The organism is Sphingomonas leidyi, from assembly GCF_011761945.1.
GTDB lineage: Bacteria > Pseudomonadota > Alphaproteobacteria > Sphingomonadales > Sphingomonadaceae > Sphingomonas > Sphingomonas leidyi.
Genome location: NZ_JAASQV010000002.1, coordinates 1,117,753 through 1,221,810, shown reverse-complemented (window position 1 = coordinate 1,221,810; position 104,058 = coordinate 1,117,753). Strand labels below are relative to the sequence as shown.

Genomic DNA, 104,058 nt, shown 5'->3' with positions numbered 1-104,058 from the left:
GGTTCGTCTGCGCCGCGTCCTTCGGCATGTTCTCGAGAACGGTGGCGACGGCTGCTTCGAGCGCGATCGTGATCTTCGACATTGCGTATCCCCTGCTGCGGCAGCGCCCCGGCTGCTGCTGTCGTGCGGGGAATATGAACGGGGGCAAGGGGCCCGCCAATTTGGCGGGAACCCTTATGGTAATCGCACCTTACGGATGAATCCGGGCCCGGCGCGTCGACGATTCGTTAACCATGGCCGCGACTCGCGCGCTCAAGCGAACACCTCTTCGAGGAAATTGGCCATCGCCTGCCAGCTGCGGCGGTCGGCCTTGGGCTCGTAGACCACGCCTGGCACCGTGGACGTCTTGCGGTCCCGATCGGTGAAGGCATGGCCGGCATGGCCATAGGCATGGATCTGCCAGTCGGCGCCCGATTCGGTCAGCTCCCGGGCCAGCGCCACGGTCTTCTCGGGCGGCGCGATCGGATCTTCCCAGCCATGGCAGACGAGCAGCCTGGCCGCGATCGGCGCGACATTGGCATAGTCGGGGCGGTCGTAGACGCCGTGGAACGAGACGCCGCCGAGGATCGGCAGCCCCGCCCGCGCCATGTCGAGCACGCACTTGCCGCCGAAGCAGAAGCCGATCGCGGCCAGCCTGGCGGGATCGACCCGGTCGAAACCGGCCAGCGCTTCCAGCGAAGCCGCCAGCCGGGCGCGCAGCAGCGCCCGGTCGGCGTTGAGCGCATCCATATATTCGTTGCGGTTGGGCGAGGCGTGAGTCACGCGCTTGCCCTGGCCGTAAATGTCGGCCGCCAGCGCGACATAGCCGAGCTTGGCGAGGTTCTCGGCATGGACGTTGTCGGCTTCCTTCTGGCCGAGCACATTGGGCAGGACCAGCACGCCCGGGCGCAGCGTCGTCACTTCGTCCTCATAGGCGACCACGCCCTCGAAGGGGCCGCCGGGACCGTGATATGCCAGAGTCTGCCGAACGATCGCCATCGCCTGTCTCCCTTGTCCCCGCCGCTCCCGCCGCTAAGGACGCTCGCAACCGGTTGCAAGGAGTTCGCATGCCCAAGCTCGTCCTGATCCGCCACGGCCAGTCGGCCTGGAACCTCGAAAACCGCTTCACCGGCTGGTGGGACGTCGACCTGACCGAGCAGGGCGTGCAGGAAGCGGCGGCCGCCGGCACGCTGATGAAGGAGAAGGGGCTCGACTTCGACCTGTGCTTCACCAGCTTCCAGAGCCGCGCGATCAAGACGCTGCACCTGGCGCTCGAAGCGATGGGACGCCTCTGGCTGCCCGAGGAGAAGAGCTGGAAGCTGAACGAGCGCCATTATGGCGGCCTGACCGGGCTGAACAAGGCGGAGACCGCGGCGCTGCATGGCGACGAGCAGGTGAAGGTCTGGCGCCGCAGCTTCGACGTGCCGCCGCCGCTCCCCGAAGCGGGCTCGCCCTGGGATCTGGCCAGGGACGCGCGCTATCGCGGCGTGGCGATCCCGCAGACCGAGAGCCTGAAGGACACGATCGCGCGCGTGCTGCCCTATTGGGAGGAACGGATCGCCCCCGAGCTCAAGGCCGGCAAGCGCGTGCTGATCGCCGCGCACGGCAACTCGCTGCGCGCGCTGGTGAAGCATCTCTCGGGCATTCCCGACGACGAGATCGTGAACCTGGAAATCCCGACCGGCCAGCCGATCGTCTATGAACTGGACGACGCGCTCAATGCGCTGGATCGCTACTATCTCAGCGAGCGGTGACGAGGGTGCGGCGCGTCCGCAGGATGTGGACGCGCTGCATATGGCCCGGAACGTAGCGCGCCAGAGCGCAGACATAGAATTCGCCCCAAAGGCGATTCCCGAACGGCCGACCGCTCCAGAACCGTCGGATTGCCGGCGGCACCCGCTCGTCGCCATCGTGCAGGTTCAGCACGTGCTTCGTGCCACGGACCCAGAGCCGGTTGATGCCGCTGCCATTCGCCACGTAGAAGCCGCCCCGCACCCATTGGCATTGCCCGATCCGTGTCGGAAAGGGGGTTTGGCCGGCGGCGAGCAGGGCGAGAGCGAACAGCATCGGCCGATGCTATTATGGCGAGGCCGGTTCTTCCAGCGGGGATGGGTTGCCCTCCCCGCCCCTCCCCTCTAGGAACGCGCCTTCCACACGAGACGGGGCAAGACGTGGCACCTCTGGTCGGCATCATCATGGGCAGCACTTCCGACTGGGAGACGATGCACCACGCCGCCAAGGTGCTCGAGAAGCTCGGCGTGCCGCACGAGACCAAGGTCGTCTCGGCGCATCGCACCCCGCAACGGCTCTACGACTATGCCACCGGCGCGGCCGGGCGCGGCCTCAAGGTGATCGTCGCCGGGGCCGGCGGCGCGGCGCACCTGCCCGGCATGGCCGCTTCGATGACGCACTTGCCGGTGCTCGGCGTGCCGGTGGAATCCAAGGCGCTCAAGGGCATGGACAGCCTGCTCTCGATCGCCCAGATGCCCGGCGGCATCCCCGTGGGCACGCTGGCGATCGGCAAGGCCGGCGCGATCAATGCCGGGCTGCTCGCCGCCGCGATCCTGGCGACTTCGGACGAAGCGCTCAGCCAGCGCCTCCAGGCGTGGCGCGCGGCACAGACCGAGAGCGTGGCGACCGATCCCGAATGAGCGACGCGCTGCCCCCCGGATCGACGATCGGCATCCTGGGCGGGGGCCAGCTCGGCCGCATGCTCGCCGTCGCCGCCGCGCAGCTGGGCTATCGCACCCATGTGCTCGCGCCCGACGAAGAGAGCGTCGCCGCGCAGACTGCCTCCAGCTACACGCGCGCCGACTATCACAGCCGCATCGTGCTCGACGAGCTCGCCGCCCAGTGCGACGTGATCACCTATGAGTTCGAGAATATCGCGATCGGGCCGGTGGAGTTCCTCGCCGGCAAGGTGCCGGTGCGCCCCGGCGCGCAGAGCCTGTCGATCGCGCAGGACCGGGCGCGCGAGAAGGCGTTCGTCGCCGCGCTGGGCGGGCGGACCGCGCCCTGGGCGCTGGTCGAGACCCGCGCGCAGCTCGACGCCGCCATCGCCGAGATCGGTGCGCCGTCGATCCTGAAGACGCTGCGCCTGGGCTATGACGGCAAGGGCCAGGTGCGCATCCGCGACGCGGCCGAGGCGGCTTCGGCCTGGGAGGAGATCGGCGAGCGGCCGGCGATCCTCGAAGGCTTTGTGACGTTCAGCCACGAATTCTCGATCATCACGGTGCGCGGCGTCGACGGATCGCTGGCCAGCTATCCGCCGCCCTGGAACGAGCACAAGGACGGCATCCTCGACAAGTCGACCGTGCCCGCCCCCGCCGAGATCGCACGCCACTGGACCGAGGCGGCGGCGCTCGCCGGCCGGGTGGCCGAGGCGCTGGGCCATGTCGGCGTGCTGACGCTGGAATTCTTCGCGACCGACGACGGGCCGGTGTTCAACGAAATGGCGCCGCGCGTGCACAATTCGGGGCATTGGACGATCGAAGGCGCCGAATGCTCGCAGTTCGAGAACCATATCCGCGCGATCTGCGGGCTGCCGCTCGGCAGCACCGGGCTCACCGGCACGGGCATCGAGATGGAGAACCTGATCGGCGCGGATGCCGATCGCTGGCCCGAGCTGCTCGCCGAGCCGGGCACGCACCTCCACCTCTATGGCAAGGGCGATGCCCGGCCGGGGCGGAAGATGGGCCATGTCACACGAGTGAAGCGGGCATAGCCCCTCCCCTCCCTGCAAGGGGGAGTTCAGGTCAGTGCTTCTTCCGCGGCACCAGATGGATCGCTCCCACGATCGCCGCGCCGACGATCAGGCCGCAGATGCCCGCACCGATCGCGCCGACCAGCCATTCGACGAATCCGCCCGCGAACGGCACCGCATGGCCGGCTGCTTCGGCAAGGTGATGGACGAAATGCGGAATCGCATTCAGCCCGAACGCCTCGAATCCATGGAGCAGAATGCCGCCGCCGACCCAGACCATCGCCGCCACGCCGATGTGCGACAGCGCCTGGAGCAGCACCGGCATCGCCTGGACCAGCAGCCTGCCCGTGCGCTGCGCGATCGCCGAGGGGCGCTTGCTCAGGTGCAGCCCGATATCGTCCATCTTCACGATCAGCGCGACCACGCCATAGACGCCGATCGTGATCGCGACCGCAACCGCCGCCAGCGCCGCCGCGCGCATGCCGAACGACGCATCGGGCAACTCGGCCAGCGCGATCGCCATGATCTCCGCCGACAGGATGAAATCGGTGCGCACCGCGCCGGCGACCTGGCGCCTCTCCAGCTCGGCCGGCGTATCGATCCCGGCGACTTCCGCCTCGGCATGATGGCCGGCCAGCGCCTCGACGATCTTCTCCGCCGCCTCGAAGCACAGATAGGAGCCGCCGAGCATCAGCAGCGGCGTCACCGCCCAGGGCGCGAAGGCGCTGAGCGCTAGCGCGACCGGCAGGATGAAGAGCAGCTTGTTGCGGAGCGACCCGAGCGTGATCTTCCAGATGATCGGCAGCTCGCGATCCGGCGTGAGGCCGACGACATAGCGCGGCGTGACCGCGGCATCGTCGATCACCACTCCTGCCGCCTTGGTGCCGGCGCGCCCCGCGGCTCCCGCCACGTCGTCCAGCGAGGCCGCCGCCAGCTTGGCGAGCGCGGCAACGTCATCCAGCAATGCGACCAGACCGCCCGGCATGTATCCCCCTTTGTGAACTGGCGTTCAGCCCATAGCGAAGCCGCGGTGCGGCGCAACGCGCTGGCCTGCACCTTTTCTCCTAATCCCCCGCATCGGGACTGCTGATCCGCTTGCGAAACGAGAGGCCCGGCCGGTTCCTCCGTCCTGCTCTGGTGCGCTCGCGAGGTGCCGGTTCGGGAAGGCGCGGGGCTGCCGCCCGGCGGCACTGCGTCTTGCGGAAGCGGGGGTAACGGTTCGCCCCCGCTTCCGCACTTCCCCGCAAAATGAAACGCCCGCCCCGCATGGTGCGGGACGGGCGCTCCGATCAGCTTGGGTTGCGTGCCGTCAGGCGCGCGTGCCGGTGAGCGGGAAAGCGCCGAACGCGCCCGCCGTGACGGTGCCGGTCATCGCGTCGCCGTCCACGGTCGCCTCGCCGGTGAGCGTCATCGGCATGGGGACCGACACGTCCATCGTCCAGGTCAGCTTGTCGCCATCGGTCTTGCCGTCCTTGGCTTCGGCATTGCCCATCGCGCCGGCGAAGGTGCCGGTGAAGGTGTCGCCGTCGCTCGTCACGGTGAACACTGCCGCCTGGTCGCCCAGCGGCGACTTCACGACCGTGTTCCAGCTGCCGTCCACATTCGCCATGAGAACTCTCCTGATTAATTGGCCGCCGGCTTGGTGCTTGCCAGCGACGCTGCGGGGACCACCTCGACGGGCAGGCCGATGCTGTCAAGCTGCGGCCGGACCTTCGCGGCATCGCCGACGACCACGAAAACGAACTTGTTCGGGTCGAGAGCCGCGCGTGCCGCAGCGTCAAGCTGGGGTATGGCGAGCATCCGATATTTTTGTGCGATGGTGCTGAAATAATCGTCCGGACGGCGGCGCAGGTCGTTCTGCTGCATCGCGTTGAGCACGGCGTCCGATGTCTCGAAGCGGCCGGGCAGCTCGCGAGTCGAGCCATTGACTTCGCGCGTCAGCTCCTCGGGCGTCACGCCCTTGGTGGTCAGGAAGTCGCGCACCTGCTGCTGGATCGCCTTGATCGAATCGCCCGTCCTGTCCGCCTGGACCGGAGCGCTGATCGTATAGGGCACGGCGTGCTCCAGGAAGGAATAGCCGCCGCCCGCGCCATAGGACCAGTGCTTGGCCTCGCGCAGGTCCATGTTGATGCGCGAGAGGAAGCCCGAGCCGAGCGCCTGGTTGGCGGTGGTCACCGCCAGCGTGTCCGAGAAGGGATCGACGCCGGTCAGCTGCGCCGCGACGATCTGCGACTGCGGCGAATTGGGCCGGTCGATCAGGATGATCCGGGGCGTCATCGCCTGGGCCGAGGGTGCGAAGGCCTTGGCGCCGGCCGGCCCCTCGCTCTTCCAGCCGCCGAAGCGCGTCTCGAGCGCGGCCTTGATCTCGGCGAGCGGACGGTCGCTGACGACGAAGATCTTGGCCTTGTCCGGACGGATCCAGGCATTGTGCCAGGCGACCAGATCGTCGCGCGTGATCGTCTTCACGACCGCCGGATCGCCCGAGCCGGCGCCGAGCTTGGCATAGGGGCTGCCCGCCCCGTAGAGCACGCGCGGCACCATGCGGCCGGACAGGCCAGTCGGGCTGGTCAGCTCCTGCGCGATGCCAGCGAGCATCTGGCCCCGCACGCGCTCGATCTCGGCCGGCACGAAGGCGGGCCGCTCCACCACATCGGCGAACAGGTCGAGCGCACCGGCCAGGTTGGGGCTCGGCGCATCGACGCCCAGATAGGTGCGATCGGCCGAGCTGCCCGAGCCGATGGTCGCGCCCAGCCGCTCGCGCGCTTCGGCGAGCGCCGTCGAATCGAGGCTGGTCGTGCCTTCGTCCATCATGTTGAGCGTCAGGCGCTGGGTGCCGAGCTTGCCCGCAGGATCGGCGGCGACGCCGGCATCGAAACTCATCTCGATCTGGGTGACCGGCACGGCATTGCGATGGGCATAGACCAGCTCGATGCCGTTCGAGAGCCGGGTGCGCTCCACCTTGGGGAAGACGAGATCGCCGATCGGGGCGACGGCGGGCAGTGCGCCACGGGTGCCCTTCACCGGCTCGGCCTTGGCGCCTTCGGCCGGCTTCGCGGCGACGGCGGTCGCTTCCTGATAGGCCTCCCGCTGGCCAGGCACGACCATCACGGTGAGTGCGGGCCGGTTGAGCCACTTGTTCGCCGCCGCGGTCACTTCGGCCGGCGTGACCCGTGCCATCGCTTCCAGCTCCTTCCTGAAGTGGAGCGGGTCGCCCGAATAGAGCTCGCCCGACGCGAGCGCCACGGCCTTGCCGCCAAAACCGCCGACCGATTCCAGCCCCGCGATGCGGCCGGAGACATTGGTGGTGGCGACGCGCTTCACTTCGTCCGCGGTCGGCCCGTTCTTGAGGAGATCGGCCAGGATCTCGTCGAGGCGCTTCGATACCACCGCCGGATCGACGCCGGGCTTCACCACCGCCTGGACCATGAAGATGCCGATCTGCGCCAGCGACTGGACGTTGCTCGACACCTGGACGGCGGTCTTGTCCTTGCGGACCAGTTCATTGTCGAGCCGCGAGCTGGCGAGGCCGCCCAGCACCGAGGCGAAGACGTTGAGCGCCGTCGCATCCTTGTCGTTCAGCCCGGGCACCGCCCAGCTGCGCAGGATGAGGGTGGCGGCGACGCTGTCCTTGATCGTCACCGTCTTGGGTGCGGCCAGCGTCGGCACCGTGACCTGCGGCAGCACGCTCTTCGGACCGGCCGGGATCGCGCCGAAATATTTCTCGACCAGCGGCCGGGCTTCCTTGACGTCGACATCGCCGGCGAGGACGAGGATCGCGTTGTTCGGGCCGTAATGCGCGCGGAACCAGTTCTTGACGTCGTCGAGGCTCGCGGCATCGAGATCGGCCATCGAACCGATCACGTTATGGCCATAGGGCGTGCTGCCGAGCAGTTCCTCGAGCACCTTGTAGAAGACCAGGCCATAGGGCTGGTTGTCGCCCTGGCGCTTCTCGTTCTGGACGACGCCGCGCTGCTCGTCGAGCACGTCCTGGGTGATCGCGCCGAGCAGATAGCCCATGCGGTCGCTCTCGAGGAACAGCGCGCGATCGAGCGCCGGGCGCGGCACGGTCTCGAAATAATTGGTGCGATCGAAGCTGGTGGTGCCGTTGAAATCGGTGGCGCCGACCTGCTTGAGCGGCTCGAAGAAATCGCCCGGAGCATTCTCCGAGCCGTTGAACATCAGATGCTCGAACAGGTGCGCGAAGCCGGTCTTGCCGGCGGGTTCGTGCTTCGAGCCGACATCGTACCAGGTCGACACCGCGACGATCGGCGCCTTGCGATCGGTATGGACCAGCACGCGCAGGCCGTTCGGAAGCGTGAAGCCCTCATAGGGGATGTCGATCTTCTTCACGAGCTCGGCCACCGGAACCGGCTTGGTCTGTGCCGGGGCGGCAGCGGCGGCGGCGGGCGCCTGCTGGGCGAATACGGGCACGGCAGCGCCAATCGCCAGCGCGCAGATCGACGCGCCGCAAAGCATCCGGAACGATTTCATGTAGCTGTTTCCCCGAGAGACAAGAGAGAGGGCGAGCATAGCGCCGGGCAGGCCCGCCGCAAGCCGGTTGCACCCGCATTCATTTGCTCTAGCCTGCGGAAAACTGCGCCATTCCGGGGAGAAATCCGTGCACCGCAAATCGTTTCTCATCGCGCTGGCGCTCGCCCTGGCACCGGCCGCGGCATGGGCGCAGGCGGGGACCGGGGAACCTGCGTTCAGCCCCGACGAAGTGCGCGCGCATGTCGAGTTCCTCGCCGACGACCTGCTCGGCGGGCGCGACAACGGGACCCAGGGGTTCGAGATCGCGGCACGCTATGTCTCCAGCCGCTTCGACGCGATGGGATTCAAGCCCGGCGGGACGCAAGGCTGGTACCAGCCGGTCAACATCGCGGACTATGTGCTCGACGTCGGGAAGCCGGCCTCGCTCGCGGTTGGCGCGAAACGGTTCGCCAGCGGCCAGGACGTGCTGTTCGGTCCGAGCCCGCTCCACGGCAACGAGACCCAGACCCTCACCGCCGACGCGGTGTTCGTCGGCCATGGTCGCGAGGCCGACTATGCCGGTGTCGACGCGACCGGCAAGTTCGTCGTCACGCTGCTCGGCAATCCGCCGGGCATCGAACCCGGCAAGCTCGACAAGGCCGCAGTCGCCGGCAGGCACGGCGCGCTCGGCCTGATCTATCTCGTCACGCCGGACAATCTGAAGGACGCCTTCCCCTGGGCGCAGGCCGTCACCTATTTCCAGGGCCCGCAGACCAACTGGCTGAGCCCGGACGGCTTCCCCAGGGGCGAGAATCCCGGGCTCAGGATCGGCGCCTATGTGAAGGGCGCCGCCGCCGAGGCGTTGTTCAAGGACGCGCCGATGCGCGCCGACCAGCTCTATGCCATGCTCGCCGCCCCGGGCGGCACGCCGGGCAGCTTCGCGCTCAAGCAGCGGCTCACCCTGCAGCGGACCAGCATCGTCACGGTGAAGAAGAGCGAGAACGTGATCGGCATCCTGCCGGGATCGGATCCGAAGCTCGCCGATGAATATGTCGTGCTCTCCGCGCATCTCGACCATGAGGGCACCGATCCGGGCCTGGAAGGCGAGGACAAGATCTACAATGGCGCGATGGACAATGCCGCGGGCGTGGCGACGATGCTGGAAGCCGCGCGCGCCTTCACGCAGAGCGGCAAGCGCCCGCGCCGCTCGATCCTGTTCGTCGCGCTCACCGCCGAGGAGGACGGGCTGATCGGTTCCGAGTTCCTCGCGCGCTATCCGGTCGTGGGCGGCGGCAAGGTGGTGGCCGACGTCAATCTCGACATGCCGATCCTGCTGTATGACTTCCAGGACGTGGTCGCCTTCGGCGCCGAGCATTCGACGCTCGGGCCGATCGTCGCGCGCGCGGCGGCGAAGATGGGCGTGGCGCTCTCGCCCGATCCCATGCCCGAAGAGCAGCTGTTCCTCCGTTCGGATCACTATAGTTTCGTCAAGGCCGGCGTGCCGTCGATCTTCCTCGTCACCGGCTTCAGGAATGGCGGCGAGAAGGCGTTCCGCGACTTCCTGAAGGCACACTACCACAAGGTGAGCGACGATATCCGCCAACCGTTCGACTGGCAGGCCGGCGCCAGGTTCGCGAAAATCAACTATCTGATCGCGCGCGAGATCGCCGATGCCGACCAGGAGCCGCGCTGGTACCAGGGCAACAGCTTCGGCGAACGCTATGCCAGGGATGCGCCCAAGGCACCGCGGCCGGCGAATGCGCCGGCCGCCACGGCACCGAAGGCGATTTCGATTGCCGTGCCGGCACCGACGAAGAACTGAGCGGCGCGGAAACGGGGCTTTCTCTGCTTTTCCGCCAGGCGGAAAGGCGGCAGGCTCCCGCACCAGCCGTGCGAGGACTCGACCCGCCGTGTACCAGGCCGCCAAGCGCAAGCCGATTGCCGATCGCCCGGCCGCGACCGGGCCCGCCGGACCTGCGCCCGTGCAATGCGTCGCGGCGCCGGCGCCCTATCATGCGCTCCCCGCCTCGGTCGGCCTTGCGGCGCCCAATCGCACCGGCCTGCCCAATGGGCTGAAAAGCGGCATCGAAACGCTGTCGGGCCTGTCGATGGACGATGTCCGCGTGCATCGCGGATCGAGCCGGCCCGCCACCGTCCAGGCCCATGCCTATACCCAGGGCAGCGAGATCCATCTTGCCCCCGGGCAGGAGCGCCACTTGCCGCACGAGGCCTGGCACGTGGTGCAGCAGAAGCAGGGCCGCGTGCGCCCCACGCTCGATCTGAACGGCACCTCGATCAACGACGATGCCGGACTGGAAGGCGAAGCCGACCGGATGGGCCAGCGCGCCGAGCGGACGGGCGGCACGCCGGCCGGGTCGATGGCCCCGGTGCAACGGGCCGGCATCGCCGCGCCGGTGGTGCAGCGCTCGGTGCTGCACCTCAAGGACGATGAGGACAATTTCGTCTATTACTCCGACCTGGAAGTGGTCGAGCGAGGCAAGCGGCTCACCACCTTCACGTCACGGAAGAAGGCCCAGGAATTCGACGACACGCTGTCGGGCAACTCCGACGTCGTGGACGGGGCGATCACGACGAGCCAGCATCGGGCCCGCCGCGTGCCCACGCCCTATGGCCATCTCAAGACTGCCGTGACGGCCAAGGTGCGGCATCAGGAACAGGGGCCGCATTCGCTGTCGTTCATCGCCTTCGAGGAAAGGCTGCAGCACCGGCTGGCCAAGGGGCAGTATCTCGAGCTCCTCGATCAGGTCGAAACGCCGGAACGGGCGATTTCCCTGATGAAGTCGGAATATGGCCTCGACGATGGCGACGACGTGCTCGAACGCTATGCGCTCGACTATCGCAGCCTGTACGACGAATTCATGCGCCTGCTGAAGGACGACGGCGATCACGGCGTCGGCTCGCTCTTCCACCTCGTCGCGCGCAAGCTGCTCCAGCTGAATCCGTACACGACCTATAACGGCCCCAAATCGACGAACCGCGGCGAGGACCGGCATGGCGTGTTGGGCTCCAACACGCTCGACACGAAGGCCAAGTACAGGAGCTCGCTCGAATATGAGACTTATCTGCAGACGCGCGGCGATCTGTTCCATTCGTCGGATGAGGAAGAGGACGAGCAGAAGCCGAAAGAGGGCGGCACGGCCTATGTCTTCTCTTCGATCTCACCGCGCGAGCGCCGCTACTCGCGCAAGGCGCGGGAGGAGCTCAAGAAGAAGAAGCGCAAGCCGGAATCCAGCAGCTCTTCCAAATCCAAGGCCTCGGACGAAGACGAGGACGAATCCAGCAGCAGCGACAGCGGCAAAGAGAAGAAACCCCATAAGAAATCGAGGAACGCCAAGACCCTCGCGTCACGCGATACGGTGACCTATTTCGGCCACAAGTTCAGTCCGAACACGGTCGGCATTCGCGATGGCGGCGAATGCTTCTGGGATACGATGCGCCATTATGGCTTCACCGCGAAGCAGCTTTCGGACGCCGCCGATGCAGCGGGCCTCACCGTGGATGTGGCTGTCGACGCGCGCGACATCACGGCGTTCGTCGATGCGCTCAACGACGAGGTCGAGGAGACGATCTGGGTGCGCCTTGTCACCTACGACCTGAAGACACTCAAATATCAAAGCCGCGTCGACATCGGCGGCGGCGACAAGCAAGTCTATGTCGCGTTGTTCATGGATGGCGACCTGGGGCACTACGTGCCCGAGCTATAGCGGCGCGCGGCCGAACCGCGGCGCGCCGCACGGAAAGGGCCGGAGCTCGCGCCCCGGCCCTTCCCGCTGCCCTCCCCTTGCTGTCCGCGGGGAGGAGAGGCTCAGAACCAGGCCTTCAGCGTCACGAAGAATTGTTGCGGCGCGCCGACCATCAGCGTCTGGTTGTCGCCCGAATTGCCGAAGCCGTTCGTACCGATCGTCGAGACGTACTTCTTGTCGAACAGGTTGGTCGCGTTGGCCTGGATCTCCAGGCTGCGGCCGCCCAGGTCGAACTTATAGCCGAGTGTGGCGTCGACCAGCACGCGGCCGGCGATCGACTGGTCGTTGGTATAGGTGAAATAGCGCCGGCTCATATAGTTGGCGCCGATGCGGGCGTTGAAGCCGGCAAGGTCGTAGGTCAGTTCGCCCTTGAGCAGGTGCTTGGGGGCATCGACCACGGTCTTGCCCTTGGTCGCCGCCAGCAGCGTGCCGGCCGCATTGCGCACATCGTCGCGATAGGTCGAGTCATTGTAGCTGTACGAGACGAATGCGCCGAAGCCGCTGCCCAGACGGAGATCGCCGGTCGCTTCGAAGCCGATGGCGCGGACGTCGCCGACATTCTGCAGCGTCACCGGGTTGCCGACGATGCCGGCGCCGGTGGTGACGCCGAGCAGGCGATTGCGGAAGTTGACATAATAGCCGGCGAGCGAGCCGGTGAACGGCCCCGAGCGCAGGCGGCCGCCCAGTTCCCAGGTGTCCGATTGCTCGGGCTTGAGCCTGGTCGAGCCCGAGAGAAGCGCGTTGAAGCCGGCCTGGGTGGTCGCGAACGGGCCGCTGGTGGCCGAGGCGACGAAGGCGCGAGTCACCTGAGTGAAGCCGCCGAACAGTTCGGCACCGGCCCCGAGGCGGTAGTTGAAGCCCGCGGTCGGCTGGAACCAATCGGTCACGTCGATCTTGCCGCGCGCCAGCGCGCCGGCGACGTTCGGATCGGCCGCGTTCTTTACCTTGAAGCCCTTCCAGCCCAGGTTCAGCGTCAGGTCGCCGAAGGTCAGCTTGTCCTCGACATAATATTGGAAGGTGTCCGTCGTGTAGTCATAGTCCCACTGGGTCGCGAACGGGTTCGACTGGAAATCGAGGCTGCGGCGCGACGGCGCGGTGCGGCTCGACAGGGCATAGAAGCGGCGGGCCTGCTGGAAATCGTTGCGCTCGTACCAGAAGCCGATGGTCACGTCGTTATGCTCGCCGAGCTTGCCGCCGGTATGGCCGAACACGCCCTTGCGATCGATGTCGTACTCGGTGGTGCGGATCGAGATGGGCGAGGTGCCGCCCGGGCTGGGCACGTACGGCGTGAACCACAGGCCCTGGCCGTGATTATTGTGGTAATAGCCCTTGAGCGCGAAGCGCAGGCCGCCGCTCTCGCCTTCGAAGCCGAGCGAGCCCAGCCAGTCGCGGCGCAGGCCCGCCGCGTCGAAATAGGCATCGTCCACCGTCGCGAAGGGCGCCGGATAGACTGTCCCCGCCGCCGCGTTCGACACCGGGGCACCGGTATCGCCGCGATTGTTCGCGATATCGGCGATGCGGACCGCGAGCGCATAGTCGTTCGAGATATTGTCCCAGTTGTAGCCGAGACGCTTGATCATGCCGAGCGACAGGTCCTGATAGTCGTTCTCGCGGCGGTCCGAATAGCTGATCGTGCCGACCAGGCGGACATCATCGGCCAGCGGCGCGACGATCTTGCCGTTCGCCTGGTTGGTGCGCTGCGAGCCCCAGCCCTTCCACTTGTCGAGGTCCGAATAGACATAGGAGGCATAGGCCTTCACGCCGCCGCCGATATCGCCGGTCTCGATCCGGCCGAAGATGCGCTTGGTGTTCTCGCTGCCATAGGTGCCCTCGGCATGGATGCCGAACTGGTCCGACGGATCGCGCGAGAAGAATTCCAGCGTGCCGCCGAGATTGTTGGTCGCCTGGGTGCCGAGCGAGCCGGCGCCCTGCGACACCCGGACCTCGCCGACATTCTCGCTGGTGATCGCGCGGCTGATGTGGAGGCCGTTGACGTTGCCGTAGCTGGCGTCGCCGAGGGGAATGCCGTCGAGCGTGAAGCCGAGCTGGTTCTGGTTGAAGCTGCGGATCGAGACGCGCGTGGCCCATTCATAGGCGCCGAAGGGATCGGCGGACTGGAAGTTGACGCTGGGCAGCTTCTCGATCGCCTTCAAGGGGCTGGTGCCGGCGGCGAGTTCGGCGATGTCGCTGCTGGAGAGCTGCTGGACCTGGCGGGTCTCGCCGCGGCCGATCACCACGATATGATTCTGGTCCGCGCCGTCGTCGGCGGCGGGCACCGGCCCGGCCGGCGCGTCCTGCGCGAAGGCGGCACCGGAAAGCAGCATCGAAGTGCCGGCGAGCAGAATGGAAAGCTTGCGCATGGCGGGTTCCCCCCAGGGTTTGTTTTCGGCGCGGGCACAGTGCCCGGCAGTCGGGGAGCTAGGATTTGTGCGTTGCAGCATCGCGTAGCCGCGATGTCAGTTGCGCGACCGTGAAGTTACAGCTTCCGGACACATTACGGAAACCGTAGCGGCAACCGCCATAACGAAGCTAATCGCCGTTCCTCTTTGCGGCTGCCTGGGTCATAGTCGCGGCAAGACGGTGAAGAGGAAGGCGGATGCATGCTCGCCTGCAACCCAGGCCCGGCCGACCCGCGCAGGACCTGCAGGCGCGCCCGCCTGCAGCTGGCACCCAGCCCGTAGCACAGCGCGCCGCGCCGGCGCATCTGGCGCCCGGGCGCGAGACGATCGCCGATTATGCCCGCTCGCGCGCCTCCGGCCTGGCCCGCGCGGCGGTGGCGGCCAACCGCACCGGCCTGCCCGATGGGCTGAAGACGGGCATCGAGACGCTTTCCGGCATCGCGCTCGACGATGTCCGCGTGCATCGCAACTCCGCCCGGCCCGCGCAACTTCAGGCGCATGCCTTTGCGCAGGGGAGCGACATCCATCTGGCGCCGGGCAAGGAAGGCCATCTGCCGCATGAGGCGTGGCATGTCGTCCAGCAGAAGCAGGGCCGGGTCCGCGCGACGCAGCGGGCCGGCGGCGTCCCGATCAATGCGGACATCGCGCTGGAGGACGAAGCCGATGCGATGGGTGCCCGGGCGACGCGCGCGCCGCTGCCGCATGGGGGCGAGGGGCCGCCCGCACCGGCCTTCGCGCCGGCATCGCCCGCGGCCCAGTGCATACGAGTCGATGTCACCGATATCGGCCAGACCTTCGATGTGACGACCAATGCCGGCGTCCGGCAGAATGGCGTGCTCCAGGCGATCGGCATCAACGGCTGGTTCACCTTCAGCTGCGGCACGGTGCGCGGCCAGGGCAATATCCATGCGCGGGTCGGCGCATCGTCCTCGAGCGCGACGGGCCCGGGAAGCACGCTCACCACCGGCGCGCCCAGCTCCACACCGCCCGGCTCCACCCCGGTCGTGCCCGGCCATACCGGCACCCCTCCCTCCAGCACGCCGAGCATCCCTTCCAGCAGCACGACCCAGGGCACTGCCCTTCCGACGACCCAGACCGAGTTCAACGTCCAGCAGATCGCGACGAGCCAGGGCATCAGCGGCTTGAGCGCGATCGGCCTGATCCGGGAAAGCTTCCAGAGCCAGCCGCGCACCGTGCGGGTCCATTATCCGTTCGGCAGCAAGACCATCTCGCGCGGCGGCGAAGCGTTCGACACGCCCCAGGAGACGACCAAGCGGGCGCAGGGCATGGTGAGCTATCGCACCAAGGACTATGGCAAGGGCCACAAGAAGGTCGACAAGGACTATTCCGACTTCGTCGACGAGCTTTCCGACAATGAGGCCGAGCCGGTCAAACGGGCACGCGCGAAGAACGTCCTGACCTTTCTCGAGAGCGACCCGACGGTCAAGTTCGGCGACCTGACCAGCGAAGGCCGGGCGGGCCTGGGCGGGCTCCTCTCGGTCGGGCTGATATCCGATCCGATGCGCACCGAGCATCATTCGCAGCGCACCCAGGACGACTTCCTGGAAGAGCTGCGCAAGCGCGAGCGCGGCGAGACCAGCTTCCACAAGGCGTTCGGCAGCAAGACCGGTTCGACCTTCCTGCCCGCGCGCAAGGGCGGATCGAAGGAGCAGCGCAAGCGGCTGCGCATGCTGGGCCCGCTCGCGCCGAAAGCGACGACGCCGAGCGTTCCGCAATCGAGCTCGGCGCAGTCGACCGGGCCGCTGCCCGCGACGACCACGGCACCCCCCACGCAATCGCCCATCTTCGGCATATCGGTGCCGCAGCCGTCGCAGCAGATGCTCACCCTGCAGGCCAACGTGATCGGCGTGGCGGACGACCTGCTGCGCCTGCTGCAGCCGCAAGGCGACCAGGACGACGTCAATCGCGGCATCTTTGCCATCCAGGTGCAATATGCGCGCAATGTGGCGACGAACGCCAACCTGCTCTCCCCTGCGGCGCAGCTGCATCTGCACCAGCTGCTCGGCGCGCTCAACCATAGCTATCGCCAGGCGGCCCCGGTCCTTCGCCGCGACCTGATCTTCCACACCAATCCGGAGGATCCGCATGGCGTCGCCGGGCAAAGGCTGGCGGCGCTCGAGCAAGTGTTCGCCGAATGCGGACAGATGGCCGCGCGCAATGCCCTGGCGATCGTCGGCCGGGACCCAAGCGCCCAGGCCGTCCAGGCCGATGTGGCCAATCAGGCCGGTCTCAATGCGCTCGGCAATTTCGCGAACAATATCGACGAGAACGCGATCCGGCAGATGCTGGCGACCGCAGGCGCGACCGACATCCCGGTCATGGGCAATATCGGCCAGGTCGGAGCGGTGGTCGACCATATCAACCAGAACGACCTGGCATGGCTGGCGCACATGCAGATCGGCCAGGGCGAAGTGGCCTCGCTGCAGCCGGTACGCGCCTTCATGCTGGGCACGATCCCTTCGCTGACGCTGATCCTGAACATACAGGGCCATGTGAACGCCGCGACCAAGCAGCTCCATTGGATCACGGTGCGGGTGACGCGCACCCAGCACGGGCTTGCCGTCCAGTATCTCGATTCCCTGCGCGCGCCCGCCGACTATACCGGCGTATTCACCGCGCTGCGCCAGCTCCTGTCGCGCGCGCCGGCGCAAGCCCAGCCGCAGGCCCAGCCCCAGCCGCCGCAGCATGGCGGGACGGGCGGCGCCTCGGGATCGTCCCCGGGTTCGAGCGGATTCGGCGCCTCCTTCTTCGGCCCGGGCCCCTCCTCCGGCCCGCTCGCACCGTCGACCTCGCCTTTCTCGCCGGGCTTCGGGACCGGCGGCTTCACCACCAGCTGGACCAGCTCGCCGCTGCCCAAACTGTTCCCGGAGCTCGACGATGACGATGCCAGCATGTCCTAGGTCGCTCTCCCACGGGCCGCTCGCCGCCGGTGGCAAGGCGCGGCCCGCCCGGGAAAGCGCGCGCGGCGGCAGCCCGCGACACCCGGCGTCGAGGAGGGAGGCCGATGCAAGCGCCGTTCCGGCATAGGCCCATGGACGCGACGCACGGGCCGGGCGGCCGGGCGGACGCCGCTCGCCCGGCCGCCGTGCAGCGCGCCGCAACGCCGGGGCGCTGGAGCACTGCCGCGAACATCGCGGCACCGCGGGAAACCATCGCCGACTATGCCGCATCGCACGCCCTTGGCGTGTCGCGTACCGCTGCCGGGCCCAACCGCACCGGCCTTCCGGACCGGCTGAAGAGCAGCATGGAATCGCTCTCGGGTATCGCGCTCGACGATGTGCGCGTCCACCGCAATTCGGCCCGACCGGCCCAGCTCCGGGCGCTCGCCCATACCCAGGGCAGCGAGATCCACCTCGGCCCCGGCCAGGAACGCCACCTGGCGCATGAGGCCTGGCACGTCGTCCAGCAGAAGCAGGGCCGCGTGCGCCCGACGATGCGGCTCGGCGGCACCGCGATCAACGACGATGCCGGGCTCGAGCGCGAAGCCGACACCATGGGCATCCGGGCCGCGCGACCCGGACCTGCCGGATCCGGGCTCGAACCGGGCGGACTCGCGCCGGTCCAGCGCGTCGCCGGGCCACCGGTCGTCCAGCGCGCGATCGGCTATGAGGTGGAGGTCGGCGATATCCGCGTCACCTCGACCACCGACGCTCCGCCCGTCAAGGGCCAGGTCCTCTGGACGGGGCCGGGCTGGGACGCCTCGGTCGACGAGGTCCCCCTGCCCCCGGACCATCATGCGGCGGAGGAGGACGACGGCGAAGCCAAGGAGGAACGGGCGCCGCGGGATCCGGGCAGCGTCTTCGACCTCGAATTCCGCACCAAGCCGATCGACGACGTCACGCCTGGCGGACGCAAGGAGGCGCAGAAGATCCTGACCGCGATCGCCGCGCAGTGGAACGCCGTTCAGAAGAGCTATCCGCACCGCTATGCGGGTGCGCCTCCCGGCGTCGATATCAGGCCGACTTCGCGGAGCTGCGTGGCGCAGGTTCAGGCAAGCGTCGGGCTGTCGCTGGACGGCCTGCGCCGGATGCGCTCGGGCGAGGCGCTCCGGCGGATCAACGCCCTGGTGCCCGAGGACGCCAACGTCACCGTACGGGACGCGCTCGCCGAAGGCGGCACCGCCGATCGGGCCATCGCGGAAGGGGTGGAGGCGCACAAGGCCCGGATCCGCGCTGCGCTGCACCTGCCGGGGCATGTCAATATCGACAATCTCTGCGCAGTGATCGGGATGATCGTCAACGTGCCCGTCGCGGCCGCCCAGGGCGGGCTCCTCTATCCGAAGAGCGCCGCCGGCCCCTTGATGGCGCGCAGCAATTTCACGACGATCCTCCGCCAATTGCCCCCCGATCAATTGCGGGCGATCCAGAACAATCGCGTTGCCTGGACCAATGTCCTGCTCGCGATCACCCGCGCGGTGATTGGCGAAGAGGACGAAGAAGAGGGCGCGCCGGTATTTCCGGAACATGCGTTCAGCAAGCCGAACGACAAGACCCACCACCTCTCGCAGCATCTCTCCCGGCGCGACTGGTTTTCCGGGCTCGCCAATGACGAGGATCGACTCACCGGCGCGGACTATCAGGCCCGGCACGGCAATCAGGACGCTGCCGACGAACTGGAATCGCTCGGCGGCTATGGGACCAAGCTGGATGCCAGCAGCTATTCGATCAGTGGAGGGGGCTATGCCGCGATCACGCTGGGAGTGGCCGGCATGGTGGCGGGCATCGCGGCCACGCTGGCCAGCGGCGGGCTCGCAGGCGGTCTGCTGGCGCTCGGCGGGCTCGGCACCGCCGCGCTCGGCTATTCGAAGGGCACCAAGCCCAACCGGACCCGGCCGATCTTCGAGCTCCGTTCGCTCGGCAGGGTCTATGCGGACGACCTGGTCGAAGCCGGGCTGATAATCTGGGACTATGTCGCGCAGGCAAATACCGAGCGGCGCGAGGGGGACTAGCATCCGCACCCGGCGCGCCAGCCCTTGTGTTGCACAATGGCAACACTACATCCGGGCTGACCGAAACAAGGGGCCAGCATGAACCTCGAGAAATTCACCGACCGCGCCAAGGGCTTTCTCCAGTCGGCGCAGACCGTCGCGATCCGGATGAATCACCAGCGGATCGCGCCGGAGCATATCCTGAAGGCGCTGCTCGAGGACGAGCAGGGCATGGCAAGCGGCCTGATCCAGGCGGCGGGCGGCGACGCCAGGCGCGCGCTTGCCGAGACCGACCTGGCCCTGTCGAAGATTCCCGCGGTCTCGGGCGGCGGGGCGCAACAGACGCCGGGGCTCGACAATGATGCCGTGCGGGTGCTCGACCAGGCCGAGCAGATCGCCCAGCGCGCCGGCGACAGCTTCGTCACCGTCGAGCGGCTGCTCGTGGCGCTCGCGCTGTCGCTGAACACCGCGGCGGGCAAGGCGCTCCAGGCCGCCGGCGTGAAGCCGGAGGCGCTCAACGCCGCGATCAACCAGCTGCGCGGCGGCCGCACCGCCGATACCGCGGGCGCCGAGGACCGCTATGACGCGCTCAAGAAGTTCGCGCGCGACCTCACCCAGGCGGCGAAGGACGGCAAGCTCGACCCGGTGATCGGCCGCGACGAGGAGATCCGCCGCACGATCCAGATCCTCGCCCGGCGCACCAAGAACAATCCGGTGCTGATCGGCGAACCCGGCGTCGGCAAGACCGCGATCGCCGAGGGGCTGGCGCTGCGCATCGCCAATGGCGACGTGCCCGACAATCTCAAGAACCGCACGCTGATGTCGCTCGACATGGGCAGCCTGATCGCCGGCGCGAAATATCGCGGCGAGTTCGAGGAGCGGCTGAAGGGCGTGCTCGACGAAGTGAAGGCCGGCGAAGGCGACATCATCCTGTTCATCGACGAGATGCACCAGCTGATCGGCGCGGGAAAGACCGAGGGCGCGATGGACGCGGGGAACCTGCTCAAGCCCGCGCTCGCCCGCGGCGAGCTGCACTGCATCGGCGCCACCACGCTCGACGAGTATCGCAAATATGTCGAGAAGGACCCCGCGCTGCAGCGGCGCTTCCAGCCGGTGTTCGTCGGCGAGCCCACGGTCGAGGACACGATCTCGATCCTGCGCGGCCTGAAGGAGAAATACGAACTGCACCACGGCGTGCGCATCACCGATGCCGCGATCGTGAGCGCCGCGACGCTCTCCAACCGCTATATCACCGATCGCTTCCTGCCCGACAAGGCGATCGACCTGATGGACGAGGCCGCCAGCCGCATCCGCATGGAAGTGGAGTCCAAGCCCGAGGAGATCGAGAATCTCGATCGCCGCATCATCCAGCTCAAGATCGAGCGCGAGGCGCTGAAGAAGGAGACCGACGAAGCGTCGCGCGACCGGCTGGCCAATCTCGAGGCGGAACTGGCCAATCTCGAGCAGCAATCGGCGGGCCTGACCGCGCGCTGGCAGGCCGAGAAGGACAAGATCGCCGGCGAATCGAAGCTGAAGGAACAGCTCGAGGCCGCCAAGATCGAGCTGGAACAGGCGCAGCGCGCCGGCGATCTCGCCCGGATGAGCGAGCTTAGCTACGGCACCATCCCGTCGCTCGCCAAGCAGCTCGAGGAGGCGCAGGGCGCGAGCAAGGGCGCGATGCTGCGCGAGGAGGTGACCAGCGAGGATATCGCCGCGGTGGTCGCGCGCTGGACGGGCATCCCGGTCGACAAGATGCTGGAGGGCGAGCGCGAGAAGCTCCTCGCCATGGAGGATGTGCTCGGCAAGCGGGTGATCGGCCAGGCCGACGCGGTGAAGGCCGTGTCGACCGCGGTGCGCCGCAGCCGCGCCGGGCTGCAGGATCCGAACCGGCCGCTGGGCAGCTTCCTGTTCCTGGGGCCGACCGGCGTCGGCAAGACCGAGCTGACCAAGGCGCTCGCCGAGTTCCTGTTCGACGACCCGAACGCGATGGTGCGCATCGACATGAGCGAGTTCATGGAGAAGCACGCGGTTGCGCGGCTGATCGGCGCCCCTCCCGGCTATGTCGGCTATGAGGAGGGCGGCGTGCTGACCGAGGCGGTGCGGCGGCGGCCCTATCAGGTCGTGCTGTTCGACGAAGTCGAAAAGGCGCATGGCGACGTGTTCAACGTGCTCCTCCAGGTGCTCGACGACGGCCGCCTGACCGACGGCCAGGGCCGCACGGTGGACTTCTCGAACACGATCGTCATCCTCACTTCGAACCTGGGCAGCCAGTTCCTCACCAATCTGGGCGAGGGGCAGCCGGTCGAGAGCGTCGAGCCGCAGGTGATGGAAATCGTCCGCGCGCATTTCCGCCCCGAGTTCCTCAACCGGCTGGACGAGATCATCCTGTTCCACCGACTGGGCGCGGAGCATATGGCGCCGATCGTCGACATCCAGGTCGGCCGCGTCGCCAGGCTGCTCAGGGACCGCAAGATCCAGCTCGACCTGACGGACGCCGCGCGCGCCTGGCTGGGCCGGGTGGGCTATGATCCCGTCTATGGCGCCCGGCCCCTGAAGCGGGCGGTGCAGCGCTATCTGCAGGATCCGCTCGCCGACATGATCCTGCGCGGCGAGGTGAAGGACGGATCGACCGTCCGGATCGACGAGGGCGACGGAGCGCTCGCGCTCGCGGCCGCCTGATTTTCGCTGCGCCCACCGCTTCCCGCGCCCGCCGCGCGAAGACGGAGCGGCATCGGCGAAGGGACCGGACAAAAAGAAGGGGCGGCTCCCGAAGGAGCCGCCCCCGATTTTTAGTCGCTCGGAAGGACTTAGAAGTCGATCCGGGTGCCGACGCGGAAGTAGCGGCCGACCACATTGGCCTGCGCCCACGACGGGTTGTAGTTGAAGATCGAGTACGCGGCCGACGGGTCGAACTTCGGCTTGATGTCCAGGAAGTTCAGCGCGTTCACGTAGATCATGAAGTTGTCGTTCACGCGGTAGCTGGCGCTGAGGTCGGCGTTCCACTGCGCACCCACCTTGCAGAGCACGGGGTTGCCGTTCTGGTAGGTGACGACCGAGTGACCGATATTGGCACGGCAGTCCGCAGCGCTGGTGCCGCGGTTGCCGCCGTAGTCGACCGAACCGAGGCTGTAGCCGCCGGTGTAGTAGACGGTGCCGGTCAGCGAGAAGCCACCCATCGAGAGGGTGTTCTGCCAGCTGCCGCGCCACTTCGGCGAACCCGAGCACGAAGTGTAGTCGCACGGGCTGAGCGAGCCGTCATAGCGCTCGACCGAACCGTCCTGACGGAGCACTTCGTACTTGATCAGGTACGACGAGTCGAACGAGCTGTAGAGCTTCACACCACCGAAGTCGTGACGGAACTCGAAGCCGAGGTCGATACCCTGGACGCGCTCTTCATCCGCGTTCTGGAACGAGAACTGGATGAAGCCCGGCAGAGGACGTGCGGCCGGGAACTGCGCGTCGGCAGTGCCCGGAACCACCACGACGCCCGGAACGGCGGTGGTGGCGCCGCTGTTCAGATACGCCGCGAGCGCCGCATCCTGGTCCGCCGCCGAGATGTTCCCGATGACGTCCTTCACCTTGATGTTGAAATAGTCGATGGTGAAGCTGAGGTTGCGGATCGGCTCGAACACCGCGCCGGCGGTCCAGCTGGTGGACTTTTCAGGCGCCAGCGCCGGGTTGCCCACCGAAGTGCGGCCCAGCGAATACTGGCCGGTCACATAGGTGTTGTTGCCGTGCGAGGCGCAGAACGCCGCATAGGTGGTGCAGTTGATCGAGAGCGTCGTGTAGCCGGTCGTCGGCAGGCCATAGGCCTCGTTGAACGACGGGATACGGAAGCCCTTCGACCAGGTACCGCGGAGCAGGATCTGCTCGATCGGCGCGCTGATTTCGTAGAACGCCGACTTGATGTTGCGCGAGCCGATCGCGCCCACCGCGTTGATCGTGTAGTAGCGATCATACGGATGCGCGAGGTTCTCCGCGTTGGCCGAGGCGTCGTTGATCGCCTCGTGGCGGTACGACGCACCGACGGCGGCCTGCAGCGGGCCACCCGGCAGCTCGAACAGGGCGCGACCGAGAGTCGCGTTGACCTGCCACAGATCCGAAGTCGAACGCTTGATGCTGGTCGGAGCGACATAGTCGCGCACCGCCTGGGTGTTCAGCCAGGGGTTCACGAAGTTGTAGGCACCGGTGGCGATCACATCGGCCAGACGCTGCGGGATGAGGTAGTTCTGGCTGATGCGGCTGAGCTCGACCTGCGACGCCGTGAACTCGACGTTGTAGTTCCAGTCGTTGTTCTCGCCGAACGAACCGCGAATGCCGGCGGCGCCGCGGAGCGAACGGGCGTTCGTTTCCACGGTCTGCGGGCGATCGTAGCGGCCGCGCAGCAGCGCGACGGTGCCGGCGGCTGCGAACGGATTGTTCGGGTTGAGCGTGCCGTTCGCGGCCGAGCAGCCCGTGCTGGTGTTCACGCCCGTCGCCGGGTTGATCGTGGCCACGCCGGCGGCGCAGACATAGACCGGCAGGACGATCGGGTTCAGCGTGACGGGGCCCGGAGGCGGCGTCTGGTTGTTGAAGGCGGCCGGCGTCAGCTGCGAATAGGTATTCACATGCATGTAGTTGCCGGTGATGTACGCCTCGGCATTGTCGCCGACCTTGATGGTCGCACGAGTCGCGAAGCCATAGCGCTCGGTCGACGGGCGCACGGTGCCGTACAGCTTGCGCAGGTCGCCCGTGCACTGGTTCGGAGCCCAGGAATAGAGCGTGCCCGCCGTGTTGAGCTGGCGCGCGCTGTTCGGCAGCGTGATCGGCGAGAGGCCGAAGGCGCCGCAATCGCTGTTCAGCAGCTGATATTCACCGGTACGGCCGCCGGCGGCGGTGCCGGCGGCGACGAGCGGGTTGACCGAGATGGTCGAGCCGCCGAGCGTGCCGTTGCGGTTGACGCCGAACTGATACCAGCGCGTGGCGATCGGCATACAGCCGGTGGTCAGGCCGGTGGCCGGGGTGCCCGGCTCGCAGATCGCGCTGTTGTCGCCGCTGCCGAACGGATATTGGCGGTCGCGCGCCCAGATCTCGTCATTCTTGCGGTAGAAGCCGTTGATGTAGACGTTGAAGCCCTGCTCCTCCAGGTCGCCATGACCCAGGGTCAGGTCGAAGCGCTGCTCGCCACCGTCGCCGCGGCTCGAGATGCCGGCCGAGGCATTGGCGTGAATGCCCTTGACTTCCTTCTTGGTGATCACGTTGACCACGCCCGCGACGGCGTCGGCGCCGTAGGTCGACGAAGCGCCGTCCTTCAGGACTTCGATCCGGTCGATGATCGCGTCGGGAACGGTGCTCAGGTCGACGAAGTTGCGGTGGCCGTCGTCGGCGAGCGGATACGGCGCCATGCGCATGCCGTCGAAGATCGTCAGCGTCTTCTGCACGGTCAGGCCGCGCAGCGACACGGCGTTCGCGCCGGCTGCGAAGTTGTTGCCGTTGTTCCAGCCTTCCGAGATGGTGCCCGAGCCGTTTGCCGACAGGCGCTGCAGCGCCTCGGCGACGGTGTTGACGCCACGCTGTTCCAGCGTTTCCGCCGACAGCACGGTCACCGGCGACGGCGTCTCGGTGTCGGTACGACGCAGGATCGAGCCGGTGACGACGATCTCGCCGCCGCTCTGGTCGTCCTGGGCATTCGTGCTCTTGCTGGTCGAGGTGGTGGAGCTGCTCGAGTCCTGCGCCATCGCCGGCGTGGCGATGAGCGCACCCGCGAGCACGAGCGCGGACAGCGCCGTGCTCCCGCGCAGGGTGATCTGCGTGTTCTTCATGGTGATCCCTCTTGTATCCGGCTGTTCCGCGGATGCTCGACAGCCGGGTTTGTCTCCCCGCTCCGCCATCCATTCGTGTGCAACTCACGTATCAGGATGGCAGAGCTTGGCGGGATCGTGGATCGCCGCCCGGCGACTGTAAACCGCACACGGCGATACTGTGCGCGCTTTCAACGGGACTGTAGCCAAAATGCCACATGACGGCTTGTAATATTGCGCAGTCGACACGATTCGTGTTTTTTTGTGTTGCAGCGCGACACATTGGCGCCTCAATCGGTAACAGGCATCGGCCCCGCAACGAGCAGCGGATCGATCCGCGCGTCGCGCCATTTGAGACTCCAGTGGAGATGCGGCCCCGTGGCGCGCCCCGTCATCCCCACCGCACCGATGGGCTGGCCGCGCCGAACATGCTCGCCCAGCTTAACGTCGATGCGCGAGAGGTGCATGAAGGCGCTGTTCAGCCCCGCGCCGTGATCGATCATCAGCAGGTTGCCTTCCAGCGTGAAGGGCCTGGCGGCCGCGAGGATCACCACGCCGTCGGCAGGCGCCAGCACCACCGTGCCGGCCGGCCGGGCGACGTCGATTCCCGAATGATAGGATCCGGGCTCGCCGCGATAGATGCGCTGCGATCCGAACAGCGTGGAGATGCGCCCGACCACCGGCCAGAAGAACGGCATCTGCCGCCAGCCCGCCGAATCGGTCTGCAGCTTCCGCGCGGCATTGATCTGGGCGAGCTCGCCGGGACGGACCCGCTCGAACTCGGGACGCGGCACCGGATATTTGGGCAGGGTATCGAGCCGGGAAATGTCCCAGGCGCGCGGCGCGATCGCCAGCACCTGGCGCTGCTGGGTGCCGTCGCCCAGCGTCGCCACCAGGGTAGCGGAGGGGCCGTGATCGCGGTCGAAGGCGATCAGGAAGCGGCGATCGGGCGCGACCGGCACCGATTCGCCGTCGAGCGTCAACAGGCTGGTGCCCTTGGGCGCGGTGCCGATCGCCGCGCCTCCCTGGACCAGCTGCCCCTGAAAGGCGAAGGGCCCGGCGACATCGGGGGCCGGCGGGATCGCCGCCGCAACCGCCGCGGAAGCCGCAACGCCGGGCGCAACGGGCGACTGGGCGCTGCCGAGCAGCGTGAAGCCCAGGATCGCGGCGGGAAGCCGGCCAGCGAGTCCCATCAGCCGCGCATCGCCTGCATCGCCAGCGCCGCGGAGGCATAGGGCTCCTGGGCGGCGACGCTCCAGTAGCGCAGCCGCTCGAGCGGCACCTTCTCGCCGCTGACCGCGCAGACGACATGATCGCCCGGCGTCAGGACGCGAAAGCCGTTCGCCATGAAGTGAAGGCGCGCCGCGCGGGCGACGGGGTTCGACATCAGCATAAGCGCGGCATCCTCGTGACTGGCATTTTCCTCACAACAGGCTGGGCTGTTCGGGCCTGGCCGCATCATAGGATTTGCCGCCCGGCCGCTCAACCCGCGCATCGACCGCGCCGTCGATGAAGTGGAGCGTCACGGCGCCCGCGCCGCGCGCGCCCTCGGCCGTGCCGATCACCTTGCGCGTGCCCCGCGCCTCGACCCAGGCATAGCCCTTTTCGAGCGGGCGATTGGGGTGCACCAGGTCGAGATGCCGGCCGATGCCCTCCAGCCGCTGCCTGGCCGCGGCGAGCCGCTGGTCGAGCATCGCGGGGCGCAGCGCCCCCGCCGAACGGTCGAGCTGCCCGCGCGCCAGCGTGACGCGGCGTTCCAGCGCCCGGTCGAGCCGCCCGCCCAGGTCGTCCATCTTCTGCCGCTGCGGCCCGAGCAGCGCGTCGCGGCGCGGCAGCACGCGCACCAGCGCCGCCAGCCGCTCGCCGGCGCGCTCATGATAGCGGCGCACGCACCGCTCGGTGCGGTGCGCCAGCGTCGCCAGCGTGTGGCGCACATCGGCCAGCACCGGCACCGCGATCTCGGCGGCGGCCGTGGGGGTCGGCGCGCGCAGGTCCGCGGCATAGTCGCACAGGCTGGTATCCGTCTCGTGCCCCACCGCCGAGATCACCGGGATGCGGCAGGCGGCGACGGCGCGCACCACCGCTTCCTCGTTGAAGGCCCACAGGTCCTCGATCGAGCCGCCGCCGCGCGCGACGATCAGCAGGTCGGGCCGCGGCACCGCCCCGCCATGCTCCAGCGCATCGAAGCCCCGGATCGCGTTCGCCACTTCCTGCGCGGCGCCGTCGCCCTGCACCTTCACCGGCCAGACCAGCACATGGCTGGGAAACCGGTCCGCCAGGCGATGCAGGATGTCGCGGATCACCGCGCCGGTGGGCGAGGTCACGACGCCGATCACCTTCGGCATATAGGGCAGCGGCTGCTTGCGCTCGCGATCGAACAGTCCCTCGCCGGCCAGCCTGGCCTTCAGCTTCTCGAACAGCGCCATCAGCGCGCCTTCGCCGGCCAGTTCCATGCGATCGATGACGATCTGGTACTTGCTGCGCCCGGGATAGGTGGTGAGCTTGCCGGTGACGATCACTTCGATGCCGTCCTGCGGCTGGAACGGGATCGCGCTGGCGGCGCCGCGCCAGATCACGCCGTCGATCACCGCATCCGCGTCCTTGAGCGCCAGATAGGCATGGCCCGACGCCGCCCGCTTCCACCCCGAAATCTCGCCGCGCAGCCGGACATGGCCGAACTCGCCTTCGACCATCCGCTTCAATGCCAAAGATAATTCGCTCACCGAGAGCGCAGGCGCGTTGTCGCCCGGCACCGGCTCGGCTACGAGCCGCCCAGGCGTATCGGGAAAGGGGTCGGCCATGAATGTCCTGTTGTTGGGGTCCGGTGGCCGCGAACATGCGCTCGCCTGGAAGCTCGCGCAATCGCCGCTGCTCGAGCGGCTCTACGCCGCGCCGGGCAATCCGGGAATAGCCGAGCACGCCGAAATCGTGGACATCGCGGTGAACGACCATCGGGCCGTGATCGACTTCTGCCTGCGCCACTCGATCGGCTTCGTGGTGATCGGGCCCGAGGCGCCGCTGGTCGCCGGCCTGGCCGACAATCTGCGCACCATGGGCCTGGCCGTGTTCGGGCCGAACAAGGTGCCGGCGCAGCTCGAGGGCTCCAAGGGCTTCACCAAGGACCTGTGCGCGCGCGAGCGGATCCCGACCGCCGGCTATGTCCGCTGCGAAAGCCGCGACGGGGCGCTGGCCAGCCTCGAGGATTTCGGCCTCCCGGTGGTGATCAAGGCCGATGGCCTGGCCGCGGGCAAGGGCGTGACGGTGGCCTTCACCCACGAAGAGGCGGAAGGCGCGGTGCACGCGATCTTCGCCGAACCGGGCGCCAGCGTGGTGATCGAGGAATTCCTGGAAGGCGAGGAAGCCAGCCTGTTCGTGCTCACCGATGGCGAGACGCTCGTCTCGTTCGGCTCGGCCCAGGATCACAAGCGGGTGGGCGACGGCGATACCGGCCCGAACACCGGCGGCATGGGCGCCTATAGCCCCGCCCCCGTGCTCACGCCCGCGCTGGAGGTCCGGGCGATCGACGAGATCGTCCGCCCGACGATCGCGGCGCTGGCCCGGATGGGCGCGCCCTATTCGGGCGTGCTCTATGCCGGGCTGATGCTGACGCCGACCGGCCCCAAGCTGATCGAATATAATGCCCGGTTCGGCGATCCCGAATGCCAGGTGCTGATGATGCGCTACACCGGCGACCTGCTCCAGCTGATGCTTGCGGTGGCGAAGGGCGAGCTGGCCGGCCAACCGGCGCCGACCTTCGCGGCCAGGACCGCGCTCACCGTGGTGATGGCGGCCAATGGCTATCCGGGCACGCCGGAGACGGGCGGCGCGATCGCAGGGATCGAGCGGGCGGAGGCGACCGGCGCCAAGGTGTTCCACGCCGGCACCAGGATGGACGGCGACACGCTGGTCGCCGCCGGCGGCCGCGTGCTCAGCGTCACCGCGCTGGGCGAGACGGCGAAGGCGGCCCAGGCCGCGGCCTATGCGGCAGTGGACGCGATCGACTTCCCCACCGGCTTCAGCCGCCGCGACATCGGCTGGCGCGAAGTGGCGCGCCAACCATAGGGCGCGGCGCGACCGGCAAAGCTTGCCGTTTCGGGACAGTCGGCGAGCGGCGCGCGCGACCAGCTTGTCGCGCTGCGCCGCACCACGTTATGCAGTTGCCGGGAATCGCAATTTCGCAAGGACGGGACAGGCGCAGATGAACAGCACGGAACCGCTCTTCAACGGAGCCCCGCTTTGGCTGACGCTCCCGTTCGCGGCGATCGCCTTGGGCGCCCTCTTCGCGCTCCTCGTCCTGTGGTGGGGCGCCCGCCTCGCCGGCCGCCGCCGCAATGCGCGCGCGGAGATAGAGGAATATAACGAGGAGTATCGGGAGGACGCCGCGCAGGCCCGGCCGATCACCCCGCCCGTCGCTCCCTCGCCGCCGCCCCTGGCCGAGCCGCCGCTGGCGCCGCCCGCCCCGGAACCGGAGCCGGTCGCAGAGATCGTCCCGGCGCCGCTCCCGCCCGTCGTGGAGGAGGCCGAGCCGGCCGCCGAGGCCGCCGCGCAGCCGGTGGATGCGCAGCGGGTGGATGAAATGCCGGCACCCGAGCCTCTCGCGGACGAGCCGATCGCCGCCGCCGCGCCGCTCGACGCCACGCCCGCATCGCTCGCCTCGGACGTCGCCGAACCCATGCACACCCCGGAGGCGGCAGCGGCAGCCGTCGAGCCCGCCGCCACGCCGGAGCCAGCGCCCGCCGGCCCGGCGGCGGACGATCTCACCCGGATGAAGGGCGTCGGCCCGCGCCTCGCCGAGCGGCTGGCCAGCGTCGGCATCACCCGCTTCGCCCAGCTCGCCGCGCTCACCCCCCAGGAAGCCGATACGCTCGACGCCAGGCTGGGCGACTTCCAGGGTCGCATCCATCGCGACCGCTGGATCGAGCAGGCGAGCTTCCTGGCGAAGGAAGACATTGCCGGCTTCGAGGGGGTCTTCGGGAAGCTCTAGGATGCATCGCCGCCCGAGCTCGCACGACGGCACCGCAAATACCTCGTCACCCGGGCCCCGTGCCGGGGGGACGGGTGGTGTCCCGGCAATGCCGGATCTTCAATCCCGGATGTCGATGCCCCCTGCGTACTGAGGCGCGGTGCGCCTCGCCCCGTCCGGGCCGCGGCGCATCGCCGCGCTCACCCCGCCGCCCGCTGGACCAGCAGCTTGTCGATCTTGCGCCCGTCCATGTCGACGATCTCGAAGCGCCAGCCCTGCTCGACGAAATAGTCGCCTTCATTGGGCAACCGCTTGAACACCGCCAGCGCCAGGCCGGCGACGGTAGCGTAATCGCGGTCCTCGTCGAGATCGAGGCCGAGCCGCTCCGCAAGCAGGTCCGCCGCCATCTGGCCCGAGACGAGCAGCGAGCCGTCCTCGCGCGTCACGATATTGGGGTTGTCGCCGGGCTCCACGTCCGAGGCGAGCTCGCCCGCGATCGCGGCCAGCAGGTTGGCCGGCGTGACGATGCCTTCGAAATGGCCATATTCGTCATGCACCAGCCCCATCGGCACCTCCGCGCGCCGAAGGGCGCCCAGCGCGTCCATCGCATCGACGGTGTCGGGCAGGATCGGCGCCTCGCGCATCAGCTTGCGCAGGTCGAGCGCCTCGCCGCGGAACAGCGCGGCGGCGATGTCGCGCGCCTGGACCACGCCGATCACCGTATCGACCGATCCTTCGGCCACCGGCAGGCGGGTATGGGGGGTAAGCAGCAGCGCCTCGCGGATGCCGTCGGCGTCCAGGTTGACGTCGACCCAGTCGACTTCGGTGCGCGGCGTCATCACTTCGCGCACCGGCCGGTCGGCGAGGCGGACGACGCTGGAGATGATCGAGCGCTCATGCTCCTCGATCACACCGGACTTGCTCGCCTCGGCGACCAGCAGGTGCAGTTCCTCGGCCGTGACGCGGTTCTCCGATTCGCGGTTGAGGCCGATCAGGCGGAAGATGAGCCGGGTGGTCGAATCGAGCAGCCACACCAGCGGCGCAGTCGCGCGGCTCGTCCATAGCAGCGGCACCGCGACCAGCACTGCGATCGGCTCGGGCGAGCGGAGCGCGAACTGCTTGGGCACCAGCTCGCCCGCGACCAGCGAAGCGAAGGTGGTGAGGCCGATCACGATCGCGATGCCGATGGTATGGGCAAGCTCGTCGCCCACGCCGAGCAGCGCGATCCGCTGTGCCGTCGGCTCGCCCAGGCTGGCGCCCGAATAGGCGCCGGCGACGATGCCGATCAGCGTGATGCCGATCTGCACGGTGGAAAGGAACTTGCCCGGATCGGCGGCCAGCTGGATGGCGGTGCGCGCGCCGGTCCCGCTGCGCCCGGCACGCGCCATCGCCTCCAACCGTGCCGTGCGCGACGATACGATCGCGAGTTCGGACATCGAGAAAAGGCCGTTCAGAACGATCAGCGCGAAGATGATCGCTACGTCTATCCAGGGGAAAGGCGCCAACATGGTGTGATGCCCTTCATATCCGCAGATGGTGCCATGCGGCAACCGGCGTTGCATCCGCGCAATGAAATGTAAGATCAGCCGCGCCGCTCGCGGAAGAAATCGCGCAATATCTCCCCCGCCTCGGCCTCGCCGATGCCGGGATAGACTTCGGGGCGGTGATGGCAGGTCGGCTGGGCGAAGAAGCGCGGGCCATGCTCCACCGCGCCGCCCTTGGGGTCGCCGGCGCCGTAATAGACGCGCGCGATCCGGGCATGCGCGATCGCCCCCGCGCACATCGCGCAGGGCTCGAGCGTCACCCACAGGTCGCAATCCTCCAGCCGTTCGCGCCCCAGCGCCGCGGCCGCCGCGCGAATCACCCGCATCTCGGCATGGGCGGTCGGGTCGCGGAGCCCGCGCGGGGCATTCGCGGCCGTGGCGATCACCCTGCCCGCATGCACCAGCACCGCGCCCACCGGCACCTCGCCCGCTTCCGCGGCCGCACGGGCAGCGTCGAGCGCCAGGCGCATCGGTTCGGGGAGGGGGAACATGGAGCGGGCCTAGCGTACCCGCCCTTCCCCGTCACCTGCTTCACGGCGAAGGCCGGGGACCTGCTACGCGGCCACCGATCGGCATCCGAATCGCCCGGCACGCCCCACAGCGCAAGGGCGGCGCCGGGAAGGAACCCCGGCGCCGTCGTGCCGCAGGCAATCCGGAAGTCGCGCCCCGGCCCCTTCGCCGGATACGCACCCGGCGGCGGCAGCGCTATCGCCGCCAATTGGGTCCGGGGCGCCCGGCCGTTATTTCGCGGCGGGCGTGGGCGTCGGCGTGGCGCCGGCCTGCTTCACTTCGATGGTGGGCAGGGTGACCGTGGTGTTCCGCATCTCGACCGTCGGCACCGCAACGGTCGTATTGGTCGATCCGATACCCACCGATCCCGTCTCGGCCTTGAACTTGGGCAGCTGGCCGCCCTTGGCATCGAAAGTGATCGTCGGCATCGACGCGCCCTGCTGCTGCTCGATGCGCAGCATGCCGACCGACATGAGCACCACCACGGCCAGCGCGATCAGACCTATGAGAACGAGAATTCCACGCATCGCTTCATCTCCCCAATTGAATCGGTTGCGTAATCAACGCCGCATCAACCATGGTGGTTGCGCCGGCACAAGGCGTTTCTTGGGGCGAATCGGTTGACGCACCGTCCCATTACGGCTATCGGCGCCACCTTTCCGGCCCCAGTTCGCTGAGGCTCAAACCAGGATATCAAGCGATGTCGCGCATTTGCGAGCTGACCGGCAAGGGCCGGCAGGTGGGTAACAACGTTTCCCACGCCAACAACAAGACCAAGCGTACGTTCCTGCCCAACCTGCAGAACGTCACGCTGATCAGCGATGCGCTGGGCCGCAGCGTGCGCCTGCGCGTGTCGACCCACGGCCTGCGCTCGGTCGAGCACAATGGCGGCCTCGACAACTGGCTGCTCAAGACCAGCGACGACGATCTGTCGCTGCGCGCCCGCCGCCTGAAGCGCGAAGTGCGCAAGGCGTCGGCCGAGAAGACCGCGGCCTAACCGCCACGCCTTCGACGGCTCCAATGCGAGCCCGTTCTCCATGCGGAGGGCGGGCTTTTCGCATGTCTTCCAACCTGCGTGTCGCCGCAGCGCGGCGGCGCGCGCCCCCGCGGAGATCATTTGTCCGCGACGGGCCCGGAATCCGCATATTGCGGCCCGGAAGCGCGCACGATCTCGAACGCTTCCTCGACATGCCTGTCGCCAATGCCCAGTGCCCAATGCTCCCGCCTGTCGTGCAGGAAGCAGGACGGGCGCATCCGGAAATGATCGACGCGAATCCCGGCAAGCTTGCGCGCGCTATGGGCGCTGCCATGTTTCAGCAGGTTGTTCAGACAGTTGAGCGTCCCCAACGCGTCGCTGACGGGATAGAGTTGCGCGCATGCCGTCCGCACCTTGTCGAAACGATCGCCGGGGGCGGTAAGCCCGGTCGCCGTCCGCGCCCATCGCTCCCAATAGTGGAACGATGCCATGATGAATGCCTCCCGCACCGCCAATAGCGCATAATCGGCTTCCTCTCCGGCACTGCGGAGCGCGTGGGCCGTGCTGTGGATCAGGCACCCGTCCTCGTCATATTCCGAGTCGTCCTCGCCGCTGTCGACATAGCGCGCATGGGCTTCGTTCGACGCGTTCCGGCTTTGCTCCAGCGAAGCGGTCGCCGCCCGGAATCCGTCCCGGATGCGATCGAGGCCGGATTGATAGAGAAAGGCTTTCGTACTGTGCGGGAGCGGGCTCATCTACATTCCAATGGCAGCCGAAACGAAACCGGTGGGGGTGCCCTTGTAGCGGCATCGGCCGCTCAGCGCTTCCCGAACTCGATCCGGAACTTGAGCAGCAGCGACCATTCCCAGAATTGCTGGTTGTCGTCCGATGCGATCCACAGGATCGTGTCGTCGCCCTCGCGCGTGATCGCCAGCGCTTCGTAATTGTCGTGGATCAGGGGCGCGGCCAGCGCCGCGATCTCCGTGCCGCGCACCACTGCGCCGGCGCGGAATTCCTTCGGATCCACCAGGGTCAGCCTGACCGTGAACAGGCTCGGCACCGCGAAGCGCCGGTTGAGCACGATCAGCCGCCCATCGGGCAGCTGGACCGCATCGCTCGGATCGTAGCGCTCGTCGGGCGGCATGTAGACGAAGCGGATCGGCTCGGCCCCCGGCGCCGTGGGATCGCCCGGGAAGAGCAGCGCCTCGCGGCCGACCCGGCTCCCCTTGGGCCGCGAGGTCTCGCCGATCACCACGAATCGGCCATCGGCCAGGCGAACCATCGATTCGGGCCCGCCATTGACGGACCAGTCCCGCATCGCGGCGGGCTCCACGCTCCGCTCGGCCCGCGTCAGCCCCTCGTCATAGCGCCAGATCGCGTTGTAGCGCTCGAATCCCACCCAGGTCCGCCCGGTGGCAGGGTCGCTCGTCATCGATTCCGAATCGCGGTCCGATTTCAGCCAGCCGGTGCCGGGGCCGGCGGGCAGGTCGCCGAACGCCAGTTCGCGCGGCGTCCAGTCGGCGCCCATGCGGAACCGGATGAAGGTGCCGCCGTCGCTGAGCAGAGTGAAGCGATCGCCCTTGATCCGCATCGAGGAGAAGCCGCCAAAGGCGCGATCCGGGCTCTTCAGCCGGATGCCGCCCAGATAGGTGAGCGCCCCCACCCGGGTCCGCCCGGGATCGCGCGCGTCGAGCGGCACGCGCTCCACGGTCATGCGCGGCACCTTGCCCAGCAGGTCGCGCCCGTCGCGCCCCGATGCGGAGAGCAGCAGGATGAAACCGAGGGAGAACAGGGCAATCGCAACACGGAGCAGCATCGCCTCCGCTCATAGCGGCTGGCGACGGAAGGACCAGCGCCCGAAAGATGAACGCCGGGTGACCAGCCCGTTCAGAAGAAACTAAAGGGAACCCGGCTAGGGAGGCGTTGGTTGTTCGAACAAGAGTTTCCCTCGCGTAGCGTATCGAGGGGTTGGGGGCCGCCCTGAAAGGGGCGGCCCCCATCGCATCAGTACATGTGCTGGCCGCCGTTGATCGAAAGCGTCGATCCGGTGACGAATCCCGCCTCGTCCGAGCACAGGAACGCCACGCCGCGCGCGATCTCGTGCGCCTGGCCGAGCCGGCCGACCGGGATCTTCGCGACGATCTTCTCGAGCACCTCGGGCGGCACCGCGGCGACCATGTCCGTGTCGATATAGCCGGGCGCGATCGCGTTCACCGTCACGCCGAAGCGCGCGCCTTCCTGCGACAGCGCCTTGGTGAAGCCGTGGATGCCGGACTTGGCGGCGGCATAGTTGACCTGGCCATATTGGCCGGCCTGGCCGTTGATCGAGCCGATATTGACGATGCGGCCCCATTTGCGGTCGCGCATGCCGGGAAACACCGCATGCGCCATGTTGAAGCAGCCGCCCAGGTTGATGCGGATCACATCCTCCCACATGTCGCGGCTCATCTTCAGGATCGTGCCGTCGCGGGTGATGCCGGCATTGTTGATCACCACGTCGACCGGGCCGAGCTCGGCCGCGACCTTCGCCACGCCTTCGTGGCAGGCGTCGTAATCGCCCACGTCCCATTTATATGCCGCGATGCCGGTGCGGTCGGTGAAGGCCCGGGCCTTCTCCTCATTGCCCGCATAGTTGGCGGCGACGATCATTCCCGCGTCCTGGAGCGCGAGGCTGATCGCCTCGCCGATGCCGCGGGTGCCGCCCGTCACGATCGCTACGCGTGCCATGCTTTTCCTCTCCTTCGTGGTGCACCGAAAGGCTAGGCAGGCTCGATCCAGCCCGCAAGCTCCTCGCTTAAAATTGTGCGCAGCATCCCGATGCCATCCGGGCCGTCGTTGAGACAGGGCAGATAGGCGAACCGGCTCCCGCCCGCGGCCAGGAACGTCTCGCGCCCGCGGATCGCCAGCTCCTCCAGCGTCTCGAGACAGTCTGCCGAGAAGCCCGGCGCCACGACCGCGACCTTCCCCACGCCCTTGCCCGGCAGCGCGGCGAGCATGGCGTCGGTGGCTGGTTCGAGCCATTTCGCGCGGCCGAAGCGCGACTGGAAAGTGACGATCAGCTCCCGCCCCCCCAGCGTGTCCGCCAGCGCCTCACCGAGCAACCGCGCGGTCTTGCGGCAATGGCAATGATAGGGATCGCCGAGATCGAGCGTCCGCTGCGGCATGCCGTGGAAGCTCGCCAGGATCGCGTCGGGCTCGAAGTCGAGCCGGGCGAGGCTGGCTTCCACCGATGCCTTGAGCGCGGCGATATAGGCGGGGTGATCATAATAGGGCGGCAACGTGCGGATCGCCGGCTGCCAGCGCATCTTCGCCAGCGCGGCGAAGGCGGCATCGTTGGCGGTGGCGGTGGTCGCCGCGCAATATTGCGGATAGAGCGGCGCGATCAGGATGCGCCGCACGCCATCGGCCTGCATCGCGGCGAGCCGGTCCGCGATCTTCGGCTCGCCATAGCGCATCGCCCAGTCGACCGGACTGCTTTCGCCGAACGCGCCCTGCAATGCCCCGGACTGCGCGGCCGTGATCGCGGCGAGCGGCGAGCCGTCCGCGCGCCACACCTGCCGATAGGCATGCGCCGATCTGCGCGGCCGAGTGCGCAGGATGATCCCGTGCAGGATCGGCTGCCAGGCGATCGGCGGAATCTCCACCACGCGGCGATCGGACAGAAACTCGGCGAGGTAGCGCCGCACCGACGCGGCATCGGGCGCGCTCGGCGTGCCGAGATTGACCAGCAGCACGCCGACCCTGTCCGGGACGAAGAAGGGCGGATGCCCGGCGGGGACGCTCATTCGACGTCCGAGAGCAGGGGCAACACGCGGAAGCGCACGCCGCTCGCCGATTGCAGCGCGTTGGCGATGGCGGGGGCGACCGGCGGCACGGCGAGCTCGCTCACGCCGCCCGGGTCGGCGGCGTTGCGGATCAGCTCCACGGTGATGTCGGGCGCATCCGCCAGCGTCGGCAGGCCGAGTTCGGAAAGGTCGCGCACGTCCGCGACATTCTCGGTAAAGCCGGTCGATCCGGCGAGCGCCGCCGCCATGCCGAACAGCAGCCCGCCCTCGATCTGCTGAGTCACCAGGTCCGGGTTCACCACCCGCCCGCAATCGACCGCGGCGACCAGCCGCTCCACCTTCACCTTGCGCCCGTCGAGCCGCGCTTCGGCCATCACCGCGACATAGGAGCCGCGAAAGGCGTGGCAGGCGATGCCCTGGCCGCTGCCGGGCTGGCCGCCCTGCCAGCCGCCCAGCTGGGCCGCCATCTGCACGCAACGGGCAAGCCGCGTCCCGCCCCCGAGCATCGCCATGCGGAACGACACCGCGTCCTGCTCGGCGGCATGCGCCAGCTCGTCCAGGAAGCTCTCGACGAAGAAACAATTGTAGCTGTGCGCGCCCGAGCGCCAATAGCCGGTCGGCACCCCGATCGCGGCGACATGGTGATCGACTGCGTAATTGGGGATGGCATAGAAGGGCCGCGCGCCCGCCACCGCCGAAGGATCGCCCTTGCCGGGCAGCGCGAGCGACGCCTGCACCACCGGATCGCTGCCCAGCAGCCGCGTCGCCAGCTCGCGGCCCGTCTCGGGCGCGGCGATCTTGGCGAGCAGGCCCGAGACCTGGCCCCGCGGGTTCAGCTTGCCGGTCATCCGGCCGATCGCGGGCGGGCGGTAGCGATCGTGCCGCATGTCCTCGCCGCGCGGCCAGGTGAGCTGCACCGGCCGGCCGATCCGCTCGGCGAGCAGGGCCGCCTGCTCCGCCACCGCATGTTCCAGCTTCGCTCCGAACGAGCCGCCCGCCATCGTCGCATGCACGGTCACCGAGCTCTCGGCGATGCCGATCGCCCGTGCCGCCGCCGCCCGCGCCAGCCCCGGCGCCTGGGTCGGCAGCCAGAGCGAGAGGTGCCCCTCATGATAATTGGCCGTGCAGGTCATCGGCTCGAGCGCGGCGTGGAGCGCCACGTCGACGCGATACTCGGCCGAAACCACTTTCGCCCCGCGGAAATCCGCCGCGAGGTCGCCGGCCTCATGGATCCGCGCGCCGTCGGCGTTCAGCGCATCGCTCAGCGCCGAGGCGATCGAATCATTGTTGATCACTTCCTCGGGCGTCTTGAAGCGCGGGCGCATCGCGTCGATCGCCCGCTCCGCCGCCCAGCCATTGTTGGCGATCGTCGCCACCCAGTCCCGGGTCGTCACGATCGAGAGCATGCCGGGGATCCTGTCCGCCGCCGCCCGATCGAGCTTCACCAGCTCGGTCTCGCCGATCGGCCCCATCCGGATCGAGGCGAACACCATGTTCGGCAAGCGCACGTCCGCCGCGTAGAGCAGGCTGCCGTCCACCTTGGCCGGCGCGTCGAGCCGGGGCAGTTCCTGGCCATAGAGCCGGTTCGCCTCGCCGGTGCGCAGCGGCACGTCGCCGGGCACGCGCTCGTCCGCCGCCTCCGCCGCCAACGCGCCGAAGCCGAGCTTCGAATTGCCGTGGATCACCTGGCCGCCGGCCGTGTCGCAGCTCTGCCATTCCGCGCCCCAGCGCCGCGCCGCCGCCTTGCACAGCAGCACCCGCGCGGTGGCCCCGGCATGGCGCAGCTGATCCTCGAAGCTGCGGATCGACGTCGAGCAGCCGGTGAGCACCAGCCCGGTGCGCGCGGCATGGCTGCGCCGCAGCTGCTCGGGCAGCCCGCCCAACGCCTGCTCGAACAGTTCCTCGGCGGCCAGCGGATTGGCGTAGAGCGGGTTGAGCGGTGCCGGCTCCACGCCCACCAGCTTCCAGTCCGCGCCCAGTTCGTCGGCGATGATCTGCGGCATGGCGGTGAACACGCCCTGCCCCTCCTCGCATTGCGGGACGGCGACCGAAACGTGCCCGTCGGTGCCGATCTTGATCCAGGCACCGAACAGGCTCTCGCCCGGTGCCGCGGTGAGATTGGGGAGATAGGTGCGCGGCCACACCGCCCAGGCGACCACCAGCCCCACGCCCACGCCGCCGCCGATCAGCAGCGTGCGCCGATCCAGCTTCTGGAGCTTGCCGAAATCGACCTTCATCGCATGCCGTCTATCCTGCCCGCCAAAGGCTGTCACCCCGGCTCCCCCCGACGATGGGCGAGTCGCCCTTCGAACGCGAGCCCCTTGGGTTTGCGGCGAGCCTGCTCTATCGGGGGCCCGACACCCGGAGGGACACCCGTGCTGCTTTCCACCCTGGCCGCCGCCGCGGCCGACCATATCCAGTTCAAGGATCTCGGCCTCGACAAGGTCGCGCTCAACCTCGGCTTCTTCGAGATCAAATGGTATTCGCTGGCCTATATCGCCGGGATCCTGGTCGGCTGGTGGTATCTCCTCCGCCTGCTCCGCCAGCCCGGCGCGCCGATGAGCAGGCGCCATGCCGACGATCTCGTCTTCTACGCCACGCTCGGCATCATCCTGGGCGGGCGTCTCGGCTATGTGATCTTCTACGCGCCCGGGATGTTCCTCGACCCGATCCGCATCTTCAAGCTCTGGGACGGCGGCATGTCGTTCCATGGCGGCGTGATCGGCACGGCGCTGGCGATCATCCTGATGTGCCGGCGCCAGGGGCTCAACTGGCTGCGCGTGCACGACTATGTCGCCTGCTGCGCGCCCTTCGGCCTGTTCTTCGGCCGCCTCGCCAATTTCGTGAACGGCGAGCTGTGGGGCAAGCCGGCGAACCTGCCCTGGGCGATCGTGTTCCCCGGCGCCGGGAACGATGCGCGCCACCCCAGCCAGCTCTATGAGGCGGGGCTCGAGGGCATCGCGCTGTTCGCCATCCTCTGGTTCTTCTTCTGGCGCACCAAGGCGCGCTACGAACCGGGCAAGCTCGTCGGCATCTTCCTGCTCGGCTATGGCTGCTTCCGCTTCTTCGTCGAATATTTCCGCGAGCCCGATCAGCAGTTCGACGGCACCTTCTTCGCCAACATCATCCATATGGGCCAGGTGCTGTGCCTGCCGATGATCATTGGCGGCATCTATCTGATCGTCACTGCCAAGGGCCGCCGCCAGCGCGTCGAGCCCACGCTCGGCACGGAGAGCGTCGCCTGAGCGAGAATCCTCTCGACGCCCCGGCAGGGGAGCGCGCGGCCAACGCCGCCGAGCCCCTGCTCGCCGAGCGGCTGGCCCGCGCCATCACCATGGCCGGGCCCATCCCGCTGTCGCAGTTCATGGGCGCCGCCAACGCGCATTATTATGCGACGCGCGATCCGCTCGGCGCGCGGGGCGACTTCACTACCGCGCCCGAAGTGAGCCAGATGTTCGGCGAGCTGATCGGCCTGTGGATAGCGGACCTGTGGCAGCGCGCCGATGCGCCGCCCGTCCGCTATGTCGAGCTCGGCCCGGGCCGCGGCACGCTCGCCGCCGACGCGCTGCGCGCCATGGCCAAGGCGGGGCTCACGCCGCCGGTCGACTTGGTCGAGACCAGCCCGACGCTGCGTGCCGCCCAGGCCGAACGCGTGGCGCATGCCGAATTCCATCTCGACCTGGTCGGCCTGCCCGACGATGCGCCGCTGATCTTCGTCGCCAATGAATTCTTCGACGCGCTGCCGATCCGCCAGCTCATCGCCACCGGGGAAGGCTGGCGCGAGCGGCTCGTCGCCTGCCAGGACATGCTGTTCCTGCCGATCCAGGGCGATCGCAGCTTCGACATGATCATCCCGCGCGACTTCAGGGATGCCGCGCCCGGCTCGATCCTCGAGACTTCGCCGGCCGGCGTCGCGGTGCTGCGCCAGCTCGCCAAGCGACTGAACGATCAGGGCGGCGCCGCGCTGATCGTCGACTATGGCTATATGGGGCCCGCGATCGGCGACACGCTCCAGGCAGTGAAGGGCCATGCCTATGCCAACCCGTTCGACATGCCGGGCGAGGCGGACCTTACCGCCCATGTCGATTTCGCCACGCTCGCCGAAGCCGCACGGGCCGAGGGCCTGGTCGTCCATGGCCCGGTGGCCCAGGGCGCCTTCCTGATGCGGCTCGGCATCGCCGAGCGCACCGCCAGCCTCTCGCTCGCCGCGCCGGACCGCGCCGGCCAGCTCGCCACCGATCGCGACCGGCTGACCGATCCGGAGCAGATGGGCGAGCTGTTCAAGGTGATCGCGCTGACGGCGCCCGGCTGGCCCGTTCCCGCAGGCTTCGAATGATCTACCGCGACGCCACCCGGGCCGACCTGCCGGCGATCGACGCGCTGTTCCGCACCAGCTTCGTCGCGACCTTCGGCCATCTCTACGCCCCCAGGGACCTTGCCGACTTCCTCGCCGGCTTCACGCCCGAGGCCTGGGCCGGGGAGTTCGCGGAGCCCGAGCTGCGCTTCCGGCTCGCCGAGGACGAACGGGGCCTGGCCGGCTTCGCCAAGACGAGCGGGCTGACCCTGCCCGCCGAGGCCACCGCCCCCGCCCATGAGCTGCGCCAGCTCTATCTCGACGAGCGGGCCAAGGGCAGCGGTGCGGCCCAGGCGCTGCTCGACTGGGCCTTGGAGCAGGGCCGGGCGCGAGGCGCCGAGGAGATGTGGCTCTCGGTCTATGTCGACAATCGCCGCGCCAGGCGCTTCTACGAGAAGAACGGGTTCGAGGACCGGGGCGCCTATGCCTTCATGGTCGGCGAGCACGCCGATGAGGACCGGTTGATGAGGCGCATCCTGTGAACGAGATCGAGATCTTCCGCGCGCGGGCGCTGGCCGGAGTCGCGCACGGCTTTCTCGGCCGCAAGGGCGGCGTCTCGACGGGCGACATGGCCAGCCTCAATGTCGGGCTGGGCTCGCGCGACGATCCCGCGCTGATCGCCGAGAATCGCCGTCGCGCCGTGGAAGCGGTACTGCCCGACGCCCGCCTCGTCTCGGTACATCAGGTCCATTCCGCCGACTGCGTCACCGTGGCCGCGCCCTGGGAGGATCGGCTGCGCCCCCATGCCGATGCGCTGGTCACCGATCGGCCGGGGCTGGCGCTCGGCATCCTCACCGCCGATTGCGCGCCGGTGCTGTTCGCCGATACGCAGGCCGGCGTGGTCGGTGCCGCCCATGCGGGGTGGAAGGGCGCGCTCGGCGGCGTCACCGATTCGACGATCGCCGCGATGGAGATGCTGGGCGCGAGCCGCGACCGGATGGTCGCCGCGGTCGGCCCCTGCATCGCCCGCGCCTCCTATGAAGTCGATGCCGGTTTCCTCGCCCGGTTCGCCGAGGCCGATCCGGCGAACGAGCGCTTCTTCACCGAGGGCAGGCGCGAGGATCACTGGCAGTTCGATCTCGAAGCCTATGTCGCGCACCGGCTGGCCGCGGCGGGCCTCCGTACCGTCGAGATGCTGGGCCAGGACACCTATGCGCGGCCGGAGCATTTCTACTCCTATCGCCGCGCGACGCATCGGCGTGAGCCGGATTACGGGCGGCAGATCTCGATCGTCGGACTGGCGTGAACGCATCCGGCACGCGGGAAGGCGGAATCGCCCCTCGCAGCGCAGGCTTCGCAAACTTTCGCCGCATCCGGGGGTGCGATCCCGCCGCCGGCTCGTTACAGATGATACGAAACAGGTGGCGCTCACGCCCCTGACCGGAGAGACTGCATGACCGACGAGACCGAAGCCGACCTGACCGGCGCCACTCCGCGCCGCCGCCCCAAGGCGGATGTCGACACGGTCGGCGGGCGCAAGCTCAAGCCGGCCACCCTGATGATGGGCCATGGCTTCGACCCCATGCTATCGGAAGGCTCGCTCAAGCCGCCGATCTTCCTCACCTCCACCTTCGTCTTCCCCAATGCCGCCGCCGGCAAGCGCCATTTCGAGGGCGTCACCGGCAAGCGCCCGGGCGGTGCCGAGGGCCTGGTCTATTCGCGCTTCAACGGCCCGAACCAGGAGATCCTCGAGGATCGCCTGGGCGTGTGGGAAGGCGCGGAGGATGCGCTGGCCTTTTCCAGCGGCATGTCGGCGATCGCCACGCTGTTCCTGTCGATGGTCAAGCCGGGCGACACGATCGTCCATTCGGGCCCGCTCTATGCCGCGACCGAGACGCTGATCGCCCGTATCCTGGGTCGTTTCGGCGTGCACTGGCTCGACTTCCCGGCCGGTGCCACGCGCGAGGAGATCGATGCGGTGCTGGGCAAGGCCGCCAGCGGCAACGTCGCGCTGATCTATCTCGAATCGCCGGCCAACCCGACCAACGCGCTGGTCGATGTCGAAGCCGTCGCCGCCAGCCGCGACGCGATCTTCAAGGGACCGAACAAGCCGCCGATCGCGATCGACAACACGTTCCTCGGGCCCTTGTGGGCCCAGCCGCTCAAGCAGGGCGCCGACATCGTCGTCTATTCGCTGACCAAATATGCCGGCGGCCATTCGGACCTGGTGGCCGGCGGCGTGCTCGGCTCGAAGGAACACATCAACACGATCCGGCTGATGCGCAACACGATCGGCACCATCTGCGATCCCAACACCGCCTGGATGCTGCTCCGCAGCCTCGAAACGCTGGAACTGCGCATGTCTCGCGCCGGCGAGAATGCCGTGAAGGTCTGCGAGTTCCTGCGCACGCACCCCAAGGTGGAGCATGTCGGCTATCTCGGTTTCCTCGAGGAGGGCTCGCGCCAGGCCGACATCTATCGGCGCCACTGCACCGGCGCGGGCTCGACCTTCTCGCTCTACCTCAAGGGCGGCGAGAAGGAGGCGTTCGCCTTTCTCGACAGCCTCAAGATCGCCAAGCTCGCCGTGTCGCTGGGCGGCACCGAGACGCTGGCCAGCCACCCGGCCGGCATGACTCACCTCTCGGTGCCCGACGCGCGCAAACAGGCGCTGGGCATCACCGACAATCTCGTCCGCATCTCGATCGGCGTCGAGGATGCCGACGATCTGATCGCCGATTTCGAGGAGGCGCTCAAAGCCGTCTGAGCCGATTGAGATCGAGGGCCGGCGGGTATATCCTGCCGGCCCGAGGGGGAACTCGGCCATGATCGGACTTTCGCGCTTCCTGGTTCTGCTTGCGGCACCGCTGCTCGCGCTGCCCGCCACGGCACAGACGGGCGACATGGCCGGCATGCATGGCGGGCACGGCTTCCCGCAGACGCTCGCCGATTGGGCGCATGGCGCACAGCTCTTCCCGGATCTCGGCGATTTCCACCGCGATGCCGGGACAAAGGTGCCCGCCGCCCAGGCCTATTTCGACCAGGGCATGCGCCTGCTCTGGGCGTTCAACCATGACGAGGCGGCGCGCAGCTTCGCCCGGGCGGCCGAGGCCGATCCCCGGTGCGGCATCTGCCACTGGGGCGTCGCGCTCGCCCTCGGCCCCAATTACAACATGCCGATGATGGCCGAGGCGCGGGCCCGCGTCGCCTGGGACGCGCTCAAGAAGGCCGAGGCGCTGGCGCCTGGCGCCACGCCGGCGAACCGCGCGCTGATCCTGGCCCTGGCCAGGCGCTATACCGGTCCGCAGCCGGTCGACCCGAGCAACAGCGCGCCGCTGCTCGCCGCCTATGGCGATGCGATGCGGGGCGCCGCCAAGGCCTTCCCCCAGGACGACGACATATTGACGATGTTCGCCGAGGCGCAGATGAACCGAACGCCGTGGAAGCTGTGGAATGCCGACGGCACCCCGGCCAGGGACACGCCCGAGATCGTCGCCACGCTGGAGACCGTGCTGAAGCGCAACCCGCAGCATCCCGGCGCCAACCATTACTATATCCACGCCGTCGAAGCCTCGACCACGCCGGACCGCGCCGTCGCCGCCGCCGAGCGGGTCGGCCCGATGATGCCGGGCGCGGGCCATCTCGTGCACATGCCCTCGCACATCTTCCAGCGGGTCGGCCGCTACGAGGAATCGGCGGTGGCCAATCGCGATGCCGATGCCGCCGACAAGGCCTATTACGCCAGGACCGCGGCGATCGACTATTATCCGATGTACTCGGCGCACAACCTCCAGTTCCTCGCCGCCTCGACGGCGATGGAGGGGCGCGCCGCCGAGACGATCAAGGCGCTGCGCGACGTGCGGCTGGTGTTCACCGACGACCAGGCGGCCGCCATGCCGGGCATGGATTGGGGGATCGGCTATCTCTATCAGGCGCTGGTCCGCTTCGGCCGCTGGGACGAGATGCTGGCCGAGCCCCGGCCCGACGCACGGCTGCTCGACCTGACCGTCAACTGGCTGTCGGCACGCACCATCGCGCTCGCCGCCAAGGGCAGGATCGCCGAGGCCGAGGCCGAGCTGGCCGGCCTCAAGGCCAGGATCGCCGGCGCACCCGCCGAGGCGCTGGCCGGCATGAACCTGGCCGCGCCGCTCTTCCGCATCGCCGCGCTGCGCGCCGAGGCCCGGATCGCACTCGCCCGGAAGGACGGGCCCCGCGCCGTCGCGCTGCTGCGCGAAGCGGTCACCGTCGAGGACGGGCTGTCGTACAACGAGCCTTCGGACGAGTTCTTCCCGACTCGCCACCTGCTCGGCGCCGCGCTGCTCGGCGCCGGCAAGGCGGCGGAAGCCGAGGCGGTGTTCCGCGAAGACCTGGATCCCCGGCGCAATCCGCGCAACGGCTGGGCGCTGCTCGGCCTCGCCCAGGCGCTGAAGGCCCAGGGCAAGGACGCGGGCGCGGCGGAGAAGGATTTCGCCGCCGCCTGGGTCCGGGCGGACGTGAAGCTAGCCGCGCCGGCCTTTTAGCGCCGCGGCCAGGAGATCGGCCATGAGGCGATGGTCCGCGAGCGAGGGGTGCCAGTTGCACCCGGTCATCGCGAGCGTGGGCACCTGCACCGCCGTCGCACCAGTGGCCTCGGCCACCGCGGCAACATCGGCCTGGAAATCCCCGGCACCCATCAGCACCAGGCGCGCCTGGGGCTGGCGGCGCCGGAGCTCGTTGACAAAGTCGATGTAGCGGGCGCGATAGGCGGCCCGCAGCGCCGCCGCGTCGGCCCAGGCCTCGCCGGCGTGGAGCGGCGTCGAGAAGTCGTTGGTGCCGAGGTTGACCACGATCGCCCGGGGCTTCCAGCCCGGCTCGGGCGCGGCCGGCGCCGGATCGCCGGGCAGCGCGCGCGGATAGAGAAAGGGCAGGTTCTCGCCGGGGAAGCGGCCGGCATGGTTGCGGACGATGCCATAGCCCGAATAGGCGATCACCCGGTAATCGACGCCCAATCGCCTGGCGACGATGGGCCCGAAGGCCTGGCTGGTATCGGTCGTGTCGTGCACCTGCTGCGCCGTGCAGGTGCGCGTCGCCGAAGTGTTGCCATAGCCCACGCTGTGCGAATCGCCGATGAACTCGATCCCGCCGGACCGGACCGGCGCGGGGAGCGGCGTGCCATGGGTGAAGAAGCCGAAAAAGCTGCTGCTGCCCGACTGGCTCTCGGTCAGCTTGTCGATGCGGATGGCGTGGACGCCGGGCTTCAGCCCCGCGATCCGCACCGTCGCGGGGCCGGGCGTCACCAGGGTCTGGAACGGCTTGCCGTCCACGCTCACCCGCAGGAAGTCACCATGCGTCTCGACCCGGACGGTGACGTCGGTGCCGCGAAAGCGCGCCTCGACATAGGTGCCCGGCCAGCCGAACCGCATCTCGCCACCCTGGACGATCGCGCGGCCGCCGACATGGACGGCCAGTCGCCTGCCCTCGGGCGGGGGCGCGGCGGAGAGGACAAGCGGCGCGAGCAGCGCAAGGGCAAAGGGCTTCATCGCGCCACCCTAGCCCGTTCCGCCGGCGCGCGAAATCGCGGCATCGGATCGGCCGGCGGCAGGCATCGGCTCCGATCCGGGTTGGAGGCGCGGCGCGGCTCTGCTCTAACGAAGCGCATGACCGCGCCCCTTCGCACCGGCCTCGCCGCGCTCGCCGCCCTGTCGCTCGCCACCGCGCCGCTCGCGGCCCAGACGTCCGGCGGATCCACCTATGACGCCGCCGATCCCATGATCGGCACCGGCGGCGAGGGGCACACCTTCCCCGGGGCGGTCGCGCCCTTCGGCATGATCCAGCTGAGCCCGGATACCGACACGACCTGCGAGATCCGCAAATGCTACGGCCACGCCGCCGGCTATCGCTACGAGGATCCGACGATCCAGGGCTTCTCGATGACGCATTTCTCGGGCGCCGGCCATTCGGACCTGGGCGACTTCCTGATCCAGCCGCTGGTAGGCGATGCGACTTCGCTCGAGCCCGGCGCCCAGCGCGCGCGCTTCGATCACGCGACCGAACAGGCGCGGCCCGGCTATTATGCCGTCACCCTGGCCGATAGCGGGGTACGTGCCGAGATGACCGCGGGCACCCGCGTCGGCGTGCAGCGCTACACCTTCCCCGCCGGCAAGGATGCCCGGCTGCTGCTCGATCTGCGCAGCTCGCTCTACAGTTATCCGGGCAAGACGCTCTGGTCCTCGATCCGGGTCCGCGCGGACGGCACGATCACCGGCATGCGCGAGACGCGCGGCTGGGCGCCCGCCCGCAAGCTCTATTTCGCGATCCGCCCCTCCGCGCCGCTCACCCGCCATGCCTTCTCGAACACCGAGGAGAAGGTGGCGTATAACGGCTTTCAGGGCCCCGGCCGGGGCGCCGCGGACCCGGCCCAGCTCCAGGGGCGCGCGCTGGTCGCCCAGTTCGGCTTCGGCGTGCTCGACAGGCCGCTCGAAGTGAAGGTCGCCATCTCCGCGGTCGACGAGGACGGCGCCATCGCCAATCTCGACAGCGAGCGCGGCGATTTCGACGCGATCCGCGCCGATACGGGGAGGGCCTGGGAAAGGGCGCTCGGCGCAGTCGAACTCGAAGGGCCCGCGCCGATGAAGCGCATGGTCGCCACTGCGCTGTATCACAGCCTGATCGCCCCCAGCGTCTTCTCCGACGCCGATGGTCGCTGGCGGGGCCCGGACGACCAGGTCCATGCCGCCACGGGCTTCACCTTCCACTCGACCTTCTCGCTATGGGATACCTTCCGGGCCGAACATCCGCTGCTGGTGCTGCTCCAGCCGGAAAGGCGGAACGCCGACTTCGTCCAATCGCTGGTCGCCAGCCAGCAGGTGAGTCCCTTCGGCATCCTGCCGGTCTGGCAGTTCCATGGCCGCGAGACCTGGACGATGATCGGCTATCACGCCGTGCCGGTGATCGCCGATGCCTATCTCAAGGGCATTCGCGGCTTCGACGCACAAGCCGCGCTCGATGCGATGGTGAAGAGCGCGACCTACGGCCCCTATGGCGGTTTGGACCAGTATATGAAGCTCGGCTATGTGCCGATCGACCGGGAGCCGGAAGCGGCGTCGAAGACCGTCGAATATGCCTATGACGACTGGACCATCGCGCGCATGGCCGGGGCGATGGGCAAGGCGGACGTCGCCGCCGCCTTCGGGAAGCGGGCCGGCAACTGGCGCAACAGCTTCGATGCGAAGACCGGCTTCCTGCGCGCCCGCAAGGCCGATGGCAGCTATCGCACGCCCTTCGATCCCACCGCGATCAATTATGGATCGGACTATACCGAGGGCAATGCCTGGCAATATTCCTGGTTCGTGCCGCAGGACCAGGCCGGCATGTTCGCGCTGCTCGGCGGCGACGCGGCGGCAGTGAACAAGCTCGACGCGATGTTCGATTTCGACAATTCGAAGCTCGACTACAGCCATGCCGAGGACATTGCCGGCCTGATCGGCCAGTACATCCATGGCAACGAGCCGAGCCACCATGTCGCCTATCTCTACGCCTATGCCGGCCAGCCCTGGCGCACCCAGGAGCGGCTGAAGCAGATCGTCGAGAGCCAGTACAAGCCGACGCCGGACGGGCTTTCGGGCAATGACGATCTGGGCCAGATGTCCGCCTGGCTGGTCTTCACCGCGCTCGGCTTCTATCCGGTCGCGCCCGGCTCGAACGAATATGTGATCGGCCGGCCCTTCCTGGACCGCGCGACGCTCAACCTGCCGAACGGCAAGCGTTTCACCGTGATCGCCGACGGCCTGTCGGAGGCGAACCCCTATGTCGGCAAGGTCACGCTGAACGGCAGGCCGCTGGCGAGGGGGTATCTGCGGCACGAGGAGATCGTCGCCGGCGGCGAGCTGCGCTTCGCGATGCGCGCCACGCCGAACAAGGGCTGGGCTACGGCCAGGGCGGCGCGCCCCTATTCGATGAGCACGGCGCGCTAGGTCGGCAACTCCGAGCAAGGCCTTGGAACCAGGCCCGTCATCCCTGCGAAGAGGACGATGACGGGCGAGGGAATACGAGTCCGCAACCTATGGCGTCTCGATCGTCTCGCGCAGGAACCCGCCGATTCGCCGCGCCCATTCGGCGTCGTGCAGATTGCTCACCTCGCCATGCGACAGCCCCGGTACCAGCCACAATGCCTTGCGGTTCGGCGCGGCCCGATGGAGCGCGCGGGTCTCCGCCGGCGGCGTGTAGCGATCTGCCGCGCCGCCAATCACGAAGACCGGTCCGGGATAGTCCCGGATCGCCGCGATCGGCGCGATCCGCCCGGGCCACACGCCATAACGTGGCAGCGCCTGGAAACTCAGCAGCGGCTCGGCCAGCGTCGCGCCCGCCGCCGTCAGCACCGCCGCCATCCGGTTGTAGATCGCATGACGAATGTCGGGGAACACTGCGACCAGCACCAGCGCATCGGCCGGGACCATGCCGTCGCGCCCGATCAGCGCCGCAGCGCCGCCCAGCGAGACGCCGATCACCGCCACCTTCGCGCCATGCTGCCTTGCCTTCAACCAGCCGAACGCCGCGCGCGCGTCCAGCCCTTCGTCGAGCCCATAGCTATGATCGGTGATCGTCGACGCGCCATGCCCGCGCAGGTCGATCGCCAGCGCCGCATAGCCTTGCGCCACCAGCGCCTCGGCCATCGGCGCGGTCTGGTTCCGCGAGGCGCCGACGCCGTGGAGGAGCAGCACCGCCGGCGCATCGGGGCGTCGCCCGGGCCAATAGGTGCCGGCGAGCGAAACACCGTCCCGCGCCGCAAGCTGCACCTGCTCGGCCGGCGGCGGCACCGGCGCCACTGCCGAGGCATGCCCGGCGGCGATCTTCGATGCGAGGAACCAGCTTGCCGTCAGCACCAGGAACAGCAGCAGCGCCGCCGCCCCGATCGCCAGGCTGAAGCGCCGCCCGAGCATCTGCCCTAGCCGTCGCCGACCCGCTCGATATCCGCGCCCACCGCCGAAAGCTTCTCCTCCAGCCGCTCATAGCCGCGGTCGAGGTGATAGACGCGGTTGACCTGCGTCTCGCCCTCGGCCGCCAGACCGGCGAGGATCAGGCTCATCGAGGCGCGGAGATCGGTCGCCATCACTTGCGCGCCGACCAGCCTGGTCGGCCCGTGCACCACCGCGGTGCGCCCACGCACATCGATATGGGCGCCCATCCGCGCCAGCTCGGGCACGTGCATGTAGCGGTTCTCGAAGATCGTCTCGGTGAAGACGCTGGCGCCCTCGGCCATGCATTGCATCGCCATGAACTGCGCCTGCATATCGGTCGCGAAGCCCGGGAAGGGCGCGGTCGACAGCGTCAGCGGCTTGAGCGGGCCGTTGGCTGCCACGCGGATCCCGCCCCTGGTCTCCTCGACCGTCACTCCGGCCTGGACCAGCGCGTCGAGAGTCGCGCGCATGTCGTTCGCCGCCGCGCCGACCAGTTCGACGTCGCCGCCGGTGATCGCCGCCGCGCAGGCATAGCTGCCCGCCTCGATCCGGTCGGGCATCACCGCATAGGTCGCGCCGTGCAGGCGGTCCCGGCCTTCGATCTCCAGCCGTTCGGTGCCGATGCCCTGGATATGCGCGCCCATCGCGACGAGCAGGTTGCACAGGTCGACGATCTCGGGTTCGCGCGCGGCATTGTCGAAAACAGTGGTGCCCTTGGCGGTGACCGCCGCCATCAGCGCGTTCTCGGTCGCGCCGACCGAGACCACCGGGAAGCTGTAGCGCCCGCCGCGCAGCCGACCGCCGGGCGCCGTCGCCTTCACATAGCCCGCGGCGATCTCGATCTCGGCGCCCATCGCCTCGAGCGCCTTCAGGTGCAGGTCGATCGGGCGGTTGCCGATCGCGCAGCCGCCAGGCAGCGACACCGTCGCCTCGCCCGCGCGGCCGAGCAGCGGGCCGAGCACCAGGATCGAGGCGCGCATCTTGCGGACGATGTCATAGGGCGCCACGGTCGAGGTGAGCTTGCCCGCCCGCACGGTCATCACCCGGCCGAAATCGCTGGGCCGCGTGCCTTCGATCGCGGTCGAGGCACCGAGCTCGTTGAGCAGATGGCCGAAGCTGTCCACGTCCGCCAGGCGCGGCAGGTTCCGCAAGGTCAGCGGCTCGTCGGTGAGCAGCGCGCAGGGCATCAGCGTGAGCGCCGCGTTCTTGGCGCCGGAGACGGGAATCTTGCCGGAAAGGCGTTTGCCGCCGCGAATGAGAATACGGTCCATGCCGGGCTTCTAATCTTTGTCCCGCCACGCGCAAGGGCAGGCGTTTTTCGCACCCTTGATCGATTTTAATGCATTGATTCAGTTGCACTGCTTTGCATTGCGCGTGGGGAGAAGCCATCGCGTGTCCGGCAGTTGTTTCGCGGAGAGGCTGAGCGAGCTGATCGACTTATCAGAGGTCGAGCGGAAAGCGCTCGAAAGATTGGAAGAACGCCAGCGCCACTTGCGCCGCGGGGCGGTGCTCCAGCGCGAGAATGAGGGCGGCAACGAACTCTATATCCTGCGCAAGGGCCTGATGATGAGCTATGTGCTGCTCGACGATGGCAGCCGCCAGATCCTGCGCTTCCTCTTTCCGGGCGACATGCTGGGGATTTCCAGCGCAGTCTATCGGGAAGCGCCCGAGACCCTGGCCGCGCTGTCCGACTGCGTGGTCTGCCCGTTCGATCGCGGCGTGCTGTCGGATCTGATGCTCGATCATCCGCGCCTCGCCGCGATGGTGCTGGTCTATTCGCAGATCGAACGCGTCGCATTGACCGACCGGCTGGCCGCACTTGGCCGCACCAGCGCCAAGGCCCGGGTCGCGGCGCTGCTGCTCGAGTTGCGCAATCGCCTGCGCGCCACCGACAAGAGCCTCGCCAATGTCTTTCCGCTGGGGCTGACGCAGGAGGAAGTGGGCGACGCGACCGGCCTCACCGCCGTGCATGTCAACCGCATGCTGCGCCAACTCGAGGAGGAAGGGATGATCGCCCGGGAGGGCGGCCGCGTCACGCTGCTCGACGAGCGCGCGCTTGCCCGCGCGGCCAATTATGTCAACCGCTACGAGGGGCTCGACCTCGGCTGGCTGCCCCGGGCGCGCTGAGCTTCGCCGGGAACGCGAGGGGCCGGACGTCTGCGATGACAAGTCGCGCCGTCCGGCCCCCGTTCCCGCCCGAAACCCCCCGGTTCCCAGGAACGGAAGATCTCATAGCCCGGGCCGGGGCCGCTGTGTTTCCCGGAAAAATGCCTACACGGGTCGATACGGAGGCAGGCGCGAAACGATCGCCCTACGCCTTTTCCAGCGTGCATTGCAGCGGGTGCTGGTTCTGGCGGGCGAAGTCGATCACCTGCGCCACCTTGGTCTCGGCGACTTCGTAGCTGAACACGCCGCATACGCCCACGCCGCGCTGATGGACGTGGAGCATCACGCGCGTCGCCTCTTCCATGTTCATCCGGAAGAAGCGCTGCAGGACGAGCACGACGAACTCCATCGGCGTATAGTCGTCGTTGAGCATCAGCACGCGATAGGGCGTGGGCTTCTTCGTCCGGGTGCGCGTGCGCGTGGCAATGCCGACGGAGGGGTCGTTGCCCCGGTCGTCGTCATTGCCGTCCTCGGCCATGCGCCATGGCATGCTGATGTCGAATTTCACGGGATCTGTCACGCCGCCGAAAATATGGGCTCGCGCTCCCAAGGGCAAGGCCGCCGGCCACGCGTGCCCCCCGACGAGACACCGGAAAGGAAAAGGGCGGCCGCCCCCGGGGGACGACCGCCCTGATCTCGTCTTCCGGCAGGCCGGAAGCGCCGGCTTACGCGGCGGTCTTCACCTTCTCGGCGGCGACGGCAACGCGGTTCGACAGCGGCTGCGCGGCATCGCTGGCGAGCTTGATCAGCGCCTCGGTGTTCTTCGACGCCTCGGCGACGTACGAGTCGAACGCGCCGCGGAAATAGTCGCTCTGCAGCTTGAAGAACTCGGTCGGCGACTTGACGGCGGCGAGGTTCTTCAGCGCGGCGGTCGCGCTCTCGAACGACTTGCGGCCATATTCGGCGGCGTCCTGGCCCAGGCCCTCGAAGCCCTTGGCGGCGATGCGGCCCGACTCGACCAGCGCCTCGACATTGCCCTTGGCGAAGTCATTGGCTTCCTCGACCAGCTTGGTCGACTTCTCGACGGCGGCCTTGGTGCGGTCGTTCCACTCGGCGAACAGAGCCTGGGCCTTGTCGGTGGCGTTCTCGATGGTGGTCATCTTCCAGCTTCCCTTCACTTCCGGCGCGGCGACCGTCTCCTCGACGGCTTCGACGGCGGTGATTGCGGTTTCCGCGGCAACCTCGGCGATCTGCTCGACGGGGGTCTCGGCCACGGCTTGGACGGTTTCGGTTTCGGTCACTTCCTGCGGTGCTGCCTCAAGGACCGGGACCGGCTCGGCGACGACGGGAGCCTCGACGATCGTCTCGGCGGCCTTCACCGGCTCGGGCTTCTCAGCCTTGGGCGCAGCAACTTTCGGCGCGGGCTTGGCGCGCGCCGCAGGCTTCGGAGCGACGGGCTTGGGCGCGCCGGTCTTCGGTCCTTTGGTGGCCATGATGTGCCTTCCCCATAAAGCTATTGCTGCGATGCAGCATGTAGCTCTTCTTGCACTGCAATGCAAGTGACTTTTGTGCACTGCACAAAAATAGATAAAAGCCTGGGATAGCGCGGGAAATCAGCGCATCCGGACATAGCTTCCCGGCGCATCCTCCAAGGGCTTGAGCTTGCCCTTGCCCGGAATCCGCGCGCCCTTGGCCGGAACCCTGGCGGCATCGAGCGCGTCGAGCCAGCCGATCCAGTCGGGCCACCAACTCCCCTTGGTCTCTTTTGCTCCCGCGAAAAATTCGGTGAGCGATTCGACCTTCTCCGAATTGGTCCAATATTGATATTTCTGCGCGGAGGGCGGGTTCACCACGCCGGCGATGTGCCCCGATCCGGCGAGCACGAACTTGAGCGGCCCCCTGAAATACTGCGTGATCTTCCAGACGCTCTGCGCCGGAGCGATGTGATCCTCGCGCCCGGCCTGGACATAGGTGGGAGTCGCCACCTTCGCGAGATCGAGCGGCGTGCCGCCGATCGCCAGCGCGCCGGGCTGGACCAGCTTGTTGTCGCGGTAGAGGTCGGTCAGATAGCTCATGTGCCAGCGCGCGGGCAGGTTGGTGACGTCCGAATTCCAGTGGAGCAGGTCGAACGGGGCATAGTCCTTGCCCATCAGATAGTTGTTGGTGACGTAGTTCCAGATCAGGTCGCGCCCGCGCAGCAGGTTGAACGTCGCCGCCATGTAGCGCCCGTCGAGGAATCCCTCGCCGCCCAGGCTGCGAATCATCGCCAGCTGGTCGTCGTCGACGAACATGCCCAGTTCGCCGGCCTCGGAGAAATCGACCTGCGCGGTGAAGAAGGTCGCGCTCCGCACCTTCTCGGCCTGCCCCCTTGCGTGCAGCACCGCCAGCGTCGCGGCGAGCGTGGTGCCGGCAACGCAATAGCCGATCGCGTGCACGGCCTCCACGCCGAGCAGATCGCGCACCGTGTCGATCGCGTCGATCTGCCCGCCCTCGACGAAATCGTCCCAGACTATGTCCTTCATCGTGGCGTCGGCGGACTTCCACGAGACGACGAACACGGTGAGCCCCTGCTCCACCGCCCAGCGGATGAAGCTCTTCTCGGGATTGAGGTCGAGGATGTAGAAGCGGTTGATCCAGGGCGGGAAGATCAGCAGCGGCGTCGCATAGACCTGTTTCGCGCCTTCCGCCGGGGCATATTGGATCAGCTCGTAGAGCGGCGTGCGCTTCACCACCTTGCCCGGCGTCATCGCCAGGTTGCGGCCCAGCTCATAGGCGCCCTCGGCGGTCTGGGTCATCTGCCCCTTGGCCAGGTCGCCCAGCATGTTGGACAGCCCCTTGAGCAGGCTCTCGCCCTTGGTCTCGACGATCTTCTCGAGCACTTCGGGGTTGGTCGCGGGGAAGTTGGTCGGGCTCATCGCGTCGAGGAAGCCCCTGGTCGCGAAGCGCACCTGGTCCTTCTGCCTGGGGTCCATCCCCTCCAGCCCGTCGACGCCGCGCAGCATATGGTCGGCGATCACCAGATAGCTCTGGCGCAGAAAGTCGAACACCGGCTCCTCGCGCCATTGCGGCGCCTTGAAGCGCTTGTCGCGCGCCTGCTCGGGCGTCTCCTCGAAAGGCTGGGCGTTCTGCGGATCGAGGAAACGCTGCCAGAGCTTCATCGTGTCCGACCAGAAATCGGTGGTCGCCTTCACAGCCGCGGCGGGATCGAGCAGCGTACCGAAGGGCGGCGCGGCGTGCTCCATCATGTCGAGGCCGTGCTCGAGCATCATCTGCTGCGCGCGGCCGAGCACCCAGGTCCAGTGCTGCAGGTCCTCGAGATCGGGAATCGGCGGTGTGGTCGTTTCGGCCATGCTCATCCTCTTCAAGCGCCGCTTTAGCGCACCACAGGCAACTCGTCATTCCCGCAGGCGCGAACATGGCGTAGGACATGTGCACGGCACAAGTTCGTGCCGCGCTCCAATCCCTGAGAGACGAGGAAATGTCCGAAGAATTCTACCGCATGAAGCGCCTGCCCCCCTATGTCATCGCCGAAGTCAATGCGATGCGGGCAGCGGCGCGTGCGGCAGGGGAGGACATCATCGATCTCGGCATGGGCAATCCCGACCTGCCGCCGCCCCAGCACGTGATCGACAAGCTGGTCGAAGTCGCCCGCAAGCCCGATGCCCATGGCTATTCCCAGTCCAAGGGCATTCCCGGCCTGCGCCGCGCCCAGGCCAACTATTACGCCCGCCGCTTCGGCGTCGACATCGATCCCGAGACCGAAGTCGTCGTGACCATGGGCTCGAAGGAGGGCCTGGCCAGCCTCGCCACCGCGATCACCGCGCCGGGCGACGTGGTGCTGGCGCCCAACCCGAGCTACCCGATCCACACGTTCGGCTTCATCATCGCCGGCGCCACGATCCGCGCGGTGCCGACCACGCCGGACGAACATTATTTCGAAAGCCTCGAGCGGGCGATGGCCTTCACCGTGCCGCGCCCCTCGATCCTGGTGGTCAACTATCCGTCGAACCCGACCGCCGAGACGGTGGACCTCGCCTTCTACGAGCGGCTCGTCGCCTGGGCGCGCGAGAACAAGGTGTGGATCCTCTCCGACCTCGCCTATTCGGAGCTGTATTTCGACGGCAAGCCGACCGTGTCGATCCTGCAGGTCAAGGGCGCCAAGGACGTGGCGATCGAGTTCACCTCGCTCTCCAAGACCTATTCGATGGCCGGCTGGCGCATGGGCTTCGCGGTGGGCAACAAGCAGCTGATCGCGGCGATGACGCGCGTGAAGTCGTACCTCGACTATGGCGCCTTCACGCCGATCCAGGCCGCCGCCTGCGCCGCGCTCAACGGCCCGCAGGACATCGTCGAGGCCAATCGCCAACTCTATCACAAGCGCCGCGACGTGCTGGTCGAGAGCTTCGGTCGCGCGGGCTGGGAAATCCCCTCCCCGCCCGCGAGCATGTTCGCCTGGGCGCCGCTGCCGCCGGCACTGGCGCATCTGGGCAGCCTGGAATTCTCCAAGCAGCTGCTCACCCATGCCAAGGTCGCGGTCGCGCCGGGCGTCGGCTATGGCGAGAATGGCGAGGGCTATGTGCGCATCGCAATGGTCGAGAACGAACAGCGCCTGCGCCAGGCCGCGCGCAACGTGAAGCAGTATCTCAAGTCGATGGGCGTCAACACCGCGGCGAAGGCAGGCTGAGCCCGGGCCGGTGCTGCACGTCGATCCGCTCTATTCGCTTGCCGGCGTGCTCGTCGGCCTGCTCGTCGGGCTGACCGGCGTCGGCGGCGGATCGCTGATGACGCCCTTGCTGGTGCTCGTCTTCGGCTTCCACCCGGCCACCGCCGTCGGCACCGACCTGCTCTATGCCTCGGGCACCAAGGCGGTGGGCACCGTCGTCCATGGCTGGCGCGGATCGGTCGACTGGCGGGTGGTGCGGCGGCTGGCGACCGGCAGCGTCCCGGCGACGATCACCACACTGCTGTTCCTCAACGCCGCCCATCGCGGCGCCCAGGATACCGGGCATCTGATCTCGGCGATCCTCGGCGTCACCCTGATCCTCACTGCGATCGCGCTGTTCTTCCGCACCCGCATCGTGCGCGCGGCGGGACAGCGCTTCGCCAGGCTGGACGGGCGCATCATCGCCGGCCTCACCATAGTGCTGGGCGCGGTGCTGGGCGTGCTCGTCTCGCTCACTTCGGTGGGCGCGGGCGCGCTGGGGATGACGGCGCTGCTCGTCCTCTATCCCGGCGCGCCGGTGGCGCGGCTGGTCGGCTCGGACATCGCGCATGCGGTGCCGCTCACCTTCATCGCCGGCATCGGCCATTGGACGATGGGATCGGTGGACCCGGGCCTGCTCGTCGCGCTGCTGCTCGGCTCGATCCCCGGCATCGTGATCGGCAGCCTGATCGCGACGCGCATCTCCGAGCGCGTGCTGGTGCCGATCCTGGCGACGGTGCTCGCTATCGTCGGCCTGAGGCTGCTGAGCTAGGTGTCCTCGCCCGCGCGGGAACGGCGAAGCGGGAGTTGACGCGCCCCCTTCCTCGCGCCACCTCGCCGCAATGCGTCCCGGCTTCCAATTCTCCACCCGCTTCCGCGTCCGCTATTCCGAGATCGACGGACAGAAGATCGTCTTCAACTCGCGCTATCTCGAATATGCCGACGTCACGCTCGGCGAGTTCTGGCGCTGGGCCGATCTGGGCGATATCGGCCCCGACTGGCTCGATGCCGAGTTCAACGTCGTCCGCGCCGCCATCGACTACAAGAAGCCGTTCGTGTTCGACGACATGGTCGAGGGCTTCGCCCGGGTCGAGCGAGTCGGCACGTCGAGCATGACGATGCGCATCGAACTCTGCCACGCCGATACCGGCGAACTCCATACCGAGGTCGAGATGGTCAGCGTCCATGTCGACCTGGCGACGCGCAAGTCCAAGCCGATCCCGGAGAATGTGCGCGTGCGGCTGGAGGGGCTAGGGGGCTAGACCACGCGCCGCAGCAGGAACCAGACGATCTCGCGCCCCTGCGCGAAGCGATCGACCACCCTATCGAGCTCGGGCTGGATTGCCGCCAGCGAGGGCGCCCGGCAGTCCCCGTGCTGGCTGGGCAGCACTTCGCCTGGCCCCGGCGCAGCGGAGGGCTCGGGCGCTGGCGCAGTTTCCGGCTCGATCGCCACTTCCTCGGCCGCATTGGCGGTATCGGTCTCGTGGATGGACTTCAGCGCAGGGAAATAATCGCAGTTGAGCAGCGCCATATCGATGCCGCCCGGCGCCTCGCGCGTCAGTGCATAGCCGTAGCGCAGGCCATCGCCTTCCGGATCGTCCGACTGCACGAGATAGATGCCATGGCGCAACAGCTTGAAGCGGATGTTGAGCCGCCGGTCGGGCGCCGTCAGCCAATAGCCATCGCCTTCGCGGGCGAGCCGGATGAGCGGCAGCCGCTGGGCTCCGTCATAGGGACAATAGGTCGGCTGCACCTGGCGGCTCCGCCGCTTGCCCCGCTCGTCCGGCATGGGGAAGACATAGCCCGGTGTCACGCAATCCCTGCGGATGGCGGCGGGCATCTTCGCCGGGCCGGCAATCATGAACCGCTGATAGTCGCCATCGGCAAGGCCGGGCACGGTATCGCCTCGGGGGATGAAGGGTTGGTCCGAGCCCAGCGTGCATCCGGCCAGCAAGCCGGCGCACAACAGCCCTGTCGAACCAAGCCCGCGCAACGCCATCGCCTTGACCGATCCCGCCTCTATTGCGACACAATCATGCCGCAATTGGACTTGGCCAGCAAGGCGCCCCTATTCCGCCGCCTTCACTTCGGCCGCTTCGTCCTCGTGCACCACATCCTCGGCCAGCGCCCAGAGCAAGTCCCCCTTGCCCAGCACGCGCCCGTCATGGCTCAACACCTGGACCTGGCGGATCGGGCAGCTGTCGCGCGCATCGACCAGCACCGGAAAGGCCGGCACGCCCGTCTCCCAGCGCTCGCCCCATTGCCGGAGCGAAATCATCACCGGCAGCAGCGCATAGCCCTTGTCGGTCAGGCGATATTCGATCTTGCGGCGATCGTCGGCACAGGGCTGGCGCTGCAATATGCCCTTGTCGACCAGCCGGGCCAGCCGGTTCGCCAGGATGTTGCGCGCAATGCCCAGCTCGGACTGGAATTCCTCGAAATGGTGCAGCCCGTTGAACGAGCCGCGCAGGATCAGGAACGACCAGCGTTCGCCCATCGCTTCCAGCGCCGCCGGCAGGCTGCAGTCATTCGCCAGCTGGCGCAGCGACTCTCGAATGGCACCACCCATAACTTGTCATCCTACCGTAAAAGCCGACGCTACGGAATGCCGTAACTTCTTGCGCCGCAGCAAAAGTTTCTCGTTGCAACTTACTTTGATGTCAATTAAAAACCGGGTTGCAGCCCAGGCTGCAGGTTCTGACCCCAGGAGGATTTCCCATGACCCGCTTCTTCGCCGCAGCGGCTGCGGCCACGCTGGCCCTCGTCCCCGCTGCCGGCATCGCGCAGGGTGCCCCGAACGGCTATTATTCCGCGACTCCGGTGAGCGCGCCTGCCAAGACCAGCCTCGTCACGCGCTCGACGCTGTGGAAGTGCGGCGCCGGCACCTGCACCGCCGCCAAGGCGAACGCGCGTGACGGCATCGTCTGCGAGCTCGTCGCCCGCGAAGTCGGCAAGCTTTCGGCCTTCCGCGCCAACGGCGCCGATTTCGATGCGGCCGCGCTCGAAAAGTGCAACGCCAAGGCGAATTGAGTCGATCGGAGCCGGCCGCTTCGCCGTCGAAGTGGCCGGCTCCGCACGAAAAGCGCCGCAAGACGCGCAAATTTATTGCAAAGCAACAGCACCGGGCCCCATCTTAGATCCCGTGCTGCGCCAATATGAACTTGTCGACCGGGTCCTGAGCTACGACCCCGATGCCGATGAAGCGATGCTCAACCGGGCATATGTCTTCTCGGTCAACGCGCACGGCACCCAGAAGCGCGCCAGCGGCGACCCCTATTTCAGCCACCCGATCGAAGTGGCCGGCATCCTCACAGACCTGCATCTCGACGACGAGACGATCGTCACCGCGATCCTGCACGACACGGTCGAGGACACGGTGGCCACGCCCGAGGACATCCAGCGCCTATTCGGCGACAATGTCGCGCGCATGGTCGACGGCGTCACCAAGCTCTCCAAGATCGAGGCGCAGACCGAGAGCGAGCGCGCCGCCGAGAATCTCCGCAAGTTCCTGCTCGCCATGTCGGACGATGTCCGCGTGCTGCTCGTCAAGCTGGCCGACCGGCTGCACAACATGCGCACGCTCCACCACATCAAGAATCCCGACAAGCGCAAGCGCATCGCCCGCGAGACGATGGACATCTATGCCCCGCTCGCCGAGCGGATCGGCATGTACGAGTTCATGAAGGAGATGCAGACGCTCGCCTTTCGCGAGCTCGAGCCCGAAGCCTATGAATCGATCGAGAAGCGGCTCGACAGCCTGAAGATCGAAGGCGAGGACCGCATCGCCAAGATCGCCTCGGGCCTCAAGCTCCTCCTTTCGCGCGGCGGCATCGAGGCCGAGATCACCGGGCGCGAGAAGCATCCCTATTCGATCTGGAAGAAGATGTCCGAGCGCCACGTGTCGCTCGAGCAGCTCAGCGACATCATGGCCTTTCGCGCGATCGTCGACACCGAGGAGGAATGCTACCGCGCGCTCGGGGTGATCCACCGCCGCTGGCCGATGGTGCCGGGCCGGTTCAAGGACTATATCTCCACGCCGAAGCGCAACGGCTATCGCTCGCTCCATACCAGCATCATCCATGCCGGCGACACGCGCATCGAGATCCAGATCCGCACGCGCGACATGCACGCCCAGGCCGAATATGGCCTCGCCGCCCACTGGGCCTACAAGGCCAGCAACGTCCGGCCCGATACCCAGGTCAGCTGGATCAAGGACCTCATCGAGATCCTCGAACATGCCGAGAGCCCCGAGGAGCTGCTCGAGCATACCCGCATGGCGATGTATCAGGACCGGATCTTCGCCTTCACGCCCAAGGGCGAACTGATCCAGCTGCCCAAGCGCGCGACTCCGATCGACTTCGCCTATGCGGTCCATTCCAACCTGGGCGACCAGGCGGTCGGCGCCAAGATCAACGGCCGCGTCGTGCCGCTGCGCACGGAGATCGAGCAGGGCGACCAGGTCCAGATCCTGCGTTCCAAGGCGCAGGAGCCCCAGGCCAACTGGCTCAACTTCGCGATCACCGGCAAGGCGCGCGCGGCGATCCGCCGCCATATCCGCCACAAGGAGCGCGAGGAGACGATCGCACTCGGCCACAAGCTCTATGACGAGATCGTGCTGCGCCTGCCGACCCCGCCGGGCGACAGCGCGATCCCCGATGCGCTCAAGCGCCTCAAGTTGCAGGACGAGGCTTCGTTGATGGAAGCGATCGCCCGCCGCCAGTTCACCGATTTCCAGGTGATGGAAGCGCTGATGCCCGGCTCGACCGAAGGCGAGGACGAGCACGACCTGCCGCCCCAGCAGCACGCGATCGAGATCAAGGGCCTCACCCCGGGAGTCGCGTTCCACTTCTCGGTCGATTGCCGCCCGGTGCCGGGCGATCGCATCGTCGGCATCCGCCGGGCCGGCGAGCCGATCGAAGTGCACCGGATCGATTGCCCCAGCCTGGCCGACACCACCGAGGAAGACTGGGTCGATCTCACCTGGGGCAACAAGGCCGAGGGCGGCATCGCCCAGATCGAGATCACGCTGAAGAACGAGCCCGGCGCGCTGGGCGCGGTCGCCACGCTGATCGGCCAGCACAAGGCCAACATCCTCGGCCTGCGCATGGACAATCGCGACACCACTTTCCACACCAACACGATGGACCTGGAAGTGCGCAACGCGGCGCACCTGATGCGCCTGCTGGCGGCACTGCGCGCGGCGGACGCGGTGAGCTCGGCGGAACGGGCCTAAACCAGGCCGGGCTCGGATTGGCCCGCCGCGACGCGGGCCCGTTCAGGCCCGCCCGTGGATGAATTCGTCCAGATCGCTCGGGCACACGATGGGGTCGCGCAAACGCGGATCGCGGCACGCGGCGAGGAATTCGGCATGGTCCGGATGGCCGGGCAGGAAAACCGCCGTTTCGGCATATTGGTCGGGGCTGAAGGTCCCCCAATTGGTGATGCGGCCGAAATAGACATGGCTTGCACCGATCCGGTGCGCCAGGTCCACGGCATTGCCCATCTCGCGGAAATTCTCGGTCTGCACCGTGAAGGTGGTCGACCCGATCGGCAGGCCCCGCCATAAGCCACCATTTCGCTGCCAACTTCGTTTCGTATCCGTCCCGCGCCCGGCTAGACTGGCGATGAGCGGCGGGGGCCGGTTTCACATGCGCATGACACCCGGACCCCGATGAATCGCGCACGCCCTTCCGCTCGCCCATCCGGACCGGCGCTCGCCGCGAGCGTCCGGTGACAGCGAGAGGAAGATCATGGCCACGCCTCCATCTCCACCCCCACCCCCCTTGCCGCCCCAGCAGCCCGTCGGCCATTCCGGCCTCTATCCGGATGCCGATACCGCATGGAGCGTCTCGAACGGCCAGGTGATGGTCGCGCAGGTCGCGTCCGGCGTCGCGGGAACCCCGCAGCCCTTCGTCTTCAAGGGCGTGCGCTACCAGCCGACGCCGCTCGACATCAATGGCGGCGCCGCCGGATCGCCGATGGGCGACTTCTATTATATCGGCATGCAGAACCCCGGCACCGATGCCACGACCATGATCATGTACCAGCCGATCTGGGACCGCGACGTCGGGCCGAACGGCCTGATCCGCAAGCTCGGCGCCAACAATATCGGCGTCTATGGCAGCTTCAACATGCCGCCCTTCACGCTGTCGGCCCCGGGCAACGCCTTGCCCGTGGTGCCTTCGGCCGGCAACGCCACGATCGACTGGACCGCGCTCGGCCCGATCCGCTACGTCCCGGCCAACGGCCAGGAATATCCGACCTACATGCCCGCGGGAGCGAGCGACAAGCAGGCGCCGCCCTATTGGTATCATTATTGCCACGACGTCTTTCTCGACATGTGCTGGAACGGCGGAGTCGATCCGATCTACGTGTTCCTGTCGGTCGGCGTGTCGACGGCTGCCTTCTATTCGACGAACCCGGCGCCGGCGTCGGGCTCTCAATATACCCAGGTCCAGCAATATTATCTCGATACGGCGACCTGGCTCGGCCAGAGCTATGGCCACCACCCCGCTCTGGCCGGCTTCTACGTCACCAACGAGACGAACCAGCCCACCGCGAGCGGCACCTATGAGTATCGCGAATATTGGGATTTCCTGAACGCGGTGGGCGCGGCGCTGAAGCAGGGCGCGCCGAACAAGCTCACCCTGGCCGCGATGCAGGACGACACTGCCACGCTGACGACGCAGCTGGTCCAATATGTCTCGCCGCCCGTTCCCGGCGGCTCCGCACCGGCCACCGAGCCGCTCTATGTCGACAGCAAGGGCAACATCACCACGACCGCCACCGGCAACAATCCCGCCTACGCCACCGATGTCTATGGCCTGGATCTATGGGGCTGGAACCTCTACGCGGCACCCACCACGCTCACGCCGATCATCGCCTATCTGAGCGGGCGCAAGGCCGCCGGCCTGCCGATGGCGCCGGTGGTGCTGAGCGAGATCGGCATTCCCCAGGCGATGCGCTTCACCCAGGTCGCGAATACCGGCTTCGGTACGCTGGGCGGCAACGATCCCTATGTGGCGAATCCCAACGGCGAACTGGCGACCTGGGACTCGACCACCGGCGCGGCGGTCCTCTCGCCCTATATATCCGGCACGGTGCTGGGCCAGGAAAGCCTGGCGGTCGTCACCACCACCAGCACGGCGCGGACGTCGACGACCTTCTTCACCGAGAACCCCACCTACAATGCCGGCGGGCTGGTCGCGTACGATAGCGACACGGGGAACTACTGGCTCTTCCAGGGCGTGCCCCAGAATCCCGCCAGCCCCGGCCTGCCGCCGCCCAGCTGGATGCAGCTGGACGCCACGATCTACGGGGCGCTGCTCGAAGCGCTGCGGACCCCCAAGCATCCCCCGGCCGCGGCCGGCCCCGCAGTCGCGCTCTACGCCTATCTCCAGGCAGCCGCCGGCTTCCAGGTGGGCAACGACTCGGTCGCTCCCGCCAACCAGCTCCTCCAGGGCGTCCAGGTCTTCGAATTCTCCGACGAATGGTACAAATGGATGGACCCGACGGTCACGGACCCGACGACGATCCAGACGGCGGCCGGCGTGCACGATTTCCGCGACGCCCCCATTGCGCCCTGGGGGCCGGCGAATGCGCAATTCTACACCTGCTGGGAAGAGGAATGGTTCGGCCTCTGCTCGGTCCTGCCCGTCGGCCGGAACTCCACCGATCCGGCGATCGCCAGCGACGGCTGGCTCACCGGCGGCGTCGCCGACAAGCTCACGCCGCGCGCCAGCTACATGGTGGTGCAGCAGTTCTTCGCCCAATAGCCCGGCCTGGATGAAAAAGGGGGGCGAGCACGGGCTTGGGAACCGTGCTCGCCCCCAGCCCGCTCCGACCAAGGAAAGCGGGCCTTTCCCGAGGGGGGAAGCTATCGTGCGGCCCGGGTGGCCTGGTCCATCAGCGCCCGGGCGGTCTTGATCCCGTCCGCCTCGCTGGTCTTGCCCTGCTGGATCTCGTCGGCGATCTCGAGCACCCGGCCCGCGATCACCGTGCCGTGATCGGCTTCCTCGGTGATGCGGATGCCGCCCTTGGCCGTGGCGATCCGATCCCATTCGGCCCGGATCGCGGCCCAATAACCCTTGGTCGCCGCCCAATAATCGTCCGCCGCCTTCACGTCGAAGCCCGCGAATTTCGTATAGCTGTTGAGGACATATTCCTGGACGACCGGCACTGTCTTGCCGTCCATCTTCAGATTGTCCTGCCAGTGGATCCAGCCGGCCGGCGCAATGGCGTGGCGGTTGACGCCCAGATAGCGGTCATAGACGGGCCCGCGCACTGCGTCGCGCCGGGCGAGCGGCCGCCAGCTGCGGTTCGATTCCCAGCGGCGCACGCCGCCGACCTCGCTCCACCTGCCCCAGCCGCCATAGCGCGGGGAATCGTCGACCTGATAGACGGTCTGCGACCAGGCGCCCTTGCGTTCGGCGGCAGGCACCTCGGCCCAGGTCCAGGCATCGCGGTCCGAATAGACCAGCACCCTGGCGGGCTCATATTGCCAGTCCTGGCGCCAATGCTTGATCACCATCTTCTTGCCGTCGCCCGTGTCGACGACGAGCAGGTGCTGGAGCCGGATCGCCGTGCCCTTGTCCTCGATCACCCGGACGACCTCGTCGCCGCCCGAGACCTTGGCCGGGATCGGGGCGTAGTCGGCGCGCCAGGAAGTGCTCTCCTGCATGTCGAACTTCACCTTGTAGGTCCCCGCCATGGCGAGGATGTCGGCCCGGTCGGCCTCGAAGGCGGACCGGGCGGCCGGGGCGGGCGCCGCCTGGGCGAGCACCGGCACCGGCGCCAGCAGGAACAGGGCGATCGGAAGAAGCTGCTTCATGTCTTGGTCCTCAGAAGCGGTTAGAAACGATAGCTGATCGACACCGAGCCGTTGCGGCCCGGCTGGGTATAGGCGTCACGCACCGTGGAGCTGGCGGCCAGGCCGCGAATGTCCTGCCACAGCCAGTATTTGCGGTCGGTCAGGTTGAACACGCCGCCGCGCACCGTCACGCCCTCGGCCACGCGCACATAGGCAGTGATGTCGAAGGTGACGAAATCGCTGCCGGTGAAGCAGTTCGGCACCGCGCCGGCCGTGGCCGCATAGCAGCCCGATCCGCGCGTCCGGGCGATTTCCTTCTGCCCGCCATAGGTGGCCATCAGCCGGCCGCCGAAGCGCCGGTCGGCCGCGTCATAGCCGATGCCGGCCACCGCCTTGAGCGGATCGACCGACTGGAGCGGCAGCCTGGCGCCGTTGGTGCCGATCGTGTCGCCATGGGCATAGGAGACCGCCAGCGTGGCGCTCAGCCCCCGCGCCGGCCGCACCTCGGCCCGCGCCTCGATGCCGCGAATCTTCACTCCGCCCAGGTTCCGCCACTGGTAGATCCAGGGATTGGCTGGCGACGGGAAGGGCCGGCCGGTGGTCTCCACCTGGTCGATGAAGTCGTGATAGCGGGCATAGAAGCCGGTCAGGTCGAACGAGACCAGCGTGTTGAAATAGCGGAAGCCGCCCTCGAAGCTCTCGCTGTTCTCCGGCTTCAGATTCGGGTTGGCGATGCTGGTATAGCCGACCGGCGGGTTGGCGAAGAAATTGTTCACCTGGCTCGGCTCGGGCGCCTTGAAGCCCTGCGCGTAATTGGCGAACAGCCGCACGCCGTCGGACAGCTTGATCACCGCGCCGACCTTGGGCGAGACGCGCGAGCCGTCCTGCCCCGAAGCGGCGAAGGTCGGCAGCAGCGGATCCTTCTCCGGCGTCAGCCTGTACGCGTCGAAGCGGAGTGCCGGATAGAGCGTGACCGGCCCGAACGAGACTTCCGCCGCGGCGACCAGGCCGGCCAGCATGTAATCGGTCACGGGGAAGGCGCGGGTCGGGAAGGTCTCGCCTGCCGGCGGCACCACGCCGTCGCGCAGGCCCTTCTGGTTGGTCCAGCTGATGTCGCCCGCCAGCGTCAGCTTGGCGCGCAGCCCGTCGTCCGCGCCGAAGCCCAGGCGCACTTCACCCGATGCGCCATAGACGCGGTTCTCGAAGGTGTTGAGCCGTTCGCGATCGGCGACGGGGCTGCGGTCCTCGTCGGTGAACTGGCGATCCTTGCTGTTCTGCCAATAGCCGCTCAGCCGGGCGAATTCGAGCGTGCCTTCGCCGTGCCAGGTCCAGTCGCCGGCGATGCGGCCGCGCCGGCTGGTATCGCGCGCCTGCAACAGGTCGATCGTGGTGCCGGTGGCGGGGAGCGGGGTCAGGCCGGTCAGCACATTGGTGAAGAGACGGCTGCCGACATATTCGCCGGTAATCCGGAAGCGGCTGTGCGCGTCGGGCTCGTAGACCAGCCGGCCCAACGCGGCGTTCGAATGGCCGTTCTGCGGATTGGGCTCGGTGCGGGCCGTGCCGATGCCGCCGGTCGTGCCCTTGTTGTCGAGTTCATGATAGTCGCGGCGGGTATAGGCGACCATCGCCGAGAGATCACCGAAGCGGCCGGCAACCACGCCGGTCTCGGAGAATTCATTGTCCGCCGAGCTATATGCGGCGCGCGCCAGCCCGCCGACCTTCTTGCCGCCCTGCAGGAAATCCGAAGGGTCGCTGGTGGTGAAGCTGACGGCGCCGGCCAGGCCGTCGCTGCCGTACAGCGCCGAGGCCGGGCCGCGCAGGATCTCGACCGACTTGACCAGGCCGAGATCGACATAGTCGCCGCGCCCGGTCGATTGCGCGCCGAAGCTGAAGCCGTCGGGCACGCGCACGCCGTCCACCTGGATCAGCACGCGATTGCCGCCGATGCCGCGGATGACGAAGCCCTCATTGCCGGCGCGCCCCGTGGTGCCCAGCGCCGCGCCGAAACGGGTCGGGCCACGCGGCACGCTGATGCCCGGCTCGTAGCGGACCAGATCCTTGATGTCGGTGGTCAGTTCGTCGGCCATCCTCCGGTCGTCGATCACCGTGACCGTGGCCGGCACTTCCTTGACGTCGGCCGGAATGCGCGTGGCGGTGACGGTGATCGTCGACTCCTGCGCCGCGGCCGGCTTCTTCTCCTGCTCGTCCTTCGCCTGGGCCGGCAATGCCGCCGCCAATGCCAACATGCTCACCCCCAGCGCACTGAACCGCCCCATGCTCCAAAACCCCTTTATGCTAATGCAAGTGATTCTCAATCGCGATGTGCGTTAGGAGGCCCACGCGGCAGCGTCAACCCGGTAGCGAAGGCCGATCGCAGGGCGGCGCCTGTCCTACGGGCCCGGATTCCGCTATTGCCGGGAGTGCCTCCGGGCCGCTCCTTGTCTCGGCGGATCACCAGCACAGCATGGCGGAGCGCCCGGGAATGCGCGGGTTTCGCCGCGCCCGGCGCCGGGCCGTATGAACTTCCGCGGCCACGACCGTCCGCTTGCACGACGCAGCGCTCTCCGCGAACCGTTCCGTTGCGGAGCCCGCCCTCCTGCGACTCGCATGAACAGCGCCAATGTCGGCATATGAAACCGTCCGCTTGGCGGAGCCGGCATGCGCTGACCCCGCTCGACGGCGGCGCATCGCGACGCTAGAGCGTCCGGTCATGCAAAAACGGCCCAAGCTCTCCGTCGTCATCCCCTGCTACAATGAAGAGGCGTGCCTCGAGATGCTGCACGGCCGCGTCTCCGGCGCGGCCCGTGCCGCGGTGGGCGACGATTATGAAATCGTCCTGATCAACGACGGCTCGCGCGACAGGAGCTGGGACGTGATGCAGCGCCTCTCCGCCGGCGACCCGCGCCTCGTCGCGATCAATCTCTCGCGCAACCATGGCCATCAGCTCGCGCTCACCGCCGGGCTGGATCTGTGCGCGGGCGAGGAGATCCTGATCATCGATGCGGACCTGCAGGACCCGCCCGAACTGCTCGCCGACATGCGCGCCGCGATGCGCTCGCAGGGCGCCGACGTGGTCTATGCGGTGCGCCGCAAGCGCGACGGCGAGACGATCTTCAAGAAGATCACCGCCGCCTTCTTCTACCGCATGCTCGACCGGATCACCGACACGCCGATCCCGCTCGACACCGGCGATTTCCGCCTGATGACGCGGCGCGCGCTCGACGCCTTCCTGTCGCTGCCGGAGCAGGCGCGCTTCATCCGCGGCATGGTCGCCTGGGTGGGCTTCAAGCAGGTGCCCTTCCCCTATGACCGGCACGAGCGCCATGCCGGCGAGAGCAAATATCCGCTCGGCAAGATGATCCGCTTCGCCTTGGACGCGATCACCGGCTTCTCGACCGCGCCCCTGCGCTTCGCCAGCCATGTCGGCCTGGTGCTCACCGGCCTGTCGGCGCTGCTGGTGCTCTATATCTTCGCCGGCTTCCTGATGGGTGCGGCGATTCCCGGCTGGACATCGCTGATGCTGGTCGTCGTCGTGCTGGGCGCGGTGCAGATGTTCGTGCTCGGCATGATCGGCGAGTATCTCGGCCGCCTCTATGTCGAATCGAAGCGCCGGCCGCTTTATATCGTGGCGGACGTCGCCGGCCCGGTGATGGGCCATGCGTCGCTCGGCTATCGCTATGCCGATTCGGGCGAGGTCAGCGTCTCGCCGGTCACGCCGCGGGGCGAAAAGGCGGAGTGATCCGCCGCGCGGCTGGCCGGGCCCAGGTTACTTGGGCGACGCCAGCACGATGATCGACAGGCCCGGCGGCATCGGCAGCCGGCCGAGGATGTGACGCTCGATCCCGAACACCGCTTCGAACGCGGCGTTGAGCGGCCGGGGCGGGGGCGAATCGTCGCTGTCGTCCTTGCCGGTCAGCCTGCCGACGAGCCGCGCCGCCACCGCCACCGGGAACAGCAGCGAGTTGAACCAGCGCAGCTTCTGCCAGCCGAGCCCCGCCCTTTGCAGCGCGGCGGTCAGCGTCGCCTTGGAATAGCGGCGCTTGTGATGGTTCACCACGTCGTGCGCACTCCACATCCACTGGTGCGCCGGCACGGTGATCAGAATCTTGCCGCCAGGCTTGAGCACCCGCGCGATCGCCCGCAGCGCCGCGACATCGTCCTCGACATGCTCGATCACGTCGAGCACCGCGACCATGTCATAGCTGCCGTCCTCGACTCCCGTCAGCGCCGGGAGCGGCGAGGCGCCCACCTGCTTGCCCAGCCGCTCGCTCGCCTTGGCGGCGGCGATCTCGTCGATCTCGATCGCGTCGATCTCGCCGAACTGGGCCAGCATCGGCAGGTTATGGCCGGTGCCGCAGCCGATCTCGAGGATGCGCGCGCCGCCCGGAATATGGGCGTAGCGCTTCAGATAGTCGGAAAGGATCTCGCGGCGCGCGCGATACCACCAGTGGGTGGTGTCGTGCGCTGCCATGCGCTCGTAGACGATGCGGTCCATCTTATTTGAACACCAGATAGCGGTTGAGCGCGAAGGTAATGACAGGCGTAACGAACACCACCGGGAGCAAGGGCACCCAGGTCGGCTGGTGCATCGGCCCGGTGATCACCCAGGTGAAGGCGGCGTTCATCGCCATGCCGACCGACTGGACCGCGACGAACTTGGACTGGGTGCCCATGCCACCCTCGGCCTCGTGCCCCTTGAAGCTCCAGCGGCTGTGGAAGACATAGCCGAACACCACCGCGACCAGGAAGCCTGCGATCGAGGCGAGCACCGGCGGGATCGCATAGGTGGCGAGCGGCCAATAGACCACGGCATAGACGAAGGTCGACGCCAGCCCGACGATGCCGAAGCGCACGAGCTGCCCGAACACGCCATTCGCCCACATCTCTTCAAATCGCCTGATTACAGCCGTCACAATCGCTTGCCCAAGAACCGCCGGTCGCCCTAATGCGTGGCGCGGAGCGAGGGAAGCGATTTTGACGCCAGAAGCCAAGGGCGGGTTCCGCCTCGACCGAGAACTGGACCGCAACTGGCTGCGCTGGATGGCGCTCTTCTGGTTCTGCGTGGTCGCCTGGTTCCTCCACGACCGGCAGGGCAACATCTATTGGCTGCTGCTCGGCGACACCGACGACAATATGCGCCTGATGCAGGTCCGCGCCTGGCTGGCGGGCCAGGGCTGGTACGATCTGCGGCAATATCGCCTCGATCCGGCATTGGGCGGGTTCGACATCCACTGGTCGCGCCTGGTCGACCTGCCGATCGCCGGGCTGATCCTCGCCTTCAAGCCGTTCGTCGGCACCGCCACCGCCGAGAAATGGGCGTGCGGCCTTGCCCCGCTGCTGCCGCTGGCGCTCGCCATGGCCGGGCTCTCGCTCGCCGTGCGCCGGCTCGTGGCGCCCTGGGCCTGGCCGGTGGCGCTGATCGTCCTGATGGGCTGCGCCTCCACCATGTCGATGTTCGCGCCGATGCGGATCGACCATCATGGCTGGCAGCTGGCATTCTTGGCCATGACCGTCGCCGGCCTCGCCGATCCGCGCCGCGCCCGCGGCGGCGCCGTTGTCGGCCTGTCCAGCGCCGCCTCGCTCACCATCGGGCTGGAGATGCTGCCCTATTGCGCCATGGCCGGCGCGATCATCGCGCTCCGCTGGATCTGGGACCGCGCGGACGTGCGCCGCATGCAGGTCTATGGCCTGACGCTCGGCGGCGGCTCGGCGCTCGGCTTCGCGCTCTTCGCCTCGAATGCCAACCAGGCGATGCGCTGCGACGCGCTCACGCCCGTCTGGCTGACCGTGATGGTCGCCGCCGGCGCCCTGCTCTTCGCACTGTCCCTTTGCAACCCGGCCGATCGCCGGCTCCGCCTCGCGCTGGCCGCGCTGGCCGGCGCGGCGATCGTCGCCGGTTTCGCGCTGCTGTTCCCGCAATGCCTGGGCCGGCCCGAACAGGTCTCGGACGAGCTCGCCAACACCTGGCTCAACAATGTCCGCGAGGCGCGGCCGATCTACAAGCACGCCTTCAAGACCGCCTTTCCCATGGCGGTGCTGCCGGTGATCGGCATCCTGGGCGCGCTCTTCGCCACCTGGCGCGCGCGCCGCGGCGAGGCGCTTGTCGGCTGGGCCGCCGTGGCGCTGTTTACGGCCTTTGCCGGCGCGATGCTCCTCTGGCAGGTGCGTGCCGCGCCTGCCGCGCAGCTGCTGGCCGTGCCGGGATCGGTGGCGCTGCTGGCAGTGGCGGTGCCCTGGTTCCTGGGCATCCGTGCCCCCTTCGCGCGCTGGATCGGCGAGGGCCCCGCACGGCTGCTCGGCATCCTCGTGCGCGTGTTCGGCACGGTCTTCGCCTTCCTGCTGCTCTCGGGCCTGTGGGCCGGGCTGGTCGTCCCCTTCTTCTCCGCCGGCAACGACGCCAGGCCGGGCAAGCCGGCACCGCCCGACAAGGTCGCCGCCGCCAATGCCGCCTGCGCGCGGATGAGCAATCTGCGCGTGCTCGACGACGTGCCCGCCGGGATCGTCTTCACGCATGTCGACCTGGGCCCGCGGCTGATCACCGTCACCCATCACAGCGGCATCGCCGGCCCCTATCACCGCAACGGCCGCGCGATCCTCGACGTGCACCACGCCTTCACCTGGGCGACGCCGAACTTCCGGCCGATCGCCGCCGCGCACAAGGCGCAGTATCTGCTGGTCTGCCCGGACATGTCGGAGACGACGCTCTATCGCAGCCGCGGGCCGAACGGCTTCTATGCGGCGCTGGCCAAGGGCCAGGTGCCGAACTGGCTCGAGCCGGTGCCGCTGCGGGAGGTCCAGCCGGGCAAGCCGCTGCCGTTCAAGCTGTGGCGGATCCGCTACGACCTGCCGAATGCGCCGCCGGTGCCCGCGAAACGCTGAGCCCCTTCCGGAGCTTCAATGCCCCGTCGCCGCCCGCCCGGCGACCAGCGCGGCGCTGATCCCGTCGATCACGAACTGCACCGCCAGCGCCCCCAGCAGCACGCCGAGCAACCGCGACACCACCGCCTCGATCTTCGCGCCGACCACCCGCATCAGCGGGCCGGCCGCGAGCAGCGCCAGCATGGTGAGCAGCAGGATCGCCGCCATCGCCGCGAGCACCACCGTCGTGCGCTCGAAACCGTTGTTCTGCGACATCAGCAGCATCACCGAGGCGATCGAGCCGGGGCCGGCGATCATCGGCATCGCCATGGGGAAGATCGAGATGTCGGTCGGCTCGCTGGCCTTCACCTTTTCGGCCCGGTCCTCGCGCCGCTCGGTGCGCTTCTCGAACACCATTTCGAGCGCGATCAGGAACAGCATGATGCCGCCGGCGATCTTGAAGGCGTTGAGGCTGATGCCGAGCGCCCGCAACAGCACCTCGCCGAACAGCGCGAAGCCGAACAGGATGACCGCGGCAACCACCACCGCGCGCACCGCCATCGCCCGGCGATGCACCGCGCTGGTGCCGGCGGTGAGCCCCGCGAAGATCGGCGCGCAGCCCGGCGGATCGATCACCACGAAGAAGGTGACGAAGGCGGAGATGAAGAGCTCGATCATTTGCCGGATGCCGCGATCTTGTCGTCGATCACCTGCACCAGGGCCTTGCCGTCCCAGATCCAGGCGAGGAACCGGCGCGCGCCGCTCGACGACACGTGCCAATGCCAGGCGAGCGTCCCGTCGGGCGAGGCGCCGCTCTCGCTTGGTCCTTCGCGATAGCCGAACCGCGGCGGCTGCACCGGTTTTCCCGCACAGGAAGCGCGGCGCAGATTCGGTTCGGCGGGGCGATGCCGCGCAGTCTCGAGCAGTTCGCCGCTATCGACGGTCCATTTCCAGCCGCCCTCGGCCTCGCGCCGCCATACGGTGCTGAAGAAGCCGACCCTGCCCTCGGGTAGCTTCCACCCGCCGGTGTTCACCGCAAACTTGCCGTCGCACGAGACATGGCTTTCGATCGGCCACCATTCGATCGACTTCGGCGGATCCTTGCGATCCTTGAGCCATGCCTGCGCCTGCACGGGCTGCGGCACGAACATCGTCGCATCCTCGGCCGCGAACGCGCGGAACGCCGTCCACTGGCCCTTGGCCTGCGCCGCGGCGTTGAACGCGCGCTCGGCATCGACCGCGCTCGGCGGCGCGGCGGCCTGGAGGATCAGCGCGGCCAGGATCATATCGCGCCCTTTGCCAGCGGCACGCCCGCATTGCGGTGCGCGGCAACCAGGGTGTTGCGCAGCAGGCACGCGATCGTCATCGGCCCCACCCCGCCGGGCACCGGCGTGATCGCGCCCGCCACGCTCGCCGCACTGTCGAAATCGACATCGCCCACCAGGCCCTCGTCCGTCCGGTTGATGCCGACGTCGATCACCGTCGCCCCCGGCTTCAGCCACTCGCCCTTGACGAAATGGGCGCGGCCCACCGCGGCGACGACGATGTCGGCGTGCTTGAGGTAATGCGGCAGGTTGCGCGTCCTGGAATGGACGAGCGTCACCGTCGCGCTCGCCCGGGTGAGCAGCGCCGCCATCGGCTTGCCGACGATGTTGGAGCGGCCGATCACCACCGCGTCGAGCCCGCTCAAATCGCCCAGCCTGTCCTCGAGCAGCATCAGGCAGCCGAGCGGCGTGCAGGGCACGAAGCCCTGCAGCCCGGTCGCCAGCCGCCCGGCATTGACCGGGTGGAAGCCGTCGACATCCTTGTCCGGATCGATCCGGGTGAGCACCGCCTGCTCGTCGATATGCCCGGGCAGCGGCAGCTGGACGAGGATGCCGTCCACCTCGGGATCGGCATTGAGCTTGTCGACCAGCGCGATCAGCGTCGCCTGGGTGGTGTCGGCGCCGAGCTTGTGCTCGAAGCCCTCCATCCCCGCCTCGCGCGTCTGCTTGCCCTTGGAGCGCACATAGACCGCCGAGGCCGGATCCTCGCCGACCAGCACCACGGCGAGCCCGGGCGCGCGGCCGGCCTTCTCGCGAAATGCGGGAACCAGTTCCGCCACGCGGGCGCGCAGGCCCGCGGCGAACGCCTTGCCGTCGATGATCTCAGCCGTCATGCGGCCCGCCATAGAGCCTGTGCGCGATATCTTCCAGCGCCGCGGGATCGCCTTCCACGCGAAGCCGCTTGTGCCGTGCCATATCCCCGGCGATCAGCGTCACGGCGCGCTTCGGCACCCCGAAGGCACCAGCCACCAGCGGCACCAGCGCGGCGTTGGCCGCGCCTTCCACCGGCGGCGCGGCAAGCCGGGCGGCGAAATGCTCGCCGGTGCCCGCCGCAAAGGCATTGCGCGACGCGCGCGGCGTCACCCGGACGGCGATCTCGATCCCGTCCGCAACGCGCCGCCAGGCCGGCATCCCGGCCTCAATAGGCCGTGGCGGCCAGCTGCGCGGCGAGCGTCGGCAGGACGAAGTTGTTGAGGATGTAGATGATCAGCAGCGCCACCAGCGGGCTCAGGTCGAGCGCGCCGAAATCCGGCAGGATCCTGCGGATCGGGCGATAGATCGGCCGGGTGATCACTTCGAGCGCCTGCCAGACCGAGCGGACGAACTCGTTGTAGAGGTTGATCACGTTGAACACGATCAGCCACGACAGGATCGCCTGGACGACGATGACGATGCTCAACGCCGACAACAGGAAGCCGATGATGTCGAGGATCATGAGTAGGAAGGGGATCAATGCGCTCTCCGAGGTCTCTTGCGACACAGATTAGGGAATGCGGCGCCCCGCAACAACCCCGGCGCGCTTGCCGCACCGCAGTTGGCGTTCCTTCGCGGGAAGCCGCTCCCGCTATACCAGCCCCTTGGGCGGCTGGCCGGGCAGATGGCCGGAGCGCATCACTGCGATCGCCTCGACTATCCGGCGCGCAAGGCCGGTTGCCGCATCCTGGTGCCGATACTCCAGCGCCACGAGCGACTCCTCGACGACGGCGTCGATCTCGCCGCCATCGAGCACGCCTTTCCTTTCGAGAGCGTTCATCAACGTCTTCACCAGCGTGAGCGCGCTCAGCGCCAGGGCTCTGTTTTCGTCTTCGAAGTGGTTGCGCTCGCTCATTTCGTCCTCCTCGGGGCCTGGGGGTCGCGACTCAATCGGCCAACCCCGCCATCCCGGCTTTCGCCAGGGATAGCGAAGGAAAGCACCTGCGCTTCGGGCCAGGCGCCCGGCCCGATCGCCGGCGCGCCGAGCCGGATCAGGCGTGGACCAGCGTGCCGGCGCCGCGCCGGGTGAAGATCTCGAGCAGCATCGCGTGCGGGACGCGGCCGTCGAGGATCACCGCGGCATCCACGCCCTGCTCGACTGCGTTCACGCACGTCTCGACCTTGGGGATCATGCCGCCCTTGATCGTGCCGTCCGCCTTGAGCGCGGCGATCCGCGCCGGATCGAGATCGGTCATCAGCTCGCCCGACTTGTCGAGCACGCCCGCCACGTCGGTCAGCAGGAAGAAGCGCGAGGCGCCGCAGGCGCTGGCGATCGCGCCCGCCATGGTATCGGCGTTGATGTTGTAGGTGTGGCCGTCCGCGCCCAGCGCGATCGGCGCGACCACGGGAATGAAGCCCTGCGCCGCCAGCGAATGCAGGATCGCCGGATTGACCCCGGTCGGCTCGCCCACAAAGCCCAGGTCGACATGGCGCTCGATGCCCTGGAGCGGATCGGCCTCGCGCCCGGTCACCTTCTCGGCGGTGACGAGCCCGGCATCCTTGCCCGAGATGCCGACCGCGCGGCCGCCCGCGGCGCCGATCCAGCTGACGATCTCCTTGTTGATCGATCCGGCCAGGACCATCTCCGCGATCTTCGCGGTTTCGGAATCGGTCACCCGGAGCCCGCCGACAAAGTTCGATTCGACACCGAGCCGCTTGAGCATCGCGCCGATCTGCGGGCCGCCGCCATGAACGACGATCGGGTTGATCCCCACTGCCTTGAGCAGCACCACGTCCTCGGCGAAGTCGCGCTGCAACTCGGGATCGCCCATCGCGTGGCCGCCATATTTCACCACGAAGGTCGCGCCGGCATAGCGCTGCAGATAGGGCAGCGCCTCGACGAGCGTTTCGGCCTTGGCGAGCAGCGCGGGATCGGGGGCGTTGGTCATGCGCGGCCCATAGGGCCGGCGAGCCCGCCCCGCAACTTGTCGCTCAGCGGAACACGGGTTCTGCGCGCCAGACCGTGAGCCAGTTGGTCGAACCGCGGCATTCGTCCATCATCCGCATCTCGATCAGCCGGAAGCGGGTTCCGTCCCACACATAGCTGGCGCCGAGGCCGCAATCGCCGACGCCGCGCCCCTTATAGTAGCTGGAGAGCACGCCCTTGTCCCAGCCGGCATTGACCAGCGCATTGCCCTCGCCCTCGCCCGAGGAAAGGTCGAAGCCGGCCTCGACTGCCTTGCCGCCGGACAGGATGAAGGCCAGGCTGTTATAGTTATAGGCGCCGGCGCCGCAGGGAATCAGCACCAGCGTCTTGCCGCCGCCCAGGGCATGAAGCTGGGTCTCGGGCCTGCTCTCCGTACCTTCATACCAGTCGTTGCAGCCGCCCTGTTGCTCGAGGCTGGCGCGCAGGGCCGGCGGGAGCGCCGCCGCCGCGCCCGAGGGCCGCAGGGCGGCGATGCGCGGCAGGACGGGGGCGCCGGGAACGGCGCTCGCGGCCCTGGCACCCTTGGCAACCGCCGCGGTGACGGTGCCGGCGCGGCCCTGGTCGGCATCGATGTGACGAAGCGCCGCCGAGGAGCCGGCGAGCGAGATGCGGGCGACGAGCTTGCCCGAAGCGTCGGTGAGGGTGAGCCGCTTGCCGTTCGCCATCGCAGCGGCCAGCCGGGCCGAGTCCGCCGCGGCCAGCGTCACCGTGTCGCCCGCCGCATTGGCCGGGACGCTTGCCACCGGCACGTCGTCGACGCGCACCGAGACGCGGCCCTTCACGGTGTTGGCCGGATAGAGTTCGACGGCGAAGCTGCCTTCGGGCCCGGCGGCACGGGTCAGCGACGCAGTGGCCTGATAGTCGGCGTCCGCATCGGACGGGCCGTCGGGCGGATAGAGCGAAGTCATCTCGCAGCGATGGGTGTTGTCGCAGGCCACGGCCCAGTCGCCGTAGAGCTTGAGGGCACCGGGTTGCGGATCGTCCGCAAGGGCGACGAGGAGCGCGAGCATCAGCATGTCGCGCAGCCTAGCCGATTCGCCAATCTCCCGGTAGGAGCGAGCGACGAAGGAGACTGAGATGAAGACGGTTGGCGTGATCGGTGCGGGGCAGATGGGCGCGGGCATCGCGCAGGTTTCGGCACAGGCGGGCTATGCCGTGCTGCTCTCGGACGTCGACCAGGCGCGGGCCGAGGCGGGCAAGGCCGGGATCGCCAGGCAGCTCGCCCGGGCCGTGGAGAAGGAGAAGATCGCCGCCGCCGATGCCGAAGCCGCGCTCGGCCGGATCGCCTGCGTCGGCGGCACCGACGCCTTCGCGCCCTGCGACCTGGTCGTCGAGGCCGCGACCGAGCGGGAGGCGATCAAGCGCCAGATCTTCGAGGCCGTCGGCAAGGTGCTGGGCCCGCAGGCGATCCTGGCCAGCAACACGTCGTCGATCCCGATCACCCGCCTCGCCCAGGCCGCGCCCGACGCCGGCCGGTTCATGGGCGTGCATTTCTTCAACCCGGTACCGGTGATGGGCCTGATCGAGCTGATCCGCGGCCTGGCGACCTCGGACGGCACCGTCGCCGCCGTCGAAGCCTTTGGCCAGTCGCTCGGCAAGCGCATCGTCCATGCCAACGATGCCCCGGGCTTCATCGTCAATCGCGTGCTGATGCCGATGCTCAACGAAGCCTGTTTCGCGCTGGGCGAAGGCGTTGCGACGATCCCGGACATCGACGCGGCGTGCCAGCTCGGCCTCAACCATCCGATGGGGCCCTTCACGCTCGCCGACTTCATCGGGCTCGACACCTGCCTCGAGATCACCCGCGTGCTGTTCGAGGGCACGGGCGACCCCAAGTTCCGCCCGGCGCCGCTGCTGGTGAAATATGTCGAAGCCGGCTGGTACGGCCGCAAGACCAAGCGCGGCTTCTACGACTATACGGGCCCGGAGCCGGTGCCGACGCGCTAGGCGTCGGCCGCGGCCAGCTCCGCCTGGCGGTCGAGCGCCCATTTGGCGAGCGTGTCGAAGGGGATCGCGACGAGGAAGCCGATCCCCGCCCGGCCGTCATGCGCCCAGCGCACCACGCCGCGGCGCGGCTCGAGCCCATGGACGCCCACCGTCACCGCGTCGCCCTCGCGCAGGAAATCGGCTTCGACCTTCACGCCGCCCTGCGACACGTCGACCAGCGTGACGCTCACCCGCATGCCCTCGGCCACCAGGCTTACCGGACAGGCGATGCGCAGCCGCGGCATGCGCTGGGTGAGCCCCGGCTCGCCATGCACCGGGGCATGGAGCACTTCGAGCACGTCGATGCGATCGTCGAACTGCACGCCGATCATCCCGTCCGCCGACCAGGCGATGCGCCCGGAGATCGCGTTGCCCGAACGGATCTCCACCGTCACCGGCTCGCCGGGCGGCAGGCTGGTGTGGAGCTTGCCCATCAGGCCGCCGGGCGAGATGTTGCGGATCAGGCAAAGCGCCTCATAGCCGCCCCAGCGCAGCATTGCGGACCGGTAGACCGAGATTTTCGAGCGATCGTCGATTCGACGTTCCATGACAGGCACTTCGGGCTGGAAGGAGATTTCGGTGCGGATGTCTGCCTCCGACGGCGTGATGGTGGTGACCCGCGGAGAACATGCGTCCGTCAGATGTCTGTAACGTTTCGAAGGCACAACGATCCGTGGTAAATGCGGGCGAGCCGGCCGGCCGGCGGCATCGGCCTGGGGGAAGGCGATCTGCAGGCAGCGCCCCACCCGGCCGAGCGCTTCCTCGCCGGGCGTGGGCGGAGGTCGCCGCAGGATGCGCAGCGGACGAACGTCCGGGCCCGAAGCAAGCAAACTGGTCACGCAGCACTCCCGCAAGATGCCTGGAGAGCGCACATCCGGCGATCGTTCCGCGACGAAGCACGCGGCACGAACGTTCGATGGCGCGCGACCCGCTCTCCATCCGATGTCGGTTGTTATCGCAGGCCCAGCGCGCCCCCGGCGCAGCGTTGTTCCCGCGGATTTACCCGATCTCTACCGAGCGGCCGGTAACCAAAAAGTTAACGCGGCCGGACCGGATCAGGGGAGCAGCAGCCCCGCCAGCGCGGCGCCCATCAGATTGGCCAGGCTGCCCGCGACCAGCGCGCGGATGCCGAGCTTGGCGATCATCGGCCGCTGATTGGGCGCCAGGCTGCCCGTCGCCGCCATCTGGATCGCGATCGAGCTGAAATTGGCGAAGCCGCACAGCGCGAAGGTGATGATCGCCCGGGTGCGTGGGGCAAGATCGGTCATCGCGCCCAGATCGATGAAGGCGACGAACTCGTTGAGCACGACCTTGGTGCCGAACAGCCCGCCCGCCGCGGTCGCCTCGTGCCAGGAGATGCCGAGCAGGTACATGACCGGCGCGAAGACCGTGCCGATGATCTTCTGGAAGCTGAGGTTCCGGAAGACCTCCGCCCAGGCGGCATGGCCGCTCAGCTCGTAGACCCAGTTGCCGGCCCCGGCGAGCAGGCCGTTGGCGAGCGCCACCAGCGCCACGAAGGCGAGCACCATCGCCCCCACCGCCACGGCAATCTTCACGCCGGTCGACGCCCCGGTCGCCGCAGCCATGATGATGTTGGCGGCACGCTCTTCCTCGATATCGTGCTCGGCGATCCGGATCGCCTCGTCCTCGGCCGCGTCGCCGAGCGTCGGTTCGCCGTCCTTCGCCGGCGTATCGGGCATGATGATCTTGGCCATCAGCAGGCCGCCCGGCGCCGCCATGAACGACGCCGCCAGCAGATAGGGAAGCGCCGTCGGCCCGAGCAGGCTGGCATAGGCGGCGAGGATCGTGCCGGCGACGCCCGCCATGCCGACGCTCATCACCGCGAACAGCTGCGAGGGCGTGAGCCGCGCGAGATAGGGGCGGATCACCAGCGGCGATTCGCTCTGCCCGACAAAGATGTTCGCCGCCGCGCACAGCGATTCGACCTTGGTGGTACCCACCACCTTCTCGATCGCGCCGCCGATCCAGCGGACCACGAACTGCATCACGCCCAGATGATAGAGGATCGAGACGAGCGCGGCGAAGAAGATGATCACCGGCAGCGCGGCGATCGCGAAGCTCTGGCCGCCCAGCTCGGGCTTGGCGAGCGGCCCGAACAGGAAGCTGGTGCCGGCGCCGGCATAGCCCAGCAGCGCGGAGACGCCGTTGGAGAGCCCGTGCAGCGCCGCCTGGCCCCAGCTCGTGCGCAGCACCAGCGCCGCGATGCCGGCCTGAAGCAGGAAGGCGGCGCCGACGATGCGCAGGTTGATCGCGCGCTTGTTCGACGAAAGCAGGAAGGCGATGGCGAGGATCGCGATCACGCCGAAGATGCCGACCGGAAACTGATTCAACTGCTTATTCCCCCAAGGCGTACGCCCAAGCCTCCCACCATACACGCTCGATACCGCATGGCCAGAGCCCGCCCGCGCCATTCCCCGCAGAACCGGACATTCCGGACGGCAAGGTCGGCGGAATATGGGCCGAGCCACCCCCGCGAGGCGACGACATCGGAACGACAATCGCCCTGCATTGACAGCCCGGCCCCGGCGCCGGGGCTTGCGGCGCAGGCATTTCCCGCTAGCGTCCGGCCATGGACACCATTCGCATCCCGCGTTCGCTCTTCTTCCTCTCGATCTTCTATGGCGGCATGGTCTGCATCGCCGGCGTGCTCGGCAACAAGCAGGTCGCGCTCGGGCCGATCTCGCAGATCGGCAACTGGGTGGGCGTGGGCCCGCTCGCGGTGGAGGCGGGCATCTTCGCCTTCCTGCTGCTCGTCTCGGTCTCCAGCGCGGTCGCCGAGCTGCACGGGCCCGACACGGCGCGGCGGCTGGTGCTGCTGGGCTTCGTGCCCCTGGTCACTTCGGTCCTCCTGTCGATCCTCGTCCTCAGCCTTCCCGCCTCGCCGAGCATGGAGCCCGACCGGCTCCACGCCTTCGCGCTGATGATGAGCGGCACGCCGCGCATCTGGCTGGGCGGAATCATCGCCTATGGCATCTCGCAGATCCTGAACGTCACCATCTTCTCCGCGCTCAAGAGCGGTGGCGGGAGCCTGCTCTGGCTGCGGGCGGCGATCGCATCGGTGCTGAGCCAGATCGCCGACACGCTGATCTTCATCTCCGTCGCCTTTTACGGCGTGTTCCCGATCGGCGAGCTGCTGGTCGGCCAGATGCTGACCAAGGTGGTGCTGAGCGTGGTGCTGGTGCCGCCGGCCATCTACCTGTTCGTGGCGCTGGGCCGGATGCTCGACGGGCGGCGCGGGCTGAACTGAGGCTCTGGGGACCCAGCCAAACCCGCGACATATCCCCGCCATCGCCGCGAAGGCGGAGGCGGGTGGCGGAAGGGTTGCTGCCGGGCTCCGGCCTATGGCGCCATCCGCAGCGGCTGGGCCTCGCAAAGGATCAGCGCGAACCAGTCCTTGGGATCGGTCCATTCGCGGATCGGTGTCCAGCCGCCCGCGCGCAGCAGCATGCGGGCGCCGTTGCGGCCATATTTGTGGCTGTTCTCGGTGTGGATCGTCTCGCCCGCGGCCATCGCGAAGGCACGCCCGTCGACAGTGAATTCCACGTCGCGCACCGCCTCCAGATGCATCTCGATCCGCGCGGCATCGTCGTTCCACAATGCGACATGGCGGAACGCCTCGACCGGGATCGTGCCGCCGAGCTCGCGGTTGATCCGCGCAAGCAGGTTGCGGTTGAACGCCGCGGTGACCCCCTGGGCATCGTCATAGGCGGGGACGAGCACGTCCGCCGGCTTCACCCGGTCCATCCCGATCAGCAGCCGCGCGCCCTCCCCCAGCCAGTCGCGCATCGCGCGCAACAGGTCGACTGCGTGAAAGGCCTGCATGTTGCCGATCGTCGAGCCCGGGAAGAAGCCGAGCTTGGGCATGCCCGCCACCTGCTCGGGCAGCGGCACGGGGCGCAGGAAATTGGCCTCGACCGGATGGACCGGCAGGCCCGGAAAGGCCTGGCCCAGCTCGGCGGCGGACTGGCGGAGGAAATCGCCGGAAATGTCGATCGGCACATAGGCGGCGGGATCGATGGCGCGCAGCAGCAGCGGCGTCTTCACCGAGGAGCCCGAGCCGAACTCGACCACCGCCGCGCCGCGCGCCGCGAGCGCACCGAGCTCGGGCCCGGTCTCGCGCAGCAACGCCGTCTCGGTGCGGGTCGGATAATATTCGGGGAGCCGAGTGATCTCCTCGAACAGCTCGGAGCCGCGGCGATCGTAGAACCAGCGCGCGGGAATGGCGCGGGGCCGCGCGGCGAGGCCGCTCAGCACGTCGGCGCGGAAATGCGGATCGGCCAGGCTGGTCTGGCCGTCTTCGAGTTCCTGCTTCAACATGACTGGCCGGCCTTTCTGTTTCGACGACAGCGAGGGAAGTGAGGCGTGAACCCCCTCACAGGTCCTTCGCCAGGCGCACGCCGGTGAATTGCCAGCGCTGATGGGGGTAGAAGAAGTTGCGGTAGCTGGCGCGCGAATGGCCGCGCGGCGTGGCGCAGGACGATCCGCGCAGCACGAACTGGCCGCTCATGAACTTGCCGTTATATTCGCCCACCGCGCCCGCCGCCGGCCGGAAGCCGGGATAGGGACGATAGGCGCTGCCCGTCCATTCCCAGACATCGCCGAAAAAGGCCGGGCCGCCCGCCGCGGGGCGCGGCTCGACCGGGCCGGCGGCGTCGAGCTGGTTGCCGCCCGCCGGATCGTGCGCCGCGGCAGCCGCTTCCCATTCGAACTCGGTGGGCAGGCGCGCGCCGGCCCAGCTGGCATAGGCATCCGCCTCGAAGAAGCTGACATGGGTGACCGGCGCGGCGGGATCGACCGGGCGGCGGCCGTCGAGCCCGAATCGCGTCCAGCCCTCCCCCTCCCGCCGCCAGTAGAGCGGCGCCTCCACGCCTTCCTTCTGCACCCAGGCCCAGCCGTCCGACAGCCAGTGGCGCGAGTCGCGATAGCCGCCATCGGCGATGAACCCGGCCCATTCGCCGTTGGTGACGGTGCGATCGGCAATGGCGTGGGGCGCGAGCAGCGCCTGGTGGCGGGGCCCCTCGCAATCGAAGGAGAAGCCAGCGTCCGGCCGCTCCGTCGGCGCGATTCCGACCGCGACCAGGCCCTCCAGCCCTGCGATCCAGCCGATCGGGCCGGGCATCGCCACCGGCACCTTGGGCGCGCCCTGCCAGACGGCCGGCTCGAGCGGATTGACCGAGAAATGGTGCAATATGTCGGTGAGCAGCAGCTCCTGATGCTGCTCCTCGTGATTGCAGCCGAGCAGCGCCAGGGCCTGGGCCGCCGGCGGAAGATCGGGCAGCGCATCGGCAAGCGCGGCGTCGACATGGGCGCGCCAGGCAAGGATCTCGTCCAGCGCGGGGCGCGACAGCATCCCGCGGCGCGGGCGCGCATGCCGCAGGCCCTCCGCCTCGTAATAGCTGTTGAACAGGAAGGGCCAGCGCGCGTCGAACAGCGCATAGCCGGGCAGGTGATCGCGCAGCACGAAGGTCTCGAAGAACCAGGTGGTGTGCGCGAGATGCCATTTGGCGGGCGAGGCATCGTCCATCGACTGGAGCGTCGCATCGGCATCGGAGAGCGGCCGGACCAGCGCCTCGCTCAGCGCGCGGGTACGGTGGAACTTCGCGCCCAGGGCGCTGGAAGCCGGCACCGATCCCGTTTCCGTTCGCATTATGTTCTCCTAATCCAACAGGCCTCCGCCCGTCAACCGGAGAAAATATAGGTCAGCGGGACGCCCCCGGCACCCATAGAACGTCGCCCGCCTCGCTTTGGTTCACTGCGCGGGCGGCGACGAAGAGCAGGTCCGACAGGCGATTGAGATAGGCGAGCGGCAGGCCGGCCGCCCCGGCGGCGACGGCGGCGCGCTCGGCCCGGCGGGTGACGGCGCGGGCGAGGTGGAGCTCGGGCGCGCCCGGCGCCCCGGCGGGAAGCACGAAGCTGGTCAGCGGCGCGAGCGCCGAGTTGATATGGTCGATCCGCTCCTCGAGCCAGGTCACCTGGGCCGGAGTGATGCGCAGCGCGCCTTCGATTTCGTCCGGCGTGGCGAGATCGGCGCCGAGGTCGAACAGGTCGTTCTGGATATGGGCCAGCATGCCGCCGAACGCATGATGGCCAAGCGTGGCGCGGGCGACGCCGATCGCGCAGTTCGCCTCGTCGACATCGCCGATCGCCGCCATGCGGGCATCGGCCTTGGAGATGCGCGAGCCGTCGACCAGGCCGGTGGTGCCGTCGTCGCCGGTGCGCGTGTAGATCTTGTTGAGCTTGACCATGGGGACGGGTCTACGCCGGCGGCGGAGGCTTCTCAATTCCTCCCCTGGCTTGCCGGCGAAGGAATTCAGGCGTGCTTCGAGCGGAGCAGCAGCAGGCCGAAGCCGATGAAGATCGTGCCGGTCAGCCGGTTGAACCATTTCTTGAGCGCGGGCCGGGCGAGATGGCGGGCCAGGCCGCGCCCGCCCAGCGCATAGACGGCGTACCAAAAGCATTCGACCACCGCGAAGGTGAGCACTAGGATCGCGAACTGGGGCGGCTTGGGCGCGGCGGCGCTCACGAACTGGGGGAAGAAGGCGGCGGCGAAGAGCAGCGCCTTGGGATTGGAGATGCTGATCGCGAAGCCCCCGCGGAAGAGCTGGGCCGGGGTGAGGCGCCTGTCGGCGAGCGCCTGGTCGTCGCCGATATCGAGCGGCGTCGGATCGGCGCGCCAGGCCTTGATGCCGAGCCAGACCAGATAGGCGGTGCCGAGCCAGCGCAGCACTTCGAACGCGCCGGGGATGGCGAGCAGCAGCGCAGTGAGGCCGGCGGCGGAAGCGGTGAGGATCGTCATCAGCCCGGCCAGGCAGCCCGCCATCGCCGCCACGGTGCGCCGCACGCCGAAATCGACGCTGCGCTGGAGGATGTGGAGCATGTTGGGGCCGGGCGTTCCCGAGAGCAGGAACACGGCCATGACGAAAAGCCACCAGGTCTGGAGTGTCATCGCGCGGACCTTCGCGATCGGGGGTCTTGGGAAGGGGCCCGCGGGCCCCGGCGCGTCAGCCCTTGGCCGACATGACGAAGAGGATGATCGCCGCCACCGCGATCGCCACCGCCTGGAGCAGGATGCGTTGCTGCATCAGCTTCTGCGACTTGAGCGCGCGCGGGCTCGGGCCGTCGCCATGCCCCTCCAGGTCCTGGCTGGTGGTGCCTGCCATGTTCACCAGCCCCTTGATGAGGACGAACAGGGTCGCGAACATCGCGGCGACGAGCAGGATGGCGAGGAAGAACATCCGGCCAGCTTACGCCCCTGTCGCGGCGATGCCAACCGGCAGTTGCCCCGCGCGCAATCGCTCGGCGAGCGCGCGGCCGTCCTCGCCCGCCAGCCGCATCGCCTCCAGGCTCGGGGCGCCGTGGCGCTTGGCGAGGCGGGTGCCGTCCGGGCCGGCCAGGAGCGGGTGGTGGCGATATTCGGGCGTCGGCAGGCCGAGCAGCGCCTGGAGCAGGCGGTGGACATGCGTGGCCGCGAACAGATCCACCCCGCGCACGACATCGGTGATGCCCTGGGCGGCGTCGTCGACGGTGACGGCAAGGTGGTAGCTGGCGGGTGCGTCCTTGCGAGCGAGGACGACGTCGCCGGCGGCGGCGGGATCGGCCCGGACGCAGCCGGCATGGGCGTCGCGCCAGCACAGTTCCGTCTCGCCCCCGGCGTGCTGGGGGAGGCATTGGAGCGCCCTTGCCATGTCCAGCCGCCAGCAATGCGGCCGGCGCAGGTCCGGCGCCTCCAGCCCGCGGCAGGTGCCGGGATAGAGCGCGCCCTCCGGGCCGTGCGGCGCCGATGCGCTGGCGGCGATGTCGGCGCGGGTGCAGAAACAGGGATAGAGCAGGCCCTGCCCGCGCAACCGGCCGAGCGCCGCCTCGTACAGGTGCAGGCGCCGGGACTGCCAGGTCACCGCCCCGTCCCAGCCCAGGCCGAGCCATTCGAGGTCCCGCAGGATCGCCTCGACATGCGCGGGCCGCGAGCGGGTGCCGTCGATATCCTCGATGCGCAGGGTGAAGCGGCCGCCATGCGCCCGCGCGTGATCGTGCGCCTGGATCGCCGACCAGGCATGGCCCAGATGCAGGCGCCCCGTCGGGCTCGGCGCGAATCGCGTGTGGATAACCATCAAACCGGCCCTTGACCGCGAGTCGCGGCATATGCTGTCATCAGCGCGTCACGCTTCTCGGCGAGAGGCGGGGCACCATAGTTTGGGCGAGGGAGCGCATGTATCATCCCGATCTGATCCGCCATCCGGACAGCTGCCCCGCCCTTGTGCTCAACGCGGACTATACGCCCCTGAGCTATTACCCGCTGAGCGTGTGGCCCTGGCAGACTGCGGTCAAGGCGCTGTTCCTCGAACGGGTGGACGTCGTCTCCTATTACGAGCGGGAAGTGCGAAGTCCCAGCGCGAGGCTGAAGCTCCCTTCGGTCATCGCGCTCAAACAATATGTGAAACCTTCGCAATTCCCCGCCTTCACGCGCTTCAACCTGTTCCTTCGCGACAAATTCTCCTGCCAATATTGCGGGACCCAGCGCGACCTCACCTTCGACCATGTCATTCCCCGCGCCCAGGGCGGGCGCACCACCTGGGAGAATGTCGCGACTGCCTGCGCCCCATGCAACCTCAAGAAGGGCGGGCGCACGCCGCAACAGGCCGCGATGCCCCTCCACATCCAGCCGATCCGGCCGACCAGCTGGCAGCTCCAGGAGCATGGCCGGCGCTTCCCCCCCAATTATCTGCACGAGACCTGGCGCGACTGGCTCTACTGGGACGTGGAGCTGCTGGCCTGACGCACGCTCTGGACCGCACAGGGTCGAGGGCGTTAGCATCTCTCCGTAACGACCTGTTCCGGGGGAGATAGCATGAGCGGTTTCACCATCGATCGGCGCACGGCGCTGGCACTTTCGCTGGGCGGTGCGACCGTTGCCGCCTTCCCGCGGCTGGCGCTGGCGGCAACGCTCGACGAAGCCGCGGTCGACGCGATCGTCCAGCCCTTCATGGCCGCGTTCGAGACGCCGGGCATCGCCGTGGCGATCGTCCGTCCCGGCGCGCCCGCCCTTGTGAAGGGCTATGGCGTACGCACGCTCGGCAAGCCCGGCGCGGTGGACGTGCACACGCGCTTCGGCATCGCCTCCCATTCCAAGGCGTTCACCGCCGCCGCGCTGGCGCTGCTCGTCGATGCGGGCAAGCTGGGCTGGGAAGACCCGGTGGTGAAGCACCTGCCCGAGTTCCGCATGTCCGATCCCGCCGTCACGCAGATGATGACGGTGCGCGACCTGCTGGTCCACCGCTCCGGCCTGCCGCTCGGCGCGGGCGACCTGATGTTCTTCCCCGCCGGCAGCCATGTCGCCGCCGACGTGCTCAACGCGTTGCCGCACCTCAAGCCGGCGCGCGGCTTCCGGGCGGGCTATGACTATGACAACATCCTCTACATCGTCGCAGGCCTGCTGATCGAGCGCGTGGCAGGCATGGCCTGGGACAAGTTCGTCGAGGCGCGGCTGTTCGCGCCGCTCGGCATGGCCGACGCGGTGGGATCGCGCGGATCGCTCCGCACCGACAATGTCGCGGGCCGGCACGCGCGCCTGGGCCCCCCGGTGCGCGGGATCGGCAAGCTGGAAGTGGTGCAGCCCGACGAGGGCCCGATGGTCGACGCCGCCGGCGGGATCAACGCCAGCATCGCCGACATGGCGAAATGGCTGCAGGTGCAGCTGGCGCAGGGCAAGCTGCCCGACGGCAAGCAGCTCTGGTCGCCGGAACAGGCCAAGGAAATGTGGAAGCCGCAGACGATCACCGCGGCGAGCGACGGGCCGACCGAGAGCAATCCGGCGCGGCCGGTGCTCGCCGCCTATGCGCTCGGCTGGTTCGTCCAGGACTATCGCGGCATGCGCATGATCCAGCACAGCGGCGGACTGTCCGGCCAGGTGACCTATTCGGGGATGCTCCCGTCGCGCGGCATCGGCGTCTCGGTGCTGAGCAATGTCGAGGAGAGCGTCTCCGCCGCGATCCGCAACGCCATCCTCGACCGGCTGATCGACGCCCCGGCGTTCGACTGGGTGTCGAGCTATCGCACCCGCCAGAAGGCGGCGCAGGACGAAGCGCTGGCGAGCGTCGAGGGCGGCGTGGACAAGGCGCCGGCCGGCGGCCCCTCGCTGCCGCTCGCCGGTTATGCCGGGCGCTATCGCGACCCCTGGTATGGCGACGTGGTGGTGGGCCAGAAGAGCGGCAGGCTGTGGATCGACTTCGTGCCGACTCCCGTGTTCAAGAGCCCGCTCGAGCCCTGGGGGCCGGACAGCTTCCGCACCCGCTTCGCCAAGGATGCCGGCGAGGATGCCGTGGTCAGCTTCGAGATCAAGGACGGCAAGGTGGCCGGCGTGACGATGAAGCCGCTCTCGCCGCTCGCCGACTTCAGCTACGACTATCAGCACCTCGCCTTCGTGCCGGTGCCGTAATCAACTGTATTATTGCAGTAATACAGATGCTGCGCTAAAAGGGCGCCATGCGAGCGGCGGAATCGACGACTGATGGCTGACGGGAACGATCCGAGGAACGTCCGTTTTCCGTTGCGCCGGTCCGGCGACGATTTCGAGCCGGCGCCCGCTCCGGCGGCCAAGCCGGAGCCGCGCGCCTGGCGCCCGCCCTCGCTCGAGGGAATCGTGGGCGACGCGCTCAAGCGCGTGCGGCCGCAGCGGCAGGAGCCGCCGCTCGAGCTTTCCGGCGGCATGCCGCCGCCCGGGGACTATGCCCCGCGCTGGCACCGCGCGGCGCCGCCGCCCGCCCCTCCGCCACCGCCGCCGATCCAGCCGGGCCATGCCGAGCCGCTCCCGGCCGGCGGCTACACCACCAACCTGCCGGTGGTGGTCCGGAGGCGGAACTGGCTGCGCTGGGCGAGCTGGGCGATCGCCGGCTTCATCCTGCTGTTCTTCCTCGCGGTCGCCTGGCTGGCGCTCACCGCACCGCTCTCCAAGTCGCTGCAACCGCCGGCGCCGCCCTCGATCACGTTGCTCTCCGCCGAGGGCAAGCCGATCGCGCGGCGCGGCGCAGTGATCGCCGAGCCGGTGGACGCGACGAAGCTGCCCGCCCATGTCCGCAACGCGTTCGTCGGGATCGAGGACCGGCGCTTCTACAGCCATTGGGGCGTCGATCCGCGCGGCATCCTGCGCGCGTTCGTGCACAACGTCACCCAGAGCGGCGGCTCGCAGGGCGGCAGCACGATCACCCAGCAGCTCGCCAAGAACGCCTTCCTCAATTCGCAGCGCACCTTCGGGCGCAAGGCGCAGGAAGTGCTGATCGCCTTCTGGCTCGAGGCCTGGCTGAGCAAGGACGAAATCCTCTCGCGCTATCTCTCCAACGTCTATTTCGGCGACAATGTCTATGGCCTGCGCGCCGCCGCGCGGCATTATTTCAGCACCGAGCCCGAGGACCTGACCCTGAGCCAGGCGACGCTGCTGGCCGGGCTGGTGCAGGCGCCTTCGCGGCTTGCCCCCACCGGCAACCTGAAGGGCGCGCGCGAGCGGCAGAAGCTGGTGATCGGCGCGATGGTGGATGCCGGCCTGATCACCAAGGCGCGGGCCGATGCCATCCGGCCGGGCGTGCTGCACGTCAGCAAGTCGAAGGAAGACCTGCCCAACGGCACCTATTTCGCCGACTGGGTGCTGCCCCAGGCGCGCGACCGCGCCGGCGGCGTCGGCACCGAGCAGACGGTGCAGACGACGCTCGAGCTGAACGCGCAACAGGCCGCCGAGCGGGCGGTGCGCGGCGCGGGGCTCAGGAAATCGCAGATCGCGATCGTGGCGATGCATCCGGACGGCCGGGTGATCGCGATGGTGGGCGGCAAGAGCTATGGCGAGAGCCCGTTCAACCGCGCCACCCAGGCGCGGCGCCAGCCGGGATCGACCTTCAAGCTGTTCGTCTATCTGGCGGCGCTGCGCGGCGGCATGGACCCCGACACGATCGTGGACGACAGCCCGGTCCAGATCGGCGACTGGAAGCCCGAGAATTCGCATGGCAGCTATGCCGGCAAGATCACGCTGCGCCAGGCCTTCGCCAAATCCTCGAACGTCGTCGCCGCGCGGCTGACCCAGAAGCTGGGGGTGCGCGAAGTGACGCGGGCGGCGCGCGACCTGGGCATCTCCACGCCGATCGGCGACGACGCCTCGATCGCGCTCGGCACCTCCACCGTGTCGCTGCTCGAGCTGACCGCCGCCTATGCCGCGGTGGCCAATGGCGCCTATCCGGTACGGCCGCAGGGCCTGAGCGACGACGAGGCGGCAAGCGACTGGCTGGCCAAGCGACTGGGCGGGCCCACTCGCTTCAACGGGCGCCAGCTCGACGACCTGCGCAGCCTGCTCGGCACGGTGGTGGAGGACGGCACCGGGCGCGGCGCGGCGCTGCCGATCCCGACCTATGGCAAGACCGGCACCACCCAGGACAATCGCGACGCGCTGTTCATCGGCTATGCCGGCGGCATCGTCTGCGGCGTGTGGCTGGGCAATGACGACAATTCGCCGAATCCGGGCCTGTCGGGCAGCGGCCTGCCCGCGCGGGTGTGGCGCGATTTCATGACCCGGGCGCTCGACCTGCGCATCCCGCCGCCCGAGCCGACGACCGAACCCGACGGCAACGACGTGACGCTGGACGAGGTGCTGAACGGCGTGGGCGACTTCATCCAGGGGACGGGGATCGAAACCCAGGTGGTGCCGCAGGGCGTCGACCCCGACGCGCAGGGCGAGGCGCCGATCCTCGGCCGGCCGGGCGACGCGCCCGGGCGACGCCCCCGCCGCGAGCAGGCACCGGACGGACCGCCTCCGCCGGATCGCTTCCGGCCGGACGACCGGCGCGGCGAGGAGCGGTAGAATCCATCATCGTATCGATACAAGACGCTCCAGCAGTGCCGGAGGAAATCGGATGTTTCACTTGTGGGCACCGTCGATCCGATTCCGGCGGGGCTGGTGGGTCGTCGCCCTGGCGGCATTTTCGACGGTGCCGGCATGGGCCCAGGTCTCCGGATTTCGGGACGGCGCCGCGAAGGTCCACCTGTCGACGGGTTCGAATGTCGGCGAATGGATCGTACGCGGCGAGGCGTCCCCCCGGCAGCAGGCCATCGTGGTCTTCGTTCACGGCGGACCCGGCCTCTACACCGAGCAACGACGCATCGACGAAGGCGCCGTCTTTCGGCGCGCGGGTTTTACGACTGCCTATTATGATCGCGCGGGCGGCGGCGTTTCCGAACGGCTTCCCGCCGCGGAATATTCGTTCGAGCGAGAGATCGCAGACCTGGAGGCCTATCGCGTCCATCTCAATGCGGGCCGGCTTATCCTGTGGGGCAACTCCTTCGGCGCCTCGCTCGCCACTGCTTACGTGGCACGATATCCCGAGCATGTCGCAGCCCTGGTGCTGACGTCGCCCGGAACCTTCCCGGGAACGACCGTGGAACGCGACTTCTCGCGAACCGAGAGGGCTCCGGTCGTCATGTCCCGGGAAATGAAGAGCGCCGCTGCGCTGATCGACGGCAAAGGCGCCGCCGCCGAGAGCCGGCTTAGCCAGTCCGATGCCGGCAGGATCTTCGACGACTTCGTCGGCAGCCAGCTGGCCGACGGCTTCCTGTGCAAGGGATCCGGCATTTCCCCGCCGGCCCTGCCCGGCGGAGGCAATCTCTATGTCCAGCGCCTCGTCTCCGCGAGTGTGGCGAAGGTGAAGCCGGCGAACATCGCGCCGGGCAGATTCCCGGTGCTGATTCTTCGCGGCTCCTGTGATTTCATGCCGCCCGCCAACGCCGCGCAATACGCGTCCTTTCTCGGAGGCGACGTCGTGACGCTGGACGCCGTGGGCCACGGGCTGCTGGAGGATCGTGCGGCGGTGGACGGCGCCATCGCGAACTTCCTCCGGCGGCATTTCGCGCGCCCCTGAAGGACAGGGCCAAGATTCTCCCCTCGCCCTTGAGGGCGGATTTTGGGTTGCGCTGTTGACGCCGCCCGGCACCCTCAGCATGGACCTCCCATGCGCTTCTTCTCCGACAACGCCGCCGCAGTCTGCCCCGAAGTGCTCGCCGCGCTGGCAAGCGTGAACCAGCTCGACACCGCCTATGACGGAGACAGATGGTCGCAATCGCTCGACGGCGCCTTTTCGGACCTGTTCGGCACGCAGGTGCGCGCGTTGTGGGTGCCGACCGGCACCGCGGCGAACAGCCTCGCCCTGGCCGCGCTCTGCCCGCCTTATGGCGGCGTGGTCTGCCACCGCGAGGCGCACATCAATGTCGACGAGTGCGGCGCGCCGGAATTCTATACGCACGGCGCCAAGCTGCTGGCCGGCGAGGGCCCGGGCTCGAAGCTGACGCCCGATGCGATCCGCGCGGTGATCGATCCGATCCGCCCCGACGTGCACCAGGTGCAGCCGCATGCCGTCTCGATCACCAACGCAACCGAATATGGCCTGGCCTATACGCCGGGCGAAGTGGCGGCGATCGGGGCGCTGGCGAAGGAGCGCAAGCTCGGGCTGCACATGGACGGGGCGCGCTTCGCCAACGCCGTCGCGCATCTCGGCTGCCATCCCGGCGACTTGACCTGGCGCGCGGGCGTGGACGCGCTCAGCTTCGGCTTCGTCAAGAATGGCGGGATGAGCGCCGAGGCGCTGATCTTCTTCCGGCCCGAACTGGCGGAGGCGACGCTCTATCGTCGCAAGCGGGCGGGGCTGCTCTCCTCCAAGGGCCGCTATCTGGCGGCGCAGATCCTGGCGATGCTGGAGAACGACCTGTGGCTCGAGAACGCCCGCGCGGCCAATGCCGGCGCGCGCCTGCTCGCCCGGGCGGCGGGGGACCGGCTGGTGCACCCGGTCGAAGCCAATGAGGTGTTCCTGAAGATGCGCGCCGAGGAAGCGGCGCGCCTGCGCGCGCTCGGCTTCGATTTCTACGACTGGGGCGTGGGCGAGGCGCGGCTGGTGATCAGCTGGGACCAGGCCGAGGAAGCGATACGGCCGCTGGCCGATGCGATCGCGGCGCTGTGAGGACGGGCTCCCCTGAAATCCTCCCCGGGCCTGTCTCGGAGAGGGGAACCGCCGGCGGAGCCGGTGGTGGAGGGGCACAGCGAGTCGCCGCCGGATCGCGGCGCCCCCTCCGCCACGCCGCTTCGCGTCGCGGCCCCCTTCCCCCGGCAAGCGGGGGAAGGAATTGATGACGGCCGCATCCGCCCCGCAATCCGCCCGCCTCTCCGTCCTGGTTCCCTTCGCGATCGTCACGCTGATCTGGGGATCGACCTGGATCGTGATCCGCGACCAGCTCTCGGTGGTGCCGCCGAGCTGGTCGGTCACCTATCGCTTCGCGGTGGCCGGAGTGACCATGCTGGCCTGGGCGGCGCTGCGCGGCGACGGGCTGCGGCTCGATGCGCGGGGCGTGCGCTTCGCGGTCCTGCTCGGGCTCGCGCAGTTCGTGTTCAACTTCAACTTCGTCTATCGCGCCGAGCAGCACATCACCTCGGGCGTGGTGGCGGTGGTCTATGCGCTGCTGCTGGTGCCCAATGCAGTGATGGCGCGGATCTTCCTCGGGCAGAAGATGGGACGCCAGCTGATCATCGGCTCGGCCATCGCGATGGCGGGCGTCGCCCTGCTGTTCCTGCACGAAGCGCGGCTCAGCCCGGTGGGCCCGGCCCAGGCCCTGCTCGGCATCGTCATCGCACTGGCCGGCGTCCTGTGCGCCTCGATCGCCAACATCATGCAGGCGACCGATACGGCCAAGGCCTATCCGATGGCGACGATGCTGGGCTGGGCGATGCTGAGCGGCGCGGCGATCGACGGGCTGTTCGCGCTCGCCACCGCGGGGCCGCCGGCATTCGATCCCCGGCCCAGCTATGCGGGCGGCATCCTCTATCTCGGCGTGCTGGGATCCGCGCTGACCTTCAGCATCTATTTCCGGCTGATCCGCACGATCGGCCCGGCCAAGGCAGCCTATACCAGCGTGCTGATCCCGGTGATCGCGATGCTGTTCTCGACGCTGTTCGAAGGCTATCGCTGGTCCGCGCTGGCGGAAGGCGGCGCGGGGCTGGTGCTCGCGGGGCTGGTGGTGGCGCTGAGGGCGCGCAGGCCCAACCGGTAATCGGCATGGCGCGGCCGCCAGCCCAGCACCCGCTTCGCCTTGCCGTTCGCGACGCGACGATTCTCGGCATGGAAGGCGCGGGCCTGGGGGCTTAGCCCCGCCTGCTCCAGCGGGACCATCGGCGGCACCGGCAACCCCAGCAGCGCGCAGCCATAGGCAATGACGTCGCTCTGCGGAGCGGGGCGATCGTCGGCCAGGTTATAGGCGCCGGGCGGCCCGGCGAAGCCGGCGATCACGCCCTCGACGATGTCGTCGACATGGATGCGGCTGAACACCTGGCCCGGCAGGTCGATCCGCGGCGCGGCGCCGGCGCGGATGCGATCGAGCGGGGAGCGGCCGGGGCCGTAGATGCCGGGCAGGCGGAACACATGCGCGCCGGCAAGCGCCAGCCAGGCGGCGTCCGCCCTTGCCCGGGCGATGCGGCGGCCGGTGCCCATGGGCGCCGTCTCGTCGACCCAGGCGCCGCCGGTGTCGCCATAGACGCCGGTCGAGGAGAGATAGCCGATCCAGGCGCGGGAGGCGGCGATCTCGTTCCCATAGGTTGCGAGGACGGGGTCGTCCTCGCCCGGCGGGACGGTGGAGAGGATGTGCGTGGCGCGCGCGATGTCGCCCGCGCGGTCGGCGAAGGTCTCGCGGGCAACGGTGGCGATTTCCGCCCGGCCGGCCAGCCGCGCGACCAGGCGCATGGCGGTATAGCCGGGGCCGAAGATCAGGAGACGCATTTCCTAGGCCCTCGCCTGGGGAGGCAGGAGGACGCGCGACGCCGGCGGAGGGGCATTTGCCGCGAGCGATGTCGCCGGTGGCGCGCCACCCCTCCACCGCGCGGGGAGGATCGGAACGTCACTGCGCCCCATATCCCCCGAACCGCACCCCGAAGAAATCGCCCCTGTTCCAGCGCGGGCGTTCCGGCGCATCGGTGAGCGCGCGGGCGACGGCATAGTTCAGGCGCATATATCTGGCGGCCGAGTTCCAGTCGAAGGGCAAATCGATCTGGTCCGAGGGCTTGTGATAGTTCTCGGCCAGGAATCTCTTCTGCGCCTCCGCTCCCTGCCCGCCCGGGCCGGTATCGATCGAGACCGCCGGAATGCCCGACTTGACGAAGCTGTAGTGATCCGAGCGGACGAAGAACATCTCCTCGGGGCTCGGATCGGGGACGACGGCAAGGCCCTCGCCAGCCGCCGCCGCGGCGATCACCGGGCCCAGGCTGGAGCGTTCGGCCCCCAGCGCGACGACATCGACCAGCGGATAGGTGAGGATCGGCATGTCCATGTTGACGTCGGCGACCAGCCGGTCCTTCGCCACCGGCGGATAATGCGCGAAATAGTCCGAGCCGAGCAGCCCCTTCTCCTCCGCCGCCAGAGCCACGAACAGCATCGAGCGCCGGGGCTTCTCGCCCGAAGCGACGAACTTGCGGGCGACCTCGAGCATGGTCGAGACGCCGATCGCATTGTCCATCGCGCCATTGTAGATGCGGTCGCCATTGACCGCATCCCCCACGCCGACATGGTCCAGATGGGCGGAGAGGACGACATATTCCGCCTTGAGCGACGGATCGGTCCCGGGGATCAGCCCGGCCACGTTGCGCGTCGCCTGCGTCACCAGCCGCGTCTTGCTCGCAACCCTGAGCGTGCCCGCGAGCGCGCCGGTAGGGACCCGCGTGCCCCTGCGCTGCGCGGCGAGCACATCGGCCCAGCGGATCTTCGCCCCCTGGAACAGCTTCTCCGCCCCGGCCGGGCCGACATAGCCCACCGGCGGGGCGCCCGGCGCAGTCGCGAAGGCAGTGCCGTCGGGCCGTGCCCAGGTCGTGCGTTCATAGTCGTAATAGGGAACGATCGCCTCGAAGGGGATCTGCTCGCGCTGGGCGAGCGATTCGAGCACGATCACCGCCACCGCGCCCTTTTGCTGCGCGATTGCCGCCTTCTGCTCGTCGTCGCCGAAATGCGCCTCGACTTCGTTGGGCAGGCCCTGGGGCACGCCGGGCAGGATCGCCACGATCTTCCCCTTCACGTCGAGCCCCTTGTAATCGTCGCGCTTCCCTTCGGGATAGACGATGCCATAGCCGGCGAAGACGATGCCGCCCTCGGCCTTGAAGTCGGGCGTGGCGGGCACCGGCGTGTTGACATAGTCGATGCCGAACTGGAGCGGGATTTCCATCGCACCGCGCACCAGGCTCCACTTCGCCTTCTCGGCCGGCTTGTACGAGACCAGCTTGAACGGCTGGAACCAGCTTCCCGCCGCGCCGGGCACCAGGCCGATCGCCAGCATCTGCGCCGCGACATATTCGGCCGCCACGTCATAGTCGCGCGTTCCCGCCTCGCGCCCGCGAAGCGCATCGGAGGCGAGGAACTGGACATGCGCCTTCAGCGCCGCCTGCTCGGGCGGAAGCTGGGCGGCCGGCTGGGCCGCGGTCTGCGCCTGGGCAAACGGCGCGGCGAACAGCGCCGCCGCGGCGAGGAGGAAGCGGCGGAAGATCACTTTTCCGAAGGTCCCTGGGCCATCGGCCCCTTGTAGAGCGTGCCGAAGAAATCGCCCTTGTTCCACACCGGCCTGGCCTCCGCATCGGCGATGGCGCGAGCGATCGCATAGTTGAGGCCGACGAAGCGCAGCCCCTGCTTCCAGTCGATCAGCCCCACTTCGTCCGAAGGCTGGTGGTAATGCTTGTCGAGGAATTCCTTCGTCGCCGCAGCGCCCGGACCGCCCGGTCCCAGATCGAGCGAGACCGCGGGGATGCCCGCCTTGACGAAGCTGTAATGATCCGAGCGGACGAAATAGGCCTGGTCCGGCTCCGGATCGGGAACCAGCCTGACTCCCTCCGCGGCGGCGGCCGCCTCCACCAGCTTTCCGACCGAGCTGCGATCCGCGCCATAGGCGACCAGATCGACGAAATCATACGTCAGGATCGGCATGTCGAGATTGACATTGGCGACGATCGATCGGCCCGGCACGGTCGGGTGCGCGGCGAAATATTCCGAGCCGACCAGGCCCTGCTCCTCCGCCGTCACTGCGACGAACAGGATCGAACGGCGCGGCCGCTTGCCGGAGGCCTGGAAGCGGCGCGCCACTTCGAGCATCGCGGCGGTGCCGACCGCATTGTCCATCGCGCCGTTATAGATCCTGTCGCCCGTCGCATCGGGCTCGCCCACGCCGACATGATCGAGGTGCGCCGACAGGACGACATATTCGCCCGCCTTGTCCGTCCCTTCCAGCAGGCCGGCGACATTGTCCGCCGCCAATCTGCGCAGCGCAGTCTCGGCGGTGCCCGTGGCGGATACGGCGAGCGCCCCGCGCGCGATCTTCCCGCCCACCTTGTCCGCCGCCAGGACGGCGTCCCATTTGATCTTCGAACCTTCGAACAGCTTGGCGGCACCGTCGAAGCCCAGATAGGCGAAGGCCGGCGCGGCGGGGCCCGCCGCAGCGCCACCGTCCGACCAGGTCATCGCCTCGCTCTCCGCGAAGGAGACCACCTGGGCGAATGGGCGGAGCGCGTGACGGGCGTTGCTCTCGATCAGGAGAACGCCGACCGCGCCATGCGCCGCCGCGACGCGCATCTTCTCCTCGGGCTGCGCGAGATGCGCGCGGACATCGCTGGGCAGGCCGCGCGGCGCGTCGCGCAGCATCGCCACGATCGCGCCCTTCGCCTGGAGCCCCGCATATTCCTCCTCGGTGCCATAGCCGACAAAGACCACCGGGCCCGACACGGCGACCTTCGGCGTCCTCGGCGTGGGGCGGGCGATATAGTCCTTGCCCCATTCGAGGGGGATCGACGTTTCGCCACGCCGAAGCACGAGCGTGCCGTGGCCGGCCGACTTGTAGGCGACCAGCGGCACCGGCTGGAGCCAGGTGCCGTTCACGCCCGCAGGCTTGAGCCCGGCCGCGAGCATCTGCGCCGCGACATATTGCTCGGCGATGGCCAGTTCGGGCGAGCCCGTGTCACGGCCCTTCATCGCATCGGATGCGAGGAACTGGACATGCGCCTTCAGCGCCGCCGCGTCCCTGTCCAGATCCGGTTTGTCGAGATCCTGGGCGAAGGCGGGAACAGCGGCGAGCAGAGTCGCTGCGAAGAGAAGTGCGCGCTTCATGCTCACTTGGCCCCCGGACCGTTATAGGTGAGGCCGAAGAAATCGCCCTTGTTCCACACCGGTCGCTGCTCGCCATCGGCAATCTCGCGGGCGATGCGATAATTCACGTCGACGAAGCGCACGCCGGACTCCCAGTCGATCGCCGGCAGCTGGCCGATCTCGTCCGAGGGCTGGTGATAATGGTTCTTCATGAAGTCGTCATATGCCGCGCGACCGGGGCCGCCCGCACCGGGCCAGAGGAAGACCGAGGGCACGCCCTTGCGAACGAAGTTGTAGTGATCCGAGCGGACGAAGATGTTCTCGCCCGGCAGCGGATCGTCGGACAGCGGCACGCCGATCGCCTTGCCGGCGCGCTCGACGATCGGGCCCAGCGTCGAATGGCCGGCGCCGTACACCATGATGTCCTGGAACTTGTAGGTGATGATCGGCATGTCGAGATTGACGTCGGCGACGATGCTCGACAGCGGCACGGTGGGGTTGTTGGCGAAATAGTCCGAGCCGACCAGGCCCTTCTCCTCGGCGGTGACCGCCAGGAACAGGATCGAGCGGCGCGGCTTCGTGCCCGCCGTCTTGAAGCGCTTGGCCTCCTCGATCAGCGAGGCGATGCCGACGGCATCGTCGAGCGCACCGTTGTTGATCGTGTCGCCGGTCTTGTCGGGCCGGCCGACGCCGATATGGTCGAGATGCGCGGAAAGGACCACGACTTCCTTCGACAGCGCGGGATCGCTGCCCGGCAGCATGCCGGCGACGTTGTAGCTCTTCACCGGAGTGAGCGCGGTCTTGGCGGCCACGCTAACGGTCACCGGCAGCGCCTCTGCCTTGAACACCGCGTCGGGCGCGGCGGCCGCCTTGGCGATATCGGCCCATTTCTGCCTGGCGCCCGCGAACAGCTTCTCGGCGCCGACCAGGCTGACGGTGCCGGCCGAGGGCGTGCCCGGCGCGGCGATATGGCCGGTGCCGTCGGGGTTGCCCCAGGTGAAGCGCGGCCGCGCCGCGGCATTGGCATAGAAGCTGAAGGGCCGCGCCTTGACGGTGTGCGGCGATTCGAGCGTGATCGTGGCGATCGCACCATGCTTCGCCGCGATCTCCGCCTTGGCGGCGGGATTGGAGAAATGCGCGGCGACCTCGCCGGGGAAACTCTCGGGCGCGCCGCCGAAATAGGCGACGATCCTGCCCTTCACGTCGACGCCCCTATAGTCGTCGCGGCCCTGGCCCACGATGCCATAGCCGACGAACACCACCGGCGCGGTGACGGCATAGCTGGGCGTCTCGGGATTGGCCGAGGAGACAAAGTCCTTGCCGAATTCGAGCGCGACCGGCGCGCCGCCCTTGCCCGTCACCGTCATCGTGCCGGGGCCGTCGAGCTTGGCGCTGACCAGCGGGACCTTCTGCAGATAGCCGCCCTCGTCGCCCGCCGGCTTCAGCCCGGCCGCATAGAATTGCGAGACGACATATTGCGCGGCGATCTCGAACTCGGGGCTGCCGGCCTCGCGGCCCTTCAGCGCATCCGCGGCGAGGAACATGACATGGCTCTTGAGCGCCGCCTGGTCGGCGGGCAGCTCGGCATTGACGATCGCATTGCGCTCGGTGGCGGTGAGCGCCGGGGCGGGCGCAGGCGCCGGCGCGTTCTGGGCATAAGCGGGCAGCGCCAGCATCAGCGCAAGGGCCAGCGGCGTGGTGGTGCGGATCATGTGGGGGAACCTCTCGGCGGCAACTCGGTATATCGCTTCGGTAGCACGGCTTGACGCAGGCGCAAGCCGGCAGATTTTCAAGGTGGCGAGCGCCGAGCTTGCCCCTATATCCGAGGCATCATGGCAGACGCTTCCAACGCCCCGCAGACTCCGCACGTCACTCGCCGCGAGGACTATCGCGCGCCCGACTGGACGGTTCCCGAGATCGCGCTCGACTTCGATCTCGATCCGGTGGCGACCCGGGTCCGCGCCACGCTGCTGGTGGAGCGCAGCGGCGCGCACGATCGGCCGCTGGTGCTGAACGGCGACGGGCTGGCGGCAGAGAGCGTGAAGGTGGACGGCGCCGAGGCCGAGGGCTGGCGGATGGACGGCCCGGACCTGGTGATCCCGCTTGCCGGCGACGCGCACGAGATCGAGACGGTCGTGACGATCGCGCCCGAGCGCAACACCCAGCTTCAGGGCCTCTATGCCTCGTCGGGCATGCTCTGCACCCAGTGCGAGGCCGAGGGCTTCCGCCGCATCACCTTCTTCCCCGACCGGCCGGACGTGCTCTCGAAATACAAGGTGCGGATGGCTGCCGACAAGGCGCGCTTCCCGGTGCTGCTGGCGAACGGCGATCCGATCGCGCAGGGCGATGCGGGCGACGGGCGCCACTGGGCCGAGTGGCACGATCCCTTCCCCAAGCCGAGCTATCTGTTCGCGCTGGTGGCCGGCGATCTGGTCGCCAACAGGGGCGTCTTCACCACGATGCGCGGGCGCAAGGTGGATCTCGGCATCTGGGTGCGCGCGGGCGACCTGCCCAAGACCGATCACGCGCTGCACGCGCTCAAGCTGTCGATGGCCTGGGACGAGACCGTCTATGGCCGCGAATATGATCTCGACGTGTTCAACATCGTCGCGGTGGACGACTTCAACTTCGGCGCGATGGAGAACAAGGGGCTGAACGTCTTCAACAGCCGCTACATCCTTGCCGATCCCGACACCGCCACCGATTATGATTACGACGCGATCGCCGCGGTGGTGGCGCACGAATATTTCCACAACTGGTCGGGCAACCGCGTCACCTGCCGCGACTGGTTCCAGCTCAGCCTGAAGGAAGGCTTCACCGTCTTCCGCGACCAGAGCTTTTCGGGCGACCAGGGCAGCAAGGCAGTCAAGCGGATCGAGGATGTCCGCGGCCTGCGCGCCAGCCAGTTCCCCGAGGATGCCGGCCCGCTCGCCCATTCGGTGCGCCCGGACGAGTATATCGAGATATCGAACTTCTACACGGCGACCATCTACAACAAGGGCGCCGAAGTGATCCGGATGATGTCGACCATCCTGGGCCGCGAGAAGTTCCGCGCCGCGACCGACCTGTATTTCGACCGGTTCGACGGCACCGCCGCCACTTGCGAGGATTTCGTGCGCTGCATGGAGGAGGCCGGCGGGGTGGACCTCACCCAGTTCCGCCGCTGGTACAGCCAGGCGGGCACGCCGCGCGTCTCGGCCAATCTGGCCCAGGAAGGCGGCCGCGCCCGCCTCAGGCTCGCCCAGACCGTGCCGCCGACGCCGGGCCAGCCGGCCAAGGAGCCGATGGTGCTGCCGCTCAGGCTCAAGCTGTTCGGCGGCATCACCGGGCGGCCGATGTGCGACGAGCAGCTGGTCCTGCTCAAGGACGCCGCGCACGAGATGCTGTTCGAGAACCTGTCCGAGCCGCCGGTGCTCTCGATCAACCGCGGCTTCTCCGCCCCCGTGATCGTCGAGACCAACCGCACGGCAAAGGACCTCGCCTTCCTCTCGGCGCATGACGACGATCCCTTCGCCCGCTACGAGGCGATGCAGCAGCTGATGCTGGACACGCTGGTCGCCGCGGTGACGAGCGGCAAGGGCGAGCACGCCGCAGTGATCGAGGCGGTCCGGAACACGCTGCTCGATTCGGCACTCGACAAGGCATTCGTCGCCGAAGCCGTGCTGCTGCCGTCGGACAGCTTCATCGGCGACCAGATGGGCATGGTCGATCCCGACGCGATCTTCGCGGCGCGCGAGGCGCTGCGCGCGGACCTGGGCACCGCGCTGGAGAGCGAATGGCGCGCCGCCTATGACGGGGCACAGGCCAATCGCTTCGAATATTCGCCGGCGGCCAAGGGCGCGCGGCGCCTGAAGACGGTGGCGCTCGGCTATATCGCCGCGAGCGGAGCGGACGACGCCGCCGCGCTTGCCTTCGGCCAGTTCGAGGCGGCGGACAACATGACCGATCGCCAGGGCGCGCTGACCACGCTGGTCAACGGCAATTCGGACAAGCGCGAGGCGGCGCTGGCGGCCTTCTACCAGCGCTACCAGGGCAATGCGCTGGTGCTAGACAAATGGTTCCAGACCCAGGCGCTCTCGTCGCGCGACGATGCCGCACAGGCCGTCGAGGCACTGGCCGCGCACAAGGACTTCACGCTCGCCAACCCGAACCGGGCGCGGGCGCTGATCGGCGCGTTCAGCGTCAACCAGCGGGCGTTCCACGATCCTTCGGGCCGCGGCTATCGCTTCGTCGCCGACCAGCTGATCGCGCTCGACCGGCTCAATCCGCAGACCGCGGCCAAGCTGGTGCCGCCGCTCGGCCGGTGGAAGCGCTTCGATCCGGCGCGTGCGGCAAGGATGCGCGCCGAGCTGGAGCGGATCATCGCCACGCCGGGGCTGAGCAAGGATATGTTCGAGCAGGCGAGCAAGTCGCTGGACTGAGGCTTTGGCGACAAGGTGCGGGAAGCGATTCCCGGCGCCGCCGTCCATATCGGCAGGGTAAGGAGACACAGCATGACCTTGTCGACCAAGACCGTTCCCTCGCCCGTCGGCGAACTCACCCTCGTCGCAAGCGACAAGGGCCTCGTCGCGATCCTCTGGGAGAATGATTCGCCCGATCGGGTGAAGCTGGGCGAAGCGGCCGGCGATGCCGGGCATCCGGTGCTGATGGCGGCCGAGACCCAGCTGCGCGAATATTTCGCCGGCACCCGCACCCGCTTCGACCTGCCGCTGGATTTCCGGGGAACCGACTTCCAGAAGAGCGTATGGGCCGAACTGCTGGCCATCCCCTTTGGCGAGACGCGCTCCTATGGCGAGATCGCCGCGAAGCTGGGCCGCCCGAAAGCGTCGCGTGCCGTCGGTGCCGCCAATGGACGCAACCCGATCTCGATCGTCGCCCCGTGCCACCGGGTGATCGGGTCGACCGGCAAGCTCACCGGCTTCGCGGGCGGGCTGGACGCCAAGGAATATCTGCTCGCGCTGGAGCGCCGCGCCGGTTGACGCGGGAGCGTTCGCCCCGGGCCCGCGTTGGCGCCGCATGATCAAGCTGATTGCCACCACTGCCCGCGATCGCGACCGGGTGGGCGAGATCGCGGCCGTGGCCGCGCGCTTCGGGCTGGGCGTGCTGCTCGCCCGGCTGGGCTTCGCCGGCGAAGGCGCGGATGCGGACGCGGGGGCGCTGCCGCTCCCGCGCCGCACCCGG

At 68.5% G+C, this 104,058-nt stretch carries 89 protein-coding genes (1 of these 89 only partly in view); 38 read left to right on the top strand and 51 right to left on the bottom strand.

The genetic code is table 11. From position 1 onward, the window contains the following. Positions 1-252: 252 nt before the first annotated feature. Positions 253-978 carry a dienelactone hydrolase family protein gene (locus tag FHR20_RS15530; RefSeq protein ID WP_167300453.1) on the bottom strand — a complete coding sequence of 242 codons (726 nt, stop codon included), beginning with the start codon at positions 976-978 and terminating at the stop codon, positions 253-255. A gap of 68 nt (positions 979-1,046) precedes the next feature. Between FHR20_RS15530 and gpmA the strand changes: the two genes are divergently transcribed. Continuing rightward, entirely contained in the window at positions 1,047-1,733 is a 687-nt protein-coding gene (gpmA, locus tag FHR20_RS15525; protein ID WP_167300452.1) for a 2,3-diphosphoglycerate-dependent phosphoglycerate mutase, read from the top strand. On the opposite strand, the gene FHR20_RS15520 is transcribed toward gpmA, so the two are convergent. Then, positions 1,720-2,046 (bottom strand): hypothetical protein, encoded by a 327-nt coding sequence (locus tag FHR20_RS15520; protein WP_167300451.1) that lies wholly within the window; start codon positions 2,044-2,046, stop codon positions 1,720-1,722. The two genes, gpmA and FHR20_RS15520, sit on opposite strands and share 14 nt — an antisense overlap. A 128-nt stretch (positions 2,047-2,174) precedes the next feature. Between FHR20_RS15520 and purE the strand changes: the two genes are divergently transcribed. Further along, positions 2,175-2,630, top strand: a complete 456-nt coding sequence (purE, locus tag FHR20_RS15515; RefSeq protein WP_208413680.1) for a 5-(carboxyamino)imidazole ribonucleotide mutase — start codon at positions 2,175-2,177, stop codon at positions 2,628-2,630. Next, positions 2,627-3,703 carry a 5-(carboxyamino)imidazole ribonucleotide synthase gene (locus FHR20_RS15510; protein ID WP_167300449.1) on the top strand — a complete coding sequence of 359 codons (1,077 nt, stop codon included), beginning with the start codon at positions 2,627-2,629 and terminating at the stop codon, positions 3,701-3,703. Before purE ends, FHR20_RS15510 begins: the two co-directional genes overlap by 4 nt. Before the next feature lie 31 nt (positions 3,704-3,734). Here the strand turns inward: FHR20_RS15510 and FHR20_RS15505 are convergent, their stop codons facing one another. The 3 genes from FHR20_RS15505 to FHR20_RS15495 form a co-directional block, all read right to left on the bottom strand. Beyond that, positions 3,735-4,667 carry a DUF808 domain-containing protein gene (locus FHR20_RS15505; RefSeq protein ID WP_167300448.1) on the bottom strand — a complete coding sequence of 311 codons (933 nt, stop codon included), beginning with the start codon at positions 4,665-4,667 and terminating at the stop codon, positions 3,735-3,737. Between the two features lie 324 nt (positions 4,668-4,991). Beyond that, a complete protein-coding gene (locus FHR20_RS15500) occupies positions 4,992-5,291 on the bottom strand; it encodes a hypothetical protein (protein WP_167300447.1) in 300 nt (99 codons plus the stop codon). 14 nt (positions 5,292-5,305) lie between these two features. Then, positions 5,306-8,173, bottom strand: coding sequence for a M16 family metallopeptidase (locus FHR20_RS15495; RefSeq protein WP_167300446.1), 2,868 nt, complete (start codon positions 8,171-8,173; stop codon positions 5,306-5,308). Positions 8,174-8,300: 127 nt separating this feature from the next. Here FHR20_RS15495 and FHR20_RS15490 point away from each other — a divergent pair, with 127 nt between their 5' ends. Beyond that, positions 8,301-9,974 carry a M20/M25/M40 family metallo-hydrolase gene (locus FHR20_RS15490; RefSeq protein ID WP_167300445.1) on the top strand — a complete coding sequence of 558 codons (1,674 nt, stop codon included), beginning with the start codon at positions 8,301-8,303 and terminating at the stop codon, positions 9,972-9,974. 88 nt (positions 9,975-10,062) lie between these two features. Next, on the top strand, positions 10,063-11,877 hold the full coding sequence (locus FHR20_RS15485; RefSeq protein WP_208413607.1) for an eCIS core domain-containing protein: 1,815 nt from the start codon (positions 10,063-10,065) through the stop codon (positions 11,875-11,877). Positions 11,878-11,978: 101 nt separating this feature from the next. Here FHR20_RS15485 and FHR20_RS15480 read toward each other — a convergent pair whose 3' ends face one another. Continuing rightward, on the bottom strand, positions 11,979-14,276 hold the full coding sequence (locus tag FHR20_RS15480) for a TonB-dependent receptor (RefSeq protein ID WP_167300443.1): 2,298 nt from the start codon (positions 14,274-14,276) through the stop codon (positions 11,979-11,981). 236 nt (positions 14,277-14,512) lie between these two features. Here FHR20_RS15480 and FHR20_RS15475 point away from each other — a divergent pair, with 236 nt between their 5' ends. From FHR20_RS15475 to clpB, 3 genes are all read left to right on the top strand, one after another. Further along, positions 14,513-17,236 (top strand): eCIS core domain-containing protein, encoded by a 2,724-nt coding sequence (locus FHR20_RS15475; RefSeq protein WP_167300442.1) that lies wholly within the window; start codon positions 14,513-14,515, stop codon positions 17,234-17,236. 104 nt (positions 17,237-17,340) lie between these two features. Then, positions 17,341-19,284, top strand: a complete 1,944-nt coding sequence (locus tag FHR20_RS22715; protein WP_208413606.1) for an eCIS core domain-containing protein — start codon at positions 17,341-17,343, stop codon at positions 19,282-19,284. 78 nt (positions 19,285-19,362) lie between these two features. Beyond that, positions 19,363-21,942 (top strand): ATP-dependent chaperone ClpB, encoded by a 2,580-nt coding sequence (clpB, locus tag FHR20_RS15465; RefSeq protein WP_167300441.1) that lies wholly within the window; start codon positions 19,363-19,365, stop codon positions 21,940-21,942. 128 nt (positions 21,943-22,070) lie between these two features. Here clpB and FHR20_RS15460 read toward each other — a convergent pair whose 3' ends face one another. From FHR20_RS15460 to xseA, 4 genes are all read right to left on the bottom strand, one after another. Then, positions 22,071-25,064 (bottom strand): TonB-dependent receptor domain-containing protein, encoded by a 2,994-nt coding sequence (locus tag FHR20_RS15460; RefSeq protein ID WP_167300440.1) that lies wholly within the window; start codon positions 25,062-25,064, stop codon positions 22,071-22,073. Positions 25,065-25,333: 269 nt separating this feature from the next. Further along, entirely contained in the window at positions 25,334-26,236 is a 903-nt protein-coding gene (locus FHR20_RS15455) for a M23 family metallopeptidase (RefSeq protein ID WP_167300439.1), read from the bottom strand. Continuing rightward, positions 26,236-26,436 (bottom strand): DUF2093 domain-containing protein, encoded by a 201-nt coding sequence (locus tag FHR20_RS15450; protein ID WP_167300438.1) that lies wholly within the window; start codon positions 26,434-26,436, stop codon positions 26,236-26,238. Before FHR20_RS15450 ends, FHR20_RS15455 begins: the two co-directional genes overlap by 1 nt. Positions 26,437-26,467: 31 nt before the next feature. Next, entirely contained in the window at positions 26,468-27,844 is a 1,377-nt protein-coding gene (xseA, locus tag FHR20_RS15445) for an exodeoxyribonuclease VII large subunit (RefSeq protein ID WP_167300437.1), read from the bottom strand. On the opposite strand from xseA, the gene purD reads away from it, so the two are divergent. Further along, on the top strand, positions 27,843-29,105 hold the full coding sequence (gene purD / locus FHR20_RS15440) for a phosphoribosylamine--glycine ligase (RefSeq protein WP_167300436.1): 1,263 nt from the start codon (positions 27,843-27,845) through the stop codon (positions 29,103-29,105). The genes xseA and purD overlap by 2 nt on opposite strands. 136 nt (positions 29,106-29,241) lie before the next feature. Then, positions 29,242-30,027, top strand: a complete 786-nt coding sequence (locus FHR20_RS15435; protein ID WP_167300435.1) for a hypothetical protein — start codon at positions 29,242-29,244, stop codon at positions 30,025-30,027. A gap of 179 nt (positions 30,028-30,206) precedes the next feature. Here FHR20_RS15435 and FHR20_RS15430 read toward each other — a convergent pair whose 3' ends face one another. The 3 genes from FHR20_RS15430 to FHR20_RS15420 all read right to left on the bottom strand — a co-directional run bounded on the left by FHR20_RS15430 (position 30,207) and on the right by FHR20_RS15420 (position 32,587). Then, positions 30,207-31,514, bottom strand: a complete 1,308-nt coding sequence (locus tag FHR20_RS15430; protein ID WP_167300434.1) for a hemolysin family protein — start codon at positions 31,512-31,514, stop codon at positions 30,207-30,209. A gap of 74 nt (positions 31,515-31,588) precedes the next feature. Then, positions 31,589-32,020 carry a nucleoside deaminase gene (locus FHR20_RS15425; RefSeq protein ID WP_167300555.1) on the bottom strand — a complete coding sequence of 144 codons (432 nt, stop codon included), beginning with the start codon at positions 32,018-32,020 and terminating at the stop codon, positions 31,589-31,591. A 270-nt stretch (positions 32,021-32,290) separates the two neighbouring features. Beyond that, the gene (locus FHR20_RS15420; protein WP_167300433.1) at positions 32,291-32,587 is read right to left on the bottom strand and encodes a hypothetical protein; all 297 of its coding nucleotides are present in this window, start codon (positions 32,585-32,587) and stop codon (positions 32,291-32,293) included. A 173-nt stretch (positions 32,588-32,760) separates the two neighbouring features. Between FHR20_RS15420 and rpmB the strand changes: the two genes are divergently transcribed. Then, positions 32,761-33,057 (top strand): 50S ribosomal protein L28, encoded by a 297-nt coding sequence (gene rpmB, locus FHR20_RS15415; protein ID WP_086127409.1) that lies wholly within the window; start codon positions 32,761-32,763, stop codon positions 33,055-33,057. Between the two features lie 116 nt (positions 33,058-33,173). Here the strand turns inward: rpmB and FHR20_RS15410 are convergent, their stop codons facing one another. From FHR20_RS15410 to FHR20_RS15390, 5 genes are all read right to left on the bottom strand, one after another. Further along, complete coding sequence (locus FHR20_RS15410) at positions 33,174-33,791, bottom strand: hypothetical protein (protein WP_167300432.1); 618 nt, start codon at positions 33,789-33,791, stop codon at positions 33,174-33,176. 62 nt (positions 33,792-33,853) lie between these two features. Beyond that, positions 33,854-34,852 (bottom strand): esterase-like activity of phytase family protein, encoded by a 999-nt coding sequence (locus tag FHR20_RS15405; protein WP_167300431.1) that lies wholly within the window; start codon positions 34,850-34,852, stop codon positions 33,854-33,856. Between the two features lie 188 nt (positions 34,853-35,040). Next, on the bottom strand, positions 35,041-35,763 hold the full coding sequence (phbB, locus tag FHR20_RS15400) for an acetoacetyl-CoA reductase (protein ID WP_086127411.1): 723 nt from the start codon (positions 35,761-35,763) through the stop codon (positions 35,041-35,043). Between the two features lie 32 nt (positions 35,764-35,795). After that, positions 35,796-36,821 (bottom strand): ferrochelatase, encoded by a 1,026-nt coding sequence (gene hemH / locus FHR20_RS15395; RefSeq protein WP_167300430.1) that lies wholly within the window; start codon positions 36,819-36,821, stop codon positions 35,796-35,798. Then, entirely contained in the window at positions 36,818-39,058 is a 2,241-nt protein-coding gene (locus FHR20_RS15390) for a xanthine dehydrogenase family protein molybdopterin-binding subunit (protein ID WP_167300429.1), read from the bottom strand. Before FHR20_RS15390 ends, hemH begins: the two co-directional genes overlap by 4 nt. A gap of 138 nt (positions 39,059-39,196) precedes the next feature. Between FHR20_RS15390 and lgt the strand changes: the two genes are divergently transcribed. From lgt to FHR20_RS15360, 6 genes are all read left to right on the top strand, one after another. Then, positions 39,197-40,066 (top strand): prolipoprotein diacylglyceryl transferase, encoded by an 870-nt coding sequence (gene lgt, locus FHR20_RS15385; RefSeq protein WP_286711975.1) that lies wholly within the window; start codon positions 39,197-39,199, stop codon positions 40,064-40,066. 89 nt (positions 40,067-40,155) lie between these two features. Further along, positions 40,156-41,157 (top strand): class I SAM-dependent methyltransferase, encoded by a 1,002-nt coding sequence (locus FHR20_RS15380; RefSeq protein WP_167300427.1) that lies wholly within the window; start codon positions 40,156-40,158, stop codon positions 41,155-41,157. After that, positions 41,154-41,657 carry a GNAT family N-acetyltransferase gene (locus FHR20_RS15375; RefSeq protein ID WP_167300426.1) on the top strand — a complete coding sequence of 168 codons (504 nt, stop codon included), beginning with the start codon at positions 41,154-41,156 and terminating at the stop codon, positions 41,655-41,657. The genes FHR20_RS15380 and FHR20_RS15375 overlap by 4 nt, the downstream gene beginning before the upstream one ends. Continuing rightward, positions 41,654-42,421, top strand: a complete 768-nt coding sequence (gene pgeF / locus FHR20_RS15370; protein ID WP_167300425.1) for a peptidoglycan editing factor PgeF — start codon at positions 41,654-41,656, stop codon at positions 42,419-42,421. The genes FHR20_RS15375 and pgeF overlap by 4 nt, the downstream gene beginning before the upstream one ends. Positions 42,422-42,568: 147 nt before the next feature. Beyond that, on the top strand, positions 42,569-43,879 hold the full coding sequence (locus tag FHR20_RS15365) for a cystathionine gamma-synthase family protein (RefSeq protein ID WP_167300424.1): 1,311 nt from the start codon (positions 42,569-42,571) through the stop codon (positions 43,877-43,879). Between the two features lie 58 nt (positions 43,880-43,937). Next, positions 43,938-45,632, top strand: coding sequence for a hypothetical protein (locus FHR20_RS15360; protein ID WP_167300423.1), 1,695 nt, complete (start codon positions 43,938-43,940; stop codon positions 45,630-45,632). Here FHR20_RS15360 and FHR20_RS15355 read toward each other — a convergent pair. After that, a complete protein-coding gene (locus FHR20_RS15355; protein ID WP_167300422.1) occupies positions 45,612-46,631 on the bottom strand; it encodes an SGNH/GDSL hydrolase family protein in 1,020 nt (339 codons plus the stop codon). The two genes, FHR20_RS15360 and FHR20_RS15355, sit on opposite strands and share 21 nt — an antisense overlap. A 117-nt stretch (positions 46,632-46,748) precedes the next feature. Here FHR20_RS15355 and FHR20_RS15350 point away from each other — a divergent pair, with 117 nt between their 5' ends. Then, positions 46,749-49,064: a GH92 family glycosyl hydrolase gene (locus FHR20_RS15350; protein ID WP_167300421.1), complete on the top strand. Its 2,316-nt coding sequence runs from the start codon at positions 46,749-46,751 to the stop codon at positions 49,062-49,064. 87 nt (positions 49,065-49,151) lie between these two features. Here FHR20_RS15350 and FHR20_RS15345 read toward each other — a convergent pair whose 3' ends face one another. Continuing rightward, positions 49,152-50,030 carry an alpha/beta hydrolase gene (locus tag FHR20_RS15345; RefSeq protein WP_167300420.1) on the bottom strand — a complete coding sequence of 293 codons (879 nt, stop codon included), beginning with the start codon at positions 50,028-50,030 and terminating at the stop codon, positions 49,152-49,154. A 5-nt stretch (positions 50,031-50,035) separates the two neighbouring features. Continuing rightward, positions 50,036-51,319, bottom strand: a complete 1,284-nt coding sequence (gene murA, locus FHR20_RS15340) for a UDP-N-acetylglucosamine 1-carboxyvinyltransferase (RefSeq protein ID WP_167300419.1) — start codon at positions 51,317-51,319, stop codon at positions 50,036-50,038. A gap of 148 nt (positions 51,320-51,467) precedes the next feature. Between murA and FHR20_RS15335 the strand changes: the two genes are divergently transcribed. Then, on the top strand, positions 51,468-52,175 hold the full coding sequence (locus FHR20_RS15335) for a Crp/Fnr family transcriptional regulator (RefSeq protein WP_208413677.1): 708 nt from the start codon (positions 51,468-51,470) through the stop codon (positions 52,173-52,175). Between the two features lie 184 nt (positions 52,176-52,359). Here FHR20_RS15335 and clpS read toward each other — a convergent pair whose 3' ends face one another. The 3 genes from clpS to FHR20_RS15320 form a co-directional block, all read right to left on the bottom strand. After that, complete coding sequence (gene clpS / locus FHR20_RS15330; RefSeq protein WP_086128377.1) at positions 52,360-52,692, bottom strand: ATP-dependent Clp protease adapter ClpS; 333 nt, start codon at positions 52,690-52,692, stop codon at positions 52,360-52,362. 187 nt (positions 52,693-52,879) lie between these two features. Continuing rightward, positions 52,880-53,647, bottom strand: coding sequence for a phasin family protein (locus tag FHR20_RS15325; protein ID WP_167300417.1), 768 nt, complete (start codon positions 53,645-53,647; stop codon positions 52,880-52,882). A 120-nt stretch (positions 53,648-53,767) separates the two neighbouring features. Beyond that, on the bottom strand, positions 53,768-55,510 hold the full coding sequence (locus tag FHR20_RS15320) for a PHA/PHB synthase family protein (protein ID WP_167300416.1): 1,743 nt from the start codon (positions 55,508-55,510) through the stop codon (positions 53,768-53,770). A 122-nt stretch (positions 55,511-55,632) separates the two neighbouring features. Between FHR20_RS15320 and FHR20_RS15315 the strand changes: the two genes are divergently transcribed. The 3 genes from FHR20_RS15315 to FHR20_RS15305 all read left to right on the top strand — a co-directional run bounded on the left by FHR20_RS15315 (position 55,633) and on the right by FHR20_RS15305 (position 58,118). Then, on the top strand, positions 55,633-56,838 hold the full coding sequence (locus FHR20_RS15315; RefSeq protein ID WP_167300415.1) for an LL-diaminopimelate aminotransferase: 1,206 nt from the start codon (positions 55,633-55,635) through the stop codon (positions 56,836-56,838). Between the two features lie 13 nt (positions 56,839-56,851). Continuing rightward, positions 56,852-57,628 carry a sulfite exporter TauE/SafE family protein gene (locus tag FHR20_RS15310; protein WP_167300554.1) on the top strand — a complete coding sequence of 259 codons (777 nt, stop codon included), beginning with the start codon at positions 56,852-56,854 and terminating at the stop codon, positions 57,626-57,628. A gap of 70 nt (positions 57,629-57,698) precedes the next feature. Then, positions 57,699-58,118: an acyl-CoA thioesterase gene (locus FHR20_RS15305; protein WP_167300414.1), complete on the top strand. Its 420-nt coding sequence runs from the start codon at positions 57,699-57,701 to the stop codon at positions 58,116-58,118. Here FHR20_RS15305 and FHR20_RS15300 read toward each other — a convergent pair. Continuing rightward, positions 58,115-58,753, bottom strand: coding sequence for a hypothetical protein (locus FHR20_RS15300; RefSeq protein WP_167300413.1), 639 nt, complete (start codon positions 58,751-58,753; stop codon positions 58,115-58,117). The two genes, FHR20_RS15305 and FHR20_RS15300, sit on opposite strands and share 4 nt — an antisense overlap. Before the next feature lie 171 nt (positions 58,754-58,924). After that, positions 58,925-59,425 carry a winged helix-turn-helix transcriptional regulator gene (locus FHR20_RS15295; protein WP_167300412.1) on the bottom strand — a complete coding sequence of 167 codons (501 nt, stop codon included), beginning with the start codon at positions 59,423-59,425 and terminating at the stop codon, positions 58,925-58,927. Positions 59,426-59,574: 149 nt separating this feature from the next. Between FHR20_RS15295 and FHR20_RS15290 the strand changes: the two genes are divergently transcribed. Together FHR20_RS15290 and FHR20_RS15285 are read left to right on the top strand one after the other, a co-directional pair. Next, on the top strand, positions 59,575-59,886 hold the full coding sequence (locus FHR20_RS15290) for a CC_3452 family protein (protein WP_086127430.1): 312 nt from the start codon (positions 59,575-59,577) through the stop codon (positions 59,884-59,886). A gap of 112 nt (positions 59,887-59,998) precedes the next feature. Beyond that, positions 59,999-62,089, top strand: a complete 2,091-nt coding sequence (locus FHR20_RS15285) for a RelA/SpoT family protein (RefSeq protein WP_167300411.1) — start codon at positions 59,999-60,001, stop codon at positions 62,087-62,089. A 42-nt stretch (positions 62,090-62,131) separates the two neighbouring features. Here FHR20_RS15285 and FHR20_RS15280 read toward each other — a convergent pair whose 3' ends face one another. Further along, the gene (locus tag FHR20_RS15280) at positions 62,132-62,383 is read right to left on the bottom strand and encodes a hypothetical protein (RefSeq protein WP_208413603.1); all 252 of its coding nucleotides are present in this window, start codon (positions 62,381-62,383) and stop codon (positions 62,132-62,134) included. Positions 62,384-62,606: 223 nt separating this feature from the next. Here FHR20_RS15280 and FHR20_RS15275 point away from each other — a divergent pair, with 223 nt between their 5' ends. Continuing rightward, entirely contained in the window at positions 62,607-64,631 is a 2,025-nt protein-coding gene (locus FHR20_RS15275; RefSeq protein ID WP_167300410.1) for a hypothetical protein, read from the top strand. Between the two features lie 101 nt (positions 64,632-64,732). Here FHR20_RS15275 and FHR20_RS15270 read toward each other — a convergent pair whose 3' ends face one another. Both FHR20_RS15270 and FHR20_RS15265 read right to left on the bottom strand, forming a co-directional pair. Further along, on the bottom strand, positions 64,733-65,686 hold the full coding sequence (locus tag FHR20_RS15270) for a DUF6607 family protein (RefSeq protein ID WP_167300409.1): 954 nt from the start codon (positions 65,684-65,686) through the stop codon (positions 64,733-64,735). Positions 65,687-65,706: 20 nt separating this feature from the next. Then, a complete protein-coding gene (locus tag FHR20_RS15265) occupies positions 65,707-67,941 on the bottom strand; it encodes a TonB-dependent hemoglobin/transferrin/lactoferrin family receptor (RefSeq protein WP_167300408.1) in 2,235 nt (744 codons plus the stop codon). 434 nt (positions 67,942-68,375) lie between these two features. Here FHR20_RS15265 and FHR20_RS15260 point away from each other — a divergent pair, with 434 nt between their 5' ends. Beyond that, positions 68,376-69,404, top strand: coding sequence for a glycosyltransferase family 2 protein (locus tag FHR20_RS15260; protein ID WP_208413602.1), 1,029 nt, complete (start codon positions 68,376-68,378; stop codon positions 69,402-69,404). 27 nt (positions 69,405-69,431) lie between these two features. Here the strand turns inward: FHR20_RS15260 and FHR20_RS15255 are convergent, their stop codons facing one another. Next, entirely contained in the window at positions 69,432-70,160 is a 729-nt protein-coding gene (locus tag FHR20_RS15255; RefSeq protein WP_167300406.1) for a class I SAM-dependent methyltransferase, read from the bottom strand. 1 nt (position 70,161) lies between these two features. Beyond that, positions 70,162-70,533, bottom strand: coding sequence for a GtrA family protein (locus FHR20_RS15250; RefSeq protein ID WP_167300405.1), 372 nt, complete (start codon positions 70,531-70,533; stop codon positions 70,162-70,164). Between the two features lie 172 nt (positions 70,534-70,705). On the opposite strand from FHR20_RS15250, the gene FHR20_RS15245 reads away from it, so the two are divergent. Then, positions 70,706-72,544, top strand: a complete 1,839-nt coding sequence (locus tag FHR20_RS15245; RefSeq protein WP_167300553.1) for an AcrB/AcrD/AcrF family protein — start codon at positions 70,706-70,708, stop codon at positions 72,542-72,544. Between the two features lie 15 nt (positions 72,545-72,559). Here FHR20_RS15245 and FHR20_RS15240 read toward each other — a convergent pair whose 3' ends face one another. The 8 genes from FHR20_RS15240 to FHR20_RS15205 all read right to left on the bottom strand — a co-directional run bounded on the left by FHR20_RS15240 (position 72,560) and on the right by FHR20_RS15205 (position 77,763). Continuing rightward, positions 72,560-73,201, bottom strand: a complete 642-nt coding sequence (locus FHR20_RS15240; protein WP_167300404.1) for a MarC family protein — start codon at positions 73,199-73,201, stop codon at positions 72,560-72,562. Continuing rightward, positions 73,198-73,809: a Cif family virulence factor gene (locus FHR20_RS15235; RefSeq protein WP_208413600.1), complete on the bottom strand. Its 612-nt coding sequence runs from the start codon at positions 73,807-73,809 to the stop codon at positions 73,198-73,200. The genes FHR20_RS15240 and FHR20_RS15235 overlap by 4 nt, the downstream gene beginning before the upstream one ends. Then, positions 73,806-74,681 (bottom strand): bifunctional methylenetetrahydrofolate dehydrogenase/methenyltetrahydrofolate cyclohydrolase FolD, encoded by an 876-nt coding sequence (folD, locus tag FHR20_RS15230; RefSeq protein ID WP_167300403.1) that lies wholly within the window; start codon positions 74,679-74,681, stop codon positions 73,806-73,808. The genes FHR20_RS15235 and folD overlap by 4 nt, the downstream gene beginning before the upstream one ends. Further along, positions 74,671-74,979, bottom strand: coding sequence for a DUF167 domain-containing protein (locus tag FHR20_RS15225; RefSeq protein ID WP_167300402.1), 309 nt, complete (start codon positions 74,977-74,979; stop codon positions 74,671-74,673). Before FHR20_RS15225 ends, folD begins: the two co-directional genes overlap by 11 nt. A gap of 7 nt (positions 74,980-74,986) precedes the next feature. Beyond that, on the bottom strand, positions 74,987-75,283 hold the full coding sequence (locus tag FHR20_RS15220) for a YggT family protein (protein ID WP_167300551.1): 297 nt from the start codon (positions 75,281-75,283) through the stop codon (positions 74,987-74,989). A gap of 129 nt (positions 75,284-75,412) precedes the next feature. Beyond that, positions 75,413-75,676 carry a hypothetical protein gene (locus FHR20_RS15215; protein WP_167300401.1) on the bottom strand — a complete coding sequence of 88 codons (264 nt, stop codon included), beginning with the start codon at positions 75,674-75,676 and terminating at the stop codon, positions 75,413-75,415. A gap of 136 nt (positions 75,677-75,812) precedes the next feature. Further along, positions 75,813-76,709, bottom strand: a complete 897-nt coding sequence (gene argB, locus FHR20_RS15210) for an acetylglutamate kinase (RefSeq protein WP_167300400.1) — start codon at positions 76,707-76,709, stop codon at positions 75,813-75,815. Between the two features lie 43 nt (positions 76,710-76,752). Beyond that, positions 76,753-77,763: a DUF1176 domain-containing protein gene (locus FHR20_RS15205; RefSeq protein WP_167300399.1), complete on the bottom strand. Its 1,011-nt coding sequence runs from the start codon at positions 77,761-77,763 to the stop codon at positions 76,753-76,755. A 61-nt stretch (positions 77,764-77,824) separates the two neighbouring features. Here FHR20_RS15205 and FHR20_RS15200 point away from each other — a divergent pair, with 61 nt between their 5' ends. Beyond that, complete coding sequence (locus tag FHR20_RS15200; RefSeq protein ID WP_167300398.1) at positions 77,825-78,694, top strand: 3-hydroxyacyl-CoA dehydrogenase NAD-binding domain-containing protein; 870 nt, start codon at positions 77,825-77,827, stop codon at positions 78,692-78,694. Here the strand turns inward: FHR20_RS15200 and FHR20_RS15195 are convergent. Together FHR20_RS15195 and FHR20_RS15190 are read right to left on the bottom strand one after the other, a co-directional pair. Continuing rightward, a complete protein-coding gene (locus tag FHR20_RS15195; protein WP_167300397.1) occupies positions 78,691-79,572 on the bottom strand; it encodes a PilZ domain-containing protein in 882 nt (293 codons plus the stop codon). The two genes, FHR20_RS15200 and FHR20_RS15195, sit on opposite strands and share 4 nt — an antisense overlap. Before the next feature lie 216 nt (positions 79,573-79,788). Further along, positions 79,789-81,084 carry a NupC/NupG family nucleoside CNT transporter gene (locus FHR20_RS15190; RefSeq protein WP_208413599.1) on the bottom strand — a complete coding sequence of 432 codons (1,296 nt, stop codon included), beginning with the start codon at positions 81,082-81,084 and terminating at the stop codon, positions 79,789-79,791. 239 nt (positions 81,085-81,323) lie between these two features. Here FHR20_RS15190 and FHR20_RS15185 point away from each other — a divergent pair, with 239 nt between their 5' ends. Continuing rightward, positions 81,324-82,001 carry a queuosine precursor transporter gene (locus tag FHR20_RS15185; protein WP_167300395.1) on the top strand — a complete coding sequence of 226 codons (678 nt, stop codon included), beginning with the start codon at positions 81,324-81,326 and terminating at the stop codon, positions 81,999-82,001. 92 nt (positions 82,002-82,093) lie between these two features. Here the strand turns inward: FHR20_RS15185 and egtD are convergent, their stop codons facing one another. The 6 genes from egtD to gluQRS all read right to left on the bottom strand — a co-directional run bounded on the left by egtD (position 82,094) and on the right by gluQRS (position 86,862). Next, positions 82,094-83,071 (bottom strand): L-histidine N(alpha)-methyltransferase, encoded by a 978-nt coding sequence (egtD, locus tag FHR20_RS15180; protein ID WP_167300394.1) that lies wholly within the window; start codon positions 83,069-83,071, stop codon positions 82,094-82,096. 55 nt (positions 83,072-83,126) lie between these two features. Further along, a complete protein-coding gene (gene egtB / locus FHR20_RS15175) occupies positions 83,127-84,401 on the bottom strand; it encodes an ergothioneine biosynthesis protein EgtB (RefSeq protein ID WP_167300393.1) in 1,275 nt (424 codons plus the stop codon). A gap of 52 nt (positions 84,402-84,453) precedes the next feature. Then, positions 84,454-84,999: a cob(I)yrinic acid a,c-diamide adenosyltransferase gene (locus FHR20_RS15170; RefSeq protein WP_167300392.1), complete on the bottom strand. Its 546-nt coding sequence runs from the start codon at positions 84,997-84,999 to the stop codon at positions 84,454-84,456. A gap of 65 nt (positions 85,000-85,064) precedes the next feature. Then, positions 85,065-85,700 (bottom strand): LysE family translocator, encoded by a 636-nt coding sequence (locus tag FHR20_RS15165; protein ID WP_167300391.1) that lies wholly within the window; start codon positions 85,698-85,700, stop codon positions 85,065-85,067. Positions 85,701-85,755: 55 nt separating this feature from the next. Then, positions 85,756-85,989 carry a twin transmembrane helix small protein gene (locus FHR20_RS15160; protein ID WP_086127450.1) on the bottom strand — a complete coding sequence of 78 codons (234 nt, stop codon included), beginning with the start codon at positions 85,987-85,989 and terminating at the stop codon, positions 85,756-85,758. Positions 85,990-85,998: 9 nt separating this feature from the next. Then, positions 85,999-86,862, bottom strand: coding sequence for a tRNA glutamyl-Q(34) synthetase GluQRS (gene gluQRS / locus FHR20_RS15155; RefSeq protein ID WP_167300390.1), 864 nt, complete (start codon positions 86,860-86,862; stop codon positions 85,999-86,001). Positions 86,863-86,960: 98 nt separating this feature from the next. Between gluQRS and FHR20_RS15150 the strand changes: the two genes are divergently transcribed. The 6 genes from FHR20_RS15150 to FHR20_RS15125 all read left to right on the top strand — a co-directional run bounded on the left by FHR20_RS15150 (position 86,961) and on the right by FHR20_RS15125 (position 94,819). Next, positions 86,961-87,527, top strand: coding sequence for an HNH endonuclease (locus FHR20_RS15150; RefSeq protein WP_086127452.1), 567 nt, complete (start codon positions 86,961-86,963; stop codon positions 87,525-87,527). Between the two features lie 72 nt (positions 87,528-87,599). Continuing rightward, positions 87,600-89,186, top strand: coding sequence for a serine hydrolase (locus FHR20_RS15145; RefSeq protein ID WP_167300389.1), 1,587 nt, complete (start codon positions 87,600-87,602; stop codon positions 89,184-89,186). A 270-nt stretch (positions 89,187-89,456) separates the two neighbouring features. Next, positions 89,457-91,589, top strand: coding sequence for a transglycosylase domain-containing protein (locus tag FHR20_RS15140; RefSeq protein WP_167300550.1), 2,133 nt, complete (start codon positions 89,457-89,459; stop codon positions 91,587-91,589). A 61-nt stretch (positions 91,590-91,650) separates the two neighbouring features. Then, entirely contained in the window at positions 91,651-92,643 is a 993-nt protein-coding gene (locus tag FHR20_RS15135) for an alpha/beta fold hydrolase (RefSeq protein WP_167300388.1), read from the top strand. A gap of 90 nt (positions 92,644-92,733) precedes the next feature. Next, complete coding sequence (locus FHR20_RS15130) at positions 92,734-93,735, top strand: threonine aldolase family protein (RefSeq protein ID WP_167300387.1); 1,002 nt, start codon at positions 92,734-92,736, stop codon at positions 93,733-93,735. Positions 93,736-93,901: 166 nt separating this feature from the next. After that, positions 93,902-94,819 carry a DMT family transporter gene (locus tag FHR20_RS15125; protein WP_167300386.1) on the top strand — a complete coding sequence of 306 codons (918 nt, stop codon included), beginning with the start codon at positions 93,902-93,904 and terminating at the stop codon, positions 94,817-94,819. Here the strand turns inward: FHR20_RS15125 and FHR20_RS15120 are convergent. The 4 genes from FHR20_RS15120 to FHR20_RS15105 form a co-directional block, all read right to left on the bottom strand. After that, the gene (locus FHR20_RS15120) at positions 94,729-95,541 is read right to left on the bottom strand and encodes a Rossmann-fold NAD(P)-binding domain-containing protein (RefSeq protein ID WP_167300385.1); all 813 of its coding nucleotides are present in this window, start codon (positions 95,539-95,541) and stop codon (positions 94,729-94,731) included. The two genes, FHR20_RS15125 and FHR20_RS15120, sit on opposite strands and share 91 nt — an antisense overlap. A gap of 118 nt (positions 95,542-95,659) precedes the next feature. Continuing rightward, positions 95,660-97,294 (bottom strand): M28 family metallopeptidase, encoded by a 1,635-nt coding sequence (locus FHR20_RS15115; protein WP_341786457.1) that lies wholly within the window; start codon positions 97,292-97,294, stop codon positions 95,660-95,662. Then, positions 97,291-98,898 carry a M20/M25/M40 family metallo-hydrolase gene (locus tag FHR20_RS15110; RefSeq protein ID WP_167300384.1) on the bottom strand — a complete coding sequence of 536 codons (1,608 nt, stop codon included), beginning with the start codon at positions 98,896-98,898 and terminating at the stop codon, positions 97,291-97,293. The genes FHR20_RS15115 and FHR20_RS15110 overlap by 4 nt, the downstream gene beginning before the upstream one ends. 2 nt (positions 98,899-98,900) lie before the next feature. Then, entirely contained in the window at positions 98,901-100,589 is a 1,689-nt protein-coding gene (locus tag FHR20_RS15105; protein WP_167300383.1) for a M28 family metallopeptidase, read from the bottom strand. Between the two features lie 120 nt (positions 100,590-100,709). Between FHR20_RS15105 and pepN the strand changes: the two genes are divergently transcribed. The 3 genes from pepN to FHR20_RS15090 all read left to right on the top strand — a co-directional run. Continuing rightward, entirely contained in the window at positions 100,710-103,298 is a 2,589-nt protein-coding gene (pepN, locus tag FHR20_RS15100) for an aminopeptidase N (protein WP_167300382.1), read from the top strand. A gap of 72 nt (positions 103,299-103,370) precedes the next feature. Further along, positions 103,371-103,856: a methylated-DNA--[protein]-cysteine S-methyltransferase gene (locus FHR20_RS15095; protein ID WP_167300381.1), complete on the top strand. Its 486-nt coding sequence runs from the start codon at positions 103,371-103,373 to the stop codon at positions 103,854-103,856. Positions 103,857-103,893: 37 nt separating this feature from the next. Beyond that, positions 103,894-104,058, top strand: partial view of an ABC1 kinase family protein gene (locus FHR20_RS15090; RefSeq protein WP_167300380.1) — the 5' end (the start) only. The gene runs 1,341 nt beyond the window's last position; 165 of the gene's 1,506 nt are visible here — the first part of the coding sequence; its start codon is at positions 103,894-103,896; its stop codon lies beyond the right edge, outside the window.

Excerpts from the sequence above, each read along its gene's own strand:
- FHR20_RS15530 (WP_167300453.1), bottom strand. The coding sequence starts at position 978 with ATGGCGATCGTTCGGCAGACTCTGGCATATCACGGTCCCGGCGGCCCC.
- murA (WP_167300419.1), bottom strand. The coding sequence starts at position 51,319 with ATGGACCGTATTCTCATTCGCGGCGGCAAACGCCTTTCCGGCAAGATT.
- FHR20_RS15290 (WP_086127430.1), top strand. The coding sequence starts at position 59,575 with ATGACCCGCTTCTTCGCCGCAGCGGCTGCGGCCACGCTGGCCCTCGTC.
- FHR20_RS15260 (WP_208413602.1), top strand. The coding sequence starts at position 68,376 with ATGCAAAAACGGCCCAAGCTCTCCGTCGTCATCCCCTGCTACAATGAA.
- FHR20_RS15235 (WP_208413600.1), bottom strand. The coding sequence starts at position 73,809 with ATGATCCTGGCCGCGCTGATCCTCCAGGCCGCCGCGCCGCCGAGCGCG.
- FHR20_RS15375 (WP_167300426.1), top strand. The coding sequence starts at position 41,154 with ATGATCTACCGCGACGCCACCCGGGCCGACCTGCCGGCGATCGACGCG.
- FHR20_RS15355 (WP_167300422.1), bottom strand. The coding sequence starts at position 46,631 with ATGAAGCCCTTTGCCCTTGCGCTGCTCGCGCCGCTTGTCCTCTCCGCC.
- FHR20_RS15405 (WP_167300431.1), bottom strand. The coding sequence starts at position 34,852 with ATGCTGCTCCGTGTTGCGATTGCCCTGTTCTCCCTCGGTTTCATCCTG.
- hemH (WP_167300430.1), bottom strand. The coding sequence starts at position 36,821 with ATGAGCGTCCCCGCCGGGCATCCGCCCTTCTTCGTCCCGGACAGGGTC.
- FHR20_RS15225 (WP_167300402.1), bottom strand. The coding sequence starts at position 74,979 with ATGCCGGCCTGGCGGCGCGTTGCGGACGGGATCGAGATCGCCGTCCGG.
- FHR20_RS15185 (WP_167300395.1), top strand. The coding sequence starts at position 81,324 with ATGGACACCATTCGCATCCCGCGTTCGCTCTTCTTCCTCTCGATCTTC.
- FHR20_RS15110 (WP_167300384.1), bottom strand. The coding sequence starts at position 98,898 with ATGAAGCGCGCACTTCTCTTCGCAGCGACTCTGCTCGCCGCTGTTCCC.
- FHR20_RS15215 (WP_167300401.1), bottom strand. The coding sequence starts at position 75,676 with ATGAGCGAGCGCAACCACTTCGAAGACGAAAACAGAGCCCTGGCGCTG.
- FHR20_RS15410 (WP_167300432.1), bottom strand. The coding sequence starts at position 33,791 with ATGAGCCCGCTCCCGCACAGTACGAAAGCCTTTCTCTATCAATCCGGC.
- FHR20_RS15095 (WP_167300381.1), top strand. The coding sequence starts at position 103,371 with ATGACCTTGTCGACCAAGACCGTTCCCTCGCCCGTCGGCGAACTCACC.
- FHR20_RS15425 (WP_167300555.1), bottom strand. The coding sequence starts at position 32,020 with ATGCGCCTGGCGCTCGACGCTGCCCGTGCGGCCGCGGAAGCGGGCGAG.
- FHR20_RS15305 (WP_167300414.1), top strand. The coding sequence starts at position 57,699 with ATGCGTCCCGGCTTCCAATTCTCCACCCGCTTCCGCGTCCGCTATTCC.
- xseA (WP_167300437.1), bottom strand. The coding sequence starts at position 27,844 with ATGGCCGACCCCTTTCCCGATACGCCTGGGCGGCTCGTAGCCGAGCCG.
- FHR20_RS15240 (WP_167300404.1), bottom strand. The coding sequence starts at position 73,201 with ATGATCGAGCTCTTCATCTCCGCCTTCGTCACCTTCTTCGTGGTGATC.
- FHR20_RS15420 (WP_167300433.1), bottom strand. The coding sequence starts at position 32,587 with ATGCGTGGAATTCTCGTTCTCATAGGTCTGATCGCGCTGGCCGTGGTG.
- FHR20_RS15165 (WP_167300391.1), bottom strand. The coding sequence starts at position 85,700 with ATGACACTCCAGACCTGGTGGCTTTTCGTCATGGCCGTGTTCCTGCTC.
- FHR20_RS15475 (WP_167300442.1), top strand. The coding sequence starts at position 14,513 with ATGCATGCTCGCCTGCAACCCAGGCCCGGCCGACCCGCGCAGGACCTG.
- FHR20_RS15200 (WP_167300398.1), top strand. The coding sequence starts at position 77,825 with ATGAAGACGGTTGGCGTGATCGGTGCGGGGCAGATGGGCGCGGGCATC.
- FHR20_RS15380 (WP_167300427.1), top strand. The coding sequence starts at position 40,156 with ATGGCCGGGCCCATCCCGCTGTCGCAGTTCATGGGCGCCGCCAACGCG.
- FHR20_RS15450 (WP_167300438.1), bottom strand. The coding sequence starts at position 26,436 with ATGCTGATGTCGAACCCCGTCGCCCGCGCGGCGCGCCTTCACTTCATG.
- FHR20_RS22715 (WP_208413606.1), top strand. The coding sequence starts at position 17,341 with ATGCAAGCGCCGTTCCGGCATAGGCCCATGGACGCGACGCACGGGCCG.
- FHR20_RS15460 (WP_167300440.1), bottom strand. The coding sequence starts at position 25,064 with ATGAAGAACACGCAGATCACCCTGCGCGGGAGCACGGCGCTGTCCGCG.
- FHR20_RS15320 (WP_167300416.1), bottom strand. The coding sequence starts at position 55,510 with ATGAGCATGGCCGAAACGACCACACCGCCGATTCCCGATCTCGAGGAC.
- egtB (WP_167300393.1), bottom strand. The coding sequence starts at position 84,401 with ATGCGAACGGAAACGGGATCGGTGCCGGCTTCCAGCGCCCTGGGCGCG.
- FHR20_RS15255 (WP_167300406.1), bottom strand. The coding sequence starts at position 70,160 with ATGGACCGCATCGTCTACGAGCGCATGGCAGCGCACGACACCACCCAC.
- FHR20_RS15365 (WP_167300424.1), top strand. The coding sequence starts at position 42,569 with ATGACCGACGAGACCGAAGCCGACCTGACCGGCGCCACTCCGCGCCGC.
- FHR20_RS15160 (WP_086127450.1), bottom strand. The coding sequence starts at position 85,989 with ATGTTCTTCCTCGCCATCCTGCTCGTCGCCGCGATGTTCGCGACCCTG.
- FHR20_RS15130 (WP_167300387.1), top strand. The coding sequence starts at position 92,734 with ATGCGCTTCTTCTCCGACAACGCCGCCGCAGTCTGCCCCGAAGTGCTC.
- FHR20_RS15120 (WP_167300385.1), bottom strand. The coding sequence starts at position 95,541 with ATGCGTCTCCTGATCTTCGGCCCCGGCTATACCGCCATGCGCCTGGTC.
- FHR20_RS15455 (WP_167300439.1), bottom strand. The coding sequence starts at position 26,236 with ATGGGACTCGCTGGCCGGCTTCCCGCCGCGATCCTGGGCTTCACGCTG.
- FHR20_RS15510 (WP_167300449.1), top strand. The coding sequence starts at position 2,627 with ATGAGCGACGCGCTGCCCCCCGGATCGACGATCGGCATCCTGGGCGGG.
- FHR20_RS15145 (WP_167300389.1), top strand. The coding sequence starts at position 87,600 with ATGAGCGGTTTCACCATCGATCGGCGCACGGCGCTGGCACTTTCGCTG.
- FHR20_RS15350 (WP_167300421.1), top strand. The coding sequence starts at position 46,749 with ATGACCGCGCCCCTTCGCACCGGCCTCGCCGCGCTCGCCGCCCTGTCG.
- FHR20_RS15170 (WP_167300392.1), bottom strand. The coding sequence starts at position 84,999 with ATGGTCAAGCTCAACAAGATCTACACGCGCACCGGCGACGACGGCACC.
- folD (WP_167300403.1), bottom strand. The coding sequence starts at position 74,681 with ATGACGGCTGAGATCATCGACGGCAAGGCGTTCGCCGCGGGCCTGCGC.
- FHR20_RS15125 (WP_167300386.1), top strand. The coding sequence starts at position 93,902 with ATGACGGCCGCATCCGCCCCGCAATCCGCCCGCCTCTCCGTCCTGGTT.
- FHR20_RS15150 (WP_086127452.1), top strand. The coding sequence starts at position 86,961 with ATGTATCATCCCGATCTGATCCGCCATCCGGACAGCTGCCCCGCCCTT.
- pepN (WP_167300382.1), top strand. The coding sequence starts at position 100,710 with ATGGCAGACGCTTCCAACGCCCCGCAGACTCCGCACGTCACTCGCCGC.
- FHR20_RS15105 (WP_167300383.1), bottom strand. The coding sequence starts at position 100,589 with ATGATCCGCACCACCACGCCGCTGGCCCTTGCGCTGATGCTGGCGCTG.
- FHR20_RS15345 (WP_167300420.1), bottom strand. The coding sequence starts at position 50,030 with ATGCTCGGGCGGCGCTTCAGCCTGGCGATCGGGGCGGCGGCGCTGCTG.
- gluQRS (WP_167300390.1), bottom strand. The coding sequence starts at position 86,862 with ATGGTTATCCACACGCGATTCGCGCCGAGCCCGACGGGGCGCCTGCAT.
- FHR20_RS15245 (WP_167300553.1), top strand. The coding sequence starts at position 70,706 with ATGGCGCTCTTCTGGTTCTGCGTGGTCGCCTGGTTCCTCCACGACCGG.
- FHR20_RS15495 (WP_167300446.1), bottom strand. The coding sequence starts at position 8,173 with ATGAAATCGTTCCGGATGCTTTGCGGCGCGTCGATCTGCGCGCTGGCG.
- FHR20_RS15430 (WP_167300434.1), bottom strand. The coding sequence starts at position 31,514 with ATGTTGGCGCCTTTCCCCTGGATAGACGTAGCGATCATCTTCGCGCTG.
- purD (WP_167300436.1), top strand. The coding sequence starts at position 27,843 with ATGAATGTCCTGTTGTTGGGGTCCGGTGGCCGCGAACATGCGCTCGCC.
- FHR20_RS15140 (WP_167300550.1), top strand. The coding sequence starts at position 89,457 with ATGCCGCCGCCCGGGGACTATGCCCCGCGCTGGCACCGCGCGGCGCCG.
- egtD (WP_167300394.1), bottom strand. The coding sequence starts at position 83,071 with ATGTTGAAGCAGGAACTCGAAGACGGCCAGACCAGCCTGGCCGATCCG.
- FHR20_RS15360 (WP_167300423.1), top strand. The coding sequence starts at position 43,938 with ATGATCGGACTTTCGCGCTTCCTGGTTCTGCTTGCGGCACCGCTGCTC.
- argB (WP_167300400.1), bottom strand. The coding sequence starts at position 76,709 with ATGACCAACGCCCCCGATCCCGCGCTGCTCGCCAAGGCCGAAACGCTC.
- clpS (WP_086128377.1), bottom strand. The coding sequence starts at position 52,692 with ATGGCCGAGGACGGCAATGACGACGACCGGGGCAACGACCCCTCCGTC.
- FHR20_RS15270 (WP_167300409.1), bottom strand. The coding sequence starts at position 65,686 with ATGAAGCAGCTTCTTCCGATCGCCCTGTTCCTGCTGGCGCCGGTGCCG.
- FHR20_RS15500 (WP_167300447.1), bottom strand. The coding sequence starts at position 5,291 with ATGGCGAATGTGGACGGCAGCTGGAACACGGTCGTGAAGTCGCCGCTG.
- FHR20_RS15505 (WP_167300448.1), bottom strand. The coding sequence starts at position 4,667 with ATGCCGGGCGGTCTGGTCGCATTGCTGGATGACGTTGCCGCGCTCGCC.
- FHR20_RS15275 (WP_167300410.1), top strand. The coding sequence starts at position 62,607 with ATGGCCACGCCTCCATCTCCACCCCCACCCCCCTTGCCGCCCCAGCAG.
- phbB (WP_086127411.1), bottom strand. The coding sequence starts at position 35,763 with ATGGCACGCGTAGCGATCGTGACGGGCGGCACCCGCGGCATCGGCGAG.
- FHR20_RS15205 (WP_167300399.1), bottom strand. The coding sequence starts at position 77,763 with ATGCTGATGCTCGCGCTCCTCGTCGCCCTTGCGGACGATCCGCAACCC.
- rpmB (WP_086127409.1), top strand. The coding sequence starts at position 32,761 with ATGTCGCGCATTTGCGAGCTGACCGGCAAGGGCCGGCAGGTGGGTAAC.
- FHR20_RS15295 (WP_167300412.1), bottom strand. The coding sequence starts at position 59,425 with ATGGGTGGTGCCATTCGAGAGTCGCTGCGCCAGCTGGCGAATGACTGC.
- FHR20_RS15520 (WP_167300451.1), bottom strand. The coding sequence starts at position 2,046 with ATGCTGTTCGCTCTCGCCCTGCTCGCCGCCGGCCAAACCCCCTTTCCG.
- purE (WP_208413680.1), top strand. The coding sequence starts at position 2,175 with ATGGGCAGCACTTCCGACTGGGAGACGATGCACCACGCCGCCAAGGTG.
- FHR20_RS15315 (WP_167300415.1), top strand. The coding sequence starts at position 55,633 with ATGTCCGAAGAATTCTACCGCATGAAGCGCCTGCCCCCCTATGTCATC.
- FHR20_RS15435 (WP_167300435.1), top strand. The coding sequence starts at position 29,242 with ATGAACAGCACGGAACCGCTCTTCAACGGAGCCCCGCTTTGGCTGACG.
- FHR20_RS15390 (WP_167300429.1), bottom strand. The coding sequence starts at position 39,058 with ATGAAGGTCGATTTCGGCAAGCTCCAGAAGCTGGATCGGCGCACGCTG.
- gpmA (WP_167300452.1), top strand. The coding sequence starts at position 1,047 with ATGCCCAAGCTCGTCCTGATCCGCCACGGCCAGTCGGCCTGGAACCTC.
- FHR20_RS15325 (WP_167300417.1), bottom strand. The coding sequence starts at position 53,647 with ATGGCCACCAAAGGACCGAAGACCGGCGCGCCCAAGCCCGTCGCTCCG.
- FHR20_RS15480 (WP_167300443.1), bottom strand. The coding sequence starts at position 14,276 with ATGCGCAAGCTTTCCATTCTGCTCGCCGGCACTTCGATGCTGCTTTCC.
- clpB (WP_167300441.1), top strand. The coding sequence starts at position 19,363 with ATGAACCTCGAGAAATTCACCGACCGCGCCAAGGGCTTTCTCCAGTCG.
- FHR20_RS15220 (WP_167300551.1), bottom strand. The coding sequence starts at position 75,283 with ATGATCCTCGACATCATCGGCTTCCTGTTGTCGGCGTTGAGCATCGTC.
- FHR20_RS15265 (WP_167300408.1), bottom strand. The coding sequence starts at position 67,941 with ATGGGGCGGTTCAGTGCGCTGGGGGTGAGCATGTTGGCATTGGCGGCG.